The organism is Massilia sp. YIM B02763 (assembly GCF_030412015.1).
Taxonomy (GTDB): domain Bacteria; phylum Pseudomonadota; class Gammaproteobacteria; order Burkholderiales; family Burkholderiaceae_D; genus Telluria.
In genome coordinates, this window is record NZ_JASNRD010000005.1 from 55406 (window position 1) to 170748 (window position 115343).

The 115343-nt window shown below is 66.4% G+C and carries 103 protein-coding genes and 1 other RNA gene (1 of these 104 cut by a window edge); 54 read left to right on the forward strand and 50 right to left on the reverse strand.

What is annotated here, in order from left to right; translation table 11 throughout:
- The 4 genes in view from QPK32_RS09285 to QPK32_RS09300 are tightly spaced (at most 29 nt apart) and all read left to right on the forward strand, a layout consistent with a single transcriptional unit that may run on beyond the window.
- Positions 1-16, forward strand: partial view of a heme A synthase gene (locus QPK32_RS09285; protein WP_290412521.1) — the 3' end only. The gene continues 1130 nt to the left of window position 1, outside the view; the window shows 16 of its 1146 coding nt (coding positions 1131-1146); the start codon falls outside the window, past its left edge; the stop codon is at positions 14-16.
- Positions 13-918 (forward strand): heme o synthase, encoded by a 906-nt coding sequence (gene cyoE, locus QPK32_RS09290; protein ID WP_290412522.1) that lies wholly within the window; start codon positions 13-15, stop codon positions 916-918. Before QPK32_RS09285 ends, cyoE begins: the two co-directional genes overlap by 4 nt.
- Before the next feature lie 4 nt (positions 919-922).
- Positions 923-1519 carry an SCO family protein gene (locus QPK32_RS09295; RefSeq protein ID WP_290412523.1) on the forward strand — a complete coding sequence of 199 codons (597 nt, stop codon included), beginning with the start codon at positions 923-925 and terminating at the stop codon, positions 1517-1519.
- Positions 1520-1548: 29 nt separating this feature from the next.
- Positions 1549-2619, forward strand: coding sequence for an AI-2E family transporter (locus tag QPK32_RS09300; RefSeq protein WP_290412524.1), 1071 nt, complete (start codon positions 1549-1551; stop codon positions 2617-2619).
- Positions 2620-2732: 113 nt separating this feature from the next.
- On the opposite strand, the gene QPK32_RS09305 is transcribed toward QPK32_RS09300, so the two are convergent.
- From QPK32_RS09305 to QPK32_RS09375, 15 genes are all read right to left on the reverse strand, one after another.
- Complete coding sequence (locus QPK32_RS09305; protein ID WP_290412525.1) at positions 2733-3179, reverse strand: nuclear transport factor 2 family protein; 447 nt, start codon at positions 3177-3179, stop codon at positions 2733-2735.
- Between the two features lie 18 nt (positions 3180-3197).
- A complete protein-coding gene (locus tag QPK32_RS09310; RefSeq protein WP_290412526.1) occupies positions 3198-3950 on the reverse strand; it encodes an SDR family oxidoreductase in 753 nt (250 codons plus the stop codon).
- Between the two features lie 173 nt (positions 3951-4123).
- Entirely contained in the window at positions 4124-7078 is a 2955-nt protein-coding gene (locus QPK32_RS09315) for a sensor histidine kinase (RefSeq protein ID WP_290412527.1), read from the reverse strand.
- Between the two features lie 20 nt (positions 7079-7098).
- Positions 7099-7749 carry a response regulator transcription factor gene (locus QPK32_RS09320; protein ID WP_290412528.1) on the reverse strand — a complete coding sequence of 217 codons (651 nt, stop codon included), beginning with the start codon at positions 7747-7749 and terminating at the stop codon, positions 7099-7101.
- 65 nt (positions 7750-7814) lie between these two features.
- Complete coding sequence (locus QPK32_RS09325; protein ID WP_290412529.1) at positions 7815-8960, reverse strand: acyltransferase; 1146 nt, start codon at positions 8958-8960, stop codon at positions 7815-7817.
- Positions 8960-9745 (reverse strand): LytTR family DNA-binding domain-containing protein, encoded by a 786-nt coding sequence (locus tag QPK32_RS09330; RefSeq protein ID WP_290412530.1) that lies wholly within the window; start codon positions 9743-9745, stop codon positions 8960-8962. Before QPK32_RS09330 ends, QPK32_RS09325 begins: the two co-directional genes overlap by 1 nt.
- Complete coding sequence (locus tag QPK32_RS09335) at positions 9742-10818, reverse strand: histidine kinase (RefSeq protein ID WP_290412531.1); 1077 nt, start codon at positions 10816-10818, stop codon at positions 9742-9744. The genes QPK32_RS09330 and QPK32_RS09335 overlap by 4 nt, the downstream gene beginning before the upstream one ends.
- A 42-nt stretch (positions 10819-10860) precedes the next feature.
- On the reverse strand, positions 10861-11355 hold the full coding sequence (locus QPK32_RS09340) for a nuclear transport factor 2 family protein (protein WP_290412532.1): 495 nt from the start codon (positions 11353-11355) through the stop codon (positions 10861-10863).
- 97 nt (positions 11356-11452) lie between these two features.
- Complete coding sequence (locus QPK32_RS09345; protein ID WP_290412533.1) at positions 11453-13015, reverse strand: hypothetical protein; 1563 nt, start codon at positions 13013-13015, stop codon at positions 11453-11455.
- Positions 13012-13878 carry an ABC transporter ATP-binding protein gene (locus tag QPK32_RS09350; RefSeq protein WP_290412534.1) on the reverse strand — a complete coding sequence of 289 codons (867 nt, stop codon included), beginning with the start codon at positions 13876-13878 and terminating at the stop codon, positions 13012-13014. Before QPK32_RS09350 ends, QPK32_RS09345 begins: the two co-directional genes overlap by 4 nt.
- 111 nt (positions 13879-13989) lie before the next feature.
- A complete protein-coding gene (locus QPK32_RS09355; RefSeq protein WP_290412535.1) occupies positions 13990-14355 on the reverse strand; it encodes a VOC family protein in 366 nt (121 codons plus the stop codon).
- An 80-nt stretch (positions 14356-14435) separates the two neighbouring features.
- Positions 14436-15236: a class I SAM-dependent methyltransferase gene (locus tag QPK32_RS09360; RefSeq protein WP_290412536.1), complete on the reverse strand. Its 801-nt coding sequence runs from the start codon at positions 15234-15236 to the stop codon at positions 14436-14438.
- 56 nt (positions 15237-15292) lie between these two features.
- Positions 15293-15847, reverse strand: coding sequence for a GNAT family N-acetyltransferase (locus tag QPK32_RS09365; RefSeq protein ID WP_290412537.1), 555 nt, complete (start codon positions 15845-15847; stop codon positions 15293-15295).
- Positions 15844-16425: a helix-turn-helix domain-containing protein gene (locus QPK32_RS09370; RefSeq protein WP_290412538.1), complete on the reverse strand. Its 582-nt coding sequence runs from the start codon at positions 16423-16425 to the stop codon at positions 15844-15846. The genes QPK32_RS09365 and QPK32_RS09370 overlap by 4 nt, the downstream gene beginning before the upstream one ends.
- 142 nt (positions 16426-16567) lie before the next feature.
- Positions 16568-17122: a hypothetical protein gene (locus QPK32_RS09375; protein WP_290412539.1), complete on the reverse strand. Its 555-nt coding sequence runs from the start codon at positions 17120-17122 to the stop codon at positions 16568-16570.
- A 575-nt stretch (positions 17123-17697) separates the two neighbouring features.
- On the opposite strand from QPK32_RS09375, the gene QPK32_RS09380 reads away from it, so the two are divergent.
- The gene (locus QPK32_RS09380; RefSeq protein WP_290412540.1) at positions 17698-18846 is read left to right on the forward strand and encodes a PQQ-dependent sugar dehydrogenase; all 1149 of its coding nucleotides are present in this window, start codon (positions 17698-17700) and stop codon (positions 18844-18846) included.
- 65 nt (positions 18847-18911) lie between these two features.
- On the opposite strand, the gene QPK32_RS09385 is transcribed toward QPK32_RS09380, so the two are convergent.
- The 3 genes from QPK32_RS09385 to nhaR all read right to left on the reverse strand — a co-directional run bounded on the left by QPK32_RS09385 (position 18912) and on the right by nhaR (position 22066).
- Positions 18912-19664, reverse strand: coding sequence for an AraC family transcriptional regulator (locus tag QPK32_RS09385; protein WP_290412541.1), 753 nt, complete (start codon positions 19662-19664; stop codon positions 18912-18914).
- Positions 19665-19732: 68 nt separating this feature from the next.
- Positions 19733-21079: a hemolysin family protein gene (locus tag QPK32_RS09390; protein WP_290412542.1), complete on the reverse strand. Its 1347-nt coding sequence runs from the start codon at positions 21077-21079 to the stop codon at positions 19733-19735.
- Between the two features lie 81 nt (positions 21080-21160).
- Positions 21161-22066: a transcriptional activator NhaR gene (nhaR, locus tag QPK32_RS09395; protein ID WP_290412543.1), complete on the reverse strand. Its 906-nt coding sequence runs from the start codon at positions 22064-22066 to the stop codon at positions 21161-21163.
- A 129-nt stretch (positions 22067-22195) separates the two neighbouring features.
- Here nhaR and QPK32_RS09400 point away from each other — a divergent pair, with 129 nt between their 5' ends.
- The 5 genes from QPK32_RS09400 (at position 22196) to QPK32_RS09420 (ending at position 26600) form a co-directional block, all read left to right on the forward strand.
- Positions 22196-23263: a DUF475 domain-containing protein gene (locus tag QPK32_RS09400; RefSeq protein WP_290412544.1), complete on the forward strand. Its 1068-nt coding sequence runs from the start codon at positions 22196-22198 to the stop codon at positions 23261-23263.
- A gap of 191 nt (positions 23264-23454) precedes the next feature.
- A complete protein-coding gene (locus QPK32_RS09405; protein WP_290412545.1) occupies positions 23455-24030 on the forward strand; it encodes a TerD family protein in 576 nt (191 codons plus the stop codon).
- Between the two features lie 72 nt (positions 24031-24102).
- Positions 24103-24798 (forward strand): TIGR00266 family protein, encoded by a 696-nt coding sequence (locus QPK32_RS09410; protein WP_290412546.1) that lies wholly within the window; start codon positions 24103-24105, stop codon positions 24796-24798.
- A 26-nt stretch (positions 24799-24824) separates the two neighbouring features.
- On the forward strand, positions 24825-25409 hold the full coding sequence (locus QPK32_RS09415) for a TerD family protein (protein WP_290412547.1): 585 nt from the start codon (positions 24825-24827) through the stop codon (positions 25407-25409).
- Between the two features lie 225 nt (positions 25410-25634).
- Positions 25635-26600, forward strand: a complete 966-nt coding sequence (locus tag QPK32_RS09420; RefSeq protein WP_290412548.1) for an SDR family oxidoreductase — start codon at positions 25635-25637, stop codon at positions 26598-26600.
- Between the two features lie 243 nt (positions 26601-26843).
- Here the strand turns inward: QPK32_RS09420 and QPK32_RS09425 are convergent, their stop codons facing one another.
- The 5 genes from QPK32_RS09425 to QPK32_RS09445 form a co-directional block, all read right to left on the reverse strand.
- On the reverse strand, positions 26844-27158 hold the full coding sequence (locus tag QPK32_RS09425; protein ID WP_290412549.1) for a hypothetical protein: 315 nt from the start codon (positions 27156-27158) through the stop codon (positions 26844-26846).
- 164 nt (positions 27159-27322) lie between these two features.
- Positions 27323-27601 (reverse strand): PAAR domain-containing protein, encoded by a 279-nt coding sequence (locus QPK32_RS09430; protein ID WP_290412550.1) that lies wholly within the window; start codon positions 27599-27601, stop codon positions 27323-27325.
- Between the two features lie 634 nt (positions 27602-28235).
- Positions 28236-28688 (reverse strand): hypothetical protein, encoded by a 453-nt coding sequence (locus tag QPK32_RS09435; protein WP_290412551.1) that lies wholly within the window; start codon positions 28686-28688, stop codon positions 28236-28238.
- Positions 28685-29389, reverse strand: a complete 705-nt coding sequence (locus QPK32_RS09440) for a hypothetical protein (protein ID WP_290412552.1) — start codon at positions 29387-29389, stop codon at positions 28685-28687. The genes QPK32_RS09435 and QPK32_RS09440 overlap by 4 nt, the downstream gene beginning before the upstream one ends.
- Before the next feature lie 30 nt (positions 29390-29419).
- A complete protein-coding gene (locus tag QPK32_RS09445; RefSeq protein ID WP_290412553.1) occupies positions 29420-32092 on the reverse strand; it encodes a type VI secretion system Vgr family protein in 2673 nt (890 codons plus the stop codon).
- A gap of 225 nt (positions 32093-32317) precedes the next feature.
- On the opposite strand from QPK32_RS09445, the gene QPK32_RS09450 reads away from it, so the two are divergent.
- Complete coding sequence (locus QPK32_RS09450) at positions 32318-33427, forward strand: hypothetical protein (RefSeq protein WP_290412554.1); 1110 nt, start codon at positions 32318-32320, stop codon at positions 33425-33427.
- A gap of 89 nt (positions 33428-33516) precedes the next feature.
- On the opposite strand, the gene QPK32_RS09455 is transcribed toward QPK32_RS09450, so the two are convergent.
- Complete coding sequence (locus QPK32_RS09455) at positions 33517-34071, reverse strand: hypothetical protein (protein ID WP_290412555.1); 555 nt, start codon at positions 34069-34071, stop codon at positions 33517-33519.
- Positions 34068-35414, reverse strand: coding sequence for a hypothetical protein (locus QPK32_RS09460; protein ID WP_290412556.1), 1347 nt, complete (start codon positions 35412-35414; stop codon positions 34068-34070). Before QPK32_RS09460 ends, QPK32_RS09455 begins: the two co-directional genes overlap by 4 nt.
- On the opposite strand from QPK32_RS09460, the gene QPK32_RS09465 reads away from it, so the two are divergent.
- A complete protein-coding gene (locus QPK32_RS09465) occupies positions 35395-36738 on the forward strand; it encodes a hypothetical protein (protein ID WP_290412557.1) in 1344 nt (447 codons plus the stop codon). The genes QPK32_RS09460 and QPK32_RS09465 overlap by 20 nt on opposite strands.
- Before the next feature lie 91 nt (positions 36739-36829).
- On the opposite strand, the gene ggt is transcribed toward QPK32_RS09465, so the two are convergent.
- The 4 genes from ggt to QPK32_RS09485 all read right to left on the reverse strand — a co-directional run bounded on the left by ggt (position 36830) and on the right by QPK32_RS09485 (position 41146).
- On the reverse strand, positions 36830-38602 hold the full coding sequence (ggt, locus tag QPK32_RS09470) for a gamma-glutamyltransferase (RefSeq protein WP_290412558.1): 1773 nt from the start codon (positions 38600-38602) through the stop codon (positions 36830-36832).
- A gap of 34 nt (positions 38603-38636) precedes the next feature.
- Positions 38637-39044, reverse strand: coding sequence for a hypothetical protein (locus QPK32_RS09475; protein ID WP_290412559.1), 408 nt, complete (start codon positions 39042-39044; stop codon positions 38637-38639).
- Positions 39045-39203: 159 nt separating this feature from the next.
- Positions 39204-40706 carry an MDR family MFS transporter gene (locus QPK32_RS09480; protein ID WP_290412560.1) on the reverse strand — a complete coding sequence of 501 codons (1503 nt, stop codon included), beginning with the start codon at positions 40704-40706 and terminating at the stop codon, positions 39204-39206.
- Entirely contained in the window at positions 40703-41146 is a 444-nt protein-coding gene (locus tag QPK32_RS09485; RefSeq protein ID WP_290412561.1) for a MarR family winged helix-turn-helix transcriptional regulator, read from the reverse strand. The genes QPK32_RS09480 and QPK32_RS09485 overlap by 4 nt, the downstream gene beginning before the upstream one ends.
- A gap of 141 nt (positions 41147-41287) precedes the next feature.
- Here QPK32_RS09485 and QPK32_RS09490 point away from each other — a divergent pair, with 141 nt between their 5' ends.
- The gene (locus QPK32_RS09490; RefSeq protein ID WP_290412562.1) at positions 41288-42172 is read left to right on the forward strand and encodes a dienelactone hydrolase family protein; all 885 of its coding nucleotides are present in this window, start codon (positions 41288-41290) and stop codon (positions 42170-42172) included.
- A gap of 164 nt (positions 42173-42336) precedes the next feature.
- Here the strand turns inward: QPK32_RS09490 and rpoH are convergent, their stop codons facing one another.
- From rpoH to ftsY, 4 genes are all read right to left on the reverse strand, one after another.
- The gene (gene rpoH, locus QPK32_RS09495; protein ID WP_290412563.1) at positions 42337-43227 is read right to left on the reverse strand and encodes an RNA polymerase sigma factor RpoH; all 891 of its coding nucleotides are present in this window, start codon (positions 43225-43227) and stop codon (positions 42337-42339) included.
- Positions 43228-43727: 500 nt separating this feature from the next.
- A complete protein-coding gene (gene ftsX / locus QPK32_RS09500) occupies positions 43728-44648 on the reverse strand; it encodes a permease-like cell division protein FtsX (RefSeq protein WP_290412564.1) in 921 nt (306 codons plus the stop codon).
- Positions 44645-45325 carry a cell division ATP-binding protein FtsE gene (locus tag QPK32_RS09505; RefSeq protein ID WP_290412565.1) on the reverse strand — a complete coding sequence of 227 codons (681 nt, stop codon included), beginning with the start codon at positions 45323-45325 and terminating at the stop codon, positions 44645-44647. The genes ftsX and QPK32_RS09505 overlap by 4 nt, the downstream gene beginning before the upstream one ends.
- Before the next feature lie 6 nt (positions 45326-45331).
- Positions 45332-46552: a signal recognition particle-docking protein FtsY gene (gene ftsY, locus QPK32_RS09510; protein ID WP_290412566.1), complete on the reverse strand. Its 1221-nt coding sequence runs from the start codon at positions 46550-46552 to the stop codon at positions 45332-45334.
- Positions 46553-46829: 277 nt separating this feature from the next.
- On the opposite strand from ftsY, the gene QPK32_RS09515 reads away from it, so the two are divergent.
- Positions 46830-47048, forward strand: a complete 219-nt coding sequence (locus tag QPK32_RS09515; RefSeq protein WP_290412567.1) for a hypothetical protein — start codon at positions 46830-46832, stop codon at positions 47046-47048.
- A 102-nt stretch (positions 47049-47150) separates the two neighbouring features.
- On the opposite strand, the gene QPK32_RS09520 is transcribed toward QPK32_RS09515, so the two are convergent.
- Positions 47151-48851 carry a thiamine pyrophosphate-binding protein gene (locus QPK32_RS09520; protein ID WP_290412568.1) on the reverse strand — a complete coding sequence of 567 codons (1701 nt, stop codon included), beginning with the start codon at positions 48849-48851 and terminating at the stop codon, positions 47151-47153.
- 144 nt (positions 48852-48995) lie between these two features.
- Between QPK32_RS09520 and QPK32_RS09525 the strand changes: the two genes are divergently transcribed.
- Complete coding sequence (locus QPK32_RS09525; RefSeq protein WP_290412569.1) at positions 48996-50108, forward strand: S41 family peptidase; 1113 nt, start codon at positions 48996-48998, stop codon at positions 50106-50108.
- Between the two features lie 30 nt (positions 50109-50138).
- Positions 50139-50483: RNase P RNA component class A (gene rnpB / locus QPK32_RS09530), an RNA gene on the forward strand.
- Between the two features lie 49 nt (positions 50484-50532).
- Here the strand turns inward: rnpB and QPK32_RS09535 are convergent.
- Complete coding sequence (locus tag QPK32_RS09535) at positions 50533-52131, reverse strand: methyl-accepting chemotaxis protein (RefSeq protein ID WP_290412570.1); 1599 nt, start codon at positions 52129-52131, stop codon at positions 50533-50535.
- Between the two features lie 205 nt (positions 52132-52336).
- Here QPK32_RS09535 and glpK point away from each other — a divergent pair, with 205 nt between their 5' ends.
- Together glpK and QPK32_RS09545 are read left to right on the forward strand one after the other, a co-directional pair.
- Positions 52337-53833, forward strand: a complete 1497-nt coding sequence (glpK, locus tag QPK32_RS09540; protein WP_290412571.1) for a glycerol kinase GlpK — start codon at positions 52337-52339, stop codon at positions 53831-53833.
- A 78-nt stretch (positions 53834-53911) separates the two neighbouring features.
- Positions 53912-54415, forward strand: a complete 504-nt coding sequence (locus QPK32_RS09545; protein WP_374046720.1) for a hypothetical protein — start codon at positions 53912-53914, stop codon at positions 54413-54415.
- On the opposite strand, the gene QPK32_RS09550 is transcribed toward QPK32_RS09545, so the two are convergent.
- On the reverse strand, positions 54399-55073 hold the full coding sequence (locus tag QPK32_RS09550) for a YcxB family protein (RefSeq protein ID WP_290412572.1): 675 nt from the start codon (positions 55071-55073) through the stop codon (positions 54399-54401). The two genes, QPK32_RS09545 and QPK32_RS09550, sit on opposite strands and share 17 nt — an antisense overlap.
- A 547-nt stretch (positions 55074-55620) precedes the next feature.
- Between QPK32_RS09550 and mraZ the strand changes: the two genes are divergently transcribed.
- From mraZ to lpxC, 19 genes are all read left to right on the forward strand, one after another.
- Entirely contained in the window at positions 55621-56049 is a 429-nt protein-coding gene (mraZ, locus tag QPK32_RS09555; protein WP_290412573.1) for a division/cell wall cluster transcriptional repressor MraZ, read from the forward strand.
- An 8-nt stretch (positions 56050-56057) separates the two neighbouring features.
- On the forward strand, positions 56058-57035 hold the full coding sequence (gene rsmH / locus QPK32_RS09560; RefSeq protein WP_290412574.1) for a 16S rRNA (cytosine(1402)-N(4))-methyltransferase RsmH: 978 nt from the start codon (positions 56058-56060) through the stop codon (positions 57033-57035).
- Complete coding sequence (gene ftsL / locus QPK32_RS09565; RefSeq protein WP_290412575.1) at positions 57032-57304, forward strand: cell division protein FtsL; 273 nt, start codon at positions 57032-57034, stop codon at positions 57302-57304. The genes rsmH and ftsL overlap by 4 nt, the downstream gene beginning before the upstream one ends.
- A complete protein-coding gene (locus QPK32_RS09570; RefSeq protein WP_290412576.1) occupies positions 57301-59070 on the forward strand; it encodes a penicillin-binding protein 2 in 1770 nt (589 codons plus the stop codon). Before ftsL ends, QPK32_RS09570 begins: the two co-directional genes overlap by 4 nt.
- Positions 59070-60623: a UDP-N-acetylmuramoyl-L-alanyl-D-glutamate--2,6-diaminopimelate ligase gene (locus tag QPK32_RS09575; protein WP_290412577.1), complete on the forward strand. Its 1554-nt coding sequence runs from the start codon at positions 59070-59072 to the stop codon at positions 60621-60623. Before QPK32_RS09570 ends, QPK32_RS09575 begins: the two co-directional genes overlap by 1 nt.
- Positions 60624-60625: 2 nt before the next feature.
- A complete protein-coding gene (murF, locus tag QPK32_RS09580) occupies positions 60626-61996 on the forward strand; it encodes a UDP-N-acetylmuramoyl-tripeptide--D-alanyl-D-alanine ligase (RefSeq protein ID WP_290412716.1) in 1371 nt (456 codons plus the stop codon).
- Between the two features lie 4 nt (positions 61997-62000).
- Positions 62001-63170, forward strand: coding sequence for a phospho-N-acetylmuramoyl-pentapeptide-transferase (mraY, locus tag QPK32_RS09585; protein WP_290412578.1), 1170 nt, complete (start codon positions 62001-62003; stop codon positions 63168-63170).
- 11 nt (positions 63171-63181) lie between these two features.
- Positions 63182-64678, forward strand: coding sequence for a UDP-N-acetylmuramoyl-L-alanine--D-glutamate ligase (gene murD / locus QPK32_RS09590; RefSeq protein ID WP_290412579.1), 1497 nt, complete (start codon positions 63182-63184; stop codon positions 64676-64678).
- Positions 64678-65895 carry a putative lipid II flippase FtsW gene (gene ftsW, locus QPK32_RS09595; protein WP_290412580.1) on the forward strand — a complete coding sequence of 406 codons (1218 nt, stop codon included), beginning with the start codon at positions 64678-64680 and terminating at the stop codon, positions 65893-65895. Before murD ends, ftsW begins: the two co-directional genes overlap by 1 nt.
- Complete coding sequence (gene murG / locus QPK32_RS09600; protein ID WP_290412581.1) at positions 65892-66980, forward strand: undecaprenyldiphospho-muramoylpentapeptide beta-N-acetylglucosaminyltransferase; 1089 nt, start codon at positions 65892-65894, stop codon at positions 66978-66980. Before ftsW ends, murG begins: the two co-directional genes overlap by 4 nt.
- Positions 66977-68374, forward strand: coding sequence for a UDP-N-acetylmuramate--L-alanine ligase (gene murC / locus QPK32_RS09605; RefSeq protein ID WP_290412582.1), 1398 nt, complete (start codon positions 66977-66979; stop codon positions 68372-68374). Before murG ends, murC begins: the two co-directional genes overlap by 4 nt.
- Entirely contained in the window at positions 68371-69345 is a 975-nt protein-coding gene (locus tag QPK32_RS09610) for a D-alanine--D-alanine ligase (RefSeq protein ID WP_290412583.1), read from the forward strand. The genes murC and QPK32_RS09610 overlap by 4 nt, the downstream gene beginning before the upstream one ends.
- A 15-nt stretch (positions 69346-69360) precedes the next feature.
- Positions 69361-70179, forward strand: a complete 819-nt coding sequence (locus tag QPK32_RS09615; RefSeq protein ID WP_290412584.1) for a cell division protein FtsQ/DivIB — start codon at positions 69361-69363, stop codon at positions 70177-70179.
- Between the two features lie 18 nt (positions 70180-70197).
- On the forward strand, positions 70198-71430 hold the full coding sequence (gene ftsA / locus QPK32_RS09620; protein ID WP_290412585.1) for a cell division protein FtsA: 1233 nt from the start codon (positions 70198-70200) through the stop codon (positions 71428-71430).
- Positions 71431-71563: 133 nt separating this feature from the next.
- Positions 71564-72754 carry a cell division protein FtsZ gene (gene ftsZ, locus QPK32_RS09625; RefSeq protein ID WP_290412586.1) on the forward strand — a complete coding sequence of 397 codons (1191 nt, stop codon included), beginning with the start codon at positions 71564-71566 and terminating at the stop codon, positions 72752-72754.
- 247 nt (positions 72755-73001) lie between these two features.
- Positions 73002-73505, forward strand: coding sequence for a peroxiredoxin (locus QPK32_RS09630; RefSeq protein ID WP_290412587.1), 504 nt, complete (start codon positions 73002-73004; stop codon positions 73503-73505).
- A gap of 66 nt (positions 73506-73571) precedes the next feature.
- Positions 73572-74021 carry a GNAT family N-acetyltransferase gene (locus QPK32_RS09635; protein ID WP_290412588.1) on the forward strand — a complete coding sequence of 150 codons (450 nt, stop codon included), beginning with the start codon at positions 73572-73574 and terminating at the stop codon, positions 74019-74021.
- 47 nt (positions 74022-74068) lie between these two features.
- Complete coding sequence (locus QPK32_RS09640; protein ID WP_290412717.1) at positions 74069-74911, forward strand: DMT family transporter; 843 nt, start codon at positions 74069-74071, stop codon at positions 74909-74911.
- A gap of 73 nt (positions 74912-74984) precedes the next feature.
- Positions 74985-75920, forward strand: a complete 936-nt coding sequence (gene lpxC / locus QPK32_RS09645; RefSeq protein WP_290412589.1) for a UDP-3-O-acyl-N-acetylglucosamine deacetylase — start codon at positions 74985-74987, stop codon at positions 75918-75920.
- Positions 75921-76076: 156 nt separating this feature from the next.
- Here the strand turns inward: lpxC and QPK32_RS09650 are convergent, their stop codons facing one another.
- A complete protein-coding gene (locus QPK32_RS09650; RefSeq protein WP_290412590.1) occupies positions 76077-76583 on the reverse strand; it encodes a DciA family protein in 507 nt (168 codons plus the stop codon).
- A 357-nt stretch (positions 76584-76940) separates the two neighbouring features.
- Between QPK32_RS09650 and secA the strand changes: the two genes are divergently transcribed.
- Entirely contained in the window at positions 76941-79724 is a 2784-nt protein-coding gene (gene secA / locus QPK32_RS09655; protein WP_290412591.1) for a preprotein translocase subunit SecA, read from the forward strand.
- A 138-nt stretch (positions 79725-79862) separates the two neighbouring features.
- Here the strand turns inward: secA and QPK32_RS09660 are convergent, their stop codons facing one another.
- The 3 genes from QPK32_RS09660 to QPK32_RS09670 form a co-directional block, all read right to left on the reverse strand.
- The gene (locus QPK32_RS09660) at positions 79863-80879 is read right to left on the reverse strand and encodes a MerR family transcriptional regulator (RefSeq protein ID WP_290412592.1); all 1017 of its coding nucleotides are present in this window, start codon (positions 80877-80879) and stop codon (positions 79863-79865) included.
- A 79-nt stretch (positions 80880-80958) separates the two neighbouring features.
- Positions 80959-82017 carry an AI-2E family transporter gene (locus tag QPK32_RS09665; protein WP_290412593.1) on the reverse strand — a complete coding sequence of 353 codons (1059 nt, stop codon included), beginning with the start codon at positions 82015-82017 and terminating at the stop codon, positions 80959-80961.
- A gap of 41 nt (positions 82018-82058) precedes the next feature.
- Entirely contained in the window at positions 82059-83654 is a 1596-nt protein-coding gene (locus QPK32_RS09670) for a DUF945 family protein (protein WP_290412718.1), read from the reverse strand.
- A gap of 142 nt (positions 83655-83796) precedes the next feature.
- Here QPK32_RS09670 and argJ point away from each other — a divergent pair, with 142 nt between their 5' ends.
- The 3 genes from argJ to QPK32_RS09685 are packed head-to-tail and all read left to right on the forward strand — an operon-like array spanning position 83797 to position 86344.
- On the forward strand, positions 83797-85035 hold the full coding sequence (argJ, locus tag QPK32_RS09675; RefSeq protein WP_290412594.1) for a bifunctional glutamate N-acetyltransferase/amino-acid acetyltransferase ArgJ: 1239 nt from the start codon (positions 83797-83799) through the stop codon (positions 85033-85035).
- Positions 85036-85044: 9 nt separating this feature from the next.
- Positions 85045-85941, forward strand: a complete 897-nt coding sequence (locus QPK32_RS09680) for an ATP-binding protein (RefSeq protein ID WP_290412595.1) — start codon at positions 85045-85047, stop codon at positions 85939-85941.
- On the forward strand, positions 85934-86344 hold the full coding sequence (locus QPK32_RS09685) for an NUDIX domain-containing protein (protein WP_290412596.1): 411 nt from the start codon (positions 85934-85936) through the stop codon (positions 86342-86344). Before QPK32_RS09680 ends, QPK32_RS09685 begins: the two co-directional genes overlap by 8 nt.
- 103 nt (positions 86345-86447) lie before the next feature.
- Here QPK32_RS09685 and yacG read toward each other — a convergent pair whose 3' ends face one another.
- From yacG to QPK32_RS09705, 4 genes are all read right to left on the reverse strand, one after another.
- Entirely contained in the window at positions 86448-86630 is a 183-nt protein-coding gene (gene yacG, locus QPK32_RS09690; RefSeq protein ID WP_290412597.1) for a DNA gyrase inhibitor YacG, read from the reverse strand.
- Between the two features lie 22 nt (positions 86631-86652).
- Complete coding sequence (gene zapD / locus QPK32_RS09695) at positions 86653-87408, reverse strand: cell division protein ZapD (protein ID WP_290412598.1); 756 nt, start codon at positions 87406-87408, stop codon at positions 86653-86655.
- 73 nt (positions 87409-87481) lie between these two features.
- A complete protein-coding gene (coaE, locus tag QPK32_RS09700; protein ID WP_290412599.1) occupies positions 87482-88147 on the reverse strand; it encodes a dephospho-CoA kinase in 666 nt (221 codons plus the stop codon).
- Positions 88148-88182: 35 nt separating this feature from the next.
- Positions 88183-89052: an A24 family peptidase gene (locus QPK32_RS09705; RefSeq protein ID WP_290412600.1), complete on the reverse strand. Its 870-nt coding sequence runs from the start codon at positions 89050-89052 to the stop codon at positions 88183-88185.
- 309 nt (positions 89053-89361) lie between these two features.
- Between QPK32_RS09705 and QPK32_RS09710 the strand changes: the two genes are divergently transcribed.
- From QPK32_RS09710 to QPK32_RS09720, 3 genes are read left to right on the forward strand one after another with little or no spacing between them, the layout of a single operon-like run.
- Positions 89362-89877 carry a 2Fe-2S iron-sulfur cluster-binding protein gene (locus QPK32_RS09710; RefSeq protein WP_290412601.1) on the forward strand — a complete coding sequence of 172 codons (516 nt, stop codon included), beginning with the start codon at positions 89362-89364 and terminating at the stop codon, positions 89875-89877.
- The gene (locus QPK32_RS09715) at positions 89874-90875 is read left to right on the forward strand and encodes a xanthine dehydrogenase family protein subunit M (RefSeq protein ID WP_290412602.1); all 1002 of its coding nucleotides are present in this window, start codon (positions 89874-89876) and stop codon (positions 90873-90875) included. The genes QPK32_RS09710 and QPK32_RS09715 overlap by 4 nt, the downstream gene beginning before the upstream one ends.
- Positions 90872-93187, forward strand: a complete 2316-nt coding sequence (locus tag QPK32_RS09720; RefSeq protein WP_290412603.1) for a xanthine dehydrogenase family protein molybdopterin-binding subunit — start codon at positions 90872-90874, stop codon at positions 93185-93187. Before QPK32_RS09715 ends, QPK32_RS09720 begins: the two co-directional genes overlap by 4 nt.
- Before the next feature lie 113 nt (positions 93188-93300).
- On the opposite strand, the gene QPK32_RS09725 is transcribed toward QPK32_RS09720, so the two are convergent.
- Both QPK32_RS09725 and QPK32_RS09730 read right to left on the reverse strand, forming a co-directional pair.
- Positions 93301-94695 carry a hypothetical protein gene (locus tag QPK32_RS09725; protein ID WP_290412604.1) on the reverse strand — a complete coding sequence of 465 codons (1395 nt, stop codon included), beginning with the start codon at positions 94693-94695 and terminating at the stop codon, positions 93301-93303.
- A complete protein-coding gene (locus tag QPK32_RS09730) occupies positions 94692-95210 on the reverse strand; it encodes a DUF305 domain-containing protein (protein ID WP_290412605.1) in 519 nt (172 codons plus the stop codon). Before QPK32_RS09730 ends, QPK32_RS09725 begins: the two co-directional genes overlap by 4 nt.
- A gap of 151 nt (positions 95211-95361) precedes the next feature.
- On the opposite strand from QPK32_RS09730, the gene QPK32_RS09735 reads away from it, so the two are divergent.
- From QPK32_RS09735 to QPK32_RS09750, 4 genes are all read left to right on the forward strand, one after another.
- Entirely contained in the window at positions 95362-96033 is a 672-nt protein-coding gene (locus QPK32_RS09735) for a heavy metal response regulator transcription factor (RefSeq protein WP_290412606.1), read from the forward strand.
- Positions 96033-97457, forward strand: coding sequence for a heavy metal sensor histidine kinase (locus QPK32_RS09740; protein WP_290412607.1), 1425 nt, complete (start codon positions 96033-96035; stop codon positions 97455-97457). Before QPK32_RS09735 ends, QPK32_RS09740 begins: the two co-directional genes overlap by 1 nt.
- 179 nt (positions 97458-97636) lie before the next feature.
- Positions 97637-100009 (forward strand): glucose/quinate/shikimate family membrane-bound PQQ-dependent dehydrogenase, encoded by a 2373-nt coding sequence (locus QPK32_RS09745; protein ID WP_290412608.1) that lies wholly within the window; start codon positions 97637-97639, stop codon positions 100007-100009.
- An 83-nt stretch (positions 100010-100092) separates the two neighbouring features.
- Positions 100093-101427, forward strand: a complete 1335-nt coding sequence (locus QPK32_RS09750) for a carbohydrate porin (RefSeq protein ID WP_290412609.1) — start codon at positions 100093-100095, stop codon at positions 101425-101427.
- 13 nt (positions 101428-101440) lie between these two features.
- Here QPK32_RS09750 and QPK32_RS09755 read toward each other — a convergent pair whose 3' ends face one another.
- From QPK32_RS09755 to uraH, 4 genes are all read right to left on the reverse strand, one after another.
- On the reverse strand, positions 101441-102685 hold the full coding sequence (locus tag QPK32_RS09755; protein ID WP_290412610.1) for a type II secretion system F family protein: 1245 nt from the start codon (positions 102683-102685) through the stop codon (positions 101441-101443).
- A gap of 8 nt (positions 102686-102693) precedes the next feature.
- Complete coding sequence (pilB, locus tag QPK32_RS09760; protein ID WP_290412611.1) at positions 102694-104421, reverse strand: type IV-A pilus assembly ATPase PilB; 1728 nt, start codon at positions 104419-104421, stop codon at positions 102694-102696.
- A gap of 470 nt (positions 104422-104891) precedes the next feature.
- Positions 104892-105449: a ClpP family protease gene (locus QPK32_RS09765; RefSeq protein ID WP_290412612.1), complete on the reverse strand. Its 558-nt coding sequence runs from the start codon at positions 105447-105449 to the stop codon at positions 104892-104894.
- Positions 105450-105590: 141 nt separating this feature from the next.
- Positions 105591-105944: a hydroxyisourate hydrolase gene (gene uraH / locus QPK32_RS09770; protein ID WP_290412613.1), complete on the reverse strand. Its 354-nt coding sequence runs from the start codon at positions 105942-105944 to the stop codon at positions 105591-105593.
- Positions 105945-106049: 105 nt separating this feature from the next.
- Here uraH and puuE point away from each other — a divergent pair, with 105 nt between their 5' ends.
- The 6 genes from puuE (at position 106050) to QPK32_RS09800 (ending at position 114804) form a co-directional block, all read left to right on the forward strand.
- Positions 106050-107012, forward strand: a complete 963-nt coding sequence (puuE, locus tag QPK32_RS09775) for an allantoinase PuuE (RefSeq protein WP_290412614.1) — start codon at positions 106050-106052, stop codon at positions 107010-107012.
- Between the two features lie 109 nt (positions 107013-107121).
- Positions 107122-108585 carry a xanthine dehydrogenase small subunit gene (xdhA, locus tag QPK32_RS09780; protein ID WP_290412615.1) on the forward strand — a complete coding sequence of 488 codons (1464 nt, stop codon included), beginning with the start codon at positions 107122-107124 and terminating at the stop codon, positions 108583-108585.
- A 10-nt stretch (positions 108586-108595) separates the two neighbouring features.
- Positions 108596-110947 carry a xanthine dehydrogenase molybdopterin binding subunit gene (xdhB, locus tag QPK32_RS09785; protein WP_290412616.1) on the forward strand — a complete coding sequence of 784 codons (2352 nt, stop codon included), beginning with the start codon at positions 108596-108598 and terminating at the stop codon, positions 110945-110947.
- Position 110948: 1 nt separating this feature from the next.
- Entirely contained in the window at positions 110949-111935 is a 987-nt protein-coding gene (gene xdhC, locus QPK32_RS09790; protein WP_290412617.1) for a xanthine dehydrogenase accessory protein XdhC, read from the forward strand.
- Positions 111935-113254, forward strand: coding sequence for a guanine deaminase (gene guaD, locus QPK32_RS09795; RefSeq protein ID WP_290412618.1), 1320 nt, complete (start codon positions 111935-111937; stop codon positions 113252-113254). The genes xdhC and guaD overlap by 1 nt, the downstream gene beginning before the upstream one ends.
- A gap of 59 nt (positions 113255-113313) precedes the next feature.
- Positions 113314-114804: an adenosine deaminase gene (locus QPK32_RS09800; RefSeq protein ID WP_308632499.1), complete on the forward strand. Its 1491-nt coding sequence runs from the start codon at positions 113314-113316 to the stop codon at positions 114802-114804.
- Positions 114805-115343 lie beyond the last annotated feature (539 nt).

The window sequence follows — 115343 nt, forward strand, 5'->3', positions numbered from 1 at the left end:
CGCGAGCCATCCATGATTACCCACACCGCCACCCATAAACCGCCCAGCCGGATCGCGCAATACTGGGCGCTCACCAAGCCGCGCATCACCCAGCTGGCCGTCTTCTGCGCCGTCATCGGCATGTTCCTCGCCACCGACGGCTTCCCCGGCTGGCACGTGCTGTTCTGGGGCACCCTCGGCATCTGGCTGCTGGCCGGCGCCGCCTTTGCCGTCAACTGCCTGATCGAGGCCGAGGTCGACGCGCGCATGGCCCGCACCGCGCGCCGCGCCACCGCCATGGGCGAGCTGTCCACCACGCAGACCCTCATCTTTTCCAGCGTCATCGGCGGCGCCGGCATGGGCGTGCTGTACACGATGGTCAATCCGCTGACGATGTGGCTGACCTTCGTCACCTTCGTCGGCTACGCGCTGATCTACACCGTCCTGCTCAAGCCGAACACGCCGCAGAACATCGTCATCGGCGGCCTGTCCGGCGCGATGCCGCCGGCGCTGGGCTGGGCCGCCGTCGCGGGCACGGTGCCGATGGAAGCCTGGCTGCTCGTGCTGATCATCTTCGTCTGGACCCCGCCGCACTTCTGGGCGCTGGCCATGTACCGGCGCGACGACTACGTCCGTTCCGGCCTGCCGATGCTGCCCGTGACGCACGGGATGAAGTACACTGGCCTGCAGGTCTGGCTGTACTCGATCGCGCTGGCCGCCTGCACGCTGTTTCCCTACGCCGTGGGCATGAGCGGCGTCGTCTACCTGGCCGCCGCCGTCGTGTTGAACGCCGTGTTCCTGCGCCACGGCTGGCTGATCCACAAGCACTACAGCGACCAGGTCGCCCGCAAGGCCTTCGCCTGGTCCATCGTCTACCTGGCGCTGCTGTTCGCGGCGCTGCTGGTCGACCACTACGTGAAGCAATACCTGAACTTCTGATCCCATGAAAAGACTGCTGCCCGCCCTCGTCGCCGCCATCGCATTCACCTGTTCGCTCGCCGCGTGCGACAAGCTGCCGGGCAAGCAGGCCAGCTTCCAGAACACCGACGTCACGGGCCTGGACTACGCCAAGGATTTCTCGCTGACCGACCACACGGGCAAGCCGCGCACGCTGGCCGACTACAAGGGCAAGGTCGTCGTCGTGTTCTTCGGCTATACGCAATGCCCTGACGTGTGCCCGACCACGATGGCCGAGATGGCCACCGTGATGCAGAAGCTGGGACCGCAGGCGGACCAGGTGCAGGTCGCGTTCATCACGCTGGACCCGGAGCGCGACACCCAGGAACTGCTGGCCTCCTATGCCCCTGCGTTCGACAAGCGCTTCGTCGGCCTGCGCGGCTCGCCCGAGCAGACCGCCCGCGTCGCCAAGGAATTCAAGGTGTTCTATTCGAAGGTGCCGGGCACCGAGCCGGGCAGCTACACCATCGATCACACGGCCGGCAGCTACGTCTTCGACCGCGAGGGCAGGCTGCGCCTGTTCATCCGCCACGGCCAGGGCGCCGACGCCATCGTCCACGACATCCGCCAGCTGTTATCCTGATGCCTCGATAACACGACGGCGGAGGCGGCATGGAGCGGCGACTCGGTAAAAACTATACCCGCTACGCCGCCGTCATCCTGCTGGGACTTGGCTGCCTGTACGTGCTGCGGCCGTTCCTGGCCGCGATCCTGTTCGCCGCCGCCGTCGTCATCTCCTCCTGGCCCCTGTACCAGCGCCTGCTGGGGCACATGCGCGGCCACCGCACCGTCGCGGCGCTGACCATGACGCTGTCGCTGACGCTGCTCGTCATCATCCCGCTGGCCCTCGTCGCCTGGAACCTGGCCGACAACATCGGCCATGCCTTCGACCAGCTCAGGTACGCGCTGTCGCACGGCGAATTGCTGCCGCCGGCCTGGGTCCGCGACATTCCCCTCGTCGGCGAGCAGATCGACCTCTACCTGCGCCAGCTCGTCGCCAGCCGCGAGCAGATGCTGGAACTGGCGCAGCGCATGGTCGAACCGGCGCGCCGCTGGCTGCTGGCGGGCGGCATCATGCTCGGCACCGGCGTCGTGCAGATGAGCCTTGCGGCCTTCGTCAGCTTCTTCTTCTACCGCGACGGCGAGACCCTGATGACGGTCATCGGCGCGGCCATGCGGCGCGTCATGAACGAGGAAGCGGAATCGGTGACGGACATCGTCAGCCAGACCGTGCGCGGCGTGATGTACGGCCTGCTCGGCACGGCGCTGGCCCAGGCGCTGGTGGCGGCCCTCGGCTTCGCCCTGGCGGGCGTGCCGGCCGTGCTGCTGCTGTCGGTGCTGGTGTTCGTGTCGTCCCTGATCCCCGTCGGACCGCCCGTGATCTGGGGCGGCGCGTCCGTCTGGCTGTTCTCCCAGGGCGACACGGGCTGGGGCATCTTCATGCTGGTGTGGGGCTTCTTCGCCATCAGCGGCGTCGACAACATCGTGCGCCCCGTCCTGATCAGCCGCGGCTCCAGCCTGCCGTTTTTGCTGACGCTGCTCGGCGTGCTGGGCGGCGTGATCGCCTTCGGCTTCGTCGGCCTGTTCATCGGGCCGACGCTGCTGGCGGTGGGGTATTCGCTGCTGAGCGGATGGACCCATACCAAGGATCCGATCGTCAAGCAGAAGGGCGGGGGAATCTAAACCAACGTCGCCCCTGCGAAGGCAGGGGCCCAATTTCGCAAGCGTTACCTGTACGCGTGCCGAACTTGGGTCCCTGCCTGCGCAGGGACGACGTGCTGTTGAGCGAACTCTCTTTAGCCGTGCGGCTGCAGCACCGCCCCGATATTGCCCAGGATGCCCAGCTGGGCGAACAGGATCGTGGCGGCCGTGTAGCAGTGGAAGAATTCCACCTTGCCGTCCTTCAGCTTGAACACGTCGCAGCAGGGTGCCTGGATGCGCTGGTTGGTCGGGGCGATCGTCCCGGCCGGGATCACCAGCGGGCCTTTGTGCGTGCCGTTCAGCGACAGCTCGACGATGATGGTGTCGTCCGTCACGTAGAAGTTGCCCAGCTCGCGGTGCATGTCCGGGAAGGCGGTCGCATAGATGTCGACCGTCTTACCGATGTCCTGGCCATAGTATTTCGCGCCGGCGGAGACGTCGTAAAAATAGCCGTCGTCGGCGAACAGCTTCACGAAGGCGGCGCTGTCCTGCACTTCGGCGACTTCGTACAGATGGCGGATGATGCGTTCGTTGTCGGTCATGGTTGCGCTCCTCCTTGCTTAGACCTGGGCCATGCCGCCGTCGACGAACAGCTCGGCGCCGTTGATGAAGCTGGCGTCGTCGGACGCCAGGAACAGCACGGCCTTGGCGATTTCTTCCGGCTGCGCCACGCGGCCCAGCGGCACCTGGCTGGCCAGGTAGTCGAGCAGGCCCTGTTGGGCGGCCTTGTCGTCGCCGGCCAGGTCGACCAGGCCCGGCGTGTGCACGGGGCCGGGGCTGACGACGTTGACGCGGATCTTGCGCTCCTTCAGGTCGAGGATCCAGCTGCGCGCCAGGTTGCGCACGGCGGCCTTGCTGGCGCTGTAGACGCTGAACGCGGCCGTGCCCATGATGCCCACCGTCGAACCGGTCAGCACGACGGCGGCGCCGTCGGACAGCAGCGGCAGCGCCTTCTGCACGGTGAACAGCAGACCCTTGACGTTGCGGTCGAAGGTATCGGTGAACTGTTCCTCGGTGATCTGGCCGAGGGGCTGCATGCCGCCGCCGCCCGCGTTCACGTACAGCGCATCGATGCGGCCGGCGCGCTCGCGGATGGTGTCGACCAGGCGGTCCAGGTCGGCGTTGCTGGCCGAGTCGGCGCGCAAGCCGACGGCGCCATGGCCGATGGCCGCGACCGCCGCGTCCAGCTCCGCCTGGCGGCGGCCGGTGATGAAGACCCGTGCGCCTTCCTGCGCGAACAGCTTGGCGGTGGCCAGGCCGATGCCCGACGAGCCGCCGGTCACGAGTGCGATTTTTCCTTCGAATTTCTTCATGGTGTCCTCCGTCGTTTGATCGATGGAGGAAGTCTAGTCCTTCCACATGGGTGTTGAAATCCGCATTTTGTAGAATGACTATCCACGCTTGTGGACAGTAATGGCACCCAGATTCCAACTGGTCCGGCCAGGGAGCGCGCGTAAAAAGTCCCCTGCCAGGGGATAGGGACGGTTCAGGTCCTGGCGTAGGCACGCGCGGCCGGCACGGCAAGCGTGACGGCGGTGCCGCCGCCCGGCCGGCTGTCCAGCGCCAGCCGCGCGCCGATGCGCCCGGCCCGTTCGCGCATGCCGATCAGGCCCCAGTGGCCGCTGCGGTAGCCAGCGCGGGCCACCTCGGCATCGAGGCCGCCGCCGTCGTCGCGCACGCGGGCATCCAAGCCGCGCCGGCCGTAGTCGAGCACGACCTCGATGCGGCGCGCCCCCGCATGGGCGAAGGCGTTGCGCAGCGCCTCGCACACGATGTGCGCCGCCTCGTCGGCCACCGCGTCGTGCAGCCGCCGCGCGCGTCCCTCGACGCGCAAGGCGAAGGCGACGCCCGGATGGATGCCGCGCAGCGCGCCGGCGCAATCCTCGATCGCGTCTTCCAGTCGGGGCGCTCCGCCGCGCAGTTCGCGCACCTGGTCGCGGCCCGCGTCGATCGCGCCGGCGGCGTCGCCCAGCGCCCGGCGCAGCTCGTCGCGCGCGCGGTCGCCGGCCGGCAGCGACGCGGCCAGGCCGTCGAGCCTGAGCATCAGCACCTGCACCGCCTGCAGGATGGTGTCGTGCAGCGTGCGGGCGATGCGTTCGCGCTCGTCGTTGCGTACCTGCAGGCGTTCCGTCAGGCGCCGCGTCAGCTGGCGCACGCGGTAGCGATGCAGCGCATACGCCAGCGCCGCCAGCAGGAAGGCGCAGGCGATCCTGAAGGGCAGGCTTTGCGCCAGCGTCGGTTCCACGGTCAGGCGCAAGGTCGCGTCCTGCGCGCTGGCGACGCCGTCCTCGTTCACGGCGCGCACGCGGAACACGTAGTCGCCCGGCGCCACGTTCGTATAGGCCGTCATGCGCCGCGTGCCGGCGTCCTGCCAGCGGGCGTCGACGCCGTCCAGGCGGTACTGGAAATGCAGGCGTTCCGGCGCGCGCAGCGCCGGCGCCGTGTAGCGGATGCGGAAGGCGTTCGATCCCGGCGGCAGGCGCAGGGGAGCGGCGGCGTCGAAGCGCTGCTGGTCGGTGGCAAGGTCGAGGATGAGTGGCTGCGGCGCCACCGTGTTGCGGCGCAGCCTTGCCGTATCGACGGTGATGACGCCGCCGCTGGCCACGAACCACAGGTGGCGGCCGTCGCCGGTGAAGGCCGTGCCCAGGCGGGTGCCGAGCATCGACTGGCCCGGATAGCCGTCCAGCGCATCGAACAGTTCGTAGCGCAGGGGCGTGTCCGGATCGGCCATCGTCCGGCGCCAGTCGGCCGCCCGCACGCGCACGAGGCCTGCCGCGCCGTTGAGCCAGCGGTCGCCGTCGGCATCGACGGCAAGGCCGGACACGTTGCGCAGCACGCCCGGGTCGTGCGCGCGCAGCAGGCGCAGCCTGCCGTCCTTCAGCACGGCGAGGCCCTGGTCGCCGCCGGCGACGAGCTGCTCGCCGGGGAAGATGCCGGAGCCCATGCCGAGCATGGACATGTCGTAGCTGGTCAACCGGTCGTCCTGGTAGCGCACCAGCTTGCCCTCGGACGTCGCCAGCCACAGGCGCCCGCCGCCTTCGCGCACGGCCAGGTAGATTTCCCTGGGCAGCGTGAAGGCGCTGCGCGGCAGCCAGGCCTTGCCGTTCCAGCCGACCAGGCCGATCTCGGGCGACATCACCCAGAGTATCCTGCCGTCGTCGAGGATGCCGATGGAGTGGATGTCGACGGGTTTGCCGTCGCGTCCCGGCGGCAGCGCGATCTCCTCGATGCCGGCACGCGAGCGGCGCTGGATGCTGCGCTTGCCTGCCAGCAGCAGGGCGCCGTCGGGAGCGCGCGCGATGACGTTGGCCCATACGCCGGCCTGCGCTTCGGGCGGACGGCCAGGCACCAGGCGCCACAGCGTTCCCGTGCCTTTTTCGGCAGCCCAGACCTGGCCCGTATCGTCGGCCGCGAGGGTATAGCGGTCGCCGGAACCGGCGAGCCCCGTGGCCAGCACGCGCTTTTCGCGGAAGCGGTCGAGGCCAGCCTCGGTCGCGATCCAGATGTCGCCTTCGCGGTCGCGCATCGCGAGGATCGCCTCGCTGCCGGACAGGGGAAAGGCCGGTGCCAGGCGCGCGGCGGCATCGCGCCGCGGCACGATCTCCGCGCGGCCGGCGGTCGGCGGCACGAGGCACAGGCGCTCGGGGCATTGCAGCGACCAGAAGGTCCCGCCGGCGTCGAAGACGCCCGCCGAATAGGACACGGCGTCAGTGCGCGCCATGGCGGCCGGTGCCGCCAGGCGCTCGATGGGCCCGCCCCGGTCGGCCGTCAGCCAGACGCCGCCATCGGGTGCCAGCGTGACCGAGCCGCCCCGTTCGGACACCTTGTCGAAGCGCCCGCGCGCGCGGTCCAGGTGCCACGCCCCGTAGGCGTTCGCTGCCCAGATGCCGCCGGCGCCGTCACGCAGCATGCTGCTGAGTTCAGTCGTGCGCCATTCGGCGCTGTCGAGCACATGGGTCCAGCGCCCGTGCGCGAGATGGTGGATGCCCGCCGCACTGCCGGTCCACAGGCTGCCGTCGGGATCGACCGTCATGCTGACGATTCCCCGTTCGGGGCTGCCCGGACCGTGCGCGAGGTCTTCCAGGCGCCCGTCCGGATGCAGCACCGCCATGCCGCGGCCCAGGTACATGATGTAGACGTCGCGGCCGTGGACGCCGATGTTGAAGATGCGCTTCGGTCCCGCAACGCCCGGCAGCGGGCGGCGTTCGAAGCGCTGGCCGTCGAAGCGGTACAGGCCGTCGATGGTGTTCAGCCACAGCCAGCCGTCGCTCGTCTGGGCCATCGCGTTTGCCTGGGGCGGGCCACCGTTTTCCTGTGTCCAGCGGGTGTGCTGGTAGTGCGAGAGGTCGGGGCCGGCCGCCGCGGTGTGCATCGCCGCGGCTGCCAGCAGGCCGCCCAGCGCGCGCAGTGCCTGGCGGAGGAGGGAAAGGGAAGATGTCATGGGGCGAGGCCTGGGCGTGCTCAGAAGTCGAGGAAGCCGCGCTGCGCCGCCAGCGTCACCGCATGTGTGCGGTCGCTGGCGCCGAGCTTGACCAGGATGGTGCTCATGTGGGTCTTGACCGTGGCTTCGCCGATGCCCAGCAGCTGGGCGATCTCGCGGTTCGAGCGGCCACGCGCGGCCAGGCGCAGCACGTCCAGCTCGCGCGCCGACAGCGCGTCGCCCGCGTAATGACGGGCCACCTCCTGGCGCAGCGCCTGCGGCAGCAGGTAGCGGCCTTCGTGCACGTCGCGCACGGTGCGCGCCAGCTCGTCGCCGCCGGCATTCTTGCCGAGGTAGGCGCGGGCCCCGGCCTTGAGCGCCATCGCGATGCGGGCGTCGCCCCGGTAGGTGGTCAGCACGACCAGGCGCGCGCCGGGATCGCGGGAACGGATCGTGCGGATCGTCTCGATGCCGTCCGTGACCGGCATTTGAAGGTCGACCAGGCCAACGTCGGGGCGCGTGCGCTCCCATGCCTCGATGGCCGCTTCGCCGTCATGGGCGCGCGCCACGATCTCGAAGCCGCCCTGGCGTTCCAGGGCGGTCGCGATCCCGTCGAGCATGAGGGGGTGGTCGTCGGCGACCAGGACGCGGATCGGCGCGCCGGAAGAGGGAAGGACGTTCGGGTGATGCAAAACTGCTCCGTCGGAGAGCCTAAAACCTCGATTCTAAGTGAAAGCGGCCACGCCGTGCCGAGGTTTCAGGGTTGCACGGCCGTGCCGCCCGGCGCCTGGGCGGCCGCCGCGGCAGGCGCCGGCCGTGCCGGATACCAGCGTTCGCGCAGGCGCATGAACGGGGTCTCCACCAGCCGGTACAGCAGCCAGCCGCCCCCGATGCCCGCTGCCATGATGGCGCCGATCCACCATGGCGCGCCGGTATCGATGCCCAGGCGCCCGGCCTGCGGGCGGATCGCCATGAAGATCGGCTTGTGCGCCAGGTAGACGGCGTAGGACCACAGCGCCAGGCTGGCGGCGCCGGGAACCCGTACCCGGTTCAGGATGCAGTGCGGGCCGAGGGCGGACAGCACCAGCAGGCCGAAGCCGGCCGCCACCAGCGGAAAGCCGAACGTGGTCGCGACGAAAGGGCTGAACCCGTCCCTCGCCATGGCGTGGAGCACGAATGCCGTCGTCGCCAGGCCGGCCGCGAAGATGGCGTTCGCATGCGCTTGCAGCCGCGCGAAGAGGGTGGGATGGAAGTTCTTCAGCATGGCGATGGCGACGCCGGGCAGCAGTCCGCCGAAGCGGCACAGGGTCGAGTAGTAGACCTCGGCCGCGAATGCGTCGTGGCCGCCGTGCAGCATGGCGGCGGCACGGGCCGCCACGCCCAGCGCTGCCGCGCCGAGCAGCACGCACCAGGCCAGGCGCGCCGGCCGGCGCACGCGCGCCAGTGCCAGCACGGCCAGCGGCAGCACGACGTAGAACTGTTCCTCGATGCACAGCGACCAGGAGTGGGTGAAGGTCTGTCCGTAGGCCAGTCCGATGTTCTGCGTGAAGGTCAGCATCTGCCACAGCGGCGGCATGCCGGAGCCGGCGATCGGGCCGTGCGGCAACAGCAGGTAAATGGCCAGCATGGCGTAGTAGTTGGGCAGCGTGCGCAGCAGGCGGCGCGCGAAGAAGCTCCCGGTCGACGAGGTTTCGCCGCGCGCGACGGGCGCGAGCAGCTGGTTGCCGATGAGATAGCCGCTCAGCACGAAGAACAGGTCGACGCCGGACCAGCCCACGTTGCCGAGGATGCCGAAGGTGGGCGCGTGGCTGACGAAGCCGGCATAGTGGGACACCAGCACGAGCACGATGGCGCAGGCGCGCAGGGTGTCCAGGCCCTGCAGGCGGATGGTGGAAGGGGGCATCAGGCGACTTTCGGGGCCGGGAGGGAAACGGTATCGGTATCGGTGGCGCGCGCGCGCCGCGCCAGCGCTTCGGTGAGCGCCGGCATGTAGGTGCGGCTGGCGCGCAGCAATGTGCCGTCGCGCAGGCGCAGCACGGCGTCGCGGTTGGTCAGCGCGCGCAGCTCGGCCACCATGTCCAGGCGCACGATGCTGGAGCGGTGCACGCGCTGGAACTGCTGCGGGTCGAGGCGCAGCGCCAGCGCGTGCAGGCGTTCGCGCACCAGGTATTCCTTGCCCTGGACGTGCAGCGTGGCGTAGTCGCCGTCGGCCTCGATGTGCTCGACGTCGGCGGTGTCGACGAGGACGGTGCGGCTGCCGGCGCGCACGCTGAAGGTGCGCGTCCACGGGGCCGGAGCGGGCAGCGGCGCGCGCCGCCAGGGCCAGGCGGCCAGCGCGCGTTCCAGCGCCTCGTCCAGGCGCTCGTCGTCGATCGGCTTGAGCAGGTAGTCGATGGCGGCCAGTTCGAAGGCCTGCAGCGCGAAACCGTCGTAGGCCGTCAGCAGGATCGCCATGGGCCTGGTCTGGCGCGGCAGGCTCGCCAGCACCTCGAGGCCGCTGCGGCCGGGCATCTCGACGTCCATGAACACGAGGTCGGGGCAGACGTCGGCGAGGCCGGCGGCAGCCGTGTCGCCGTCGCAGTATTCCGCCACCAGTTCGATGCCGGGATGCCTGGCCAGGCGCGTGCGCACGGCCAGGCGGGCCAGCGGCTCGTCGTCGACGATGGCGACGCGCAGCTTGCCGTTCATGCCGCTACCCTGGCGTCGTTCGCTGCCGCGCGGCTGGCGCGCTGCAGCGGCAGCGCGATGCGCACCCCGAAGCGGCCGTCGGCGCGCCAGCCGGCATCGACCTGCTGGTCCTCGCCGTACAGGTGGCGCAGGCGCTCGGCGACGTTGGCCAGGCCGATGCCGCAGCCTGTGCCAGTCGCCCCATCCGCGTCCGCGCCGGGACGGCCGTCGTTGCTGACGTCGACCAGCAGCCGGCCGCCCTCGCGACCGATGCGGATGTCCAGGCGTCCCGGCGCGGCCAGCGGCGCGATGCCGTGGCGGATCGCGTTCTCCACCAGCGGCTGCAGCATCAGGTAGGGCACGGCGGCGTCGAGCAGGTCCGGGCCCGCCTTCATGGTCAGCTGCAGGCGCGTGCCCAGGCGCGCCTTCTCGATGTCGAGGTAGGCCTCGGTCAGCGCCAGCTCCTCGGCCAGCGCGTGTTCGTGGCGGCCGTCGTGGGCCAGCGTGGCGCGCAGGAAGTCGGCCACGCGCCCGATCATGCGGTTGGCGTCGCCGTTCGCCTCGGCCGCGACGAGGGCGGAAATGGCGTTCAGCGTATTGAACAGGAAGTGGGGGTTGACCTGCAGGCGCAGCGCCCGCAGCTCGGCGTCGCGCGCCGCCGCCTGGGCCTGGGCCAGGCGCAGCTGGGCGCCTTGCAGCGACAGGTAGTAGACGGCCAGCGCGTGCACGGCGCAGAACACGAGCAGCGCCAGCCAGCAGCCGTCCAGGCCCCGCGTCAGCTCGTCCCAATGGTAGCGGTCCATCAGGCCCAGCCCGATCTCCAGGCGCTGGCCCAGCACGTTGTTCAGCACCGACATGGCGTAGCTGGCACCCACGAGCACGAGGCCCGTGGGCAGCCAGTGCACGTCGCGCCGCCACATGGTCCTTTGCAGCGCCGCCAGCAGCACGATCCACGCCATGCAGGCCGTGATGTACATGGCACGGAACCAGACCGCGTGGCCGTGGCCGAGCGCCGGCAGGCCCAGGATCGCCATGCAGGCGCATACCGGCAGGGCGGCGAGGACGGGGACGAGCAGGGGCGTCGCTTGTTTCACGCGATGGGTCCGGAACGATGTGGGCTCTGCAATTCTAGCGGCTTATCGATCGATGGAGAACAGCATGGAGCTGATTTTCCAGCCGTCCTCCGCGTGCACCATCTGCCAGGATTCGGCGCCGTGGTTGGTGACCTTGCCGTTGTCGAGGAAGTCGAAGTCGAAGTAGACGGAGCCCACGGTGCCGTTGGTTTCGATGCGCACGTTGTAGAAGCGCTCCTCGACGGTGCTGCCCTTGTCGTCCTGGATCATGGCCGCGAACCTTTTCCAGCTCGATCTCCGGTACTTCTCCGCATTCGGGAAGCGGGCCTTGGCGGCCTTCCAGGTGCGGCCGTCGAGCACCGAGATCCAGCTGTCGTGGTCCTGCAGGAACAGGGAGCCCAGCGTCTTGCCGTCGTGGGCCTTGATGGCGTCCTGGAACTGCTGCACGACCTGCTGGATCGCCGCGCGGTCGGCGGCATGCGCATCGTCGGCGGCACGCGCCGGGCCGAGGCAGGCGGCGAGGAGGACGAGGGTGGGGAACAGGCGGCTGGCTTGCATGGGGACTCCCGGTGTGATGAAAGTCCCCACGCTAGCGCTCGCGCGTGCATGGGTCCAGCGCGCCGCGACGAGCCGTGCGCGGCGTGCGGCGAAGCGGTCAGCCGTGCGCCGGAACGCGGCGGTTCCACAGGTGGCCGGCCAGGGCGGCAAGCACGCCCATGCCCGCCCAGCCCAGTACCGAGGGGAGCGTGGCGGCGCCATGGAAGCCGACCACGTCCAGCGCCGGCACGCCGGCGGCGCTGATGCTGACGTACAGGCCGAACAGGAACAAGGCCAGGAAGGTGCGTGCCGTGCCGCTGGCGCGTCCCAGCAGCGTGGCCAGCGCCGCCAGCGCGAACAGGCCGGCCAGCAGCGCGCCGGCGCGCAATGGGTCGGATACGGCCAGCCGCAGCGCCGCCAGCGCCGTGAACATCAGGCCCAGCACCAGGGCGGCCGCCAGCTGGCGCCAGTAGCGCCGCGCGGCGCCGCCCGCGACCACGGCACCCATGCCATCCAGGGCGGCGTCGCCGTCGCGCGTGGACAGCTCGCTCGCGAGGATGCCCCAGAAGGCGACGCAGGCGATCGCAAGTGCCGGCAGCATCCGCGCATCGAGCGCCACGGCCAGCACCTGGGCCGCAAGCAGGGCGGGGATGGCGGCCGGCGCTGACACCAGGGTCAGGGCGACGTCGGCCAGCACCTGGCCCGCGATGCCGGGCAGGCGCGCCGACAGCGCGAACAGCGGTTGCGCCAGCTGCGCCAGCGGGCGCAGCCAGCCATTAAGCAGCGCCAGCGGCGAGCGGCGCGCGCGGGCGCGCGCCGGCTTCACGTGGTCCGGCGAGAAGCGGTGGAACAGGCGCATCGCGAGCAGCATCGGCAGCAAGGCCAGCGCGGCGGCGACGCAGCGCACGCCGGCCACCCGGGCCGTCCAGGTCCAGGCCGGCAGCGTCAGCGGGGCCAGGTGCGGGTCGAAGCCGGCGATGCCGACCATCGTGTGGCGGAAGTCGCCGTAGGCGGCCAGGGTAGCGATGACGGCGCTCATGCCCGTGAAGTCGACCGGGATGGCGGTGGGGCCGGCGCCTTCGGCCACGCCCGCCATCAAGCCGATCTGGCTCATCCAGATGACGAAGTACAGCAGATCGCCGGCCTTGCCCATCAGCGGCGCCCAGCTGTCGAACAGCAGCGCGCAGCTGGCGGCGAACAAGATCATCGGCCCCATGACCAGCGCATAGGTCTGCAGGTAGACGAGCGGTTCGAGCGGGCCTTCGCCGCGCAGCAGGTGGCAGGCGAGGATCGTGGCCATGAAGGCGGCGACGAGCGCCAGCAGGTAGAGCACGCCGCCGCACCAGCGCGCCAGCAGGAAGGCGGCGTCGCCGGCCGGGCTGGCGCCGATGACCCCGGCGAGCCCGCTGCGCAGGTCCTCGGCCATGCGTCCGCGCAGCAGATAGAAGCCGGCCAGCGCGAACAGCAGCGAGGCCTGGGCGGCGCTGCCCAGCGCCAGCGCCGAACTGGTGTAGCGCACGCGCGCTCCGCTCATGGAAATCAGGGTGCGGCCGGTGGACGGGTCGGAGATCATCAGCCAGGTGAGCGCGACGATCGCCAGCAGCGTGGCGAGCGTCGACAGGCGGCGCAGCCGCGTCCTGGCTTCCAGCAGGGCCAGCGTGCGGACCAGGTAGGTATTCATGCCGCCTCCTTCACCGCATAGCGCTGCGCCATCAGCGCTTCTTCCAGGCTCGGCTCGGCCGGCTGCGCACCCTGGCAGGGCGGTCCCGGATGGGCGATGCGCAGCGCGAAGCGGCTGCCCTGGCGCAGCGCCTGCAGCACATGGGTCGATGCGCGCAGGGCGTCGTACTCGGCCTCGTCGACGCTGGCCGTCCAGACCTGGCCGCGCGCGCGGCCGAGGATGTCGTCCGGCGTGTCGAAGGCGACCAGCCGGCCGCTATGCATGATGGCGAGATGGCCGGCGATGGTCTCGACGTCGGACACGATGTGCGTGGAGATGATGACGAGCTTGTCGAAGCCCAGTTCGGCCAGCAGGTTGCGAAAGCGCAGCCGTTCTTCCGGGTCCAGGCCGGCCGTCGGCTCGTCGACGACCAGGATGTCCGGGTCGTTCAGCAGCGCCTGGGCGATGCCGAGGCGGCGCAGCATGCCGCCGGAGAAGGTGCTGGCCATGCGGTTCGCCTGCTCGTGCAGGTTGACCAGTTCGAGCAGGCGGCGGATGCGCGCCGGGTCGCGCACGCCCTTGAGCGCCGCGAAGTACTGCATGAATTCGAGCGCCGACACGTTGCGGTAGACGCCGAAGTCCTGCGGCAGGTAGCCCAGGCGCCTGCGGATCGCGTCCGGCTTCGCCACGATGTCGGTGCCATCGAAGAGGATGCGGCCGGACGTGGGCCGCGCCAGCGTGGCGATCATCTGCATCAGCGTCGTCTTGCCGGCGCCGTTGTGGCCGATCAGCCCGACGACGCCCGGTTCCAGGCGCAGCGACAGGTCGGCGACGGCCGTGACCTGCTTGCCGAAGGTTTTGGTGACGTTCTGCAGTTCCAGCATGGCGATATTCCGTACGGTGGGGATACCGTAATGTACGGCGCCGTGCGCGACGGCACACCCCTCATTGCGACAGGCGGTGCGTTTTGAGGGATGAGATGCAGATACCGCCGTTCAGCGCACGGCGGCAGGGTCGAAATGCGGATTCTCGATCAGGCCGATGACGTTGCCGAACGGGTCCTTCAGCTCGGCGACGCGGATCCCTTCGCCCACGTCCTGCACGGGCTCGTGCTCGGCGGCGCCCAGCCGGACCAGGCGCGCGGCTTCGGCCGCGACGTCGTCCACGCCCCAGTAGACGACGGAGCCGGCGGTGCCGGGCGTGCCGTCCGGGACAAGGCCCAGCTCGAAACCGCCGATATTGAAACCGACGTAGAACGGCTGGTCGAAATACGGGGCCGTGCCGAAGGCTTCGGCGAACCAGTCCTTGGCCCGGGCCAGGTCGGCGACGGGGTACTTCACGGTGCGCAATCCCTTGATCATGGCGTTCTCCTGTGAAAACGCCATGATGCCATCGCCGGCCTGCCCGGTATTGGAAAAATGGAAGTTGCGACGGAAGGTGCTTACTTCGGCTTGACGAACTTGAGCGTCATGCGGTCGCTCTCGCCGATCGCCAGGTACTTCTCGCGGTCGACGTCCTTGTTGGCCAGCGTCGGCGGCAGCGACCACACGCCTTTCGCGTAGTCCGCCGTGTCCTTCGGATTGGCATTGACCTCGGACTTGTCGGCGAACTTGAAGCCGACGCTCTCGGCCATCTTGATCACGTAGTCCTGGTGCACATAGCCGCCCGTGGAGCCGGCCTTGCGCGACGCCGGCAGGCGATGGTCCTCGATGCCCAGCACGCCGCCCGGCTTGACGACCTTGTAGATCTCGGCCAGCGTCTTCTTCAGGCCTTCGTCGCCCTCGTCCATCCAATTGTGCAGGTTGCGGAAGGTGAGCACCATGTCCACGCTGTTGGCCGGGGCGATGTCGTAGGCGCGCGGCGGCTCGAACACGGCGCGCTGCACCTTGCCGAACATGGCCGGGTTCGCGGCCAGCTTCTTGCTCAGGTTGTCGGCATAGCGGCGCGCGCCCGCGTTGGGGGAGGAGGACGACTCGCCGGCGACGATCAGCTTGCCCTTGTCGCGCAGGTAGGGCGCCAGGATCTCCGTGTACCAGCCGCCGCCGGGCGCCAGCTCGACCACGGTCATGTCGGGCCGGATGCCGAAGAAGGTCAGGGTCTCGTACGGATGGCGCGCCGGGTCGCGCGCCACGTTGGCGGGCGTGCGCTCCTTGCTGGCGATGGCCGCCTTGAGGGCGTCGTCGGCCTGGGCCGCATGCACGGTGCCGAAGGCCAGCATGCCGGCCAGGATCAGTCGCTTCATGTTCGTCTCCCGATGAGTTTTGGAGCGACGATGATCAAGCAGGGCGGCGCGGCCGGTCAAGCGAATTCGGCGACGTCCGCCGCGACGCGCTCGACGCGCTTGTAGAAGAAGGTGGTCGCGCACAGCGGCCCGTCCGGCAGGCGGGCGAAGTCCGGCACCGAGCCTACGCGCTGCCAGCCGAGGCCTTCGTACAGGCGTTCGGCCGCGGCATTCGACGTGTCGAGCACCAGCACGCTGCGGCCCTGGGTGCGTGCCGCTTCCTCGACGGCCTGCATCAGCAGCCGGCCCAGGCCCAGGCGGCGGGCGGACGGGTGGACCAGCAGCTTCGCGACTTCGCCCCGGTGGGGCTGGTTCTCGGGCAGGTCCGTGACCAGCTGCACGGTGCCGGCGATGCGCTCGTCCACCTCGGCGACGATCAGCGTGCGCTCGCCGCGCGCGACACCGGCGGCGACGCCGCGCCAGAAGCGCTCGGCCTTGTCCGGCCCCATCGGCAGCATGAAGCTGACCGATGCGCCATCCTCGACGCAATCGACCAGCACCCGCGCCAGTTCCCCGATGCGGACGATGGCCTCGTCGGCGCCGAGCGTGCGTATCGTTGGATGGCCTTTCATGTCGATCTCCTTGCAGGCGGATGGGACGGCGACGCCAGCGCCACCAGGTAGCGTGCCGGCGCGGCGGTCGGGTTGTGGTAGGTGATCGGGCGGTCCAGGCGCATCGCGAGGCAATCGCCGGCGGCCAGGAGCCAGCGCTCGTCGCCGACGCCGACCTCCATCGTGCCTTCGATGACCCAGACCTGCTGCTGCACGTCGACGTCGCGCGTGGACGTCTCGTAGGCGATGCGCTGGCCCGGCGGGAAGCTGACCTCGACGAGCTGGATCGGCGCCGGCACCGACGGCGACAGGTTGCGCCGCACGTAGCCGGAGCCCGGATCGGTCCACACAGGCTGGTCCACGGCGCGGGCCACGGGAGAGGGCGCCTGCGTATCGCGCTCGAACAGCGAGGCGACGGTGACGCCCAGCGCCGCACTCAATTTATCCAGCACGGTGGCAGTGGCGCTGCTCTCGCCCCGTTCGATCAGCGAGATGTTCGAGCGGCTGACGCCGCTGCGTTCGGCCAGCGCGGCCAGCGACAGGCCGCGTTCGTCGCGCAGGGCGCGTACGCGGGCGGCGATGAGCAGGTTGATGTCCATGGCTTCCAGTATAGTGGATAAAAATGTCCTGTAAACTGGATTTTGTGGCGGTTGTGAACGTGGGATCTGTCAAGTCGCGCCGTCGGTGTTTGCGGAGATCGAACAGCTGCCGCACCTGCCGGGGGCGCGCTGGGAGCGCGAGCTACGTTTGCTGGGGGCTGTCCGAAAGCGCGATCACGGCCGAGCCGGCGCGGCGCTGGAACTTCCCGGACCGGATCGTGACCGCCGTCGAGGGCGCATCGATGCCGATGGAGGCGCCGCGCTTCTCCCGCCTGGCCGGCGTCGTGCACCTTGCCAGTCTTCTGGCCGACACGCCGGACGACGACTCCGCCGTGATCGACACGCTGCCGGGCGACGTGGTCGACCGGCTCGGGATCGACATGGCATGGATGCGCAGCTCATTGGCCGCGTGCCGCAACAGATAATCGTGGATCGCGCCATCCACGCCCTGCCTGGTGAGAGGGCTCGCCAGGTCCAGTTCATAGGTCTTGTCGCCAATGTTCACCCGGGTCAGCGCGGCCTTGATCGGCAAGCCGTACGGCCGTTCGGCTTTGCGGTATTCGAAGCCATACTTTCTGAAAGCGGCTTCCACCTCCTGCATCGATGCAGCGCTTGCCGTACCGGCGACGGTGAGCAAAGCGAGGGCCGCCGCAGCTGGCAATGGAAGGCGGCGCAGTATCTTGAAACTTCGGAGCATCGTTTTTCCTTGCACCGGCATCGGCCGGACTGCGGGCGCCAGCTGGCGCGTTTTTTAATCTGTCTTGCGACTGTCCGACGGAGGAGCCTCGGGTCACTATAGGCCGCTGTCGACCCAAAGCCGACAAGACGAGAAGGCTTAGGTGTATCTCCAATTTATTTGCTCGACGCGCAGCCGGCACAGCCGCTTCCCCGTATATGTCGAGATGGCCGCCATGCACTCAGCCAGGGTTGGAAGCCTGACGTCGGCGCGACGTTTGTCCACGTCAGCTTCGTTCTCAATCAGGAATAATTGCACCTTGGCGTTCCGCGTTCCGCGTTCCAGTTCGATGGGAGCCGCGACGCCGTCGCGTGCCACTGCAGACCGCCCGCCCAAGGCGCAGAGCGCGCCGGCTTCGACCAGCGCAGCGTCTGCAATCGGCGTTTTGCTCTACACTTCCTGGCGCCCTTCGGACCAACAGCGCCGGCGCATGCTTCACAGCGCGGTGCGACGGAGGTGCCCTAGGTCGTGGCATACGTGCCGACCAGGCGCACATTGGCACGCTTTCGTCTCAACAACCTGGCATCAATCCGCGAATGGAGATCTGGAACATGAATTCGAGCATGCTCAGCCTTGCCTCCACCTTCTCGCTCACGCTGCTCGCGTTTGCCGCCGGTCCGGCCGCGCACGCGCGGGCCAGTGCAACCGCGACCAGCGGCCTGCCTTTCGAGGTCAAGCCGGTCGGCACATTCACGAGCCCATGGGCCATGGCATTCCTGCCGAACGGCAACGTGCTGGTGACGCAAAAGGAAGGAGCGATGATCTTGTTCGATCCCGCAACCGGCACCCGGCGGACAGTGTCCGGCACACCCGCCGTCAGCAGCAAGGGCCAGGGTGCGCTCATGGACGTCGTGCCCGCTCCCGATTTCGCAGCCAGCAAGCTGCTCTACTTCAGCTACTCCGAGGCGGGTCCCGGTGCCGACAGCCGGGTCGTGCTCGCCACCGCGACACTGGATCAGGCAGGCGGCACGCTCAAGGATACGAAGGTCATTTTCCGCGGCCAGGCTGCTTCGACTGGCGGGCACTATTCCGGCCGTATCGGCTTCTCGCCCGATGGCAAGTCTCTCTTCTTCACCAGTGGCGACCGCCAGCTTTTCGATCCGGCGCAAGACCCTGGGTCGACGCTCGGCAAGGTGCTGCGCCTGAACCTCGACGGCACGCCAGCCGCCGGCAACCCGCTCGCGGCCAAGGGCTTCCATCCAGCCGTCTGGTCGTATGGCCACCGCAATCTGCTGGGCGTGGCCTTCGACGGGCAGGGACGCCTGTGGGAAATGGAGATGGGACCGCGCCATGGCGACGAGATCAACCTGATCAAGCCAGGGCTCAACTATGGCTGGCCGAAAGCGTCGAATGGCAACCACTATGACGGCCGCGACATTCCCGACCACGCGCCCGGCGACGGCTTCGAGGCGCCAAAAGTGTCCTGGAATCCGGCCATTTCGCCAGGCGGCCTCGCCTACTACAATGCGGACCTGTTCCCGAAGTGGAAAAATTCGCTCTTCATCACCGGTCTCTCGGGCAAGTCGCTGGACCGCATCGCCCTCGATGGCGAGAACGCGAGCAAGGTGGACCATTGGGACATGGGCGAACGCATCCGCGCCGTTCGTACCGGGCCGGACGGCGCCCTATGGCTGGTGGAGGACGGTCCGCGCGGCCGGCTCCTGATGCTCACACCGAAGAGGTAGGCGGTTCAACCCAGCGTACCGGCTTTCCAAGCACGCGACTTCATTGGCCGTTCGCGGCGGACGTCTCACGCGACGAAGCCGGCAGGCGTCGTCCCCGCCAGCAGCCGGAATTCGTGGATCAGGTGGGATTGATCGTAATAGCCGCAGTCGAGCGCGAGCGCGGCCCAGTCGGCACCGGGGCCGGCCGTGCGGGCCGCATGGCTCGCCTTGCCGAAGCGGCTGACCATGGCAAAGGCCTTCGCGTTCAAGCCGACCCGTTCGCGGAACTGCAGCGCCAGGTGCTGGCGCGAGACGCCCAGCGCGCGGGCGAGGTCCTCGATGCGCACGGCCCCATGCGCCTCCTCGATGCGGCGCACGGCGGCGCGCACGAGCCGGTCCGCTGGTAGCGGGGACGCGCGACGCAGGCGCGCCAGCAAGGCCTCCTCGATGCGCGCCAGCCGTGCCCGCACGGGCAGATCGCGCTCCCACAGCGCGGCGGCCAGCGCGTCCGCTTCATGGCGCGGCCACAGCGCATCCAGGGGCGGATGGTCGTCCTGCAGCAGGTGCAGCGGCAGGTCGAGGAAGGCGCGCGCGGCGCCGGGCAGGAAGCGCACGGCGATCGTCAGCACGGGCACGTCGGCTTCGAACAGGTGGGAGCGGGACATCATGCCGGCGACGAAGCCGGCGGGGGCGCGGTCCTGCCACAGGATGTCGATGCAGTTGTCGGGCAGGATGCGGCGGCGGACGGGGGAGCCTTGCGGCCGCGCGCGGCTTGTCCACAGGCAGGCGACGTGGCCGGCCAGCAGGGGATGCGGCGCGAATTCGCGGTACAGGTCCATCGTGCCAGTATAGCGGGGCCGGTGGCGCTACCGGAAAACGACGGTGTGGGTGAATCGCGGTCGCGCGGTCAGTCCAGCTCGTCCTCGTCCAGCCCCCGTTCGAGCTGCGGAATCACCTTCACGAGCAGGATGCGCGGGCCGTTGGTCTTCTTGACCACGACGTCGAATTTCGGGAACTCGATGCGCTGGCCCTGCTTGGGGATGTCGCCCAGCTTGGCCATCAGGAGGCCGCCGACGGATTCGACCTCGTCCAGGCCCATTTCCTCGTTGTTGATGTCGATGCCCAGCACGCGCTCGAGCGAGACGATCGGCAGGCTGGCCTTGCCGATGTAGGTGCCGTCGCCCTGGCTGATCCAGTCGTTCTCGTTGAGGCGGAACTCGTCGCGGATCTCGCCGACGATGGCGCCCAGCATATTGTCCAGCGTGATGAAGCCGACCGGGCGCTTGCCTTTTTCGCCGATCAGCGCGAAGTGCGGCGCGCCGCTGCGGAAGCGGCGGAACAGTTCGATGGCCGGCGTGCGCGCCGAATAGGTCTCCACGGGGCGCAGGTAGTCGGAGAGGTCGGTGATCTCCTTGCCGGCCTGCTCGGCGAAGAACAAGTCCTTCAGGTGGATCACGCCCAGCACTTCCTCGCCTTCCTCGTCGAAATAGGGGTAGCGCGAGAAGCGGTTGCGGCGCATCGTCTCCAGGTTCAGCACGAGGGTCTTGCTCGCATACAGCGCGCTGACCTCGTTAATGGGGCGCATCAGGTCGGACACGGTGCGCTGGCCGAATTCCAGCGACTGCGCGAGGATGTGGCGTTCGTCCGAGGTGAAACGCTCGCTCGGCGTGCCCGTGTTGGCACGCAGAATCATCTTCAGTTCCTCGTTCGAGTAATGGGTCTCGTGGCCGCCCACGCCGGACAGGCCCGCGATGCGCAGCACCAGGTTGGCGCTGCCGTTGAGCAGCCAGATGGCCGGGTACATCGCCCAGTAGAACGCGTACAGGGGCAGCGCGCTCCACAGGCCCACGGCTTCCGGCACGCGGATCGCCAGCGACTTCGGGGCCAGCTCGCCCACGACGATGTGCAGGAAGGAGATGACGCTGAAGGCCACCACGAAGGAGACGCCGTGGATCAGTTTTTCGTTGGTGACGCCGACCAGCGAGAACACCGGTTCGAGCAGGCTGGCGAAGGCGGGTTCGCCGACCCAGCCCAGGCCCAGCGAGGCGAGGGTGATGCCGAGCTGGCAGGCCGACAGGTAGGCGTCGAGCTGGCTGTGGACCTTGAAGAGGATGCGGCCGCGCAGGCCGCCGGTTTTCGCGATCGCGCGAACGCGCGTTTTGCGCAGCGTGACGATGCCGAATTCGGCCGCCACGAAAAAGCCGTTCAGGGCCACCAGGAACAGGGCCAGAACGACGAACAAGACGTTTTGCATAAACAGTGCTTAAGGACCCCGCTTGCTGGTTCGCGCGGCCCCGGTTGTTAATAAAGAGGCAAAGCCGACATTCATTGTAGTTCAAGCCGCCGCGCGGTTCCCTTTTTGTGCGGTGGCCAGGATCGCTTCGACGGCGGGGTGCTGGATCTTGCGGTCGTTCGAGATCGCATAGAACTGTTCGCGCACACCGGACGCCCTGCCGATCTCGATGGCCTGGAACTGCTCGGCGATGTCGTTCGCCAGGGCGGCGGGGGCGAAGAACAGGCCCAGGCCGCGCCGCCCGAAGGTATTCAGCAAGGCGTTGTCCTCGAATTCGCCGACCACGTCGGGATGGACGCGGTGCGTCATGAACCATTCGTCGATCCTGCCGCGCAGGGCATTATTGCGTGCCGGCAGCAGGAAGGGCGCACCGTTCAAGTTCGCCGGGAAGCCTTCCCGGTATGCATCGGCCAGCGCCTTCGTGCCCACGACGAGCATCTCGCTGTCGAACAGGCGGTGGCTGAATACCTTCATGGCGCTGCCGGACGGCACTTCACGGTCGGTCAGCACCACGTCCAGCTTGTGCAGGGCCAGTTCGGCCAGCAGCGCCTCGAACTGGTCTTCGTAGCAGACCAGGTGGACCTTCTTGTCGATGGCCATCGCCGCTTCCAGCATGCGGTAGGCCGACAGCTTCGGCAGCGAGTCGGAAATGCCCACCGTCAGGCGAATGCGGCCGCTGTCCGCCTCGTTCAAGGCTTCCTGCATCTGCTCGCCCAGCAGGAAAATCTGGTCGGCATAGCCGAGCGCCAGCCGGCCCGCCTCGGTCAGCACCAGGCGCCGGCCCTGCTGCGAGAACAGCGTCTTGCCCAGCGATTGTTCCAGCAGCGTCAGCTGCGAGCTGATGGTCTGCACGGCCAGGTGCAGGCGCTCGGCGGCGCGGGTGATGCCTCCTTCCTTGGCGACGACCCAGAAGTAGAACAGGTGGCGGAAGTTGATGTCGCTCTTCATCGATGCATTCAATCCTGAGGTTTTTTCGAAGTAACGATCACATTATCTTCGCTTTTTTGATTTGGTGCACCCCTCTACACTGCGCCTTGTCAACAACACATACAACCCTCATCGCAACGGACCAAGCATATGAAGCATTTCCGTATTTCATTCATCGTCACCGCCCTGTGCCTGGTCGGCTCGGGCTGGTGGGGCTACGAGCATGGCGGCCTGTCCGGCATGGTGACCGCGGTCGGCATCGCGTCGATCCTGGCCGTCATGGAAGTGTCGCTGTCCTTCGACAACGCCGTCGTCAACGCCTCCGTCCTGCGCGACTGGGACGAGTTCTGGAAGAAGCTGTTCCTGGGCGTGGGCATCATCATCGCCGTGTTCGGCATGCGGCTGCTGTTCCCGCTCGTGATCGTCGCGGTGGCGGCGGACCTGGGCCTGGCGGACGTCTGGAAGCTGGCGCTGGAAAACCCGAAGGAATATTCGCAGCACCTGACCAACCACCACGCTGAAGTGGCGGCATTCGGCGGCATGTTCCTGCTGCTGGTGTTTCTGAACTTCCTGCTGGACGACGAGAAGGAACACCACTGGCTGGGCCACGTCGAGGAGAAGCTGGGCGCGCTGGGCAAGGTGTCCTCGATCTCGGTGATGGTCGCGATCGGCGCCCTGATGGCTTCGCTGTCCCTGGTGCCGGAAGCGCAGAAGATGGTCGTGCTGATCTCGGGCCTGTGGGGCATCCTGATCTACGTCGGCGTGGACGTGCTGAGCAACCTGCTGGAAGGCTCGGAAGAGAGCGGCGGCGAGGTCGGCGAGATGGTCAAGCGCGGCGGTATCGGCGGCTTCCTGTACCTGGAAGTGCTGGATGCATCGTTCAGCTTCGACGGCGTGATCGGCGCCTTCGCGATCACCAACGACGTCGTGATCATCATGCTGGGCCTGGCGATCGGTGCGATGTTCGTGCGTTCGCTGACGGTGTACCTGGTGGAAAAGGGCACGCTCGACCAGTTCGTCTACCTGGAGCACGGCGCCCACTACGCGATCGGCATCCTGGCGGTGATCATGTTGGCGAGCATGAAGTTCCACGTGCCGGAACTGATCACCGGCCTGGCAGGCGTGGCCTTCATCGGCGCCTCGGTGTGGTCGTCGATCCGCTACCGCAAGCAGCAGGAAGCATTGGGCGTGCACAAGGAAGTGGCGTCGGTGAAGTAACGCGATGGATGGTTGAACGCGTGGACGGGAAACCCGTCCACCCTGCCCGGTAGGGTGGACAGCTCGCTGTCCACGCGTTCAACGAACCGTAAAGAACCCGCGGCGAACGAATGAGCACCCGCTCGCCGCAGAGCAGCAGTACAGGTGTTCGAACAGCAGCATCCATTCATACATTGAAGGAGATACACATCATGGCAATCAGCTTGCAAAAAGGCGGCAACGTCAATCTGTCGAAAGAAGCGCCGGGCCTGTCCAGCCTGAAACTGGGCCTGGGCTGGGACGTGCGCGCCACCGACGGCGCCGCATTCGACCTGGACGGCGTGGCATTCCTGCTGAGCCAGTCGGGCAAGGTGCGTTCGGATGCCGACTTCATCTTCTACAACAACGCCAAGTCGAGCGACGGCTCGGTGGTCCACTCGGGCGACAATCGCACCGGCGCCGGCGAAGGCGACGACGAGACGCTGAGCATCGACCTGTCCAAGGTCCCGGCCGACGTCGACCGCGTGGTGCTGGCCGTGACGATCCACGAAGGCGATACCCGCCGCCAGAACTTCGGCATGGTCGGCAAGGCGTTCATCCGCTGCATCAACGCGGCCAACAACAGCGAGATCGCCCGCTACGACCTGTCGGAAGACGGCTCGACCGAGTCCGCCATGGTCTTCGGCGAGGTGTATCGTAATGGCGCGGACTGGAAGTTCCGCGCCGTCGGCCAGGGCTTCAACGGCGGCCTCGGCCCCCTCGCCAAGAACTACGGCGTCAACGTCTAAACGATTTAGACATTACTTGCTGCCGTGCCACGCCAAAGGGGCGCGGCGGCAGCCTGGAAAGGAAGCCACCACATGCCAGTATTTACCGTGACCGGGGATATCGATCCCTTCCTGCACGTATCGATGAAGCGCGGCGAGACCATCTACTGCGAATCGGATGCGATGGTCATGATGGAATCGACGCTCGACCTGAAGGGCAAGATGAAGGGCGGCCTGGGCAGCGCGCTGATGCGCACCTTCGCCAACGGCGAGTCCTTCTTCCAGCAGCACATCGAGGCGACGCGCGGCGACGGCGACTGCCTGCTGTCCCCCACGCTGCCCGGCGCCATGCAGGTGGTCGATTGCGGAGCGCGCCAGTACATCATCAGCGACGGCGCCTTCGTCGCGGCCACGTCCAGCGTCGATTTGCGCGTGCGCACCCAGAACATCGGCAATGCGCTGTTCGCCGGCAGCGGCGGTTTCTTCGTCACCGAGACCTCGGGCACGGGCCAGGTGGTGGTGTCCGGCTTCGGCTCGATGAACGAACTGGAAGTGGAACCGGGCAAGGACGCGATCATCGACAACTCGCACGTGGTGGCATGGGACAGCACGTTGCAGTACGAGGTCTCGGTGACCACCGGCACCAGCGGCGGCTTCCTGGGCAACCTGATCAACAGCCAGACCAGCGGCGAAGGCATCGTCCTGCGCTTCTCGGGTCGCGGCAAGATTTACGTCTGTTCGCGCAACCGCACCGCATTCAAGGCCTGGATGCAGGCGCCGGGGAAGTGACAGGCATTACTGAATAGGAGTCAACCATGAGCGTCAATCTGCAGAAGGGCCAGAAAATCTCGCTGGAAAAGGAAGCGGGCGGCGCGCTGTCGCGCGTGACGATGGGCCTCGGCTGGGACGTCGCCAAGAGCAAGGGCTTCTTCGGCTTCGGCGGCGGCAAGGGCGAATCGGTCGACCTGGATGCGTCCGTGGTGCTGTTCGACGAGTCGAACCGCCCCGTCGACGTGGTCTGGTTCCGCCAGCTCAAGAGCCGTGACGGCAGCATCGTCCACACGGGCGACAACCGCACCGGCGCGGGCGAGGGCGACGACGAGCAGATCAACGTCGACCTGACGAACGTGCCGGACCACGTGCGCTCGCTGGTGTTCACGGTGAACAGCTTCACCGGCCAGAACTTCTCGACGGTGCAGAACGCCTTCTGCCGCATCTTCAACAGCGGCAACCAGCAGGAAATCGCGCGCTACGACCTGTCGGTGCAGGGTTCGCACACGGCCCAGATCATGGCCAAGCTGTACCGCCACAACGGCGAGTGGAAGATGCACGCGATCGGCGAGAACGGCAACGGCCGCACCATCGACGAGCTGCTGCCGCAGATCGTGCCGCACCTGTAATCCCACGATGGCGTAGCGCTTCCTGTTTCTTCAAGAATATTCCGCGGATGTGTCGTCTTCGCGGTTTGTAGTGGGCGGCTTGGCGCCCACGCCCTTTAACGGCTCCCTTGGGAGCCGTCTTTTTTTGTATCGGCTCCCTTGCAGTTTTTCCTGCAGTCACCCTAGCGACTGCCTGTCCAGTATGTAGGCATCATGGCCGGCATCAACCAGACGAAAGGGAACGACATGAAGCTGAAGGGTATGCGGGTAGTCATCATGGGCGCATCGAGCGGCATCGGCGCCGCCACGGCGATCGCCTTCGCCAGGGAAGGCGCACGGCTGGTGCTGGGCGCGCGCGGCAGGGAAGGGCTGGAAGACATCGCGCGCCGCTGCGAGGAAGCGGGCGGCACTGTCGATTTCGGCGTCGTGGACGTCACGGATGCCGCGGCCGTGAAGCGCTTCGCCCACGAGGCGCGCGTCCTGCTGGGCGGGATCGACCTGTGGTTCAGCAACGTCGGCATCGGCGTGGTCGGCAAGTACCACGAGGTGCCCATCGAGGACCACCGGACCGTCGTCGAGACCAACCTCGTCGGCCACATGAACGATGCCCACGCCGTGCTGCCGATCTTCCTGAAGCAGGAACACGGCATCTGGGTCAACATGATCTCGGTGGGCGGTTTCATCACGTCGCCGTACGCGGCCGCCTATGCGGGCAGCAAGTTCGGCCTGCGCGGCTTTTCCGCGGCGCTGCGCGGCGAGGTGCGCAAGTACCCCCGGATCCACGTGTGCGACGTCTATCCGACCTTCGTCGACACGCCGGCGACTGGCCACGCCGGCAATTACACGGGCGCGCGCCTGTCCTTCCCGCCGGGCGCCCTGGCGCCGGAAAAGGTGGCGCGTGCCGTCCTGGCCGTGGCGCGGCATCCGCGCGATACGACCGTGGTCGGCGCGCCCGAGAGCGCGCTCAAGCTCGGCGAGTTCGCCAATCCCGTCAATGCCGCGCTGATGGACCGCTTCATGGAAAGCTGGAGCCGCCGTGCCGAGCGCGCCCCGCACACCACGGGCACCATGTACGCGCCGCCGCATGAGCCCAGCGGCGTGCACGGCGAGCGCCATCGGTCCGGGCAGCAGTCGCAGCACACGCTGCTGAAGCTGGGCCTGGCCTTCGCCGCCGCGGCGCTCGGCGTGGAGATGGTTCGCCAGCGTTCCTGATCCGCCCGCAAGCGTCGTCCCTGCGAAGGCAGGGACCCAAGTTCCGTGCACAGCCGTGCACGTAACATTGGGCCCCTTCCTTTGCAGGGGCGACGGCGTCTTTGTTTGCTCCATTTTGCAAGAATGTCTTGACACCGCCCTGTTCCGCATCTACTGTATTAATCAACTAATTTCTACGCCCAGACTGCGACGCGCGCAGTAGAAAAATCATGAAGTTGAGGTGGCATGGCACTCAATAAACAGCTAAACCGTGTGCTGCTTGCGGTAGACCGGCTGAGGATTGGTCGTCAATCGGAAGCTCACATCGGGCGCCTTAAGTTGTTCCTTGCTCTCTAGCCGTGCTAAGAAAATCTGCAGCTCAATGCAGCATACGGTGAGAGAACCGATGAGCTTTTCGCGGCACCTACCTTCGATTGGCTTCTGATCCAATGTATAGCAATGCAGTTTCCCGATCATCGCTTTGATGTCGGGCTGCTCGAGGTCCACACCTTCCCAGTTGTGCGCAAATTTCTTGCGAACTCTCCGCAGTGTTTCCAGGTCTTCAAACTGCTCCTTCATCAGCAGCCCAACTGTACTTCCTGCGGATCTTCGCCAAGTCGTTGCGACTGAGAGAAAAATGGACAGACTTCCACACTTGCGTCCATTCCGACGCGACCGAATCACCGTCGGGCAATACGGATGTCGAAATCATTTTTTGCGCGCATGCTCAGGAAGCCGCAGCGCTAGCCGACGGTAGCCGGCTGGCTGCCGATCAGCTTACAGCCACATTCTGTCGTGCACCCTTCGACCGCGACCGGTATGCCGTTGACGGTGAAGGACTTAGAGGCAGTAACAATCTTGTTGACCCCATGCGGTTTGCCTCTAGGGTAGACCTGCGGACAATCGACCTGATCCCCGAGCCTCGCGATCGCGCGCCCCCGAATATCGTGATTAGGCGAGCCGCTGATGACGGTTCCGCCGTGATCAGTTTTATCGCCGACCGTTATGATTTTCAGGGACATTGCGTCTCCAGGTAAAGCGCAATCGCGCCGGTTCAGTCAATCGTCATTCCACTCCTGAGCCATCTGCGTGAGATCGTCGCGGGTCATTCTTCGCGCTTTCATCATCCTCACAAGGTCCTCTTTCGATAAGGGATATTGTTGGTGCACCCTAGGAATGTTCTCGGCGTCGAGTTAGTAGAGCCAAGTCGACTCTATCGGCGCATGTGGCGGAGCTCGTCCGCAGGAAGCTTTCCTTTGAAGAAGACTTCAATCGTGTAGAGTTGATGGCCCTCGGCGTATCCTTGTTGGAAGTGAAGCACTGTGTTTTTTGGGATCATGGAAAAAGGCTCGCCCGTGCTAGTGGCAATCAGCATCGGTTCCTTGAGTTTGTATGAGCTCCCGGCAGCTATCATTTTCTTGAAGAAAAAGGGGGCCAACAATCCTGCGATAAGAAATGGCAGTACGGCGCTGACTAATGCAGTCGCTTTTTTTGATTTCCTAACACCAATTTTTTCTAGCTCGTAAACGCTTTATAGCGGTCATTCTTCATCATTTTTCTGTGTAGACTCGCGTGAAAATATGGACGGGTTTGGCGGACGATTTGCGGTGGATTCCCGATCCGCTCATATCATTCCGCTTGTTGAGCGTCCTTACGTCACGGGTTAGGTGTATTTTGTTCTTCCGGCCATTCACGTAGAATTTGTGTTAATTCAGCCTTGGTCACGCCTCTGGTTCGCAAAATCGTTGTAAGCTCCTGCTTGCTTAGCGGATATTCATTAAGCAATTTTGGTAACTCTTCACGATCTATAGTCCTCAGCCAAAGCGGTGAAATCGTTTTCGGATCTGCAGGCGCCGCCTTGAAGTCTCCTTTGAAGTGAAGATAGACGTGAAACGTCTGATGCCCTTCGGGCCAGCTTTTATCAAGATAAAGTACCGATCCGGCCGGAAGCAGAGAATACGTTTTTTGTTGCTCGCCCTCGATCAGAAGTGGCTCTTCGATCGTGAATGCTGTTTTAGACGTCATGGATAACACTCCAGTTGATAAAAGTAAGTATGCCAGAAGGATGAAGCCTAACGTGATTATTGCTATCGTTGCAAGCTTTCTCATCGCTGTTTCCCATATGTTGTTACTTTTCTGGGCGTAAGAGCTTTGTTCCCGTCTAGCATAGCTTGAACGTCAGCGGGCATAAAGATCTTCGACGGCCAAGCTCCAAAATTCCGCGCTCGCGCCGCCATTTTTTCTGAGGTTCCTAATCCACGTCCCTCATTGAAACGCTCTTGTCCTGCCTCAATGCCCGGTAGACCAAGCCGTGCTCCGTCTAGAGTTACTGTTGCGCAGTTCTTACTGAACGCATGGTAAGGGGTCGGCAGCTTGTATTCCTTTTGGTTGGGATGTTTCGATCGCCGTATAGTCGCCTTAGCTGTGATGCTCTCGTAGTAAGAAATGATGGCCTCTGCCTTATCATTTGGTATCAAGTAGGTAAAGCCTTTTGTGGCGCGGCCGTAACTGTTTTCTCCTGCAATGTACGGATCAAATTTGTCCCATACTCGAAGAATACCTTCGCCTTCTGCTCCGAATTCACCAGTTGTTGCGCCGTAACGGCCGAAATCATAAATTCGCTCTTGAGTTGCAGTGATAACACGAAGGGCGGCATGTCCATAAGTGTGCATTTCGCCGTCTTTGCCTCGATACGGCCCCCCGATAAGAATCTCGATCGAAGGCGCCCTTACCTGAAGAGTTGTGACCTCGTTTGTCAGGATCGCTACCCCGGCTTTTAGCTTCTTGTTTGGTTGTTCGAGCTTTGGCATGGCTAAGTCGTCCCGAAAGGGCAAGAAAGTTTAAGTAGTTTCTACTTCTATCGAATAACTTAGGTCAGGGAATTCGACCTTGCAGCGACCCGCTGGCAACCGCTCAATGCGTGCCCCGCCGCGGTCGTTGACGTTTCCGCAGTGCTGAGTACCGCCGGGGTCAGTTAGGACAAATCGCTCGCCTGGGATAGGGCCGTCTTGATCAACCAACTCAAATTCGACCCAAGCCTCACCGTTTTCGGACGTGACGGCGTTCTGACCTGCAGTTGAGGCGGCCAGTGCCGAAGACACCGAATTTATCCCTATATGCTTCGCACTGGTAAAGCTGTGCGTAGCAGCATGCGCGGTGAAAGAGCCTGCCGTGCCGAACTCGATTGCGCCCGCACGAAATTTGGCATAGCTACCGCCGCCATTGATCACCACCTCCTCCCTGGCACTAATGGTGATGCGATTCGCTTCCTGCGAAATTTCGAGTTTAGCCAGCAGTTTGATACTGTTCGATAGCGCCTGAATGTCGATGTCACCGGATGCAGCAATGAGCTTCATTCCAGCTTTTTGCACAAACAACCGGAAAGTCTGACGAATGCTTGCGAAAAGGCTGGTGCCTGCAACTACTGAGACATCTTTCCCGCTTGTGATGGCCGTGTGACGGTCGCTGGCGATATGGGTGTCGAGTCCACTCGTTGTAGCGATGCCAGCTGGACTGGCGACGACAAGATGCGGGGCTGTCAGCTCGGGAAAGCCATTCGTGCCCCCGGCAGCGCCGCGTACCTCCTCGGTCTGCGTCTTGAGGGGGGCCGCTACATTAATCTGGCTATTGCCTGCGTCATGTGCCCCGTTGTTTTGCGCGATCTCGGCCAAGGATCTGTGCTGTTCGGCAGCGAGCGTTAGCCGGCGTGAGGTCTCGCCCATGTCCTTGATTGGACCATGCGCTGCCTGCCGCGCTTCGGTCGTGATGAGCAGCCCTTTGGCTGCGCGTGCCACTCCATGGCCGTCGGTGCGCAGTTCCCAGCCTTCGCCGCGTGCATCCTTGCGCCCGTTGGTGTCTTCGATGCGCGTGATGTGCCCGAGCGATAGCTGGCTGCACTGATGGTCGCTTTTCAGCTGCGCCTGAATCTTGTCCTTGGTGTCATCGAGAACAAGGTGATTGCCCCGCCTTCCGCCCCCAAGCTCCCGGCTGCGCAGACCGGCTAGCGACTGCTGCTCCGGCAGCGACCATGGCGGCATGTGTGCCTGGTTGTAAAGCGCGCCAAGTACGAGCGGATGGTCGATATTCCCGTTTGGGTAGACGACGGCTACTTCCTCGCCGACGCGGGGCAAGCGGATCTGCCCGAATTCGCTGCCGGCCGCCGGCGTCATAACCCGGATCCAGGGGGAGCTCTTTTCGTCGTAGTTGCCCAGTCGGTCCCAGTGAAGCTGCAGCTTCACGCGTCCGTAGCCGTCCGTGTGGATATCGGCGCCTGCCGGGCCGACGACGATGGCGGTATGCAGCCCCGTATAGATGACAGGCTCGCTGTTGAAGTTGCGGCCGGGACGCCAGCGAATGTCCTGGCGGATGCACGTAAAGCGGTTTTCGTAATGCGAGGGTGCACCAGGGCCGGCCTGGTAGTTATTCGATACCTTATGATTGGCGGACAGGATGAGGTAGAAGCGGTTCTCGATGCTGCCGCGCGGCTCGGCGTCGTATCGATGCGAGCGCGCCTCGGCGCTGAAGTGGCCGCCTAGCTTGAAGGTGCGGCCGGGCAGCACGCACCGTTCGTTGCCAGCCGCCTCGAAATACTGCGTGTCCCTGTCCGCTTCATCCATGCGCCGGCCCGCCAGCTGTACGCCATCGGTATGCAGGCGGAAACCATAGGCGCCGGTGTCCTCGTAGATCTCGTAAGGGAAGACGTCACCTTGCTGGTTGAGCGAAGTGGCTTCGACGTGTTGCGCTCTAGGATTCTTGTAGTCGAACGAGGCGAGCGTGGTCTTGCCGGATCCGAGCCGCCGGATTGCTGTCCACGTGTGGATGCCGTCGTCCTCGCGCGAGCCGCCCTTGTCGTGGAACGAAATCCAGTACGCTTCCTCGTCGATCGGCTTCGCCAAAGAGCTATCGTCCGAGATCATGAGCTTGTGGCCGTCGAATTTGTGTTCGTACCAATAATGCAAGCCGAGCGCTTCCCAACGTCGGTGCAGGTGGTTGTAGTCGGTCTCGTTGTACTGGTTCGCGACGGTAAGCTGTGGATCGTCGCCAGTCAGTTTCATGTCCCATTCGGCTTGGGAATAATGCTTGAGGGTTTCCTCAGTGATCTTGAGCACGTTTTTATTGTGGAACGACCTACTATCCTTGCGGAGGCGGGCAAACGCAAGCCACGGTTCGAGCACCATTTGGTAAAAGGCGAAGCCCCCATCGCTGCGCAGAAAACGGAACTCAGTGATGTAGCCGTTGAGATAGCGCAGCGATCCGTCCTCCCGCACCAGAGAGATAGTCACCATGCGGCCCATCAGTTTCTTCAATGGGATACGCGGATCGTCTGACAGCACCTCGACGTCAAAGCGGAAACTGCGCGAGACTTCCTCATGAGCGTCCAGCTTGTTAGGCAGAAGGATCGCGGGTGGCCCGTCCTTGAATGGAAAGTCGAGCCGTATGAGCCGGTTGTGTTGAGATGCGCCGCTGAATGCAGACAGCGCGGCACCGATCGCAATTACCTGGCTTTCGCCCATTGACTTCCTCCAAATCGCCACTTGGGCTGAGGGGCACGAAAAATGGTCAGCTGACACGTTACTCGCATGTTGCCAAGCGGAGCTTGCTAAGACTCAACACGTTTCTCTGCGCTAGGTCTAGAGTTTTTCTGACAGTCATCCTGAAAGGGATTGGTAATGCTGAAAAATCTGAAATGACAGGGGCAAGCGCGTGTTGAGAACACGACTGGCCGGCAGCCAGCGCCGATGGACGGTTTCACCAACATCGGCCCGGCGCTGGTTTGTAGTGCCATGACGCGGTTTTGTGGCCGGCCTTACCCGGTACAGTTCCTGGCGCAGGGGGCACTCGATGCCTGGACGCGTGCACTTGGGAACACCGGGCTCCGGTTCGTCTGGAGGGATCCCGGGACGCTGTGCTGGCAGATCAGGCAGGAAATCCTACGGCAGCTGGAAGGCATGCATCCGCTGTCTTCGGTCGCCGGGCAGATAAGCGCCGAGGATCGCCAACGGCTCGCGTTTCAGACTAGTACGAATCTCAAGTACCATTTGAGTGAGGGAACAGTGATCGAGGCAACGCCGGCGCTGGAGACGCTGCTGGCGAATTCGGACGTCGATCTCAGTCTCCCGATGAGCATGGTCGCGCCGCCCTATCGAGCCCAGTACTTACGCTTCGGCGAAGTCGCTATGCGGTATCTGAAAGTGCCGGCCCCGCAGGCTGCTGACCACTTCTTCGACGGAGCGTTCTGCTTTCTGACCCGGCACCGCACGGCGAGCGATCCGGAGGGGAAATGCTGGACGCTGGAATTCGTCTTCATCAGTAAGCGCCAGGACCGCTACGGCGGCCATATATCGCTGCTCGGCGAAACCGATCGGGGAGACATCACGGTCGGCGAGTGGTTGGCCGAAATCCTCAGTGGCGTCACGGCAGCGGGCCAAAGCGAGATTCATCGATCAATGCACGCTGCGGTCAGCTATGTCGTACGAGTGTTCCTCTATATGGCATTAAAGCAGGCACGTATAACGCCGCATCGGGAATACGATGAGGCGTTACGGCGCGCCGCTGGCTTGGGCGAGCGCAAGCGCGCCAAGTTGTTGCAAAGATCGGCATCCCTCTACAACGGGATCGTTGTTGGTCCCGAGTCATTGCCGACCGGCCGCTTCGAAGGTGGAGCGGGGGGCGGCGTTGCTCCGCACTGGCGCCGTGGGCATTTCCGAATGCAGCCCTTTGGCGCCGCCAATCAGCAGCGCAAACTCATCTTTGTCGCGCCGGCCCTGATTCACGCAGAGCAGTTTCAGGAAAATGTGCCAGCACCGAAATCGTACCGGGCAAGTGCCGCTGTCGTAAATGCGACCTGATTAGCTCGGCACTGACGCTGCGCGTAGCAGGTCGTTACGTACTGGACATTGGCTTTTGAATGTTACAAGCTAATCTTGATATCCTGTAATCAGAAATCAAGGGTCGATAGCAAGCCTCGCTTAGCTTGAGGGAAGCTTCGCTTGAACAGTACAGCGTAAAGATCATCCAAGCATTGTAGTTCGGCCTCGATGAATTGTCGGACGACTTTAGTCTGGATTGTCACATGCTTTTTTGGATGAACGAGTTTGTTGCGCAGGTCAATCCCGTGCAAGAGAATTGACCACCATGGCCTTGTCTTTGGTTGTTCATCAGGAGAGAAACGACAAAACAAGAAAAGCAACCGGTCTTCCAATCGAAACATTTTTAGGCGTTTGCTCACCACGAACCTACTGTCATCTAAGTTGACATCAGATTCCGTAAGTAGGCCGATGTCATGAGGTGATAGGCCGTCACGCAGCAACATTTCATCAGCAAGCGAATTAAGGTTTGCCTCCAATGCACTGAACGACAAAAGCAAGGCGGCATGGTTGAAAGCCTCAATCGCCGTCTTGTCTGACGCTTCTTCCGCCTTTTCTAAAAAGCGCTTGCCTTGCTCGAGCAGTGTATTTGAGAACGTATCAATGCTGATTTCTTGGTCGGTCATCTCGACTCCTGGGCCTTCGTTACGTCAAGTTGCGCCTCTTTCGCGTGGTATTTCTTTATTGCGATCTCGATATTCTTTGCATTGATGCCATTGCCGTCCTCTGCTTGCAGATAAAACAGTTCGACTAAGCGTCCACGCTCTTTTGCATCTGTCCGATATCCTAATCCACGGTAATTCTCAGGGTCACTCTTATGCTTCCCCTTAGCAAGGAGTGCAGCGGCAAGCGGATCTTTTCCTGTGGTTGCTGCCAGCGCATAATGTCGCTTTAATCGAACCGGATTATTCGACAGTAGTCCGGCCACGAAAGCCCAAGCGCGCAGCACTGCGAAATTTAGCGCTTTATTAGCAAAGTCCGCTTGAGTACTCTTCGTCTTCGATTGGCCCACCGATGGCTTAGCAAAGGCAGCTCGCTGCGCGGCAATCAAGCGGGCGAACTCGTTGCCTGCGATAGTCAAACCCAAGTCTTCCCAGATAGGCGGCGTGCGTGACCGCAACGCATCCCACTCGGAGTCAACATCGCCTGATCTTGCAATTTTTGGAGTAGTATCGCTGAGGGCGAATTCTTTATTTGCGTAGCTCAAGCCCAAGAAGTAGTTCAAAATAAAAGTCCTGGCATCGCGCACAGTAATTGGATTAGTGCGTTGCCGACGATCTGCGAAATCCACATTCTGTTGAAGTAAGCCGACCTTCTGACACCATTCCCTTAATTCCGGTCCCGCTAGTGTTTCCTGCATCCGGTCAAAAAGGTCAGTCGATACGGCGATATTAGTATTAGAGATTAGCTGCACATCGAGGCGCTGCTCACTGTCTAAACTAAAATACACCTTAAGACCATGGTATTCATCTACCTGACTTTCGAGCGCTTCTTTGATTGCTATATAACGGCGCTGACCGCCAATGATCTTGATTGGGTGTGCCGCATCGTATGCGACGCTGTATTCTGAAACGATGTTGCTGAAAGTGCGTCTCGCTTTGGCGTCTTCGCGCATTTTTTCAAAAGCGACGTGATCCTCTACTACGTCACGGTTTGCCCGATATTCTGGTTGTTCGTCTGGATCAATGGGAACATCAACGGTTGCTAATTCGATGAGCTTGCTCGCACGCACATGACACTCGACAAATCTAGCGCCGGTTCGCAAATCAGACATTACCAAGATCGTTTTTTCCACTGGCTCACACGTGGCAGCAAAGTCCGCGACGAGACCAGCTACGGTTTCATTCTCGTTGCTGTGTACAAATTTAATTTCGGCGATCTGGAACCTGACGACGGTCCAGCGCGATGCCCGCGCCATCAGGTTCCTGACCGGATTCGCGCTGCTGGCCTTGAGCGCGCTGCCCATCATCGGCGGTATCTCCCTCTACCAGGACCACACGCTGCCGGTGCTGGTACTGCTGCGCGTGCTGCTCGCGATCGGCGGACTGTGGTTGGCGATCGCGTGGGTCTGGCTGTTCGTGCCATCGGCGGTCGTCATGAATTCCGCCGCCAACGCCAGGCTGCTGCCGCGCCAGCGCCGCCGTCTCGTGCAGATGGCGATCGGCGGCTGGTTCCTGGTCACGACGGCGTTCACCGTGGCGTCCGGCAAGTGGCCGGTCTTCGCGCTGGTCGGCAGCTATGTGCTCGGCTTTGCCCTGATGCGCGCCGGGAACATCCGCGCCGTCGCGCTGACCGTGCTGCCGGGCCTGTGGCCGGCGCTGTCGCGCCACCTGCTGCCGGAACCGCTGGCGCAGGCCGTCTCCAGCGGGCCCGGACTGCTGCTCGCGACCGCCGCCTTCAGCGCCGCGGCGGTATGGATGCTGGCGCGCCTGTACCCGGCGGCCGGCGACCGTCACCTGGAGACGCGCGGCGAACGCGTCCGGCGCATGGAGCGCATGGCATCGAACGGCTGGGCCGCGGCGCACGAATCCGAGGGTGTCATGACGACGCCTGGCCTCAAGGTCTACCGCGCCATCCTGCACCGCGACAGCCGTGCGCCGCGTGCCGGTGCGATGCTGATGCATGCATTCGGACCGACCGGCCACTGGAGCGCGTGGATCACGACCATCGTCATACTGGTGGTGACGAGCCTGGTCGCCTGGCTCTTCGTTTCCTGGCGCAACGATGCCTCCACGCACGAATTCGTCAAGGGCTTCTCCTGGGGCGGCCTGGGCGGGCTGGCCTTCATGATCGCGTTCAGTACCGCGCACATACGCCAGCAGCTCGACCGCACCCGCGACGAGCAGGCGCTGCTGCTGCTGACGCCGCGGGCTGGCGACAGGGCGCTGGTGAACCGGCGCCTGGGCACGACGATGCTCCGGGCCGCGTTGCTGCAGTGGATCGTGCTGACGGCCGTCGTACTGTGGATCAGCACGCTGTTCGGCGGTGCCGACCTCGTGCTGCGCGAGTTCGCGCTGTGCTGCCTGGGCGGGCAGATGGCCATGGCCTGCCTGTTCGGCGATTTTTCGCGCGCGCCGAAGATCGGCGTGGTGCGCGCCGTGCTGCTGGGTGTGCTCGCGCTGGTCGAGGCCGGCGTGGCCGCCGGCCTGGGCTGGCTGTCCGGCGCGCTGCTGCCGCACACCTGGTACTGGCTGATCGCGATCAGCCTGGCCGTCGGCGCGTTCCAGCTGCGCCATGGCTGGAGGACGCTGGTGACGGCGCCGGTGGCATTCCCAACGGGGAGGCTGGGCTAGGACGCGATCCTGCAGAGTGGGCACCATGTGCCAACCGAGTGCCCGCGTCGCTTCTGCGCACGGTGGGCACGTGGTGCCCACCCTACGTGATTCAATGCGCCTTCTTCTGCACCAGCGCCGCGCCGATGCCATGGCGGCGGCTTTCGCTGACCGCCGTCACGGTGCCATCCCCGTTGAACACGATGGCATTGGCGGCGCCGATCTCTTCCGGTGCCGGCGTGGTCGCCCACTTGTGGCCGAATTTTTCCAGCGCCCGGGCCTGGGCGGTATCGGCGAAGCCCGGCTCGACCTCGGTCTCGCGGCCGTTCCTCTGCGACAGGCGCGGCGCGTCGATGGCCTGGTCCATGGGCATGCCGAGGTCCACGTGGTTGACGATGGTCTGCAGCACGGTGGTGATGATGGTGGCGCCGCCCGGGCTGCCGATGGTGAAGGCGGGCTTGCCGTCCTTGAAGGCGATGGTCGGCGCCATGCTGCTGCGCGGGCGCTTGCCCGCTTCGGGGATGTTCGGCGCGGGACCCGTGAAGTCGAAGTCCGTCATCTCGTTGTTGAGCAGGAAGCCGTAGCCCGGCACCACGATGCCGCTGCCGCCCCAGGACTCGATGGTGAACGTGTAGGCGACCACGTTGCCCTCCTTGTCGGAGACGGCCAGGTGGGTCGTGTGCGTGCCTTCCTTCTGGATCAGGTTGGCCTGCGGACGTAGCGGGAAGCTCTGGTCGTTCTCGTACAGGAACGGGTCGCCCGCCTGGACGGCACCGGCCGCCGCGCGGTCCTGGCGGATCAGCGAGCGGCGCTGGGCGGCGAACTGCTTCGACAGCAGGCCTTCGATGGGCGCGTCGACGTATTCCGGGTCGGCCAGGTAGGCGTTGCGGTCGGCAAACGCGAGGCGGCTCGCCTCCAGGTACAGGTGCTCGACCTGCTCGCGCGGCAGCGATTTCAGGTCGAAGCCCTCGAGGATGTTCAGCGCCTCGGCCACCGTGACGCCGCCGCTGCTGGGCAGGGGCATGCCGTACAGGTCGTAGCCGCGGTAGGTCGAGCGCACCGGCTGGCGGATGCGCGCCTCGTAGTTGGCCAGGTCCGCCAGGCTCATCGTGCCTGGGCGCACCTGCGCGTCGCCCGCCATCGGCGGACGGTTGACGGCGGCCACGATCGCCTGGGCCATCGGGCCCGAATAGAACGCTTTATAGCCGCGCGCGGCGATGTCGCGATAGGCCTTGGCGAGGTCCGGGTTCTTGACCACGGTGCCGGCCGGCAGCGCCTTGCCGTCCTTCAGGTAGAGGCGGCTGGTCGTGGAGAACTGCTGGAATTTTCTTTCATTCTCGGTGACCAGCTTGTTGAACGTCGGGCTGACGGTGAAGCCCTTGGTGGCGACCCCGATCGCCGGCGCCAGCACCTGCTTGAACGACATGGTGCCGTAGCGTTCCAGCGCCTCGTGCCAGCCGCGCACGGTACCCGGCACGCCGACGGCGGCGCCGCTGGCGACGGCCGTGTCGAAGTCGACGGGCCGGCCGTTCTCGACGAACACCGAGGGGCTGAACGAGGCCGGCGCCGTCTCGCGGTGGTCGATGGTGATCACGCGCTTGTCCTTGGCCAGGTAGATGACCATGAAGCCGCCGCCGCCGATGCCGCAGCTGAACGGATCCGTCACGCCCAGCGTGGCGGCGGCCGCCACGGCGGCATCGATGGCGTTGCCGCCCTTGTTGAGGATGGCCAGCGCCGATTCGGACGCCTTTTCACTGATGGTGGCGACGGCGCCGCCCGTGCCCGTCGCGACGGGCGACTTGGCGAGCGCGAGTGGCGGCGCGAGGACGATGGACAGGATCAGCCCGCAGGCGAGGGCGCGGGGCGCGCGGTTCGATATGGTCATGAAAGGAAGGAAAAGTGGGTGATCGTCATGGCGCTCATGGTGGCGTGACCTTGAGCGTGACCGGCATGGCGTCGCTGGGCCGCATGGTGCCGACGGCGCGCGCGGGCGGGATCGTCGCCATGTCGAGCGCGATGGCGGCGCCGCGCAGGATGGGCGGCCTGGCCGAGGGCTGGTCCGGACCGAGCGTGATTTCCTGGACGCCGCCCGGACCGTCGATGATGAAGCGGAACACGAGCCGTCCGGCCCAGATGCACTGGGCGTTCGGCGGGCAGCGGCTGTCGCTGAAGCTGTCGTAGGTGACGGTGATGTCGCGCGCCAGCGTGGCGCTTTGCTGCGGCCTGAGCGGATAGCTGCCCGGCAGGACCGGCGCGGCCACGCAGCCGGCTAGCGCCGGCGCGAGGAGGAGGGCAAACAGGTGAGGCAGGTACCGCGACAGCATCATCGGGACATCCGGTTATTTGCGTTATGCCAATAATAACAAATACGGATGCCCACGCTGATCCAATATCAAACCGGGGTCAGAGCCGGGGTCAGAGCCCGGTTTTGGGAAATTGCCAAAAATCGGGCTCTGACCCCGGCTCTGACCCCGGTTTAAGGGAGGTCAAGCCTTGGGCGGGGTGGTGCTTGACGGGGTGTTCATTTGCACGTCCGGCAGGAACCACATCAGCAGCAGGGCGACGAGGACGATGGCCGTGCCGGCGCCGAACACGCTGGCGATGGCGTGGCGGTAGACTTCGCGCAGCGCCGGCGCGAGCACGGTGTGGCTGCCGGCGCTGGCGGCCGCGTCGATGCCGGCGGCGTGCAGGCGGTGCGCCAGGATCGCGCCGGAACCCGTCACGCCGAGGAGGCCGCCGAGCGAGCGGAAGAAGGTCAGCATCGCCGTGCCCACGCCGCGCCGCGCCAGCGGCAGCGCATGCTGGACGACGATGGTCATGTTCGGCATCACCAGGCCCAGGCCTGCGCCCAGCAGGAAGATCGCCGGTTCGATGTACCAGAAGCCGCGCCCCGTCTCCATGGCCCAGGCCAGCACGCCGAAGGCGACCACGGCCGCGGCCACGCCGTACACCTGCACGGCCTTGTAGCGGTTCAGCGGCGCCAGCACGCGGCCGTTGAGGGTCGAGGCGATGATCATGCCGACCATCATCGGCACCGTCAGCATGCCCGAGCTGGCCGGGCTGCTGCCCATCACGAGCTGGAAGAAGATCGGGAAGAACACGCTGGCGCCCATCAGGCCCATGAAGGTCAGCGCCATCACGATGCTGGCGACGTTGAACACGCGGTTGTCGAACAGGTCCGGCGGCAGCACGGGCTCGGCCGCGCGGCGCAGGTGGAACACGAGCCAGGCGCCCAGCAGCGCGGTCAATGCCGCGCACACCTTGATCTGCGGCGCGTCCCACGGCCACTCGGTACCGCCCAGCGCCAGCACCAGCAGCAGGGACACGATGGTGCCCGTCATCAGCACGGAGCCCAGGTAGTCGATGCGGTGCGACTGCGTGGCGACCGGCTTCCTGAGCGTCGTGGCGATGGCGTACAGCGCCACGGCGCCGACTGGCAGGTTGATGTAGAAGATCCAGTGCCAGGACAGCAGGTCCGTCATCACGCCGCCCAGCACGGGGCCGAGCACGCTGGTGACGGCGAAGACGATGGCGATCGAGCCCTGGCGCCGGGCACGCTCGGCCGGAGTGACGAGGTCGGCGATGATGATCTGCGCCAGCGGCATGAAGCCGCCCGAGCCCAGCCCCTGGATGGCGCGGAACACGATCAGCTGCGTCATGTCCTGGGCCAGGCCGCACAGCACGGAACCGACGAGGAAGGTGATGAGCGCCGTGAACACCATCGGCCGGCGCCCGTACTGGTCGGCCAGCTTGCCGTACAGCGGCATGGTGGCGGTGGATGCGAGCACGTAGGCGGTGACGACCCAGGACAGGTGGGCCATGCCGCCCAGGTCGCCGACGATGCGCGGCAGGGCGGTGGCGACGATGCTCTGGTCGAGCGCGCCCAGGCCGAGCACGGCCATCAGGGCAAGGTAGACGGCGCGGATTTCGCTGGGCGTCGCCTGCGGCGGTACGCCATCGGGCAAGGGCGGGGAGAGGGGCTGGGTCATGGTTCGGCGATCAGGTTCAGGGGTTCGATGGCGGCGGCGAGGGCATCCAGTTGCCGGGGACTGAGGCGGGCGACGCGCCGCGCCAGCCAGTCCAGGCGCTCGCTGCGCAGCGCCTGCAGGCGTTGCTCTCCGGCGGCGGACAGTTGCAGGCCGGTGCGGCGGCGGTCGTGCGGATCGGGCGGGGCGCGCTCGACCAGGCCGGCCGCCTCCAGCGTCTTGACCTGGGCGCTCATGGTGGGGCTGCGCACCTGCTGCATGCGCGCCAGCTCGGCCACGCCGATGCCCGGATGCTCCCCGATGGCCGCCAGCAGCATGGTCTGCAGCATGGACAGGCCCGTGTCGCGGCGCTCGGCGTCATGGCGCATCTCGCGCATCAGGCGCTTGAACGCGGCGCGCAGGTCTTCCGACAGGGCCAGCGCGCGTTCGTTCGGTTCGTTCATTGTCATCGTGAAATATAGGTAGGCTACCTAACTATTTTACGCCGCAACGCGGTGCCATGCAAACGCTGGCAAGCGTTGTCAATGCATCAAAACGGGAAAATACGCGGTATGCTCATGGAGGACCATTTCCAGGAGACGCTCATGACGCGCTTGACCGCAGACGACTTCGACCCCGAAGTCCTGAAACTCTTCGACGGCTACGTGCACGGCCAATTGTCGCGCCGCGACTTCCTTGCCCGCGCCGGCCGCTACGCCGTGGGCGGCACGACGGCCGCCACGCTGCTGGCGCAATTGTCGCCATCGTTCGCCGCCCCGCTGGTCGCGCCGAAGGACCCGCGCCTGAAGACGAGCTACCAGGAATTCCCGTCGCCGCAGGGCTACGGCAAGCTGCGCGGCTACCTGGTCATGCCCGCCAATGCCCAGCGCAAGCCGCCGGCGATCCTCGTCGTGCACGAGAACCGCGGCCTGAATCCGCACATCGAGGACATCGCGCGCCGCGTGGCGCTGGAAGGCTATATCGCGTTCGCGCCGGACGCGCTGTTCCCGCTGGGCGGCTACCCCGGCGACGAGGACAGCGCACGCGCCCTGTTCGCCAAGCTGGACCAGGCCAAGACGCGCGCCGACTTCGTCGCCGCCGTGCAGGCGCTGGAAAAGCTGCCGCAGGCGAGCGGCAAGGTCGGCGTGGTGGGCTTCTGCTTCGGCGGCGGCATCGCCAACTACCTCGCGACCCAGCTGCCGGAACTGGCGGCCGCCGTGCCGTTCTACGGCGCCCAGCCGCCCGCCGCCGAGGTCGCCAAGATCCGCACACCGTTGATGATCCATGACGCGGGCAAGGACGAACGGATCCTGGCGGGCTGGCCGGCCTATGAGGAGGCGCTGAAGGAGAACAAGGTGCCATACCAGCACTTCACGTATCCGGGCGTCGAGCACGGCTTCAACAACGACACGACGCCGCGCTACGACGAGGCGGCGGCCAAGCTGGCTTGGGGGAGGACGATGGGGTTCTTCAAGGAGAAGCTGGCCTGAGCCGCAACAAATAGAAGCGCGTCGTCCCTGCGAAGGCAGGGAACCAATTTTGCACGAGCAGTCGAGATGCAAACAGAACTTGGGCCCCTGCCTCCGCAGGGGCGACGGACGGGGTAATAAAAAAGGCACCCGCAGGTGCCTTTCTTTCACTTCCGCGCGGAGGCTTACACGTAAGCCGCCAGCGCCGTCTTCATTTTCTTCAGCGCCGCCGATTCGATCTGGCGGATGCGCTCGGCCGACACGCCGAATTCCTCGGCCAGCGTGTGCAGGGTCGCACCCGAGCCGTCGTCGTTGGCCAGCCAGCGTGCTTCCACGATGCGGCGCGAACGCGGGTCGAGCTTGCCCAGGGCCGTTTCCAGGCCTTCCGACTGCAGGCGCACGACTTCCTCGGCTTCCAGCACCTTGGTCGGCTCCTGCTGGTCCGACGACAGGTAGGCGATCGGCGAGAACTTGTCGTCTTCGTCGTCGGTCGGCGCTTCCAGGGCGATGTCGCGGCCCGAAAGGCGGGTTTCCATCTCGATCACTTCTTCGCGCTTGACGTCGAGCATCTTGGCCAGGTCGTCCACTTGCTGCGGCGACATGGCATCCAGGCCCTGCTTGTTGCTGCGCAGGTTGAAGAACAGCTTGCGCTGGGCCTTGGTCGTGGCGACCTTCACCAGGCGCCAGTTCTTCAGGATGTATTCATGCATCTCGGCCTTGACCCAGTGCATGGCGTACGACACCAGGCGGACGCCCTGGTTCGGGTCGAAGCGCTTGACGGCCTTCATCAAGCCGATATTGCCTTCCTGGATCAGGTCGGCGTGCGGCAGGCCATAGCCCAGGTAGCCGCGGGCGATCGACACGACCAGGCGCAGGTGGGACATCACCAGTTTCTGGGCGGCATCCAGGTCGCCGTTGTCGCGCAGGTTTTTTGCCAGCGATACTTCTTCCTCGTGGGTCAGCATCGGCAGACGATTGACCGCCGAGATATAGGCGTCGATGTTGCCGATATTGCCGTTGAAACCGAGTCCCAGAGCACGACTGCCGGCCGGAACCAATGCGGATTGTGCGGACATAGTCAATTCCCTCGTAGTAGCTGTACTGCATCGTCTCTGCCATTTCCGGCGCCCCGAAGGCGCTGCCGGTTGGCGATACGGGATGTGGACGGTGCCTATCGAATACACTTCCCGCGATAGTCTGTCCTTATATTAGCACTCTCTTGTAGGGAGTGCTAGGAACCACCATATTTGAGACGAGCAGTTTAAGTTTCGTTAAAGTATTGCTCCTGGGAATCGAAATAAGCAGTCAATTCCAATGTAGAGCAGGGACAGGTAGTTCGATTGATGTGGGTCAAACGTGCCGCCCGTACCGTTTGATAGCTGTTGGAGACAGGTTAGGGGCGTCGTGATTCAGGGTCTGTGAAGTGGCGCACGTACCCTTGTAGGCGTATTTCCCGTGTCTGCTGGTGGACTTGACTGGCCAACAGCAGACGGGTTGATTTATTAATATTGGGACGGTTTGCGGAAATTCAATACCCCGACGGTAAATTTCGGGGTATTGCTGATCGAATCGACAATCAACGCAGGCGCGCGAGGTGCCGCTGCACCGACAGCATCGCACCCACCAGGCCGAGGCCGGCGCTGATGGCCAGCAGCGCGGCGATGCCCAGCGGGGGCAGGGCGGCGAGCTGGAACTCCGAGGCATACAGGCGGGCGAACTCGGCGATCGCCGTGTTCAGCGGACGCAGCGCCAGCGCCACGGCGCCCAGCGCCACCGCGCCGGCGCACAGGCCCAGCAGGGCGCCCGTATAGTAGAACGGACGGTGGATGAAATTGTCCGTCGCGCCCAGCAGCTTCGATACGGCGATCTCTTCCTTCTGGGTCAGCACCTGCAGGCGGATCGTATTGAATACCACCGCGATCACCACCACGCTCAGCGTGACGGCCAGCAGCAGCAGGGCCAGGCGCAGCACGCCCAGCAGGGCCGCCAGGCGCTTGACCCAGGCCGAGTCGACCTGCACGGTGTCCACGCCCGGCAGCAGGCGCATCTGTTCGGCGATGCCGTCCACGCGCGCGGCGTCGGCGCTGGCGGCGAAGCCTTCCAGTTTCATCACATAGCTGTCCGGCAGCGGATTGTCGCCCAGCGTCTCGAGGACATCGGACAGGCCGCTCTTGTCCTTCAGGCTGTCCAGCGCCTGCTCGCGCGGCACGAAGACCAGCTTGGCGCGGCTGCCCTGCAGGATCTGCCGGAGCTGGGGCGCCAGCGCCTGCGCTTCCTCGCGCGGGGTGCCGGCCTTGAGGAACAGGCTGATCTCCGGGTCGACGGACAGCTGCTCGGACATCGGCTTGACGTTGTCGAGCAGGGTCACGCCGGCGAAGGGCAGGGCCAGGGCCACCGCCACGACGAGGACGTTGAACAGGAAGCTGCCCGGCGCCTTGCGCAGGTGCCCCAAGGCGGCGCCGAGGGCGAAGCGGTGCTGGCGGAACCAGATGTTCATGCCGCGCCTCCTTCGGACACGACCGCACCCTGCACCACCCGGCCGTGTTCCAGCCGGATCACGCGCGCGGCGCTGTCGAGAATCTGTTCGTCGTGGGTCGAGATCACGCAGGTCACCCCGACGGCGTGGAAGGCGTGCAGGGCGTCGATCACCTTGTCGGCCGCGGCGCGGTCGAGGTTGGCGGTCGGTTCGTCGGCCAGGATGATCTGGGGGCGGTTGACGATGGCGCGCGCGATCGCCACGCGCTGCTGCTCGCCGCCCGACAGTTCCATCGGCAGGGCGTTCGCGCGCTCCAGCAGGCCGACCTTGTCGAGGGCGGCGCGGGCGCGCTGCTCGGCCTGCGCTCTGGGGGCGCCCGTGACGATCAGGGGCAGCATCACGTTGGCCAGGATGTGGCGGTCGTTCAGCAGGCGCTGGTGCTGGAAGATCAGGCCTAGGTTACGGCGCAGGAAGGGCACGCCGGCCTTCTTCAAGCGCCCGACGTCGTGGCCGCTGACGATCACGCGGCCCGAGGTCGGGCGCTCGATCGCGGCGACCATCTTCATCAGGGTCGACTTGCCGGCCCCGGACGGGCCGGCCAGGTAGACCAGCTCGCCCTTGGCGATATGCAGGGACACGTCGGACAGGGCGACGGCGTCGGCGGAATATTTCTTGGAGACGGACTGGAACTCGATCATCGATGCTTATCCCAGCAGCGCTTCGGCGAACTCGTCGGCGCTGAACGGCTGCAGGTCTTCCAGCTTCTCGCCCACGCCGATGAAGTACACGGGGATCGGGCGGGTGCGTGCGATGGCCGCCAGGATGCCGCCCTTTGCGGTGCCGTCCAGCTTGGTGATCACGAGGCCCGTCAGCTGCAGGGCGTCGTCGAAGGCTTTTACCTGCGCCAGCGCGTTCTGGCCCGTATTGCCGTCGATGACGAGCAAGACCTCGTGCGGCGCGCCATCCATGCCCTTGCCGATCACGCGCTTGATCTTCTTGAGTTCTTCCATCAGGTGCAGCTGGGTCGGCAGGCGGCCGGCGGTGTCGACCATGACGACGTCGACGCCGCGCGCCTTGCCCGACTGGACCGCGTCGAACGCGACGGCGGCCGGATCGCCCGAGGCCTGCGAGATCACGGTGACGTTGTTGCGCTGGCCCCAGACCATCAGCTGCTCGCGCGCGGCGGCGCGGAAGGTGTCGCCGGCGGCCAGCAGCACGGACTGCTCATGGCGCTGCATGTGCTTGGCCAGCTTGCCGATGGTGGTCGTCTTGCCGGCGCCGTTGACGCCCGCGATCATCATCACCAGCGGCTCGTGGCGGCCCAGTTCCAGCGGCTTTTCCAGCGGACGCAGCATGTCGACCATCAGCGCCTTGAGGGCGGCCTTGACGGCGGCGGCGTCCAGCAGCTTGTCTTCCTTGACCTTGCGGCGCAGGTTGTCCAGCAGGAACTGCGTCGCGTCCATGCCGGCGTCCGACATCAGGAGCGCCGATTCCAGCTCCTCGTACAGGTCTTCGTCGATGCGCGCGCCCACGAACAGCAGCGACAGGTTGTTCGAGGTCTTGGCCAGGCCCGCCTTCAGGCGCGCCATCCAGGATTTTTTCTTTTCCGCTTCGCTGCCCGGGCGCTCGGCCGTCTCGGGGAACAGCTGGCCTTCGTAGCCGCTCGTGAGGATGGCGGCTTCTTCGGCGATCTTTTCCGCGATCGGGTCGATATTGGTGGCGTCGCGTGCCGGCGGCGACTCGGGCGCGGGCGGCGGCGCGGGAGTCACGTCGGGAATCGGCGCCGGCGTCGTGACGGCGTCCGGGTCGGCGCCGAACAGGCGGCGCAGGAAGCCGGGCTGTTCGGCTTGCGCGTCGGCCGGCGCGGCCTGGTCGGCGGCCGGCGCGTCGGCTTCGGTTTTTTTCTTCTTGAAGAAACTAAACATGGTGTAGTCGGGGGAGGGTACTGCGTGTCCATGCCCGTGGGGCATGTCGAAATAGGGTCGCGCGTATTCTATCAGAGCAGGCAAGAGTTTTATTTATCGACAAAACCCTGGACCGGCCGTCCGGCATGTCGATATGCCATCTTGAACGCGTCAGCCCAGCCATAGTGTGGCGAGAATGCTGCTCGCTGGCATGTGCGCACGGCCTGCGCTGGCAAATCGCCGCCGCCTGGTATAGATTGTGAACATCCATAGAAGAATGCCTCATAAGAGGGTCATCGTGAACGTTTCCAAATACCTCAAGCGCCTCATCTCCGGAGACCATGCGGTGAGCGGCACGGCAGCTTCGCTGCGCAGCGTCGTCGTCTGGGTCTTCATCGCCCTCGTCGCCGCGTTCCTCACCCATCCGGCCGGCGCGCCGGCGCCCAGCAGCGCCTTCGATGCGCCGGTGCCGTGGCCGGCGGAGCTGGGGGTGGACGGCAACCTCGGTATCAAATAATCACCGCGTCGTCCCTGCGCAGGCAGGGACCCAATTTTCGCGTGGTCGCGACGCATCCAAAATTGGGCCCCTGCCTTCGCAGGGGCGACGGTATATGTCTGCTTACTTCGCCTTTCCCGCCTCCGCATTCCTGCGTATCGTCTCCAGCGTCGCCCCCGGCGTGATCCAGTTCCCGTCATAACGCAGTTCGATCAGCGCCGGCAGCTTGTGCTCGCGCGTGAAGGCGAGCGCGCGTTCCAGCGCGGGGCCGAATTGCGCCGTCGTCTCGACGGCTTCGCCATGGCCGCCATAGGCCCTGGCCAGCGCCGCGAAATCCGGGTTGTGCAGCTGCGTGCCCGACACGCGGCCCGGATACTCGCGCTCCTGGTGCATGCGGATGGTGCCGAACATGCCATTGTTAAAGACCAGGAACAGGACGCCCGCGCCGTACTGCATGGCGGTGGCCAGTTCCTGGCCCGTCATCATGAATTCGCCGTCGCCCGCGAAGGTGACGACGCTGCGCTCCGGATGCACGATCTTGGCGGCGACGCCGGCCGGCACGCCATAGCCCATCGCGCCGCTGGTGGGCGCGAGCTGGGTGCGCATGGCGCCGTAGCGCCAGAAGCGGTGCGCCCAGGTGGCGTAGTTGCCGGCGCCGTTGGTGACGATGGTGTCGCGCGGCAGCGCGGCCTGCAGGTCCTGCACCAGCTGCCACAGGTCCAGCGGGGCGCTGCCGTCCTGGAACACGGGCGGCTGCTGCTGCCAGGCCGCCAGTTCCGCCCGGGCTTCGGCCACGGTGTGGCGCCAGGCGCCGGCATCGACGGGTTCCATCGCGGCCAGCATGGCCGCCGCCTGCGGGGCGCCGGACGCGATCATCAATTCGGCCTGGTAGACGCTGCCCAGTTCTTCGGGATCCGGGTGGATGTGCACGAGGCGCTGTTGCGGCACGGGGGACGCCAGCAGCGAGTAGCCGCTGGTGGTCATCTCGCCGAGGCGCGGACCGAAGGCGATCAGCACGTCCGCTTCCTTCACGCGCGCGGCCAGCTTCGGGTTGATGCCGATGCCGACGTCGCCCACGTAGTGCGGATGCGCGTTGTCCAGCAGGTCCTGGAAGCGGAAGGCGCAGGCGACGGGCAGCGCGTTCGCCTCGGCGAAAGCCGTCACGTCGGCGCAGGCCTGTTCTGTCCAGGTGCCGCCGCCCAGCAGCAGCAGCGGCTTGTTCGCGCCCGCCAGCAGCGTGCGCAGCTGGCCGATCTGCGCCGCCGACGGCGCCGCCTGGGTCGGCTGGTAGCAGCGCGTGTCCGCCACGCTTGCCTGCGCCACCAGCATGTCTTCCGGCAGCGCCAGCACGACGGGGCCGGGACGGCCGCTGGTCGCGACCTGGAAGGCGCGCGCGATGTATTCGGGGATGCGGTCGGCGCGGTCGATCTGCGCCACCCACTTGGCCATCTGGCCGTACATGCGGCGGTAGTCGATTTCCTGGAAGGCTTCGCGGTCCATGAAGTCGGTGCCGACCTGGCCGATGAACAGGATCATCGGCGTCGAATCCTGGTAGGCCGTGTGCACGCCGATCGACGCGTTGGTGGCGCCCGGCCCGCGCGTGACGAAGCAGATGCCGGGCTTGCCCGTCAGCTTGCCGTAGGCCTCGGCCATGAACGCCGCGCCGCCCTCCTGGCGGTTGACGATGAAGCGGATCCGCGAATCGTGCAGCGCGTCGAGCACGTCGAGATAGCTTTCGCCGGGCACGCCAAAGGCGGTGTCCACGCCGTGGACCTGGAGGGCGTCGACCAGGATCTGGCCGCCGCTGCGGGAAGGGTGCGTCATGGTGAGGTCATCCTTATCGAATAGGCATCCAGGCATTCTAGGGCAGGGCTGTCGGGCTGGCTTTTGAAATGGCGACATGGAATGTCAAAAATAGCAAAAACGGCGTTATGATGGGCATTCAAAAGTTGCCATAAGGATATGCATATGCGTCCGTCGAACATGCTCGCTCCGGCCGCGGTATTGTCTGCGGTATTAGCTGCGGTATCGGTCTGCGCTCCCGTCGCCGCGCAGTCGCTTGCGCCGGCCCAGTGCCTTGCCGATCTGGAGGATGCCGCCGTGTTCCTGGAAGCCAACGACGCCGGCGCGGCCGACGCGCTGGCCGACCATGGACCCGCCATCCGCGCCGCGTTCGGCAAGGCACGCGCCGAGACTGCCGCGGTCAAGGAAGAAGCCGACTGCATCGCGCTGCTGAAGACGTATGTGCATACCTGGCGCCCCGACCACATCGGCGTCCGGTCGGTCCGGGACGTCGCCGCCAAGGCGCCGGCGGCCGCGGCCGGCGTCGATCCGCGCGCGCCGCGCTTCCAGGTGCTCGGCAAGGATACGCTGTTGCTGGTGCTACCGAGCTTCAACGATACCCATGCGGCGGCCGTGAGGAAGCTGGTGGCGGACCATCGCTCGGAACTGGTTTCCCACCGCAACTGGGTGATCGACGTGCGCGGCAACGGCGGCGGTGCGGACGGTACCTATGCGCCGCTGCTGGGCTGGCTGCTGGATGGCGACCTGCGCTACTACCGCGCGGAATTCTTCGTCACACCGGCCAATATCCAGGCCCAGGAAGCCGTGTGCCAGCGCAGCGGCGATCCGGAAGCCTGCCAACGGCAACTGGCACCGGTCATCGCCAGCATGCGCGCTGCGCCCAACGGCAGCTTCGTGCTGCCTGGTACGGAACGCATCGCCACCAAGGCGATCGCGCTGGAGCCGCAGCGGCCGGCCCGCGTGGCCGTGCTGACCGATGGCGATTGCGGCAGCAGTTGCGAGGAATTCGTGCTGCAGGCGCGCACCGGCTTTCGCGTGAAGATCGTGGGCCGCCCGACCGCCGGCGTGCTCGACGTGGCCAACGTGCGCCGCCATCCGCTGCCGTCCGGCCGGTTCCTGCTGAGCTATGGGACGAGCCGCACGACGCGCCTGCCCGCCATGCGCATCGACGGCGTCGGCATCGCGCCCGACGTGCTGCTGCCGGCACCGACCGACGCCGCCGCGCGCGCGGCCGAGGTGACCCAGGTGCAACGCTGGCTCGAGACCGGCCGGATGTAAGCACGGCGCATCGGTTACAATAGCGCCCGTGAAGCAGGCCAGGCAGCCGCTGGCCCACGCCGCAAGGTCGTGGGCGGGAGGAAGGTCCGGACTCCATAGAGCAGGGTGACGGTTAACGGCCGTCCGTCGAAATCCGGGTGCAAGCCCGGTACAAGGCGAGGAATAGGGCCACAGAGACGAGCGTATTCAGTTACGGTGAAACGCGGTAACCTCCACCTGGAGCAATTCCAAATAGGCACGCGTTGAGGTTGCTCGCGGAGCGTGCGGGTAGGAAGCTTGAGCGCCGGAGTAATTCGGCGCCTAGAGGAATGGCTGTCATGGCGGACTCCGCAAGGAGCGCGCCAACAGAATCCGGCCTATCGGCCTGCTTTACTTTGAATTCGCCGAAGGGGACGGTGCGCATGCGCCGTCCCCTTTTGCATTGTTACGCCGCCAGCAGCGGTTCGTTGCGGCGGAGTGCCGGCCTGCCCGCCGCCGCGCCGTCCTCGTCCAGCTTGAAGCGCGCAACCATGTCGGCCAGCGCCTGCGCCTGTTCCTGCATGGCGGCGGCGGCGGCCGACGCCTGTTCGACCAGCGCCGCGTTCTGCTGGGTCACGCCGTCCATCTCCGTGATGGCCTGGTTGACCTGCTCGATGCCGGTGCTCTGCTCGACGCTTGCGGTGGTGATGTCTCCCATGATGTCGGTCACGCGGTGGATGCTGTCGACCACCTCGGCCATCGTCGCGCCGGCCTGCTGCACCAGCTTGCTGCCCGTGTCGACCTTGTCGACCGAGTCGCCGATCAATTCCTTGATTTCCTTGGCGGCCGTGGCCGAGCGCTGCGCCAGCGTGCGCACTTCGCCCGCCACCACGGCAAAGCCGCGGCCCTGTTCGCCGGCCCTTGCCGCTTCCACCGCGGCGTTCAGCGCCAGGATATTCGTCTGGAAGGCGATGCCGTCGATGACGGCGATGATGTCGACGATCTTCCTCGCCGAGGCGTTGATCGCATCCATCGTCTCGACCACCTGGCCCACGACCTGGCCGCCGCGCACCGCCACTTCGGACGCGCTGACGGCCAGCTGGTTGGCCTGGCGCGCGTTGTCCGCGTTCTGCTTGACGGTCGACGTCAGTTCCTCCATCGACGACGCCGTCTCTTCCAGCGCGCTGGCCTGCTGCTCGGTGCGGCTCGACAGGTCCAGGTTGCCGGCCGCGATTTCCCCCGAGGCGCCCGCCATGTACGCGGTGCCCTTGCGGACCTGGCCGACGATGCCCGCCAGGCCGTCGTTCATGGTCTGGAGGGCGGCCAGCAGGCGGCCCGTCTCGTCGCGGCTGCCGACCTCGATATGGCTGCGCAGGTCGTTGTTGGCGACGCTGCAGGCGACTTCCACGGCGCGGTTGAGCGGCACCACGATGCCGCGCGTCAGCCACCACGAGCACAGGACGCCGACGGCCACCACGGCCAGTCCCAGCGTGACCAGCAGGTTGCGGTTTTCCTTGAACAGGGCATCGATGCCGACGGCGCGGCGGTCGATGTCGGCGCGCTGCATCTTCAGCAAGTCGCCGAGTGCGGCCAGGTAGGCCTTGCCGGCTGGCTGAAACTGCGTGACGAGCATCTGCTCGGCCTCGTCCATCCTGCCTTCCTTCTTGAGCGCCGTGATGCCGTCGCGCGCGGCCAGGTAGGGCTTGCGGGCGGCGGCGATGGCGGCCAGCGCGTCGCGCTCCTGCTGGGAGTCGACCAGGTCTTCGACCTGCTTCTGCAGCGCGTTGATTTCCTTGGTGGAGTTGGCGGTGTCCTCGGCGAAGAAGGCGCCCAGCGAGGTGTCCGTGCTCTTCGAGATGGCCGAAGTGCGGCGCACGCTGGTATGGATCAGGCGGTACCAGTCCGAGACCATGCGCTCCTTCGCCAGCGGATCCCTCATCATCGCATGGGTGGCATTCGCCACCGAGTGCATCTGGAACAGGCCGACGACCATCATCAGGATCGTGAAGGCCAGCACGAGGCCGAAACCGAGCGCCAGGCGGGCGCCGATATTCAAGTTTTTCATGGAATTAGTAAGTTCCGCATGTCAATATTCACGGAATTCTAGCAGCTAAATGGTTGCTGCAATTCAATAAACTAACCAGTTGTCGCCTATCTGTCATGCCAGGATATCCATCCTATGGATGGCCGGTATGCCATGCCGATCGCGGAAAACAGGCACAATGGACGGGTTGGAAGGCCGCGCCGACGGCCGCTCTTGGAGGAGTTCCATGTCACATTACATCCTTGCCCTCGACCAGGGCACGACCAGCTCGCGCGCCATCCTGTTCGACCGCGCGGGCCAGGTGTTCGCCACCGCCCAGCAGGAATTTCCCCAGCACTTCCCGCAGCCGGGCTGGGTCGAGCACGATCCGCTCGATATCTGGAACAGCCAGCTCGCCTGCGCGCGCCGGGTGCTGGCCGAGAGCGGCGTCGATGCGGGGCAGGTGGCCGCGATCGGCATCGCCAACCAGCGCGAGACCACGGTCGTGTGGGACCGCCGCACGGGCGAGCCGCTGTGCCACGCCATCGTCTGGCAGGACCGGCGCACGGCCGGCCTGTGCGACGCGCTGCGCGAGGCGGGCAAGGCGCCGCTCATCCACCGCAAGACCGGCCTCGAGCTCGATGCGTATTTTTCCGCCACCAAGCTGCAATGGCTGCTGACCAACGTGCCGGGCGCGCGCGTCCGCGCCGAGCGGGGAGAGCTCGCCTTCGGCACCGTCGACAGCTGGCTCGCCTACAAGCTGACGGGCCGCCACGTGACGGATGCCAGCAATGCCGCGCGCACCATGCTCTTCAATATCAACAGCCTGCGCTGGGACCAGGAACTGCTGGCGCTGTTCGGCGTGCCGGCATCGATGCTGCCGGAAGTCGTGCCCAGCAGCGCGGACCTCGGTGCGGCGCAAGAAGCATGGTTCGGGCGCGCGATCCCCGTGGCGGGCATCGCCGGCGACCAGCAGGCGGCCACCTTCGGCCAGGCCTGCCACGGGCGCGGCATGGTCAAGAATACCTACGGCACCGGCTGCTTCATGCTGATGCACGCGGGCGACGCGCCGCCGCAGTCGTACAACCGCCTGCTGGCCACGGTCGGCTGGAGCGTGCAGGGCCACACCGACTATCTATTGGAGGGCAGCGTCTTCATGGGCGGCGCCACCGTGCAATGGCTGCGCGACGGCCTTGGCATCATCAAGCAGTCGAGCGACGTCGAGGCGCTGGCGTCGTCGGTGCCGGACAGCGGCGGCGTGATGCTGGTGCCGGCCTTCACGGGCCTGGGCGCGCCGCACTGGGACGCGTATGCGCGCGGCACCATCGTCGGCATGACGCGCGGCACCACGGCCGCCCATATCGCGCGCGCCGCCGTCGAGGCCATCGCCTTCCAGAGCGCGGAACTGCTGGGCGCCATGCAGAAGGACGTCGACTGCGCCGTGCGCGAGGTGCGCGCCGACGGCGGCGCGGCCCGCAACGACCTGCTGATGCAGTTCCAGGCCGACCTGCTGGGCGTGCCCGTGATCCGCCCGCGCGTCACCGAGACGACGGCGCTGGGCGCGGCCTACCTGGCGGGCCTGGCGGTCGGCTTCTGGGAGTCGCGCGCGGAAATCGCCGCGCAGTGGCAGGTCGAGCGCCGCTTCGAGCCGCAGATGGGACGCGCGCGCCGCGACGAGCTGATGGCGCGCTGGGCGCGGGCGGTGGCGCATGCGCGTGCGTGGGCGGCGCCGGAACACGGCTGATGCTGCCGTGTGGGCACGGCGCGGCAGGATGAGGCACAATCGATTCCATATTATCAATTTGATATTAAGGGAGTCGATGTGAAATTCCTGCAAGGATTCTTCGGGTTCGCCCACGGCGTGATGGCGCTGCTCTTCATTGGCCTGTCGGTCTTCCTGACGGTGCTCGCCGTGCAGACCGGCCTGGCCGGCATCGGCCTCGAGGCGTCCGAGAGCGCCGACCAGGCCATCGAGGCGATCGGCCTGCTGGCGATCGCCGTCGTGTCGCTGCAGATCGCCCAGACCATCAACGAGGAAGAAGTGGTGCGCGACGCCCACATCAGCGCGCCGACCCGCGTGCGCCGCTACCTGTCGCGCTTCATGGTCGTGGTGGTCGTGGCGCTGTCGATCGAAGGCCTGGTCGGCATCTTCAAGGCCTTGCACGAGGAACCGGAGCTGTTGCCGCATGCGGCCTCGGTGCTGGTGGCGGCGGGCCTGCTGATGGCGGGCTGGGGCATCTTCGTGCGCTTCAACAAGGAAGCCGAACTGCTGGAGCCGGAAGCGATGGAAGAGGCCAAGAGCGAGGACGTCAAGCTGGAGGAGTGACGTTCCGGCCATGCGCACGCGCATGCCGGCGGAATGCTTCCAGCTTCCCCTGGTCCAGGCAGCGCGCGGGAATCGGCAGTGCTCCCCTGGCCAGTACCAGCAGGTAGCCGCGCCGGTAGCGCCGCACCGCCGCCACGTCCGACCAGGCACGCACGAACGTTCCCGTGCGGCTCGTGCGCTCGATGCCGGCAGCGTCGATGCGGAACGAGCAGGAAGGCATGCGCCGCTGCTTGACCAGGAAGATGGGCGTGCCCAGCACCGGCACCCAGAAGCGGAGCGTGGCCGGATGGCTGGCCAGCGCAAGGAGGGCGGCGAGCGCCAGCGCCAGCGCCGTCCCCGGCCAGCCGGACCCAGCGATCCAGGCGGCCGCCAGGGCCGGCAGGCCCAGCGCCAGCGGCAGCAGCGCCATTCGCCGGCGCTGGACCGGATGTCGATGACGCAGGGTGAAGGCCACGTGGTCGCCCAGCAGGCTCAGGTACTCACCTAATGTATAGACGACCTCGAAGCGGATCGCCTCGGTCGCGGGAGGCGGGGCGACATGCCCGCCGGGAATCTTCTCGACCGTCAGCGTCTTGTCGACGCTTGTTTGCTCGTGCCGCACGACCTGCACCGCCACCTCCTTGCGATGCGGCGGCTGCGGATGCGCCGTACCGAACATCTTGCCTCCCTGCCGTGGACATGGTCCGGCAAGTGGTGCTTGCGCCCGATATTGCAATAGTGAAAATAAAGTCTGGCTTCCGGCGCCCGGATAGCGCTGTTCGGAGTAGTGGGCGCTAACTTACTCGCAGGAAATGTGAAACCATTAGTAAAAGAAATCTTCCGCTCGGCATTTTGCTGCCATTCTCACCCGCCTTGCATCGATCCGCATATCCCTACGCCGGCTGTTGTAGGGACTACCTGTGGTTAAAAAGTTGATCACAATCAATATCCAAACACATGTGCGCAGATGAGGTAGCACATGCACTGTCTCGGCTAAGTCCCTAATTTTGCTCAACATTTTGAATTAGGGTTCTCTGAAGTAAGTGCGCTAAGTCCTTGGTTTCATTAGTAATTTACGCTTTTTCAGAACGTGAATTCGCTTGACCACAGACAACGCTTCCTCTAAAGTGGGCAAAGGTGGCAAAAAGTGTAGTTTTGTGGGAGATCTTCAGGTCTCCCGGCTCCAAAAATAATCAGACTGATAACTCTCCAAAACTAGGTACAACGTGTTCCAGGGCGCGTCAGCGATCAATCTCGATGCAAAGGGACGGATGTCAATACCGGCCAAGCATCGTGACGCCTTGATGCAGCAATGTGAAGGCCGTATGACGCTCACGAAACACCCGCATGGATGCTTGCTGTTCTTTCCCCGCCCTGTGTGGGAAGAACACCGCGAACAGATCGCCGCGTGGCCGATGTCGGCCCGCGCATGGCAGCGCATTTTCCTGGGGAATGCGTCGGATGTCGAGATGGACGGTGCGGGCCGGGTGCTCATTGCGCCCGAACTGCGTGGTGCAGTAGGACTGGAGAAAGAAGTGATGATGCTCGGGATGGGATCCCATTTCGAGATCTGGGACGCCGCCAAGCTGGCAGAAAACGAGGCCGAAGCCGTCGCGGGCGGCATGCCCGATGTCCTTTCCAATTTCTCCTTTTAAGGCACTGCATGGATCCGATTCAGGTGCCTGATTTGCAGCATCGCACGGTGCTGCTCGACGAAGCAGTCGATGCGCTCTCGCTGGCAGGCGCACGTGCGGCAGGTACGTATATAGATGGGACGTTCGGCCGCGGCGGTCACAGCCGGCTGATCCTGTCGAAGCTGGCGCCCGAGGGCCGCCTGATCGCCTTCGACAAGGATCTCCAGGCAATCGCCACGGCAGAACAAGTTAACGATCCGCGGTTTTCGATCGTGCACGACAGCTTCGCGACGATGCGCGACGCGCTGGCGGCGCGTGGCGTGCACCAGGTCGACGGCATCCTGCTCGACCTGGGCATCTCCTCGCCGCAGGTCGACGACGCGAGCCGCGGCTTCAGCTTCCGCAACGATGGTCCCCTGGACATGCGGATGGACACGACACGGGGCATGTCGGCGGCCGAGTGGCTGGCCGACGTGCCGGAACGACAACTTGAACAGGTGATTCGCGATTATGGGGAAGAACGGTTTGCTTTTCAGATTGCAAAGGCGATTGTTGCTCGCCGGGCAGTCCAGCCAATTTCAAGCACACGACAGCTTGCCGCAATCGTGGCAGACGCGGTCAAAACCCGGGAGAAGGGCAAGGATCCGGCAACCCGCACCTTTCAGGCTATCCGGATTTTCATCAATCAAGAGCTTGAGGACCTTGAAGCAGGTCTGAATGCAGCGTTCGACCTGCTCGCGCCGGGTGCGCGCCTGTCCGTGATCAGCTTCCACTCGCTGGAAGACCGGATGGTCAAGCAATTCCTGGCCTCGAAAGCGAAGGTGGAGCAGCCGGATCGCCGGCTGCCGATCCGTGCCGCCGACCTGCCGCAGCCCCTGATGAAGCTGGTCGCCAAGACCAAGCCCTCGGATGCGGAAGTCGGCGCCAACCCGCGCGCCCGTTCGGCCGTGCTGCGCGTGGCCGAACGCCTTCCCACGCCCGTCCCCATGAGCGGGGGCGCGCGATGAGCGGCAAGATCAATATCGTGCTGACCGTGCTCCTGGTCGGCTGCGCGCTGTCGGTCGTGAACGCGCGCTATACGGCGCGCCACCTGTTCATCGACCTCGAGCGGCAGCAGCAGCAGCAGCGCCAGCTCGAGATCGACTGGGCCCAGCTCCAGCTCGACCAATCGACCCTCGGCAAGAACGAGCGCATCGAGCAGATCGCGCGTTCCCAGCTGAACATGGCGCCGCTGAGCCCGGCGCGTACCCAATACCTGACGGAAGGCGGCAAATGAAGGCGGGCACCCAGGGCGCGCGTGTGGCGGCCGCAAAAGGCGTGGCGTTTTCCAAGAGTCCCGTGCTGGCCGTGCGCCTGCCGGACTGGCGTTCGCGCGTGGTCCTGTTCGCGCTGTTCGCCGCGTTCATCGCGCTGGCCGGCCGCGCGCTGTGGCTGCAGGGCGTGTCCGACCAGTTCCTGCAGAAGCAGGGCGAGAGCCGCTACATGCGCACGCAGGAACTGCCGGCCACGCGCGGCAAGATCTTCGACCGCAACGGCATCGTGCTGGCCTCCTCGCTGCCCGTCAAGTCGGTCTCGGCCTTCACCGACGAGATCAAGGGCACCGACCCGCAGAAGCTGCGCCAGCTGGCCACGCTGCTCGACCTGCCGGAAGCGGACCTGCTCAAGAAGCTGGATTCCGACCGCAGCTACGTCTACCTGAAGCGCCAGGTCGAGATGGACACCGTCGCCAAGATCGAGAAGCTGGGCATCGACGGCATCGACACGCGCAAGGAATACAAGCGCTTCTACCCGCAAGGCGAGGTGATGGCGCACATGGTCGGCTTCACCAACGTCGAGGACGTCGGCCAGGAAGCGATGGAACTGGCGCAGCAGAAGTCGCTCGTCGGCCAGCCGGGCAGCCGCCGCGTGATCCGCGACCGCCTTGGCCACATCGTCGAGGACGTGGGCATGTCGCGCGAGCCGCACGACGGCAAGGACCTGATCCTGTCGGTCGACAGCAAGCTGCAGTACATCGCCCTGAACAGCATCAAGGACGCCGTCGAGAAGTTCCACGCCAAGGCCGGCGCCGCCGTCGTGATCGACGTGCACACGGGCGAAGTGCTGGCACTGGCCAACTACCCGACCTACAACCCGAACGACCGCTCGCGCCTGACCGGCGAGCAGCTGCGCAACCGCGTCATCACCGACCTGTTCGAGCCGGGTTCGACCCTGAAGCCCTTCACCGTGGCGCTGGCGCTGGACAAGGGCCTGATCAAGCCGAGCACCCTGTTCGACACGGGCAACGGCCGCTACCTGACCGGCGGCCACGTGATCCGCGACACGCACCCGCACGGCGTCATCGACGTCGGCACCATCATCCAGAAGTCCTCGAACATCGGTACCACCAAGATCTCCGAGATGCTGACGGCCCAGGAGATGTGGGAGATGTTCACCAAGGTCGGCTTCGGCCAGGCGCCGCGCTACGGCTTCCCCGGCGCGGCGGCGGGCCGCGTGCGCCCCTATAAATCCTGGCGCACGGTGGCCAAGGCCAACATGTCGTTCGGCCAGGGCATCTCGATGTCGCTGCTGCAGCTGGCGCACGCCTGGCTGATCTTCGCGCGCAACGGCGACATCATCCCGCTGTCGTTCCAGAAGCTGTCCGAGCCGCCCGCCGGCCAGCAGATCATCTCGCCGAAGACGGCCGCGCAGATGCGCACGATGGTCGAATCCGTGGTCGGCCCGGGCGGTACGGCCTCGCTGGCCCAGGTGGCCGGCTACCGCGTCGGCGGCAAGACCGGTACCGCGCAGAAGGTCGTCGACGGCCGCTATTCGCAGACCCACTATGTCGGCAACTTCGTGGGCATCGCGCCGATGTCGAACCCGCGCTTCGTGATCGCCGTGATGATCGACGACCCGACCGGACCGCTGCACACGGGCGGCAGCGTGGCGGCGCCGACGGCCGCGGTGCTGGCGGCCAATGCGCTGCGGGCGGCCAACGTGCCGCCCGACTCGAAGATCACCGACATCATCATCCCCGAACATCCACTCGAGGAGAGCAATTGATGGCCGAGACGCCGAACGACATCCGCCAGTGGATCGAGGCCGCCGCACCGGGCGGCCGGCTTGTATCCGATTCGCGCCGCGTGAAGCAGGGCGACGTGTTCTTCGCCTATCCCGGCGAAGCCGCGGACGGCCGCCGCTTCATCCCCGCCGCGCTCGCACAGGGCGCCGCCGCCGTGGTCTACGACGGCGCCGGCTTCGACTGGGATGCAGCACCAGACGTACAGCTCGCGGATGTGCCGCACCTGGCCGCGGCGAACCTGAAGGCGAACGCCGGCGCGATCGCGCACGCCTATTATGGCCAGCCCGATGCCGCCATGTTCACGGTCGGCATCACGGGCACCAACGGCAAGACCTCGTGCGCGCTGTGGACGGCGCAGGCGCTGGCGCAGCTGGGCGACACGGCCGCCGTCATCGGCACGCTGGGCGTGGGCCTCGTGCGCGCCGGGGCCGACAGCGAGCCGGAATTCGACGCCACCGGCTACACGACGCCGGACGCCGTGCTGCTGGCCGGAGAACTGGACAAGCTGCGCGCGGCCGGCGCCGGCGCGCTCGCGATCGAAGTGTCGTCGATCGGCCTGGTCGAGAACCGCGCGGCCGGCATGCACTTCGACGTGGCCGTGTTCACCAACCTGACGCGCGACCACCTCGACTACCACGGCGACATGGCGAGCTACGAAGCCGCCAAGCTGAAGCTGTTCGAATGGCCGGGCCTGAAGACGGCCGTCGTCAACCTGGACGACGCGGCCGGCGTTCGTGTCGCCATGCACCTGCGTACCCATTTCCCGCACGTGGCCGTGACCGGCTACACGCTGCGCACCGTCGCCGAACAGGCCGACATCGACGGCGTGGCCATCCTGCGCGCATCGAACCTGCGCAGCCGCCCCACGGGCACCGAGTTCCAGCTCGAGTCGCCGTTCGGCGGCAGCCTCGCGCGTACCCGCATGGTCGGCCGCTTCAACGCCAGCAATGCCCTCGCCGTGCTGGGCGCGCTGCTGGCCAAGGGCGTCCCGCTGCGCGCCGCCCTGGACGCCATCGAAACGTTGCAGCCGGCCCCGGGCCGCATGCAGCAGGTCGGCGGCCAGGACGCGCCGCTGGTCGTCATCGACTACGCGCACACGCCGGACGCCCTGGAAAAGACGCTCGACGCGCTGCGTCCCGTGGCGCGCGAACGCGGCGGAGAACTGTGGTGCGTGTTCGGCTGCGGCGGCGACCGCGACCCGGGCAAGCGCCCGCAGATGGGCCGCATCGCCCAGGCGGCCGACCACGTCGTCGTCACCAGCGACAATCCGCGCAGCGAAGAGCCGCGCGCGATCATCGAACAGATCCTGGCCGGCATGGACAAGGACAGCCCCGCGCAGACGCAGGCGATCGAGGACCGCGCCACCGCCATCCTCGTGGCCGTCAAGCATGCCGCCAAGCCGGACGTGATCCTGCTTGCGGGGAAGGGCCATGAGCCCTACCAGGAAATCAAGGGCCGGAAAATGCCGTTTTCCGATGCCGACCACGCCGCGCTGGCCTTGACCGCGCGGCTCACGATGATGAGGACGCATTGATGATCCGGGGTTCGCTCGAACAAGTCGCCGCGGCGATGGATGGCGCGCAGGTGACGCGCGATGCCTATTTCCAGGGCGTGTTCACCGACAGCCGCAACGTCGTGCCGGGCGCGCTGTTCGTCGCCCTGCGCGGCGAGACCTTCGATGCCCACGACTTCCTCGGCCAGTTGCCCGGCCAGGCGGTGGCCGCCGTCGTGGTCGAGCGCCTACCTGAGCACTATCCGCTGCCGGCCATCGTCGTGCCGGACACGCTGGCCGCGCTGGGCCGCATCGGCCGCTTCTGGCGCGACCGCTTCGCCATTCCCGTCATCGGCGTCACCGGCAGCAACGGCAAGACGACGGTCAAGGAAATGATCGCCGCAATCCTCGGCGCCGCCTTCGGCGAGCCTGCGCGCCTGGCCACGCAGGGCAATCTGAACAACGAGATCGGCGTGCCGCTGACCGTCGTGCGCCTGACCGACGCGCACCGCGCCGCCGTCGTCGAACTGGGCATGAACCATCCCGGCGAGATCGCGCGCCTGGCCGCCATCGCCGCGCCCACCGTCGCCCTCGTCAACAACGCCCAGCGCGAGCACCAGGAATTCATGCACACCGTGGAAGCGGTGGCGCGCGAGAACGGCTCCGTGCTGGCCGCGCTGCCGGACGACGGCACGGCCGTGTTCCCGGGCGACGACGAGTACACGCCGATCTGGCGCGAGCTGGCCGGCGCGCGCAAGACGCTGACGTTCGGCCTGGACGATACCTGCGACGTGCGCGCGACGTACGTGAACACGGGCTTCGGCAGCGACCTTTCGGTACGCACGCCGGCCGGCCAGTTCACCATCAAGCTGGCCGCCGCCGGCGCGCACAACGTGCGCAACGCGCTCGCGTCGATCGCCTGCGCCCTGGGCGCCGGCATCGAGATCCACGCGATCGTGGCCGGCCTGGAAGCCTTCGCCCCCGTCAGCGGCCGCCTGCAGCGCAAGCAGGCCGTCAATGGCGCCACCGTCATCGACGACACCTACAACGCCAATCCGGATTCCGTGCGCGCCGCCATCGACGTGCTGGCCGCCTATCCGTCGCCGCGCATCCTGGTGCTGGGCGACATGGGCGAGGTGGGCACGCAGGGACCCGAGTTTCACCAGGAAATCGGCGCCTATGCCCGGCAGAAGGGCATCGACGCCGTGCTCGCGACCGGCGAACTGGCCCGCCACATGGCCGGATCGGGAGCGCAACACTACGAGCAGTTCGACGAATTATTGGCAGCACTGGATCAAACACTGGGCAGCAAATCTGACGCAACTGTGTTGGTGAAGGGCTCGCGCTTCATGAAGATGGAGCGCGTGGTCCGTCACCTGACCGCATCAACCAACACTGGCAAGGAAGCCCACTAAGACTATGCTGCTTTGGCTCGCACAATATTTTCAGGACTATATCGGTCCGCTGCGGATCTTCAACTTCATCACCTTCCGGGCGGTGTTCGCGACCATTACCGCGATCACCATCGGCCTGCTGTGCGGCCCGGCCGTGATCCGCAAGCTGACCGAGATGAAGGTCGGCCAGGCGGTGCGCACCTACGGCCCGCAGACCCACCTGCAAAAGCACGGCACCCCCACCATGGGCGGCGTGCTGATCCTGATTTCGATCGCGATCTCGACGCTGCTGTGGTGCGACCTGTCGAACCGCCTGATCTGGCCGGTGCTGGTCGTCACGCTGGGCTTCGGCGCCATCGGCTGGGTCGACGACTACCGCAAGGTGGTCTACAAGGATCCGGAAGGCATGCGCTCGGGCGAGAAGTATTTCTGGATGTCGCTGATCGGCGTCGCGTCCTCGCTGTACCTGGCATTCTCCGTCTCGGCCGCCACGCCGTGGGAAGTATGGAAGCTGTTCCTGGCCTGGGTGCAGTCGGGCTTCGCGATGGAGCTGCCGCCCAAGTCCGACCTGATCGTCCCGTTCTTCAAGACCATCAGCTATCCGCTGGGCGTGTGGGGCTTCATCGCGCTGACGTATTGCGTGATCGTCGGTTCCTCGAACGCCGTCAACTTCACCGACGGCCTCGATGGCCTGGCCATCATGCCGACCGTGATGGTGGGCGGCGCGCTGGGCCTGTTCGCCTACCTGACCGGTAACGCGACCTACTCGAAATACCTGTTCATCCCGCACATCCCTGGCGCGGGCGAACTGCTGATCTTCTGCGGCGCGATGGCCGGCGCGGGCCTGGCCTTCCTCTGGTATAACGCGCACCCGGCGCAGATGTTCATGGGCGACGTGGGCGCGCTGGCGCTGGGCGGCGCGCTCGGCACCATCGCCGTCATCGTGCGCCAGGAGATCGTGCTGTTCATCATGGGCGGCGTATTCGTGGCCGAGACCCTGTCCGTGATCATCCAGGTCAGCTGGTTCAAGTACACCAAGAAACGCTACGGCGCCGGGCGCCGCGTATTCCTGATGGCGCCGCTGCACCACCATTTCGAACAGAAGGGCTGGAAGGAAACCAAGGTCGTGGTGCGGTTCTGGATCGTCACCATCATCCTGGTCCTGATCGGCATCTCCACCCTCAAACTGCGCTGACGCGAACGACGATGAACTACGACGGCAACACCGCACTGGTACTCGGACTCGGCGAATCGGGCCTCGCGATGGCGCAGTGGCTCGCGCGCTGCGGCGCGCGCGTGCGCGTGGCCGACACGCGCGCCGAACCGGCACGCCTGCCCGCCTTGCGCGCCGCCGTGCCGGACGCCGAATTCGTCGCCGGTCCGTTCGATGCATCGCTCGTCGACGGCGTCGACTTCGTGGCCGTCAGCCCGGGCCTGGCGCCGGGGCGCGAGCTGGCCGACGTCAACCCTGCCGCGGCGGCGCGCAATATCCCCGTGTGGGGCGAGATCGAGCTGTTCGCCCAGGCGCTGGCCGCATTGAAGGCCGAGCAGGGTTACGCGCCGAAAGTCATCGCCATCACGGGCACGAACGGCAAGACCACCGTCACGAGCCTGACCGGTTTGCTGTGCCGCCGCGCCGGCCTCACGACGCGCGTTGCCGGCAACATCAGCCCGGCGGCGCTGGACGTGCTGCGCGAAACGATCGATGCAAACGATTTACCGCAAGCCTGGGTGCTGGAACTGTCCAGCTTCCAGCTGCACACCACGTTCAGCCTGGACGCCGACGCGGCCACGGTGCTGAACCTGACCCAGGACCACCTCGACTGGCACGGCAGCATGGCTGCCTACGCCGCCGACAAGGCACGCATCTTCGGCGCCCATACGGTGCGGGTGCTGAACCGCGACGATGCGCTGGTGATGGGCATGGCCGCGCCGGACGCGCAAGTGACGACCTTCGGCACGGGCGAACCCGATGCGCCGGGCAGCTTCGGCCTCGTGGGCGAACGGGGCGTGCTGTGGCTGGCCAATGCGAATCCGGCGGAAGAGCCGGAAAAGAAGCGTAAAAAGAACGACGCCGCGGAGCCGGTCGAGCTGTTCGTGAACCGCCTGATGCCGGCCGATGCGCTGCGCATCCTCGGCCTGCACAATGCCTCCAACGCGCTGGCCGCGCTGGCGCTGTGCCGCGCCGTGGGCCTGCCGCTGGCGCCGCTGCTGCACGGCCTGCGCGACTACCAGGGCGAGCCGCACCGCGTCGAACTGGTGGCGAGCATCGACGGGGTCGAGTACTACGACGATTCCAAGGGCACCAACGTCGGCGCCACCGTGGCCGCGCTGGAAGGCCTCGGCAAGACCTTCGGCGAAAGCGGCCGCCAGATCCTCCTGATCGCCGGCGGCGACGGCAAGGGCCAGGACTTCAGTCCCCTGGCCGCACCGTGCTCGCGTTACGTGAAGGCCGTGCTGCTGATCGGCCGCGACGCGCCGGCGATCCGCGCCGCCATCGAACCGACCGGCGTGCCGTGCTTCGACCTGGCCGATTTGCCGCAGGCCGTGCGCCGCGGCGCCGGCCTTGCGAAGAGCGGCGACGTCGTGTTGCTGTCGCCCGCCTGCGCCAGCCTGGACATGTTCACCAACTATGCCCACCGCGCCCAGGTGTTCGTCGACGCCGTGCGCGAGATCGCACTCGAGAAGGGACAGGAGATCTGATGGGCTTCCAGATTCCCTTCAAGTTCGGCGGCAGCGCGAGCGAGGCGACCATCGCCGAACGCGCGCGGCCGTCGCGCATGATGGAATACGACCAGCCGCTCGTCTGGGTCGTGCTGCTGCTGATGCTGTTCGGGATGGTGATGGTGTATTCGGCGTCGATCGCGCTGCCGGACTCGCCCAAGTTCGCCTACCTGGCCGGCAAGAACAATTATTTCCTGCTGCGCCAGGGCCTGTTCATCGCCATCTCGATCGTCGCGGCCGTATTCACCTTCCGCATTCCCGTGGCCACGTGGCAGCGCTTCGCGCCCATGATGTTCGTGGCCACGCTCGTGCTGCTGGCCCTGGTGCTGGTGCCGGGCGTCGGCACCTCGGTCAACGGCGCGCGGCGCTGGCTGTCGCTGAAGGTCTTCAACCTGCAGCCGTCCGAGATCATGAAGGTCGTCGCCGTGCTGTACGCGGCCGACTTCACCGTGCGCAAGCAGCAGTACATGCACAAGCTGACCAAGGGCTTCATGCCGATGGCCGTCGCCATGGGCGTCGTCGGCGCCCTGCTGATGCTGGAGCCCGACCTGGGCGCCTTCGGCGTGATCGTCTGCATCTCGATGGGCATCCTGTTCCTGGGCGGCTTCAACATGATCTGGTTCGGCGGCATCGGCGCCATCCTCGTGCTGGTGTTCTCGACCATCATCGCGCTGTCGCCGTTCCGCCGCGCGCGCATGTTCGCGTACATGAACCCGTGGGAAGAGGGCAATGCGCTGGACAAGGCCTACCAGCTGACGCACTCGCTGATCGCCTTCGGCCGCGGCGAGATCTTCGGCGTGGGCCTGGGCGGCAGCGTGGAAAAGCTGCACTACCTGCCGGAAGCGCATACCGACTTCATCATGGCCGTGATCGGTGAGGAGCTGGGCCTGGTCGGCGTGCTCGTCGTGATCGGCCTGTTCTACTGGCTCGTGAAACGCGCCTTCGACATCGGCCGCCAGGCCATCGCCCTGGAACAGCACTTCGCGGGCCTGGCCGCGAAGGGCATCGGCATCTGGCTGGGCGTGCAGGTGTTCATCAATATGGGCGTGAACCTGGGCCTGCTGCCGACCAAGGGCCTGACCCTGCCCTTGATGAGCTACGGCGGCTCGGGCGTGCTGTTCAACTGCGTCGGCCTGGCGATCCTGCTGCGCATCGATTATGAAAACCGCGTGCGCATGCGCGGAGGACGCCAATGAACAAGAAAAAACTCATGATCATGGCCGCCGGCACCGGCGGCCACATCTTCCCCGGCATCGCGATCGCGCAGGAAATGCAGTCGCGTGGCTGGGACGTGTCCTGGCTGGGCACGGCGCACGGCATGGAAGGCGACATCGTGCCGAAGCACGGCATCCCGATGGACCGCATCGACTTCGCCGGCATGCGCGGCAAGGGCCTGGGCCACACGGTGCGCGGCGCGTTCAAGCTGCTGGCCAGCTTCGGCGCCGTGCGCAAGTTTCTCGCCGCGAGGAAGCCCGACGTCGTGCTGGGCATGGGCGGCTACGTGACGGTGCCGGGCGGCCTGATGGCCCGTTCGCGCGACCTGCCGCTGGCGCTCGTGAATGCCGACGCCGCGCTGCTGCTGTCGAACAAGACCCTCACGCCGCTGGCGGACCGCGTGCTGTTCGGCTTCCCGGCGGATTTCGGCAAGGCGGCAGACAAGGCGGTCGTCACCGGCAACCCCGTGCGCAAGGAAATCCTCGAGATGCTGGCGCCGGGGCGCCGCTTCGCCAACCGCACCGGCCCCTTGAACGTGCTCGTGGTGGGCGGCAGCCTGGGCGCCAAGGTGCTGAACGACAGCGTGCCGGCGGCCCTCGCGATGATCCCGGAAGGCTTGCGCCCCGTGGTGACGCACCAGTCGGGCAAGAAGAACATCGATGCGCTGCGCGCCGCGTATGTGCAGGCGGGCGTGCAGGCGAACGTGGTCGACTTTATCGACGACATGGCGGCCGAGTACGCGAACGCCGACCTGGTGATCTGCCGCGCCGGCGCCATTACGGTGTCCGAGCTGACGGCGGCCGGCGTGGCCAGCGTGCTCGTGCCTTTCGTGGCCAGCACCACGAGCCACCAGCGCGACAACGCGATCTGGATGGACAAGCAGAAGGCGGCCGTGCACCTGCCGCAGGGAGAATTGACGCCGCAGCGCCTGGCGCAGCTGCTGCAGGTCACCAGCCGCGACGACTGCCTGGCGATGGCCGAGGCGGCGCAGGCGGTGGGGCGGCGCGACGCCAACAAGGCGATCGCGGAAGTATTGGAACAACTGGCGGCGAAGAAGCGCACATGAAACACAAGATCAAGCATATCCATTTCGTCGGCATCGGCGGCAGCGGCATGAGCGGCATCGCCGAGGTGCTGCTCAACCTCGGCTACAAGGTGTCGGGGTCGGACCTGACGGCGAACGCGGCCAGCCAGCGCCTGCAGGAACTGGGCGCCCATGTCATGATCGGCCACGCGGCCGAGCACATCGAGGGTGCAGACGCCGTCGTCACGTCGACCGCCGTCGCTGCCACGAACCCGGAAGTGGTGGCCGCGCGCGCCGCCAAGGTGCCCGTGGTGCCGCGCGCGATCATGCTGGCCGAACTGATGCGCCTGAAGCGCGGCATCGCCATCGCCGGCACCCACGGCAAGACCACCACCACGAGCCTGGTCGCTTCCGTGCTCGCGCAGGGCGGCCTGGACCCTACCTTCGTGATCGGCGGACGCCTGAACAGCGCGGGCGCCAACGCCAAGCTGGGCACGGGCGAATACATCGTGGCCGAGGCCGACGAGTCGGACGCCTCGTTCCTGAACCTGTCGCCGATGATCGAGGTGATCACCAACATCGACGCCGACCACATGGATACCTACGAGCACGACTTCGAGAAGCTGAAGTCGGCGTTCGTCCACTTCACCCAGCGCCTGCCGTTCTACGGCCGCGTCATGATGTGCATCGACGACGCCACCGTGCGCGAGATCCTGCCGCGCGTGACCAAGCCGGTGACGACCTACGGCTTCTCCGAGGACGCCGAGGTGCGCGCCGTGCGCGCCCATGCCGTGGGCGTGCAGATGCACTTCACGGTGCGCCAGGAAGGCTACCCGGACACCGACTTCGTGCTGAACCAGCCGGGCATGCACAACGTGCTGAACGCCTGCTCGGCGATCGCCATCGCGCGCGAGATCGGCATCCCGGACGACGCCACCGCGCAAGGCCTGGCCGAGTTCCGCGGCGTGGGCCGCCGCTTCACCCGCTGGGGCGAGGTCGAATTGCCGGACGGCGGCAGCTTCACCCTGGTCGACGACTACGGCCACCACCCGGTCGAGGCCCAGGTGACGCTGGCCGCGGCGCGCGCAGCGTACCCGGGCCGCCGCCTCGTGCTGGCCTTCCAGCCGCACCGCTATACCCGCACGCGCGACCTGTTCGAGGACTTCGTGAAAGTCCTGGCGGCGCCCGACGTGCTGCTGCTGGCCGAGGTGTACGCGGCCGGCGAGACGCCGATCGTGGCCGCCGACGGCCGCGCCCTGGCGCGCGCGCTGCGCGCCGGCAGCCAGATCGAACCGGTGTTCGTGGAAGCCATCGCCGACATGCCGGCCACGATCCTGAAGGTGGCGCGCGACGGCGACGTCGTGCTGATCATGGGCGCCGGCTCGATCGGCGGCGTTCCCCAACAACTGACTGCGAATCAAAAGGTGGCATCGTGAGCGCCAATACTCCTATCGACATCAAGGCGCTGGGCAAGGTCGGCGTCCTGTTCGGCGGCCGCTCCGCCGAGCGTGAAATCTCCCTGATCTCCGGCAACGGCGTGCTGCAGGCCTTGAAGAGCAAGGGCGTGGACGCCCACGCCTTCGATCCGGCCGAGCGTTCGCTGGCCGAGCTGGCCGCGGAACAATTCGACCGCGTGTTCATCGCGCTGCACGGCCGCTATGGCGAGGACGGCAGCCTGCAGGGCGCGCTCGAACAGCTGGGCATTCCCTACACGGGCAGCGGCGTGATGGCGTCGTCCGTGGGCATGGACAAGATCACCACCAAGATCGTCTGGCTGGCGCACGGCGTGCCGACCCCGAAATACGCGGTCATCGGCGACAACGCCGACCTGGACAAGGTGGTGGCGGAATTGGGCCTGCCGTTGATCGTCAAGCCGCCGCTCGAAGGGTCCACCATCGGCATCACCAAGGTCACGCGCGCGGAAGAGTTCAAGGCCGCGGTCGACCTGGCGCGCACCTACGACAAGGTGGTGCTGGCCGAGCAGTTCATCCAGGGCCGCGAATTCTCGGTGCCGGTGCTGGGCGCCGGCGCCGGCGCGCGCGCGCTGCCGATCATCGAGATCGTCGCCCCGGAAGGCAACTACGACTACCAGAACAAGTACTTCAAGGACGACACCAAGTACTACTGCCCGGCGCCGCTGGACGAGCAGACGACCAGGACGATCCAGGCCCACGTGGAGAACGCCTACCGCGCGCTCGGCTGCGAGGGCTGGGGCCGCATCGACGTGCTGCTGCGCGCCTCCGACAACACCCCGTTCCTGCTCGAGGTGAACACCTCGCCCGGCATGACCAGCCACTCGCTGGTGCCGATGGCGGCGCGTGCCGAGGGCACGAGCTACGAAGACCTGTGCGTGCAGATCCTGGCCTCGGCCAGCCTGAAGCTCGGCCAGGCCAAGGACCAGAAGTAAAGGAAAGAGAAGCAGATGTGGCATGACGTGCGAGCCCTGAACGCAAGCGCCAGCGCCCTGACGGCGCTGGTGGTGCTCGCCTGTACGGCATCGGGCGCGTGGTGGCTGTCGCAGCGCCCGATGTTCACGCTGCGCGCCGTGCGCGTGGAAAGCATGTACGGGCTGGACCTGCAGCACGTGAACGAACTGACGGTGCGCAACGGCGTGCTGGGGAAGATCCGCGGGAACTTCTTCACCACCGACCTGGAACAGGTGCGCACCACGTTCGAGGCGGTGCCGTGGGTGCGCAAGGCAACCGTGCGCCGCGAATGGCCGAACCAGCTGATCGTGGCCGTCGAGGAGCACGAGGCGCTCGGTACCTGGGGCGAGGATGGACGCCTGCTGTCGGTGAAGGGCGACGTGTTCACCGCCAACCTGGCCGAGGCCGACGACGACCACGTGCTGCCCGCGTTCGAGGGGCCGCCGGGGAGCGAGAAGGAAGTGCTGGCGCGCTTCGCGCAGTTGCGCGGCTGGTTCGCGCCGATCCGCCTGGTGCCGGAGTCGATCAGCTTGTCGAACCGTTACGCCTGGACGGTCAAGCTGGACAACGGCATGAGCGTGGAACTGGGGCGCGAGCAGGACCGCAATACCCTCAAGGGGCGCGTGCAGCGGCTGGTGAGCATCTATCCCCAGCTGGTGGCGCGCCTGGAGGAAGGACGCATCGACACGATCGACATGCGCTATCCGAACGGACTGGCGCTGTCGTCGGCGGCACTGAACGTGCCGGCCGATGCGACCAAGCCGGTCAAGGCGGCAAAGAAAAAAACAAGTACCAAAACAACAAAACAAATCTAATCTAGCAGGCGACAGCAAATGACCAAAGACGCAAAGAACCTGATCGTCGGCCTCGACATCGGCACCTCGAAGGTGGTGGCGGTGGTGGCCGAAGTGATGGCCGATGGGCGCCACGAAGTGATCGGACTCGGCCAGCACGAGTCCAAGGGTTTGAAGAAGGGCGTTGTCGTCAACATCGAGGCGACCGTCGAGTCGATCCAGCGCGCGCTCGAGGAAGCCGAGCTGATGGCCGATTGCAAGATCCGCAACGTGTATGCCGGCATCGCGGGCAGCCATATCCGCTCGTTCAACTCGAGCGGCATGGTCGCGATCAAGGACAAGGAAGTCACGGCGACCGACGTGGCGCGCGTGATCGAGACGGCCAAGGCGGTGAACATCCCGACCGACCAGCAATTGCTGCACACGGTGCCGCAGGAATTCATCGTCGACAACCAGGAGGACGTGCGCGAGCCGATCGGCATGAGCGGCATTCGACTGGAAGTACGCGTGCACATTGTTACAGGTGCGGTGTCCGCGGTTCAAAATATTGTAAAGTGCGTGCGCCGCTGCGGACTCGAGGTCTCGGACCTGATCCTGCAGCCGATGGCGTCGGCCGATTCGGTGCTGACGGGCGACGAGAAGGAACTGGGCGTGGTCCTGATCGACATCGGCGGCGGCACCACGGACATCGCGGTGTTCTCCGACGGCGCGATCCGCCACACGGCGGTGCTGCCGATCGCGGGCGACCAGATCACCAGCGACATCGCGATGGCCCTGCGCACCCCGACCGGCGAGGCGGAGGAAATCAAGATCCGCTACGGCGTGGCCAAGCAGGTGCTGGCCGATCCGAACGAGACGCTCGAAGTGCCGGGGCTGGGCGACCGCGGTCCCCGTTCGCTGTCGCGCCAGGCGCTGGCGGCCGTGATCGAGCCGCGCGTGGAAGAGCTGTTCGCGATGGTGCACCAGGTGGTGCGCGAATCCGGCTACGAAGGCGTGCTGTCGTCGGGCATCGTGCTGACGGGCGGCTCCTCGATCATGCCAGGCATGATCGAGATGGCCGAGGATATCTTTTTGAAACCGGCGCGTCTCGGCACGCCGGAGTATCGGGGCCAGTTGGCGGATGTCGTGCGCAGCCCGCGCTACGCGACGGTGCTCGGCCTGCTGCTGGAGGCGAAGAAGCAATATTTGCGAGGTCATATCGTCACGCGCCAGGATGGATCGGTGAAAGCGGTATGGCAGCGGATGAAAGAGTGGTTTTTAGGGAATTTTTGAAGCAGGAAGCGTGGTTTTGCTTGGTACGGTCCTCAATTATTTTTAAAATAGTCGGCACGTTTCCAATCTCGAGTGCTGACGGCGTCCCGCCAGCACTGGGGCTTGGAAACGGTCACTGAATTAGGAGTTCATCATGGAGTTCGATATGGTCGATAACGCAGCACTGGGCACGGTCATCAAGGTCGTCGGCGTTGGCGGCGCGGGTGGCAATGCGGTCCAGCATATGATCAACAAGGGCATGTCCGGCGTCGAGTTCATCGCCGCCAACACGGATGCCCAGGCGCTGACTGCCTCCAGCGCCCACAACATCATCCAGATCGGCGAGTCCGGCCTGGGCGCAGGCATGCGTCCGGAAGTCGGCCGCCAGCTGGCCGAGCAATCGCGTTCGCGCATCGAGGATGCGCTGCGCGGCGCGCACATGGTCTTCATCGCCGCCGGCATGGGCGGCGGCACCGGCACCGGCGCCGCCCCGATCGTGGCCGAAGTGGCCAAGACCATGGGCGCCCTGACCGTCGCCGTCGTGTCCAAGCCGTTCTCGTACGAAGGCCAGAAGTGCATGGACGTGGCCGAGCTGGGCCTGGAGGAGCTGAGCAAGCACGTCGACTCGCTGATCGTCATCCTGAACGAGAAGCTGGAAGAGATCTACGAAGACGACTCGATGCTGGACTGGATGAAGTACGCGGACGACGTGCTGAACAACGCGGTCGCCGGTATCGCCGAGATCATCAACGTCCCGGGCCATATCAACGTCGACTTCAACGACGTCAAGACCATCATGAGCGAGCAGGGCAAGGCCATGATGGGCACCGCCACCGCCGCCGGCGTGGACCGCGCGCGCATCGCCGCCGAGCAGGCCGTGGCTTCGCCGCTGCTGGACGGCATCGACCTGTCGGGCGCCCGCGGCGTGCTGGTGAACGTCACCGCATCGCGCGGCCTGAAGGGCAAGGAGATCAAGGAAGTCATGGCCGCCGTGCGCGCCTTCGCCGCTCCGGACGCCGCGATCGCGCAAGGCATCGCCTACGACGACGCGATGGGCGACGAGCTGCGCGTGACCGTGGTCGCGACGGGCCTGGGCAAGAACAAGGCCAGCATCTCGCTGGTGCAGCCGCAGCAAGTGCTGCGCACCGGCACCTACAATGCCCCGGTGATGGGCGCGACCAACGTGCCGGCCACCGGCATGGGCCAGATCGCCCCGGGCGTCGAAGGCCTGAAGCAGCCGGCCGTATGGCGCCGCGAGCAGGCATCGGAACAGGTGCAGGCAATGCAGCGCAACGGCGTCGAGACCTACGACATCCCGGCGTTCCTGCGCAAGCAAGCCGACTGACCAGCAAGACCGTACTCCAGCCGGCTGACCACCGGCGACCATGATGCGAGGCCGGTACCGTGCAAGCGGTACCGGCCTTTCGTTTATCCCTTCTCAAACCGGGGTCAGAGCCAGGGTCAGAGCCCTGATTGTGGCAACTGCCTCGAAATAATTTCCAAAAATCGGGCTCTGACCCCGGCTCTGACCCCGGTTTGCGGCGGATCAGGCATACTTGCGGGTTCTTGGAACGACAACACGGGAGTCCATCATGACCATCGCCATTGGCGAACGCCTGCCTGAAGGCACGCTGAACGAATTCATCGACGTCGAGACCGAAGGCTGCGCGCTCGGTCCGAATACCTTCCAGGTCGCCGACCTCGCGAAGGGCAAGACCATCGCCATCCTCGGCCTGCCGGGCGCCTTCACCCCGACCTGCTCAAACCAGCACCTGCCGGGCTACATCCGCCTGGCCGGCGAATTCAAGGCGAGGGGCGTGGACGAGATCTGGTGCATCTCCGTCAACGACGCGTTCGTGATGGGCGCGTGGGGCCGCCAGCAGGAGGCGACCGGCATCGTGCGCATGATGGCCGACGGCAGCGCCACGTTCACGAAGGCCCTGGGCCTCGAGCAGGACCTCGGTCCCAAGGGCATGGGCGTGCGCAGCAAGCGCTACTCGATGCTGGTGCGGGACGGCGTGGTCAAACAGCTGAACGTCGAGACGGCGGGCCTGGACGTGTCCACGGCCGAGAAGCTGCTCGAACAACTCGGTTAAACTCGACCGCACCCCATGCAACGGCGCCGCGGCGCCGTTTTTCGTCATCAGCGCCACCGGACAGCCATGATCATCAATACCGAGACCCCGGACCAGCCCGAAGTGCGGTCCATGCTGGAACGCCTGGACGACTACCACGCCAGCCTGTATCCGGCCGAGAGCAACCACCTGCTGGACGTCGATGCCCTGCTGCGGGACGACGTCCTGTTCCTCGTGGCACGCGACGTCGACGGCAAGGCGGTCGGCTGCGCCGCGCTGGTCAATCGCGGCGGCTACGGCGAATTGAAGCGCATGTTCGTCGACGAACAGCGGCGCGGCCTGGGCACGGGGCGCAAGCTGCTCGAGCATATCGTGATGTTCGCCGCCATGTCCGGCATCCAGGTGCTGCGCCTGGAAACGGGCATCCACCAGCCCGAGGCGATTTCCCTGTACGAGCGCACCGGCTTCGAACGCATCGCGCCGTTCGGCGACTACAAGCCCGATCCGCTGTCGCTCTTCATGGAGAAGCGCCTTTGAAAGCGGCGAGCGGCGGCATCAGCGGCAACCTGCGCAGCATCTACGCGATGCTGGCGGCGGTGGTGTTCTTCGCGATGATGGACACCTGCATGAAGATGCTGTCCGCCCACTATCCGGCGATGCAGGTGGCGGCCTTGCGTTCGCTGTCCTCGCTGCCGCTGGTGTGCGCCTACCTGGTGTGGCGCGGCGCGCACCGCGCGATCCTGAACATCCGCTGGTCGCTGCACCTGCTGCGCTCCGCGATCGGCATCGCCATGCTGGCGCTGTTCGCCTACGGCGTGCGCACGCTGTCGCTGGCCGAGGCCTACTCGATCTTCTTCATCGGCCCGATCCTGATCACCGCCTTGTCCGTGTTCGTGTTGAAGGAGACGGTCGATGCAAGGCGCTGGATCGCCATCGCGGTCGGCATGGGCGGCGTGCTGGTGGTGCTGCGGCCGACCGGGGAGGGCGTCATGAGCCTGGCAGGGCTGGCCGTGCTGATGGCAGCCGTGGGCTATGCCGTGTCGGCGGTCAGTGGCCGCATCCTGGCGCGCAGCGACCGCAGCGAACACATGGTGTTCTGGCTGATGTTGCTGATGTCGGCGGGCGCCGGCGTGCTGGCGGCTCCCGCCTGGGTCGACGTGCGTATCGAGCACCTGCCGCTGCTTGGCGCATTGGCCGTCAGCGGCTTCTTCGCCCAGCTGGCGATCACGGAAGCGTTCAACCACGGCGAAGCCTCGGTGGTGGCGCCGTTCGAGTACACGGCGCTGGCCTGGGCCGTGGCGATCGACTGGCTGCTGTGGAAAACATTGCCGGACGAATACACTTTGCTGGGCGCGGCGATCATCATCGGGAGTGGTCTGTACCTGATACGCCACGAAACCGTGCACGCGGAATCGGAACATCCATGAAATCGTGGCAATCTGGCTACCGGGACCAAGATGGCCTCCGGCAAGCCCGGAAACCCTACGATATAATCGCCGCATGCTCAAACAACGAACAATCAAGCAACTGGTGCGCACGACGGGTGTCGGCCTGCACTCCGGGACCAAGGTCGAACTGACGCTGCGTCCCGCGGCCGTCGACACGGGCATCGTGTTCCGCCGCGTCGACCTCGACCCCGTGGTCGAATTCCCGTCGAACGCCGACATCGTGGGCGATACCCGCATGGCGTCGGTGCTCACCCGCGGCGATGCGCGCGTCTCGACCGTCGAGCACCTGATGTCGGCCTGCGCGGGCCTGGGCATCGACAACCTGTACGTGGATGTCACCGCCGAGGAAATCCCGATCATGGACGGCTCGGCGTCGTCCTTCGTGTTCCTGCTGCAGCAGGCCGGCGTGCAGGAGCAGGCCGCGGCCAAGAAATTCATCCGCGTGCTGAAGCCCGTGGAAGTCCGCCAGGGCAGCGGCGCCAACGAGAAGTGGGCGCGCCTGACCCCCTACGACGGCTTCAAGCTCGATTTCTTCATCGAATTCAACCACCCGGCCGTCGACGGCACCACGCAGCGCGCGGTCGTCGATTTCGGCAAGGTCTCCTACGTGCACGACGTGGCGCGCGCGCGCACCTTCGGCTTCATGCAGGACGTCGAAAGCCTGCGCGGCATGGGCCTGGCCCGCGGCGGCTCGCTGGAAAACGCGATCGTGATGGACGAATACCGCATCCTCAATGCGGACGGACTGCGCTACGACGACGAATTCGTGCGCCACAAGATCCTCGATGCGATCGGCGATTTGTACCTGGTCGGCAATCCGCTGCTGGCCAGCTACGAGGCGCACAAGTCCGGCCACGGCCTGAACAACCTGCTGCTGCGCGAACTGCTGGCGCATCCGGAATCCTACGAGATCGTCACCTTCGAGGAACTGGCGCGCGCGCCCGTGTCGTACGGGGCGCAGATGGAAAGGGAGTGGGCGCTGACCTGAGCGCGATTCCACTGCAATAAAAACGTCGTCCCTGCGCAGGCAGGGACCCAATTTTGCCCGCATTATCGCGCGGCGTGCAAATTGGGTCCCCGCCTGCGCGGGGACGACGTTTTTTTATTATGCGGTAATTTACTGCGGCGCGACTTCGACAGCGGCTTACCCCGGCTTCCTGCGCTTCTCCGCCAGCCGCCTGATCGCCGCGATCAGCGGCGCATTCTGGGCATTCTCTTCCAGCGTCTCGCCCAATTCCGCGAACGCATCGACCGCCTTCTCCGGCAGCTTCAGCGACGACGGCTGGGCCGCCTCGCGCACCGGCACGGTGCTGCCCATGCGGATCCGGATACGGATCGCCTCCACTTGCCAGCCTTTCTTTTGCAGCCCCGCCTGCAGCTTGGGTACTTGCTGCTTGAGCTTGGCCGCGACGGCCGAGGAGGGCACGGCGAGGGTCAGCGTGCCTTCCTGCAGCGACACCACTTCGCAGGCCGTGTACATGGGGGGCAGGATCAGGCGGCAATCACGCTGCAGGTTGCCCATCCGCATGGCGCTGGGCAGCAGCGCGGCGAGCCTGTCGCTGGCGCGCAGGAAGTCAGTGGCCACGAACGCCGTCTTGCGGTCGCGCGTGCCGTAGATATGGAAAGGACGTTGGGGAGGAGAGGACTGCATGGCCCGAACATACCACAGGCGCCGGCGGCCCCGGAAGGGAATGACCGAAAAATGTGCAGGCGAATGCAATTTGATAACATTTTTTGACGGCGTGCACTTGTGATCGGATGTGCGAACCCCAAGTGTCCCAGACGAATAGGGCCTTCGAAAAACCGTCGCGAGCGGCAGCAATGGTGGCCGAGAAGCGCAGCTGTACGTGATGTACAGCGAGCATCGCAGGCCGCCAGTGCAACGCGCAGCAGGTTTTTCGAAGTGCCCATGATAAAATCGGTGGCTTTTTGCCAAACTCGGTCTTCGATGTGTATCGTTTGATATCATCCCTGGCTCTTTTAGCGGCGTATTTTTGAAGAACACAGCATGTCATTCCTGACCAAGATTTTCGGCAGCCGTAACCAGCGGCTGATCAAGCAATATCAAAAGAACGTGCGGGCCATCAATGCGCTCGAGCCGCAGATGGAACAGCTGTCGGATGCCGAACTGCAGGCAAAGACCCCTGAATTCAAGCAGCGCCTGGCCGGCGGCGCCAGCCTCGACGACATCCTGGTCGAAGCCTTCGCCGTCTGCCGCGAGGCTGCCAAGCGCGTCATGAAGATGCGCCACTTCGACGTGCAGCTGATCGGCGGCATGGTCCTCCACTACGGCAAGATCGCCGAGATGGGCACGGGCGAGGGCAAGACCCTGATGGCGACGCTGCCCGTCTACCTGAATGCGCTGTCCGGCAAGGGCGTGCACGTCGTGACCGTCAACGATTACCTGGCGCAGCGCGATGCCGAGCAGATGGGCCGCCTGTACGGCTGGCTCGGCCTCACGACGGGCGTGAACCTGTCGCAGATGGACCATGCGACCAAGCAGTCCGCCTACGGTTCCGACATCACCTACGGCACCAACAACGAATACGGCTTCGACTACCTGCGCGACAACATGGTGTACGACGCGCGCGAACGCGTGCAGCGCACCCTGAACTTCGCCGTGGTCGACGAGGTGGACTCGATCCTGATCGACGAGGCGCGTACGCCGCTGATCATTTCCGGCCAGGCCGAGAACCACACGGACCTGTACCACAAGATCAACGAAGTGCCGCCGATGCTGACGCTGCAGATCGGCGAGGAAACCCCGGACGGCAAGGGCAAGATCGAGGTTCCGGGCGACTACACGAAGGACGAGAAGGCGCACACCGTGCTGCTGACCGAGGCCGGCCACGAGAAGGCCGAAGCCATCCTGACCCAAATGGGCCTGCTGCCGGAAGGCGCGTCGCTGTACGACGCCGCCAACATCACGCTGATCCACCACCTGTACGCGGCGCTGCGCGCCCACGTGCTGTACCACAAGGACCAGCACTACGTGGTGCAGAACGGCGAAGTCACCATCGTCGACGAATTCACCGGCCGCCTGATGACGGGCCGCCGCTGGTCGGACGGCCTGCACCAGGCCGTGGAAGCCAAGGAAGGCGTGCGCATCCAGAACGAGAACCAGACCCTGGCCTCGATCACCTTCCAGAACTACTTCCGCATGTACGGCAAGCTGTCCGGCATGACCGGTACCGCCGACACCGAAGCCTACGAATTCCAGGAGATCTACGGCCTGGAGACCGTGGTCGTCCCGCCGAACCGCCCGTCCCAGCGCAAGGACCGCCAGGACCAGGTCTACAAGTCGGCCGAGGAAAAATACGGCGCGATGGTCAACGACATCCGCGACTGCTACGAGCGCGGCCAGCCGGTCCTGGTGGGCACTACCTCGATCGAGAACTCGGAACTGCTGTCGAGCATCCTCAAGAAGGCCAACCTGCCGCACAACGTGCTGAACGCGAAGCAGCACGCGCGCGAAGCGGAAATCGTGGCGCAGGCCGGCCGTCCGAAGATGATCACCATCGCCACCAACATGGCGGGCCGCGGTACCGACATCGTCCTGGGCGGCAACGTCGAGAAGCAGATCCAGTTCATCGAGGCCGACGCCGCGCTGTCCGACGAGCAGAAGGCCGCGCAAGCCGCCACGCTGCGCTCGGAATGGCAATCGCTGCACGACCACGTGGTCGCGCAGGGCGGCCTGCACATCATCGGCACCGAGCGCCACGAGTCGCGCCGCGTCGACAACCAGCTGCGCGGCCGTTCGGGACGCCAGGGCGACCCGGGCTCCTCGCGCTTCTACCTGTCGCTGGACGATCCGCTCCTGCGCATCTTCGCCGGCGACCGCGTGCGCGCGATCATGGACCGCCTCAAGATGCCGGAAGGCGAACCGATCGAGGCAGGCATCGTGACCCGCTCGATCGAATCGGCGCAGCGCAAGGTCGAGGCCCGCAACTTCGACATCCGCAAGCAGCTGCTCGAATACGACGACGTCGCCAACGACCAGCGCAAGGTGATCTACACCCAGCGTAACGAACTGCTGGAAGCGGCCGACATCTCCGAGCTGATCGCCTCGCTGCGCACGGGCGTGTTCACCGACGTGGTGCGTACCTACGTGCCGGCCGAATCGGTCGAGGAGCAGTGGGACATCCCGGCGCTGGAAAACGTGCTGGCCACCGAATGGGCGCTGCAGGTGCCGCTGACCAAGCTGGTCGAAGAGGATTCGAGCCTGAACGACGACGACATCCTGGAGCGCGTGCTGGCCGCTGCCGAGGAGTCGTACGACGCCAAGGTCGCCATCGTCGGCAAGGAGTCGTTCGGCGGCTTCGAGCGCAACGTCATGCTGCAGAATATCGACACCCAGTGGCGCGAGCACCTGGCCGCGCTCGACCACCTGCGCCAGGGCATCCACCTGCGCGGCTACGCGCAGAAGAACCCGAAGCAGGAGTACAAGCGCGAAGCCTTCGAGCTGTTCTCGGCCATGCTGGACGCGATCAAGAACGAAGTGATCCGCACCATCATGACCGTGCGCATCCAGACCCGCGAGGAAGTCGAGGCGGCCGAAGCCGCGATGCAGGCCGCCGCCGCCCACCTGGAAAACGTCAACTACCAGCACGCCGACTTCAACCCGTCGGCCGCGCCGGAAGACCTGCTGGCGCCGACGGCCGCCACGCCGAGCGCCACCGCCGTGTCGGAAGACCCGGCCACGACCTATATGGGCGTGAAGGTCGGCCGCAACGACCCGTGCCCTTGCGGCAGCGGCAAGAAGTTCAAGGCTTGCCACGGCAAGCTGGCTTGACCGGCATTGCGCCAAAAGCAAAAGGGACCTGCGGGTCCCTTTTGCTTTTGGCGGTATGGTGGACGGCTCCGCCGTCCACGCGTTCAGCATGCGCTGCTTGGGCGCGTGGACAGCGGAGCTGTCCACCCTACGTCTGTCCTACGCTGCCGGTTTCGACATCGCCTTGCGCAGCCACTCGAGCATCGCGTCGCTGATCCCCGTCCCCATGCGCAGCAGCGGCTCCGTCGCGCTGGCGTGGCGGAAGGCCTGCACCGTGTGCGGGTCGTCGCCCACCATGTCGTGGAATAGTTCCAGCCAGGCGCGCGCGAGGTCGCGCGCCGTCACGCCGCTGGCCGCCGGATCGGCCTGCATCGCCGCGCGCACCCGCTCGTACAAGCCGTTCCATTCGCGCCCGCGGCCCGCGTAGTGGCGGCGCATGCGCTCGACGACGCCCGCGCCCAGGTGGCGCGCCCAGACCTCGGCCTTCAGCTCCCAGATGGCGGCCGTCACGAAGCCCATCAGTTCCGGCGCCATGCCGAACTGCGCGTGCATCGCGGCCGGCTCGCGCGCCGCCATGGCGTTGATGCGGCCGGCGAAGGCGCGGTTGCCGCTGCCCCGTTCGAACGCGTCCAGCCAGCGCCGGGCGAAGTCCTTGGCCTCGGCCGCGGCCGGCGCGGTGCCGGCGCGCTGCAGCGCGGCCGCTTCCTCGACCAGCGTGCGCATCTGCGCCTTCACGTCTTCGTCGCGGTACAGCGGCAACTGGTCCAGTTCTTCCTTGCTAAAGTAATGTTCGTACACGCTCATCTCCTGCAATGTGGTCAGCCAGGAGGACAGGGCCGGCGCTTCGCCCCGGGCCAGCTGGCCGCGCAGGTCGGAGAGCGCGTCGCGCATGCGCGATGCCTCCGCGATCCTGCGCTCCAGCGCCGCCAGCTGCTGCTCGACGACCGCCAACGGCGAGGCATCCGGGCTGTCCAGGTAAAGGCCGATGTCGGCGAGGCGCATGCCGAACGCGCGCAGGGCCTGGATCTGGTGCAGGCGCGCCACGTCGTCGCGGGCATACAGCCGGTAGCCGGCATCGGAACGCGCTTGAGGCCGGAGCAGGCCGATGCTGTCGTAGTGGTGCAGCGTGCGCACCGTGAGGCCCGCGCGGGCGGCGAGTTCACCTACTGTCAGCATCGGTCGGCTCCTTTCTCCAGCGTGCGACCAGCTTCAGGCCTGACGTTGCGTGAGGGTCAAGAAAAAGTTCGGGGTGATGTCACGACAGCGGATGGCGCAGGTGCCGTTCCTCGTGCCACAGCGTGACGAACAAGGTCATCACGACAGGGCCGACGAACAGGCCGATCAGGCCGAGCGTCTCGACGCCGCCCAGGATGCCGATCAGCACGGCCAGGAACGGGAGCTTGGTGGCGTTGCCGATCATCGCGGGACGCACGGCATGGTCGGCCACGAACAGGATGACGGCGCCCCAGGCCGCGATGGCGATGGCGGCGACGGTCGCGCCCTTGGCGAGCAGCAGCAGGGCGACGGCGCCGAAGGCCAGCGGCGCGCCGAAGGGGATGATGGCCAGCACGCCGGTGGCGGCGGCCCACAGCACGGCGGAGGGCACCCCCGCGAGCTGGTAGCCGATGCCGAGCAGGACGCCCTCGGCAAGGCCCACCAGCACCAGGCCGTTGACGGTGGCGCGCACGGCGACCGGTACCTTGAGCGCGTACAGCGTCCAGCGCACCTCGCCGATCAGGTGGGCGCCGATGGCGTTCACCTGGCGCTGCAGGGCATTGCCGTCCTTGTAGAAGAAGAACAGGCACAGGATGGCGAAGCCGACGTCGATCAGGCGGTGCAGCAGGCCGGCGCCCGTGCGCTTGAGCACCTCGCTGGCCGACTGCAGGTGCGCGACCGAACTGCCGTGCAGCAGGTGCGCCAGGCCGTGCGGCTGGCCCAGCGTGGCGAGCCACCATTCCTGGATCTCGGCGCCGGCGAAGGGAATGCGCGCCACCCAGTCGGGCGGCGCCAGGCCGTCGGTGTTCGCGCTGGCGATGAACTGGGCCAGTGCCGGCGCCTGGTGCGCGGCCTGGGCGACGCCCAGCGCCAGCGGCGTGACGAAGACGAGCGCGGCGACCACGGTGGCGAGCAGCGCGGCAATCACTTCGCGCCCGCCGGTGACGGACACCATGCGCCGGTACAAGGGCCAGGTGGCGATGCACAGGATCGCGGCCCACAGCAGGGGCAGCAGGAAGCGCTGGGTCACGAACAGGGTGGCCAGCACCAGGGCCAGCGAAAAGCAGGCGCTCAGCGCGTCGCGTTGGTTTTCCTTCATCGATGGCTCCGTTTGAATGGCCGCATGTTACCGCGTCCGCTTCACGGCCGCTGGGTGCCCGGCGCGCGCACGAGGCGCCAGGTGGTGGCCAGGTCGAACGGCCGGCCGCCGCGCAGGGCCGGCGCATAGCGGCACTTGGCCAGGGCCGCCAGCACGCTGCGGTCGTAGTCGGGGAAGGCGCTCGGCTTGGCGACGGTCGGCGCGGCCACCTTGCCGTCGGCACGCACGACGAAGCCGAACACCGCGTCCAGCGCCAGGTCCTGGCGGACCACCTCGTCCGGATAGTCGGGCATCGTGCAGCTGCCGTCGAGGCGGCGCGCCTGCAGGACGTCGGCGCCACGTACGCTGGCCGCCACCGGCGCCGACGGCGCCGGCAGGGGCACCGGCTTGCCGTTCGCGCGCAGCTCGCCATTGCGCCATTCGACCGTCGATACCAGCACGTCGTCGTCCAGGCGCGCGAAGCCGCCGCCGAGCAGCCTGCCGACGACGACGTCGGTCATGCTCTGGCGCAGCTGGGCGACCGATTGCGCATCGTTTGGCTTGCCCTGCTGGGCCGCCTGTTTCGCGGCCACGGTGCCGGCGATCTCGCGCACCAGCGCGACGGGGACGCGCACGTCGAAGCGTGCCACCAGCCTGGCCAGCAGCGCCTTGGGATCGTCGAGGTCGGCCGCCGTGGCGCCCTGGAGCGCGACGCGTCCCTTGATGACGGCACGGGCGCCGTGGTACGCGGCGCTGATCTCCTCGATCTCGACCGCCGTGCCGCGCGCCAGCACGGCCTTGCCCAGGCCGCGCATCAGCGGCTTGAGCGCGGCCGCCTGCTGCTCCGGCGTCATCGTCTCGATGCCGGCCGTGTTGCGCGCCTCGGCGTCGCTCAATGCCAGCAGGGATGCCTTGTCGAGGTTCGCCAGGCGCACGGCGAAGCGCAGCGCGTCGACCTGCTCGCCGGCGACGGCGAGGCGACCCATGCGCAGGTCGTAGGCGACGTCGGCGGTCTTGCGCTTGTCCGTCACGGCGACGTCCACGCTCACGCCGCCCATGTCGAATCCCATGTTCTGTTCCTTGGCCAGCACCTCCGCGGCGGCGACGGCGACATGGGCCTTGCCGTACCAGAGCGCGTCGCTGCCGCGCTTCTGGTCGCTGGCAAGCAGGATGCCGCGCGCCGTGAAGCGGGCCGTCGCGTCCTGCGCCGTGAAGGCGTCCAGGGCGCCGCGCACGCGGGCCGTGGTGCCGGCCGGGTTGAACTGGAAATCGACGCGGCCCTCGGTCCAGTCGAAGGCCGTGCCCTCGGCCGGCGCATGGTGCAGCGCCGGGATCGTCAGGCGCCAGTCGCTGCGGCCGGTACGGGGCGGCTGGCGCTCCAAGGTGTACAGGCGGTCGGTGCCGAAGCTCGCGCGCAGGCGCTCGGCGGTCGCGCCGGATGGCTGGCGCGTGGCGATGCGTTCCAGTTGCACGGTCGCGGGCAGCTTGCGCTCTTCGGGGCGTTGCAGTTCGCGCAGCAGCGCCTGCAGCGCGCTCGTCGCCGGCGACGGTTTTTTGGCGGCCGGTGCCGCGTCGGCGGCGGGTGCGGCCGTCGGTGACAGCAGGGCGCCCAGCAGGGCGGTGCCGGCGGCGGCACCCGCGGCGCAACGCAGGATCATCGGTTTCACGGTATTCCCTGGTGTTGTGTTTTATTTATGTGTTTCTCATTATCAACTAGGTATCCGGAAATGTCACGATTCATGCGGAGGGTGGCTGGCGGTACAATAACGGATTCGACAATCTTTCCCTCTAGAGAACGCCATGGCCGTCAATTCCCCCCTGCCCGTCGCCGCCGACCTGACCCCCGTCGCCGGTATCGAAATCGGTTACGCCGAAGCCGGCATCAAGAAGCCGAACCGCAAGGATGTGCTGGTGATGAAGCTCGCCGAAGGGGCGACCGTCGCCGGCGTATTCACCAGGAACCGCTTCTGCGCCGCGCCGGTCCAGGTCAGCAAGGCCAACCTGGCGGCCGTCAGGGCGGGCGGCAAGCCGATCCGCGCGCTGGTGGTCAATACGGGCAATGCCAATGCCGGCACCGGCGAGCCGGGCCTGGCCAATGCGCAAGCCACCTGCGCCGAAGTGGCGCGCCTGCTCGGCATCGATGCGCAGCAGGTACTGCCGTTCTCCACCGGCGTGATCCTGGAGCCGCTGCCCCTGCAGAAGATCGTCGCCGGCCTGCCCGCGGCCATCGCCAACCTGAAGGCCGATAACTGGTTCAACGCGGCCGAGTCGATCATGACCACCGACACCCAGCCGAAGGCGGCGTCCGTCACCGCCACCATCGGCGGCCACCAGGTCGTCATGACCGGCATCAGCAAGGGCGCCGGCATGATCAAGCCGAACATGGCGACCATGCTGGGCTACCTGGCCATCGACGCCAAGGTCGCGCAGCCCGTCCTGGACGCGCTGGTGACCTACGCCGCCGACCGCTCGTTCAACTGCATCACCATCGACGGCGACACGTCGACCAACGATTCCTTCATCGTGATGGCGACCGGCGCCGGCTCGCTCGTCATCGACAAGGCCGAGGGCCCGGACTACGAAGCGCTGCGCGACGCCGTCACCGGCATCTCGACCCACCTGGCGCAGCAGATCATCCGCGACGGCGAAGGCGCGACCAAGTTCATCACCATCGCCGTCGAGCAGGGCCGCGACCGCGAGGAGTGCCGCAAGATCGCCTACGCGATCGCCCACTCGCCGCTGGTCAAGACGGCGTTCTTCGCGTCCGACCCGAACCTGGGCCGCATCCTGGCCGCGATCGGCTATGCCGGCGTCGACGACCTGGATACGACCAGGCTGGACCTGTACCTGGACGACGTGCTGGTCGCCAAGGCCGGCGGCCGCAATCCCGACTACAAGGAAGAGGACGGCCAGCGCGTGATGAAGAAGGCCGAGATCGTGGTGCGCGTGCTGCTGAACCGCGGCGCCGCCGACGCTACCGTCTGGACCTGCGACCTGTCGCACGACTACGTCTCGATCAACGCGGACTACCGTTCCTGAGGCGGCGCGATGAACCAGCTGGACAACTTCCTGCACCGGGCGGAAGCGCTGCTGGCGCGGGTGGAGGCGCTGCTGCCGCCGGCGGCGCCGCGCGAGCCGGACTTCAAGCACGGCTACGCCTTCCGCTGGCGCCGCCGCGCGGGCAGCCCCAACGTGAAATACCTGCAGGCCGTGGCGCACGCCTCGCGCATCGCCCTGGACGATTTGCAGCACATCGGCCCGCAGAAGGCGCAGATCGAGCAGAACACGCGCCAGTTCGTGGAGCGGCGCCCGGCCAACAACGTGCTGCTGACGGGGGCGCGCGGCACGGGCAAGTCCTCGCTGATCAAGGCCTGCCTGAACGGGTTCGCGGCGCAGGGCCTGCGCCTGATCGAGGTGGACAAGGCCGACCTGGCCGACCTGCCGGACATCGTCGACCTCGTCGCCGGCCGTCCCGAGCGCTTCGTGATCTTTTGCGACGACCTCAGTTTCGAGGAAGGCGAGGCGGGCTACAAGGCGCTGAAGGTGGCGCTGGACGGCAGCATCGCGGCGCAGTCGGACAACGTCCTGATCTACGCGACCTCGAACCGCCGTCACCTGATGCCGGAAAAGATGTCGGACAACGCCGGCTACAAACATGGCGATGACGGCGACCTGCATCCAGGGGAGACGGTCGAGGAAAAAATCTCGCTGTCCGAGCGCTTCGGCCTGTGGCTGTCGTTCTATCCGTTCAAGCAGGACGACTACCTGGACATCGTCGGCCACTGGCTGGCCAGCTTCGGCTGCACGCAGGAGCAGATCGAGGCGGCGCGCGCCGACGCGCTGCGCTGGGCGCTGGGCCGCGGCTCGCGCTCGGGCCGCGTGGCCTGGCAGTTCGCCAAGGATTACGCGGGCAAGCTGCCGGCGACGGGAGAGAGCAATGCCTGAGGCGGCGAAGAAACCCATCGACGTCGCCGTCGGCGTCCTGATGCGCCCGAACGGCGACGTGCTGCTGGGCCAGCGCCCGGACGGCAAGCCCTATGCGGGCTACTGGGAATTCCCGGGCGGGAAGGTCGAGCCGGGCGAGGACATCTTCCACGCGCTGCAGCGCGAGTTCGTCGAGGAACTGGGCGTGAAGGTGCTCAGTGCCGAACCGTGGTGCTGCGTCGAGCACGTGTACGAACACGCGCACGTACGCCTGTATTTCTACATCAGCCGTGAGTGGGAAGGCGAGCCGCAGAGCCTGGAAGGGCAGGCGTTCGCCTGGCAGGGAGCGTATGCGGTCAGTCCGCTGCTGCCGGCGACGATTCCGCTGCTGGAGTGGCTGGACCGGGTCCGTTACGCCGAATGACCGTCGCCCCTGCGCAGGCAGGGGCCCAAGTTCGTTGCGTTGCGGCTGCGCTTGCAACATTGGGCCCCTGCCTGCGCAGGGGCGACGGCCGTTCAGGCGGTGACTATTCCTTGTCTACCTGCTCGTCGTGCCCGTCCCCAGGCGGCGCACCGGGAATCGTGTACTTTTCTTCGGCCCAGGCGCCCAGGTCGATTTGCTTGCAGCGTTCGGAACAGAAGGGGCGGAAGGTGTTCGCCTCCGTCCATTCGACCTTCTTGCCGCAGGTAGGGCAGGATACGACGGTCATGATGTGTTTCTAGAACCTTGAATCAGAAATTGCAGAGGGTGAGCTCGAAGGGCACGTCTTCTTCCAGGGGCTTCGGCTTCAGGTCGCCGCCCTGGGTCGTGAAGCGCACCCACAGCATGTATTTATTGGCGGAGATCTCGGGGATCGCGCCGCTGGCCTCGTCCACGGACAGGCGCAGCATCTGGTAGACCTTGCCCTGCAGCATTTGCTGGTAGCTGCCGGAGGCGGCCTTCATGGCGACAGGGGTGCCGGAATTGCGCAGCAGGCGCAGCACCAGCGACAGCGCGTCGCAGACGGGTGCCAGGGGGCCGAACCAGCCCTGGATGTCGGCCTGGCGCTGCTCGGCGGGGCGGCGCTGCCAGGCGTGGTAGGAGGGCAGGTCGAATTCGCAGGCGCCGCCCGGCATGACGGTGCGGCCGCGGATGCTCATCAGCCATTCGTTGTCACGCACGTTCTGGCCCGTCTTGCCCTGGGCCGTCACGAGTTCCTTGCTGACGGCATCGAGTTCGGCCAGCACGGCGTCGAGGGTCTCGGCGGCAACGGCCGGGTTGCTGCGGTAGGCCAGCAGGCTTTGCTTCTGGCGCTCCAGTTCCTGCAGCAGGTCGGACTTGAGGTCGGCCCGGCCTGCCACTTCCAGCATGTCGAAGATCGTCGCGAGCGCGACATGGTGCTGCAGGGGATGCTCCTGCTTCACGAAGAACTTGAACTTCTCGTACAAGTCCTCCAGCCGCAACAACGTGCGAATGCGCTCGTTGAAGGGGTATTCATAGACGATCAAAATGACATTCCTTTGAATGTGGGATACCAGGCTTTCGAGCAACTTTTCGCATTCTGAACCATGATGCAAAAAATTACAAACGCTCGTTCGCCCGACCCGCCAATTTTGCCGCTTTCGCCAGATACGTGGCGTGCAGTAGGTCCACCTGGGGCGCCAGCGCGTCCAGGCCGTCATCGTTGAGGACCACGTCGTCGGCCGCCGCCAGGCGCTCGCTGCGGCTGACCTGGGCCGCCATGATGGCGCGCACCTGGGCCTCCGACAGGCCGTTCCTGGCCATCACGCGGGCCACTTGCAGCTCTTCGGGACAATCGATCGCCAGGATGCGCGCCACCCGCTCGCGCCAGGTGCCGGACTCGATCAGCAGCGGCACGACGAAGATCGTGTAAGGACCGGTGGCGACCAGGGCGGCGGCGGCCGTCGCCTCGCGGATGCGCGGGTGCAGGATCGCTTCCAGCCGCTGCCTGGCGCCGGGATCGGCAAACACGAGGGCGCGCATGCGGGCGCGGTCGAGGGCACCGTCCGGCGTGGCGAATTCAGGGCCGAACTCGGCGAGCAGGGCGGTCATGGCGGCGCCGTGCGGGGCGGTGAGGGAGTGGGCGATCTGGTCGGTGTCGATGACCGTGGCGCCGCGCGCGGCGAACAGGTCGGCCACCGTGGTCTTGCCGCAGCCGATGCCGCCGGTGAGGCCGACGGAAAATCGTGAAACGGGCGCGGCCGTGTGTTGGTCTGGTGTGTCCATGCGATCCTGGAGCCGGCGCCCGGACCGCGCGACGATCAGACGAGCAGGCCCTGCGCGTAGCGGGTGAGCGGTAATCCGTACAGGAGTGCGATGATACCAGCCGCCGCGAGATACGGCCCGAACGGGATCGGATTGTCGCGCGCGCGCTTGGCGAACACGATCAGGCCGATGCCGACCACGGCCCCGACCACCGAGGACAGGATGATGATCGTGGGCAGCATCGCCCAGCCCAGCCAGGCGCCCAGCGCGGCCAGCAGCTTGAAATCGCCGTAGCCCATGCCTTCCTTGCCCGTGGCGAGCTTGAACAGCCAGTACACGGACCACAGCGCCAGGTAGCCGGCCATCGCGCCGATCACGGCGTCGCGCAGGGGCACGAAGGTGCCGCCCAGGTTGACCAGCAGCCCCAGCCACAGCAGCGGATAGGTGAGGTCGTCCGGCAGCGTCTTGGTGTCGTAGTCGATCAGCGTCATGGCGACCAGCAGCCAGGCGAAGGGCAGCGCCGCCAGCCCCATCGCGCCCGAGCCCAGGCGCCAGACCAGCAGCGCCGACAGGGCTCCCGTCGCCAGTTCCACCAGCGGATAGCGGGCCGAGATCGGCGCCTTGCACGCCTTGCACTTGCCGCGCAGGACCAGCCAGCTGATCACGGGAATGTTTTCCAGCGCGCCGATCTGGTGGCCGCAATGGGGGCAGCGCGAGCGCGGCACCATCAGGTCGAAGCGGTCCTGGTGCGGCAATTCCTTGCCGGCCTCGTGGGCAATGTAGTTCTCCAGTTCGCGCTGCGCCATGATCGGCAGGCGGTGCACGACCACGTTCAGGAAGCTGCCGATCAACAGGCCCAGCAGGCCGGCGACGAGGGTGACGGACAGGGTGGCGGGAGCGGCGAAGAGCAGGGCGTCCAGGAGCATGGAATGAATGGATGAAGAGTGATTCTCTGAATCAACCTATTGTAGGCGGATTCACCCCGTTTGCGGGCTTCTTCGCGGCGCCGGCACGACAGCGGCGTGGATTTTAGGTTCGGCCCGCGGTTCGGCCGGGATTGATTGCGTATGACAGGAATAGGCAAAAAATCGAAAAGTACCGGCATGTCATTTGACGCGACGCGACGATAACCTATGCTGCTTCATATGTTGTTTGCAATACAAAGGTTCCAAAAGGAAATTATTTTCAGTAAGAAAATTCTTTCCTTCGATCAATTTGCATAAAGGATGTTCGTCATGCCCATGACCATCAATATCAACGGATCGGACGTCGCCCTGCCGGCCGATCCGCGCATTTCCCTGCTCGACCTGCTGCGTGAACACCTGCATCTGTCCGGCACCAAGAAAGGCTGCAACCAGGGCGCCTGCGGCGCCTGCACCGTGCTCGTCGACGGCGAACGCATCCTGTCCTGCCTGGCGCTGGCCGTGCAGTACGCGGGCCGCTCGGTACTGTCGATCGAGGGCCTGGCCGCCGACGGCCAGCTGCATCCGCTGCAGCAGGCCTTCGTCGAGCACGACGGCTTCCAGTGCGGCTACTGTACGCCCGGGCAGATCTGCTCGGCCATCGGCATGCAGGGCGAGCTGCAGCGGGGCGTGCCCAGCAACGTGACCGAGGACCTCGAGGACGAGGACATCGCGCTCACCCACGACGAGCTGCGCGAACGCATGAGCGGCAACCTGTGCCGCTGCGGCGCCTACAACGGCATCGTGGCCGCGATCCAGGTCCACCACCGGCAGCGGGGTGCGCAATGATTCCGTTCACCTATGCGCGCGCCGCCAGCGCCGCCGACGCCATCCGCATGGGCGCCATGCCGGACGCGAAATACCTGGGCGGCGGCACCAACCTGGTCGACCTGCTGCGCGAGACCCTCGAGCATCCGGCCGCCCTGGTCGACGTCACGGGCCTGTCGGACGCCATCGAGGAGCGCCCCGACGGCAGCCTGCTGATCGGCGCCGCGGCCAAGAACACGGCCGTCGCCGCGCACCCGGCCGTGCGCAGCCGGTTTCCGCTGCTGGCGCGCGCCATCGTGTCCGGCGCCTCGGCCCAGATCCGCAACATGGCCACCGTCGGCGGCAACATCCTGCAGCGCACCCGCTGCACCTATTTCTACGACGACGATGGCGCCCGCTGCAACAAGCGCTCGCCCGGCCAGGGCTGCGACGCCATCGACGGCTTCAACCGCATGCACGCGATCCTGGGCGCCTCCGACGCCTGCGTGGCCGTGCACCCGTCCGACATGTGCGTGGCGCTGGCGGCGCTGGGCGCCAACGTGCGCCTGGAGGGGGCCAACGGCACGCGCACGCTGGCGCTGACCGACCTGCACCGCCTGCCGGAAGACCATCCGGAGCTGGACACGGTGCTGGCGCCGGGCGAACTGATCACCGCGATCGAGCTGCCGGCGCTGGCGTATGCCGGCCGCGCCGCCTACCGCAAGGTGCGCGACCGCTCCAGCTATGCGTTCGCGCTGCTGTCGCTGGCCGCCATGCTCGACGTCGACGGGGGCGTGGTGAAGGACGTGCGCCTGGCGCTGGGCGGCGTCGCCCACAAGCCCTGGCGAGCGTGGAAACTGGAAGCGGCGCTGCGCGGCCGGCCGGCCGTCGAGGACAGCTTCCGCGCCGCCGCCGCGGCCGAACTGGCCGACGCGCGGGCGCTGCACGACAACGCATTCAAGATCGGCCTGGCCGAGCGCACCATCGTCGCGGTGCTGGCCGGTCTGGCTGCAAAAGGACCGAACGGAGGCCAGCCATGAGCAACGTCATTCAGGAAACCGCGCAGAAAGTGATGAAGAAGGCCGTCGAGATGGCCCCCGACGGCTGGATGCCCGGCGGCGAGCCGGACCCGCTGATCGGGCAGCGCGACGGCTATATCGGCAAGCCCGTGTCGCGCGTGGACGGTCCGTTGAAGGTGAAGGGCCAGGCGCCGTTCGCCGCCGAGATCGTGCTGGAGAACATGGTCTATGCGGCGCTCGTCTACAGCACCGTGCCCAAGGGCCGCATCGCCACCCTCGACACCAGCCGTGCCGAGACGGCGCCCGGCGTCGTGCTCGTGATGACGCACGAAAACGCGCCGAAGATGAAGCCGCTGCCACTGTTCCTGACGGCGCCGAAGGCGGGGGGTGGCGACGCGTTGCCGATCTTCCAGGATGGCAGCGTGCACTGGAACGGCCAGCCCGTGGCGCTGGTGCTGGCCGAAACGCAGGAGCAGGCCGACCATGCCAGGTCGCTGATCCGCGTGACCTACCTGACCGAACGTGCGACCACCTCGCTGGAAGCGGCCAAGGCCAGGGGCATCGAGGATGCCAGCTTCATGGGCGAGCCGCTGAAGGTGGAAATCGGCGATGCCGAAAGCCTGCTGGCCAAGGCGCCCGTCAGCATCGACGCCGTCTACACGACCCCTGCCCAGAACCACAACCCGATCGAGCTGCATGCGGCCACGGTGGCCTGGAACGGCGACGAGCTGACCATCCACGACGCCAGCCAGGCGGTGGCACACACGGCATGGTCGCTGGCGCAGGTCTTCGGCATCCGCGAGGAGCAGGTCCACGTCAGCTCGCCCTTCGTCGGCGGCGGCTTCGGCAGCAAGGCCTTGTGGCAGCACCAGGTGCTGGCGGCGGCGGCGGCGAAGCTGGCCGGCAGGCCGGTGCGCATGATGCTCTCGCGCGAAGGGGTGTACCGCGTCGTCGGCGGCCGCTCCCTCACCGAGCAGCGCGTCGCCATCGGCGCGGGACGCGACGGCCGTTTCCAGGCGCTGGTCCATACGGGCATCTCGGTCATGACCGACCACAACCAGATGCCCGAACCGTTCATCATGCCGGCCAAATGCGTCTACGCCGCCGATAGCATCAAGCTGAACGTGGCAACGGCCAAGATGGACACGCTGGCCAATACCTTCATGCGCGCGCCGGGCGAGGCGGTCGGCACCTTCGCCCTGGAATCCGCGGTGGATGAGCTGGCGGACAAACTGGGCATGGACCCGATCGAGCTGCGCTTGCGCAACGAGCCGGACAAGGATCCGACCGAGGGCACGCCGTTCTCGTCGCGCCACCTGGCGGAGGCCTACCGCGACGGCGCCGAGCGTTTCGGCTGGGGCAAGCGCCATGCGCGGCCGGGCATGCGCCGCGAAGGCGAGTGGCTGGTGGGCCTGGGCTGCGCCACCGCCACGTACCCGTACTACCGCATGCCGGGCGGCGCCGCGCGCATCCGCCTGACGAAGGACGGCGAGGCCTACGTCGAGGCGGCGGCGCACGAGATGGGCATGGGCACGGCGACCACGCACGCGATGGTCGCGGCGCAGCGCCTGGGCCTGCCCCTGGAGCGCGTGCACTTCGCCTACGGCGACTCGGCCTTCCCCGGCGTGATCCTGGCCGGGGGCTCGCAGCAGACGGCATCGATCGGCTTTTCGGTCAAGGCGGCGTGGGAAGCGCTGGCCAAGGAATTGCTGGCCTTGGCGCCGAAGGGATCGCCGCTGCACGGCCTGGGCGTGGACGAGGTCCATGCGCGCGACGGCGGCCTGTGCAAGACCGACGAGCCGCAGCGCTACGTCAGCTACGCCATGCTGCTGGACGATGCGGGCCGCGACGAGATCGTCGTCGAGGCGGAAGCGCCGCCGCCGCTGGAGACCCAGCACTGGTCCATGCATTCGTTCGGCGCCATCTTCTGCGAGGCGCGCGTGAACGTCGTGACGGGCGAACCGCGCGTGGCACGCCTGCTGGGTTCCTTCGACTGCGGCCGCATCATCAATCCGAAGACGGCCACGAGCCAGTTCCGCGGCGGGATGATCATGGGCATGGGCCTGGCGCTGATGGAGGAAACGGAGTTCGACGGCCGCATGGGGCGCATCATGAACCCGAGCCTGGCCGAGTACCACGTGCCGGTGCACCTGGACGTGCCCGAGATCGACGTCATGTGGACCGATATCCCCGATCCGCACGCGCCGATGGGCGCGCGGGGCATCGGAGAAATCGGCATCACGGGCACGGGCGCGGCGATCGCGAACGCGATCTACAACGCTTGCGGGCGCAGGGTACGCGATCTGCCGATCACGCTGGACAAGCTGCTTTGAAACGCGTCGTCCCCGCGCAGGTGTGATAGTGCCACCGGCACTATCACCCCAATTTACGCGCGCTGCCGCATCGCATGAAAAATTGGGCCCCTGCCTTCGCAGGGGCGACGGCGTTAGTTGGTCAGCACCGCAGCATGCGCATCCGGCGCCGCCGTCCCTTCCATCACCAGCACCTTGGCGCTGGCCGGCATCTGCTCCGCCTGCCCGGCCTGCGCAAAGGTCCGCACCGGCCCGATCATGGTGCCGTTGGCCATGCCCTTGGCGTCCGTGTGCAGCGAACCGGCCTGCGCGCCGCCCAGGTACACGCTGTAGTCCGTGTTCGGCTTGAGCTGGTAGATCGACACTTCCAGCGCATCGACGACGCCCAGCTGGCGTGCCACGACGAATCCCTTGCCCCCGCCCTTGTCCTTGTCGTGGACGGGTTTCAGGGCGACGTTGACAGAATCCTGGTTCACGCGCGGCACCAGGTTCTCCGCGCTGCCCGGCGCGGCCACGTGCGACAGGTAGATCAGCGCCTGCGGCGCCTGGCCGCCGCCGACCGTGGCGACGATCTTGTTGACGGCCGGGTCGATCACCTGCATGCCGTCGCCGTTTTCCAGGCCCACGTAGACGCGGCTGCTGTCGTCCGACGTCCAGACGCCGTGCGGCAGGGCGCCGGTCGGGATCGTCGCGACGAGCTTCGCTTCCTTGTCCGTCGTGTAGACCTTGACGCAGTTCTCGCCGCCGACGGAGACGTAGGCATATACCTTGCCCTTGACCGTGGCGAAGGACAGGTGGTTGGTGATGAAGCCCGTATCGATCACGCCGACGACCTGCTGCGTGCGGGTGTCGATGCGCGTGACCTTGCCCACGTCCTTGTGCGTCATCCACATCTCCTTGAAGTCCGGCGTGAACTGCAGGAAGGGCGAGAACGGGCTGACGACGGGGATGCTCTTGACGACCTTGTGCGAGGCGACGTCGATCACGTCCACCTGCGGCGTGAAGCTGGAGACGGCGAAGGCCAGCTTCCCGTCCGGCATGAATTGCACCATGCCCGGGCCGACCGCCGTCTGGATGCGGCGGGTTTCCTTGAACGTGTTCGGATCGATCACGGAGATATAGTCCTCGCCGCGCACGACGACCCAGACCTCCTTGCCGTCCGCCGTGAAGAAGCCTTCGTGCGGCGAGCGGCCCACATAGGTTTTACCTTTGACCTTGTTGGTCGCCGTGTCGATGAAGGTGGCCGAGTTGGAACCGTTCGAGATCACGACGAGGGTCTTGTGGTCGGGCGAGAAGCCCATGCCGTGCACGTTGATCTCGCCGCGGTACAGCGGCGAGAGCACGTCCGGACGCTGGTTACCGAGCTTGATCTGGCCGAGCAGCTTGTTGGTCGACGGATCGAACACGGACACGGTATTCGTGTTCTGGTCGGCGGTGTAGACGCGGTCGGTGGGCGAGGGCAGGGCCAGCGCGGACTGCGCGGCGCCGACGATGCCGGCGAGCGCCAGCAGGTGGACGATCTTCTTCATGGTTTCTCCTTGTGGTCGGGGTGGCGGTGCAGCCAGGCCTGCATCACGTTGATCTCGTTCTGCTGCTCGGCGATGATGCCGAGCGCCAGGTTGCGCAGTTCGGGGTCCTTTGTACTCAGCAGCACGGCCTTGGCCATGTCGATGGCGCCCTGGTGGTGCGGCAGCATCATGGTCACGANGCCGAGCGCCAGGTTGCGCAGTTCGGGGTCCTTTGTACTCAGCAGCACGGCCTTGGCCATGTCGATGGCGCCCTGGTGGTGCGGCAGCATCATGGTCACGAAGTCGTGGTCCGGATGGCCGTTCATGGGCGCCGCCTGCATGTCGCGGTCCATGATGGCCATGGCCTCGTCCATCAGCTGCGCGAACGGCTTGTCGCTGCTGGCGATGAAAGTCTTCGGCGCCGGCGTCGATTCGTGGTGCATGGCGTGCTGCATGTCCTGCATGCCGTGCATGTCCTGGGCCTCGGCCGTGGAGGCAAGGCATAGCGCCAGCAGGGTGGCATGGATCTTCTTCATGGGATGTCTCCGCGATCGAATGGCTGCAGTCTAGGCGGGCGCCGCTGACGCGCGGGTGACGGACGAATGACAATTCGGTGACAGCCCACTGTCCGAATTGTCATCCCCGTCCGGATCGAACTGCGGCACAATGACCGCCAGGAGAAATGCCATGCACATACTGATTGTCGAAGACGAGCCCAAGACGGGCGATTACCTGCACAAGGGCCTGCGCGAATCGGGCTTCACGGCCGACCTGGCGCGCACGGGCCCGGACGGCCTGCACCAGGCGCTGGAACAGGACTACGACCTGGTCCTGCTGGACGTGATGCTGCCGAAGATGGACGGCTGGTCGGTGCTGCAGAAGCTGCGCGAGCAGAAGCAGGTGCCCGTGCTGCTGCTGACGGCGCGCGACGAGATCCCGGACCGCGTGCGCGGCCTGGAACTGGGCGCCGACGACTACCTCGTGAAACCGTTCGCGTTCGCCGAACTGGTGGCGCGCATCCGCACGCTGCTGCGGCGCGCCCCCGTGCGCGAACCGGACGTGCTGAAGGTGGCGGACCTGGAAATCGACGTGCTGCGCCACCGCGTGGTGCGCGCCGGCGACCGCATCGAGCTGACGCCCAAGGAATACGCGCTGCTGCAATTGCTGGCGCGGCGCCAGGGCGAGGTGCTGTCGCGTTCCCTGATCTCCTCGCAGGTATGGGACATGAACTTCGACTCCGACACCAACGTCGTCGACGTCGCCGTGAAGCGCCTGCGCGCCAAGGTCGACGACGCGTATCCGCAGAAGCTGATCCACACCGTGCGCGGCATGGGCTATGTGATGGAGGAGCGCGGCTGATGCGCCTGCCGATACGGCTGTTTTCGCGGGCGCCGATGTCGATCGCATTGCGTCTCGGCCTGCTGTTCGCGGCCATCGCGGCCGCCGTGTTCGTCGCCGTGGGCGCCTACCTGTACCAGACGCTCGCCATGCAGATGGGCCGGCGCGACGATACCGACCTGCTGAACAAGGCGGCCCTCGTGCGCGAGATGCTGCGCACGCTGCCGGCCGACGAGCGCATGCCGCGCCAGATGCAGGCCGTGCTCGGACGCGCGATGGGGCAGGACGGCGTCATGATGCAAGTGGCGTCCGCCGACGGCAAGGTGCTGGCCACCACGATGCCGAACCGGCACGTCCCGCGGTCCGCACTGCCGCCCGTCGTGCCCCCCGACCGCGTGCCCGACACGGGAGATATCCGGACGTTCGAGGACCCGGCGCACCCCGCGCGCCTGCTGGCGATGCAGGCCGCCAGCGGCAAGGACGTGCTGCACGTGACGCTGGCGCGCGTGCGCTCGGACCGCCTGGCGATCCTGAAGCGCTACGCCTTCGACCTGCTCGGCGCGCTGGCCGCCGGCGCCGCCGTCGCGACTCTGCTGGGCTTCGTGGCGGTGCGGCGCGGCCTGCGCCCGCTGCACGGCATGGTCGCCAAGGCCAACGACATCAACGCCCAGCGCCTGACCACGCGCCTGTCGCTGGACGCCGTGCCGGCGGAACTGCGCGAGCTGTCCACCGCCTTCAACGCCATGCTGGACCGCCTGGAAGAAGGCGTGCAACGCCTGTCCGGCTTCGCCGCGGACCTCGCGCACGACATGCGCACGCCCGTGAATGCACTGATGATGCAGACCCAGGTTGCCCTGTCGCGCGAGCGCCCGGCCGAGGAATACCAGGCCCTCTTGGCATCGAACATCGAAGAATACGAGCGCCTGTCGCGCATGATCGAAAACACCCTGTTCCTCGCCCGCGCCGACAACGCCCAGCTGGCCATGCACCGCGACCGCCTGGACCTGGCATCGGAGCTGGCGAACATCGGCGACTACTTCGAGATGCTGGCCGAGGACAAGGGCGTGACGGTACAGCTGGACGTGGCGCCAGGCCTGGTGCTGAGCGCCGACCCGGTGCTGCTGCGCCGCGCCGTGAACAACCTGATGTCGAATGCGGTCGCGCACACGCCCGAGGGCGGCAGCATCCGCCTGGCGGCGCGCGAGGAGGGGCAGTGGCTGGCGCTGTCGGTGGGGAATAGCGGTGACGGCATTCCGCCGGAGCATGCCGAGAGGCTGTTCGAGCGCTACTATCGCGCTGATCCGGCAAGGGCGTCCGGTACCTCGTCGGGACTGGGACTGGCGATCGTGCGGGCGATCATGGCGTTGCACGGGGGGCGTGCCAGCGTGGACAGCGGGGCCGGCGAGGCGGCCGTGTTCACGCTGCGTTTTCCGCGCAATTCCTGAACTCGATGGATGCCAGGCCGGTGCGCGCGCCTGCGGCGCGCCGTGTTTTTACGCGTCGTGTAATCTGGCCTGATCTTGAATCAGGCAGGCGCGCCGCGTACGTCCAGCGACGCCAACCGTACGCCCGGATCGTCCGCACATCGTGATGCACGTGTTCTCCTAATAAGGTTGAGACCGCCATGTCCACACCATCGACATCGCAGGGGCTGGTCCGCATCGTCAACCTGCTGTTCACCGCGCTGACAGGGCTGTATCTGCTGGCCGGCGGCGCCTGGCTGGTGGCAATCGGCGGGTCGGCCTATTACGTCGTGGCCGGCGTCGCTTTGCTGGGCGTGGCATGGCTGCTGGCGCGCCGCAATGCCGCGGCACTTGTGCTGTATGCGCTCGTGCTCGTAGGAACGGCCATCTGGGCATCGTGGGAGGCGGGGCCGGATTTCTGGGCGCTTGCGCCGCGCTCGGGCGTGCTCGTGGTGTTCGGCGTGTGGCTGCTGCTCACGAGCCTGCGCGGCGCCGGTGGGAGCCGGGCCGGACCGGGAGCGTTGCTCGCCGCGCTCGTCGTCTGGGCGGGCGTCCTCGTCCACGCGGCCTTCAACGATCCGCAGACGGTCGACGGCCGTTTCGCCGCGTCGGCAAGCCCGGCGCCGGGCGCCGGGCCCATCGCGCCCGCCGACTGGCCGGCTTATGGCCGCACGCAGGAAGGCACCCGGTATTCGCCGCTGCGGCAGATCACGCCGGACAATGTGAAAAACCTGCAGGTGGCGTGGACCTTCCGCACGGGCGACATGAAGGGGCCGGACGACCCCGTCGAGATTACCGACGAGGTCACGCCGATCAAGATCGGCGACCTGCTCTACTTGTGTTCGCCGCACCAGAAGCTGTTCGCGCTCGATGCGAAGACGGGCGCGCTCAGGTGGACATTCGATCCGAAGCTCAAGACGGATCCGACCTTCCAGCACGTCACCTGCCGCGGCGTGTCGTACATCGATCTCGCGGCACCGAACGGCGCCGCCGTGCCGGGTGCCGCAGCCGATGCCGCTTGCACGCGCCGTATCTACCTGCCGGTCAACAACGGCCATCTGTATGCGCTCGACGCGCTTACCGGCGCGCGCTGCGCGGACTTCGCCGACCGCGGCGACCTGGACCTGCAGCACGCCATGCCGGTCACGAGGCCGGGCATGTACGAACCCACCTCGCCGCCGGTCGTCACGCCCAGGGTGATCGTCGTCGCGGGCGCCGTCGAAGACAATTTTTCGACGCGCGAACCGTCCGGCGTCATCCGCGGCTACGACGTGCGCACGGGCGCGTTGATGTGGGCGTTCGATCCCGGCGCACCGGACCCGAACCGGATCCCCGGGCCCGGCGAGCACTACACATGGAATTCGCCGAACGCGTGGGCCCCTGCGGCCTACGATGCGGCGCTCGACATCGTCTACCTGCCGATGGGCGTGTCGACGCCCGACATCTGGGGCGGCAACCGCACGCCCGACATGGAGCGCTATGCGTCCGGCCTGCTGGCGCTGCACGTGTCGACGGGCAAGCTCGCTTGGTTCTACCAGACCGTGCACCATGACCTGTGGGACATGGACCTGCCTTCCCAACCCACTCTCGTGGATATCAAGGACAAGGACGGCAAGACCGTGCCCGCCGTGTACGCCCCGGCGAAGACGGGCAATCTGTTCGTGCTCGACCGGCGCACCGGCGCGCTCGTCGTCCCCGCGCCCGAGACGCCGGTGCCGCAGGGCCCGGCGCCCGGCGACCGTGTCGCGCCGACCCAGCCGTTTTCCCGCCTCACGTTCCGCCCCACGGCGCTGCTCACCGACGCCGACATGTGGGGCGCGACGATGTACGACCAGCTCGTGTGCCGCATCATGTTCCATCGACTGCGCTACGAAGGCACGTTCACGCCGCCCTCGGTGCAGGGCACGCTCGTCTTCCCGGGCAACCTGGGCATGTTCGAGTGGGGCGGCCTGGCCGTCGATACCGACCGCAAGATCGCCATCGCCAATCCGATCGCGCTGCCCTTCGTCTCGCGCCTGGTCCCGCGCGGGCCCGACAATCCCGTGGAGCCTGCGCCGGGCACCAAAAGCGGCGGCTCGGAGCTGGGCCTCCAGACCCAGTACGGCGTACCGTACGGTGTGATGCTGAATCCCTTCCTGTCGCCGCTGGGCCTGCCGTGCAAGGAACCGGCATGGGGCTATATCTCGGCGATCGACCTGAACAGCCACGAGATCGTGTGGAAGAAGCGCATCGGCACGGTGCGCGACAGCGCGCCCGTCCCGCTGCCGTTCAAGATGGGCATGCCCATGCTGGGCGGCCCGATCGTGACGGCGGGCGGCGTGGCCTTCATCGGCGCGACGGCGGACTACTACCTGCGCGCGTTCGACGTGAATACGGGCGGCGAGCTGTGGCAAGCCCGCCTGCCGGCCGGCGCGCAGGCCACGCCGATGACCTATGCGGCCGGGGGCAAGCAATACGTCGTGATCGCCGCCGGCGGACACGGCTCCTTCGGCACCAAGCTCGGCGACTACGTGATCGCCTACGCGCTGCCTTAGCAGGCGCGGCACACCGCGCGGATGAACTCCGCCGCCCCCGCGGCATCCAAGCTGCGTGAACGGCGTCGGAATCGGTGTGCGACATGGTGGCGTGTAACAGGCTCATTCGTTCCCGGCATTGCCTCGCCGGGCTCGGCGCGGCGGCGCTGGCGGTATCCGCCCTCGGCGCCGCCGAGGTCCGTGCCGACGACGTCGCGACCAGTCCCTACCTGCTGGGCAAATGGGACGGCGCGCGCAAGCGCCTCGCCGAGCAAGGCGTGGCGTTCAACGTCGGCTACGGCCACGAACTGGCCCACAATTTCAGCGGCGGCACCGAGGACCTGACGCGCTATACGGACCAGTGGGTGTTCGCCACGACGCTGGACCTGGAGAAGCGCTGGGGCTGGCGCGGCGGCACGTTCCAGTTCACCATGACCGACCGTAACGGACGGGATCTCGGCGCGGATGCCCACATCGGCAACAACATGCTGATCCAGGAAGTCTACGGGCGCGGCCAGACCTGGCACCTGACGCAGCTGTGGCTGAACCAGAAACTGCTCGACGACCGTCTCGAGGTCAAACTCGGCCGCCTGACCACGGGCGAGGACTTCTTCAGCTTTTCCTGCGATTTCCAGAACCTGACGTTCTGCAGCGCCCAGCCGGGCAACCTGGTGGGCGACTACTGGGTCAACTGGCCGACCAGCCGGTGGGCGGCGCGCGTCCGCTACCACACGGCGGCGGACGCCTACGTGCAGCTGGGCGTGTACCAGGTCAACCCGAAGTACGTGGACGACCATTACGCGCGCCACAACGGCTGGAAGCCGAACAATCCGAGCGGTACGACCGGCGCGCTGATCCCGCTGGAAGCGGACTGGGAACCGAGCTGGCGCGGCCTGCCGGGAGCGTACAAGCTGGGCGCCTGGTACAACACGTCGGACGGCAAGGACCTGTATCTGGACGTGAACCACGACCCGCGCGCCATCAGCGGCCTGGCGCCGCTCGAGCGCAGCGGCCAGTTCGGCGCCTACCTGAGTTTGCAGCAGCAGGTGAGCGGCACGGCGGGCGGCCGCGGCGCGACGCTGTTCCTGAACTTTACCCAGGCCGACCGCAATACGGCGCGCCTGGACCGGCAGCTTGCGCTGGGCATGCAGTACAAGGGCCCGCTCGCGGGACGCGGCCAGGATTCGGTCGGCCTGGCCGTGGGCGCCACCCACAACAACGGGGGCTACGCCGACCTGGTGAGAGAGCGCGACGCGCGATCCGGCCAGGACACCGTCGTCGGCGGCAGCTACGAATACGTGGGCGAGCTGTATTACTCGTGGGTGCCGGTACCGTCGGTCTACGTGCGTCCCAACCTGCAGTACATCCTGCATCCGGGCGGGACCTCGCGCAATGCCAATGCCCTCGTGCTCGGGCTGAAATTCAGCGTCGTGTTCTGATGCCGGCGCCCGCTCAGCCGACCACCGACCCCAGCTTGAAGATCGGCAGATACATGGCAATCACCAGCCCGCCGATCAGCACCCCCAGCACCACCATGATGAGCGGCTCCATCAGCGAAGACAGCGCGGCGACGGCCTCGTCGACCTCTTCTTCGTAGAAATCCGCCACCTTGCCCAGCATGCCGTCCAGTGCGCCGGACTCCTCGCCGATCGAGACCATCTGCGTCACCATGTTCGGGAACACGTTCGCGTTCTGCATCGCCACCGTCAGGCTCGTACCCGTGCTGACTTCGTTCTGGATCTTCTTCGTGGCATCGAGGTAGACGGCGTTGCCGGAAGCGCCGCCCACCGAGTCCAGCGCTTCGACCAGCGGCACGCCGGCGGCGAACATGGTCGACAGCGTGCGGGTCCAGCGGGCGATCGTGGCCTTGCGGATCACGTCGCCGAAGACGGGCACGCGCAGCAGGAAGCGGTCCATCGCCTGCTGCACCTTCAGCGAGCGGCGCCAGGCCTGGAAGAAGAAGTACAGGCCGGCGAACAGGCTGCCGAAGATGATGTACCACCAGGCCACGACGAAGTCGGAGATGGCCATCACGATGAGGGTCGGGGCGGGCAGGTCGGCGCCGAAGCTGGAGAACACGGACTTGAACGCGGGGACCACCCAGATCATGATGACGGCGGTGACGATGAAGGCGATCGCGATGATCGAGGTCGGGTACATCAGCGCCGACTTGATCTTCGACTTCAGCGCCAGCGTCTTTTCCTTGTAGATGGCCAGGCGCGTGAGCAGGTCTTCGAGAATACCCGCCTGTTCGCCGGCGCCGACCAGGTTGCAGAACAGCGGGTCGAAGTACAGCGGGTACTTGCGGAAGGCGTTGTTCAGGCTCGTGCCCGTCTCGATGTCGGCGCGCAGGTCCATGATCAGGCGCGACATCGACGGGTTCGCATGGCCCTTGCCGACGATGTCGAAGGCTTGCAGCAGCGGCACGCCGGCCTTCATCATCGTGGCCAGCTGGCGGGTGAACAGGGTCAGGTCCTTGTCCTGGATCTTCTTGCCGCTGCGGTAGGCCTTCTTTTTAATCTTCGTCATCATGATGCCCTGGCGGCGCAGGGTCACGTTGACGATGGTTTCGCCGCCGGCGCGCATCTCGCCGCGCACGGTCTTGCCGGTCTTGTCCTTGCCTTCCCAGGCGAAGATGTATTCCTTGATCTTGCCGTTGGCGGCGCCGCGCATGCGGGCGGTCGAAGTCGTAGCCATGGTGGGTCCTATTCGTTGGTACAGCCGAGCACTTCCTCGAGGCTGGTCATGCCTTGCTTGACTTTCATGAGGCCGGAGCGGCGCAGCGAGTTCACGCCCTCGGCCTCGGCCTGGGCGGCGATCTGCATCGCGTTGCCGTGCGCCAGGATCAGCGCTTCGATGGCGGGCGTGATCGGCATGATCTGGTAGATGCCCACGCGGCCCTTGTAGCCGGAGCCGAGGCAGCGTTCGCAGCCCACGGGGCCGTAGGGCTTCCAGTCGCCGTCCAGGTCGCTGTCGCGGAAGCCCGCCGCCTTCAGCACGTCGCGGCCGATGTCGAGCGGCTGCTTGCACGCGCACAGGCGGCGCGCCAGGCGCTGCGCCGTGATCAGCACGACGGACGAGGCGATGTTGAACGGCGCCACGCCCATGTTCATCAGGCGCGTCAGCGTCGACGGCGCATCGTTGGTGTGCAGCGTGGAAAACACCATGTGGCCCGTCTGCGCCGCCTTGACGGCGATGTCGGCCGTTTCCAGGTCGCGGATCTCGCCGACCATGATGATGTCCGGATCCTGGCGCAGGAAGGCCTTCAGCGCCACGGGGAAGGTCAGGCCCGCCTTTTCGTTGACGTTGACCTGGTTCACGCCGGGCAGGTTGATCTCGGCCGGGTCTTCCGCCGTCGAGATATTGATGCCCGGCTTGTTCAGCAGGTTCAGGCAGCTGTACAGCGACACCGTCTTGCCGGAACCCGTCGGCCCCGTCACCAGCACCATGCCGTAGGGACGCGTGATGGCGTCGATCAGCAGGGCCTTCTGGTCCGGATCGTAGCCCAGCGCGTCGATGCCCATCTGGGCCTGGGTCGCATCCAGGATACGCATGACCGTCTTTTCGCCGAACAGCGTCGGCAGGGTGCTCACGCGGAAGTCGATGGTCCTGGTGGGCGACATCACGAGGCGCATGCGGCCGTCCTGCGGCACGCGCTTTTCCGAGATGTCCAGCTTGGCCAGCACCTTGATGCGCGAGACGAGCTTGTCGCGAATCGCCAGCGGCGGCGCCAGGTGGTCGCGCAGCACGCCGTCCACGCGCAGGCGGATGCGGTACTGCTTTTCGTAGGGCTCGAAGTGGATGTCGGAAGCGCCCAGCGTGATCGCGTCCAGCAGCACCTTGTTCAGGTAGCGCACGATGGGCGCGTCCTCGACCTCGGACGGCGCGCTTTCCGGCGCCTGCGCCTGCGTGTCCTCTTCCGCGAATTCGATCTCGTCGTCTTCACCGGCCAGGTCGCCCAGGTCCTGGTCGGCGTTCTTCGCCAGCGCGGCGAGGAGGGCCAGCAGGACGTCGTGGGCGACGATGACGGGTTCCACCGTGGACTCGGTCTGGAACTTGATCTGGTCGAGCGCCTGGGTATTGGTCGGGTCGGACACGGCCACCGACATCTTGTTGCCGCGCCTGGACAGCGCCACCACGCGCTGCGTCTGCATCAGGCGCGCGTCGATGGCGGTGGCGGGCAGCGCCTCCGGGCTGAACGTGGACAGGTCGAACAGCGGGTAGCCGAAGGTCTCGGAGCAGAAGGCGGCCAGGCCGCGGGCATCGATGAGGCCGGCGCCCAGCAGGGTATCGATGAAGCCGGCCTTGTCCGCCACGGCCTTCCTCTGCAGGCCGTCCGCCTGGGCAGGGCTGAGCCTTCCCGCCTGCAGCAGGGCGCGCGCCAACCCCGGCAACGCCGTACCGGTGGTGGTGTTGGGGAGGACTGCTGCCATATGGTTAAGGTCGAACGGACGACAGGGGGCAGGGCAGGACGAGCGGCCCCGAGGGATTCAAGGGATGATGCCCGCAGGCATCAAATTGGTCAAGCGTTTGGCCCCCGGAGGGAGGCATGCTTACCACGTAGACGATTTGCTCATGACAGCGTGACATCGGATCTCCCGCAAAAACCTGCCAAGTCGGCATTGCTTGCCATCATCGGACGATGCCGGATGTGCAAGCCGGGATTGGACCGGTGCCGGACGCGGCAGTTTCAGCGGATTGTTTGATGCGGTCGCGAGAAAAGTACGGTACATGAAGAACGTCGTCCCTGCGCAGGCAGGGACCCAATGTTGCCAGCATGGCGACGACACTGACAGAACTGCTTGCGCAGGGACGACGTATTTCTTTGCGGGGACTTGAAGATCGAGCGCGCGCCAGTGCCAGGCGCGTGCCGGCGGATGAGGACAGTGCCGGCACACATTCGTCAATTCCACCAGTGGGCGGTGGTCCCGGCTTCCGGCAGCCGCGCCTGGCGCGCCGCGTGGACGATGCCGGCGTCGACGGCCTGGTCGGCCGTGTAGATGCGCGAGCTGCCGGTGAGGAAGCCGCGGATGTCCTGGGGCGCGGGCGCGCCGCGCGTGGCTTCCTCGAAGATGGACGCGTAGCGCTCGGCATCGAAGTCCAGGCAGTCGCGCCATTCGGAGATGCGGGCATGGTCGGCCGCCACCAGGTTGCCGAAGCCCCAGTGCAGCGGGTGGATCAGGAAGCGGGTGCCGGGGCAGGCATAGCGCTTCTGCCCGGCCAGGAAGATGGCGACGCCCACCGACTCGACGCTGCCCACGTTCCAGGTGGTGAGCGGCAGCGGCAGCGATTTGAGGAAGAAGTACAGCGCGAAGCCGGCCGTCATGTTGCCGCCTTCGGTGGACATGTGCAGTTCGATCTCGGTGGCGCCGCTCTGCAGCGCCTGGAGGCACAGATTACGGATGGTGCAGGCCGTGGTCGCGTTGATGGGGCCGATGAAATGGACGACGTGCAAAGACATGGAAATCCTCCCGGAGCCAAGGATAGCAATTTCTTCATGCCGGGCTCGTACGACTGGTGGGTGGACGGCTCCGCTTGCCGCGGCGGCACATCGAGCGGCTACTATCACCGCGTGGACGGCAGAGCCGTCCACCCTACGGGTTCAGCTGCCCCGGTAGGTCGAATACGACCAGGGCGTGACCACCAGCGGCACGTGGTAGTTCTGGGACGCGTCCGCCACGCCGAAGGCGATCGTCACGCGGTCCACGAAGCGCGGGAACGGCAGCTGGACGCCCTGGGCCGCGAAATAGTCGCCGGCCGCGAACACCAGCTCGTACTGGCCGGCCCGCAGGGCGTCGCCCTCCAGCAGCGGCTTGTCGCAGCGCCCGTCCGCATTCGTGGCCGTGCTGGCGAGCAGGATGCGCGTGCCGTCGCGGACGGCATGGAGTTCCACCGCCACGCCCGCGGCCGGCCGGCCGTGGGCGGTATCGAGTACGTGGGTGCTGAGTTTTCCCATTTGTCATCCTATACGTGGAGCCTGAGCAGGCGTATGCGGCTGATGATATAACGATGTACTTCCTGCAATATATGATGGAACATATACCCATCTTCGCGAGCGCCCATGGACACCTACCGAGATTATCCGCGCGACCTCGTCGGCTACGGCCGCAACCCGCCGCACCCGCAATGGCCGGGCCAGGCGCGCATCGCCCTGCAGTTCGTGCTGAACTACGAGGAAGGCGGCGAAAACAACGTGCTGCACGGGGACGCCGGCTCGGAAACCTTCCTGTCCGAGATCATCGGCGCCCAGTCCTTCCCCATGCGCCACATGAGCATGGAATCGCTGTACGAATACGGCTCGCGCGCGGGACTGTGGCGCATCCTGCGCCTGTTCGAGGAAAGGCGGATGCCGCTGACGGTGTTCGGGGTGGCGATGGCCCTGAAGCGCCATCCGGAAGCGGTGGCGGCGTTCCGCGAGCTGGGCCACGAGATCGCCTGCCACGGCCTGCGCTGGATCTCGTACCAGAACGTCGACGAAGCCACCGAGCGCGCGCACATGAAGGAAGCCGTCGACATCCTCCGCGAACTCACGGGAGAAGCGCCGCAGGGCTGGTACACGGGCCGCGATTCGCCGAACACGCGCCGGCTGGTGCTGGAGCACGGCGGCTTCGTCTACGATGCCGACCATTATGGCGACGACCTGCCGTTCTGGACCGAGGTATCGTTCACCGACGCCAATGGCTGGCATGCCAAGCGTGAGCACCTCGTGGTGCCGTACACGCTGGACACGAACGACATGCGCTTCGCGGCCATGCAGGGGTTCAATTCGGGAACCCAGTTCTTCGATTACCTGAAGGATGCGTTCGACGTGCTGTATGCGGAGGGCGACCCCAACGGCCTGGACCAGCCGAAGATGCTGTCGATCGGCCTGCATTGCCGCCTGGCCGGCCGTCCCGCCCGCGCGGCGGCGCTGGCGCGCTTCCTCGACTATGTGCAGCGCCACCACCACGTGTGGATCGCGCGCCGCATCGACATAGCGCGCCACTGGCAGGACGTGCATCCCTGGCAGCAAACAGGTACCTGAGCGGCGCTTCCTGATATGCTTCATCGATGATATTCGACATATCGATTTAGTTATATGAAGAAAGTGCCGCACTGCTAATCTTGCATGTTGGGTTCACTCCGAGGCAACGATGTCCACACCGATCCGATTCTTTTACCGCGGTGCCGTCCATGAAGTGGTGGACGTCGCGCCGACGCAGACCGTGCTGCAGCACCTGCGCGAAGACCTGCATTGCACCGGCACCAAGGAAGGTTGCGCCGAGGGCGATTGCGGCGCTTGCACGGTCGTGGTCGGATCGCTGGAGGGCGGCGAGGTGCAACTCAAGGCCGTGAATGCCTGCATCCAGTTCACGCCCACGCTGGACGGCAAGGCGCTGTTCACCGTCGAGGACCTGCAGCAGCCGGACGGCGCCCTGCACCCCGTGCAGCAGGCGCTGGTCGAATGCCACGGTTCCCAGTGCGGCTTCTGCACGCCGGGCTTTGCCATGTCCTTGTGGGGCATGTACCTGAACCAGGACGGCCGCGCACCCACGCGCTGCCAGATCGACGACGCCCTGTCCGGCAACCTGTGCCGCTGCACGGGCTACCGTCCCATCATCGATGCCGCCCGCCGCATGGGCGAGCTGCCGCCCGTCGCCTTCGACCGCGCGGCGCTGGCCGAGACGCTGCGCGGCCTGCAGCGCGAAGCGGGCGCCGTCTACGGCTTCGCCGGCCAGTCCTTCCACGCGCCGCGCACGCTCGACGAACTCGTCGCCGCCCGCGGCGCGCATCCCGAGGCCGTGCTGCTGGCCGGCTCGACGGACGTCGGCCTGTGGGTCACCAAGCAGATGCGGGTGCTCACGGACATCATCTACCTGGGCCACGTGGCCGAGCTGAAGACGGTGCGCGAGGCCGGCGGCTGCATCGAGATCGGCGCCGGCGTCTCGCTGGAAGACGCGTACGCGGCCGTGTGCCGCCACTATCCCGCCGAGCTGGGCGAACTGCGCCAGCGCTTTGCCTCGCTGCCGATCCGTAACGCGGGCACGCTGGGCGGCAACGTCGCCAACGGTTCGCCGATCGGCGATTCGATGCCGTGGCTGATCGCGCTGGGCAGCAGCATCGTGCTGCGCGGGCCGGAGGGCGAGCGCACGCTGGCGCTGGAGGATTTCTATCTCGGCTACCAGGTCAAGGACCTGCGCGCCGGCGAGATCGTGGCCGCCGTGCGCGTGCCGCTGCCGCGCCCGAACGTGGTGCTGCGCACCTATAAACTGGCCAAGCGCTTCGACCAGGACATCTCGGCCGTGTGCGCCGCCTTCGCCTTCACGCTGGAAGACGGCATCGTGCGCGACGCCCGCATCGCCTTCGGCGGCATGGCGGCGACGCCGAAGCGCGCCGCGCAGGCGGAAGGGGTGCTGCGCGGCCGCGCCTGGGACGAGTCGGCGGTGGACGAGGCGATGGCCGCGCTGGCGCGCGACTACGCGCCGCTGTCCGACATGCGCGCCTCCAGCAACTACCGCATGAAGGCGGCGCGGAACCTGCTGCGCCGCTACTGGTACGAGACGCGCCGCGACGATCCGTTGCCGGCGGCGGCACTGAACGCATTCGCGCAGGCTTGAGGAGGACAGGATGAACGACGCAGCCAACCCGGCCATCGACTCAGTTGCGAGCAGCGCGGCCTGGACCCAGGTCGGCCGCTCGCGCCCGCACGAATCGGCGCGCCTGCACGTGCTCGGCCAGGCCGACTACACGGACGACATCGCGGAAACGCGCGGCACGCTGCACGGGGCGCTGGGCCTGTCGGCCAAGGCGCACTCGCGCATCCTCGGCATCGACCTGGCGGCCGTCAAGGCCAGCCGCGGCGTGCGCGCCGTCTACACGGCCCGCGACATCCCTGGCACCAACGACTGCGGCCCGATCATCCACGACGATCCGATCCTGGCCGATGGCCTCGTGCAGTACGTGGGCCAGCCCCTCTTCATCGTCGTCGCCGACAGCCACCAGGATGCGCGCCGCGCCGCGCGCCTGGCGACCGTCACCTACGAGGAGCTGCCGGCGATCCTGACGCCGCAGGCGGCCCGTGCCGCGCAATCGTACGTGCTGCCGCCGATGCGCCTGCAGCGCGGCGATGCGCAGGCCGCGTTCGAACGGGCGCCACACCGGGTCAAGGGCGAGCTGCTCGTCGGCGGCCAGGAACAGTTCTATCTCGAAGGCCAGATCGCCTACGCGATCCCGCAGGAAAACGACGGCATGCTGGTGCAGTGCTCGACCCAGCACCCGAGCGAGATGCAGCACGTGGTCGCGCACGCGCTGGGCCTGCATTCGCACCACGTGACGGTCGAGTGCCGGCGCATGGGCGGCGGCTTCGGCGGCAAGGAATCGCAATCGGCCTTGTGGGCGGCGGCGGCGGCCGTCGCGGCGAAGAAGAGCGGGCGCCCGGTGAAACTGCGCGCGGACCGGGACGACGACATGCTCGTCACGGGCAAGCGCCACTGCTTCCACTACGAATACGAGGTCGGCTACGACGACGCGGGCCGCATCGTGGCGGCGAAGGTCGACATGGTCAGCCGTGCCGGCTTCTCGGCCGATCTGTCCGGCCCCGTGGCCACGCGCGCCGTCTGCCATTTCGACAACACGTATTACCTGTCCGACGTCGACATCCGCGCCGCCTGCGGCAAGACGAACACCCAGTCGAACACGGCGTTCCGCGGCTTCGGCGGGCCGCAGGGCGCCATCGCGATGGAATACGTGCTCGACGAGATCGCCCGCAACCTAGGCCGCGACGCGCTCGACATCCGCAAGCTGAATTTCTACGGCAAGGCCGATCGCAACGTCACGCCCTACGGCCAGACCATCGTCGACAACGTGATCCACGAACTGGTCGACGAGCTGGAAGCGACGAGCGACTACCGCGCGCGGCGCGCGGCCATCGACGCCTACAACTCCACGAGTCCCGTGCTGAAGAAAGGCCTGGCGCTGACGCCCGTGAAGTTCGGCATCGCCTTCAACGTGACGCACCTGAACCAGGCCGGCGCCCTCGTGCACGTGTACGTGGACGGCTCCGTCCTCGTGAACCACGGCGGCACCGAGATGGGGCAGGGCGTCAACACCAAGGTGATGCAGGTGGTGGCGCACGAGCTGGGCGTGGACCTGGCGCGCGTGCGCATCACGGCCACGCGCACGGACAAGGTCGCGAACACCTCGGCCACGGCGGCATCGACGGGCGCCGACCTGAACGGCAAGGCCGCGCAGGATGCGGCGCGCCAGATCCGCGAGCGCCTGGCGGACTATGCGGCCAGGACCTGGGGCGGCAAGGCCGAGGACGTGCGCTTCGCGGCCGATACCGTGTTCGTGGACGGCCACGAGGTGCCGTTCGGCGAGCTGGTCGCGCGGGCCTACCTGTCGCGCGTGCAGCTGTGGTCGGACGGCTACTATGCCACGCCGGGCCTGCACTGGGATGCCAAGACGATGACGGGCCGGCCGTTCTCGTATTTCGCCTACGGCGCGGCGGTGGCCGAGGTGGTCGTCGACACGCTGACCGGTGAATGGAAGCTGCTGCGCGCCGACTGCCTGTACGACGCCGGCAACTCCCTGAATCCCGCGCTCGACATCGGCCAGGTCGAAGGCGCCTTCATCCAGGGCATGGGCTGGCTGACGACGGAAGAGCTGTGGTGGAACGACGGCGGCAAGCTGATGACGCATGCGCCGTCCACCTACAAGATCCCCGCCGTGTCCGACTGCCCCGAGGACTTCCGCGTGCGCCTGTTCGACAACCGCAACGTCGAGGATTCGATCCACCGCTCCAAGGCCGTGGGCGAGCCGCCGCTGCTGCTGCCGTTCTCCGTGTTCTTCGCCATCCGCGACGCCATCTCCAGCGTGGGCGGGCACCGCGTGAACCCGCCGCTGCGCGCGCCGGCGACGGCGGAGGCGATCCTCGATGCGATCGCGGCGGTCGAAGCCGGCGCGACTGCCGAAGGCTGACATGGACGACTGGCTGCAAGCGCCGGCGCTCCCCGCCGTGCTGGTCACGGTCGCGCGCGTCGAAGGTTCGGTGCCGCGCGAGGCGGGTGCCCGCATGCTCGTCGGCGCCGCGCGCCAATGGGACACGGTGGGCGGCGGCCACCTCGAGCTGCGCGCCGTCGAGATCGCGCGCGCCATGCTGGCGGGCGGCGCGCCCCGCCGCCTGGAACGCTTCCCGCTCGGCCCCGGCCTGGGCCAGTGCTGCGGCGGCGTCGCCCACCTTGCCTTCGAGCGCGTCGACGGCGCGCACCTCGCCGCGCTGGCGGCGCGCCGCACCGTCGATACCTGGCGCCTGGTGGCCTTCGACGGAGAACCCGGCCTGGCCTTGTGCGACGAAGCGGGCAAGCCCCTGGCCGGGACCGCGCCGGCCTTCGACCGCGCGGCCGGCACCCACGTGCTGCGCGACGCCGATGGCCGGCGCTGGCTGGCCGACCTGGTGGCGGCGCCGCGCGCCCATGTGATGCTGTTCGGCGCCGGCCACGTGGGCGCCGCCATCGTGCGCGCGCTGGCGGAGCTGCCGTGCCGCGTGACCTGGGTCGACGAGCGCGACGCCATGTTCCCCGCGAATCTGCCGCATAATGTGACCGTCGAGGCGACCGACGTGCCCGAGGCGCTGGCGCAGCACGCCGCGCCGGGCACGTTCTTCCTCGTCATGACGCACAGCCACGCGCTCGACCAGCGCCTGGCCGAAACCATCCTGAAGCGCCCCACCGACGACTGGTTCGGGCTGATCGGATCCGATACGAAACGCAAGCAGTTCGAGCGCCGCCTGCTGGAGCGCGGTGTCGACGGCGCGCGCCTCGACGCCATGGTCTGCCCGGTGGGCGTGCCCGGCATCGAAGGCAAGCAGCCCGCCGTCATCGCCGTGGCCGTGGCCGCGCAACTGCTGATGGCCTGGGAGCGGGCGTTCGCGCCCGGCCCCGGCCACGCATTACCCGAAAGAAGCTGATGTCCAACGCACCCTCCACCTTGCAGGCATTCCGCGCGAGCCTGCTGCATTTTCACGCCGATCCGGCGTTTTCCGACGCGGCCCACGCCTGGCACGCGGACGGCCTGCTCGTCGTCGACGCGGCAGGGCGCATCGTCGCGGCCGGCGATTACGCCGCGCTGGAAGGCACGCTGCCGTTTGGAACGCCCGTCACCGACTGGTCCGGCAAGATCATCTGCCCCGGCTTCATCGACACCCACCTGCATTTCCCGCAGACCGACATGATCGCCTCGCCGGCCCCGGGCCTGCTGCCCTGGCTGGAGACGTATACCTTTCCCACCGAGGGGCGCTTCGCGGACCCGGCGCATGCGCGCGCCACCGCCGACTTCTTCCTCGACGAGCTGCTGCGCAACGGCACCACGACGGCCTCCGTCTACTGCACCGTGCACGCCGATTCCGTCGACGCGCTGTTCGAGGCGAGCGCCGCGCGCAATCTGCGCATGGCGGCCGGCAAGGTGCTGATGGACCGCCATTGCCCGGACTTCCTGCGCGACACGGCCGACATGCGCGCGAGCGAGGACCTGATCCGCCGCTGGCACGGCAAGGGCCGCGCCATGTACGCGATCACGCCGCGCTTCGCCCCCACGTCCACCGAGGCCCAGCTGGCCGCCACCGGCGAGCTGGCGCGCGCCTTCCCGGACACCATCATCCAGACGCACGTGGCGGAAAACCGCGACGAATGCGCCTGGGTGCGGGAGCTGTTCCCGCAGCAGCGCAGCTACCTGTCCGTGTACGAGCACTATGGCCTGATGCGCCCGCGCGCGTTGTTCGGCCACTGCATCTGGCTCGACGACGAGGACTTCCGCCTGATGGCCGATACGGGATCGGCGATCGCCCATTGCCCGACCTCCAACCTGTTCCTGGGCAGCGGCCTGTTCGACATGGCGCGCGCCGACGCGGCCGGGGCCCTGGTCTCGCTGGGCACGGACGTGGGTGCGGGCACGTCGTTCTCGATATTGCAAACAATGAATGAAGCGTATAAAGTTGCGCGGTTGAAAGGCAGCTACCTTCCGGCCTTGCGCATGTTCTACCTCGCCACGCTGGGCGCCGCGCGCAGCATGCAGCTCGAGGGCACGATCGGCAATTTCGCGGCCGGCGCCGAGGCCGACTTCATCGTCCTCGACCCCAAGGCCACGCCGCTGCTGGCGCGCCGCACGGCGAACGCCGGCACCCTCGAGGAAACGCTGTTCGCGCTGGCCCTGCTGGGCGACGACCGTGCCATCCGCGCCACCTACGCGGCGGGCCGGCTGGTGCATGAACGGGAAGAACTGCCGGCCTGAATTCCGTCGTCCCCGCGCAGGCGACGACGCTTCACTTACGACCTGAGCCGAGAATATCCATGATGCAGAAAACCCTGCTTGCCGCCCTGACCGCCGCCGCCTTCGCCGTCCCGGCCCACGCGCGCCCGCCGGCCGCCGGCGCCGCCAACGAAGCCGCCACAGCGCGCCACTACGCGGCCCTGGTTGCCGGCACCCCGAAGACGGCCGAACTGACGCTGTTCTTCTCGCAGATGCCCAAGGGCGGCGACCTGCACCACCATTACTCGGGCGCCGTGTATGCCGAGACCTATGTCGACTTCCTGGAAAAGCGCGGTTTCTGCGTCGACAAGCGCAGCTACACGATCGTGACCGACAAGGCCGCCATCGACGCGGACCGCGCCAAGCCGGCGGCCGCGCGCAACTGCCTCACGACTGCCGAGGTGTACGCGGACGACCATACCTACCGCGAGCTGCTGCAGCGCTGGTCGAGCAAGGACTTCCACAACCACGGCGCCGACCAGCCGCCGCCGGACCGCCAGTTCTTCTCGACCTTCGGCTACTTCGGCCCGGTCGCGGACAGCGGCAACTTCCACGACGGCCTGCTCGAGCTGAAGGAACGCGCCGTGCGCGAGAACGTCGCCTACATCGAGACGATGTACAAGCTGGCGCCGTTCGTCGCGAACGCCGACTTCGACGCCAAGGCCTGGCAGAACGCCGAGAACGATGCCGCGCTGGACGCCCAGCTGCGCAGCTGGATGACGGCGCTGGACCAGGATGCGAAGTTCACCGCCAACCTGGCCGACTTCGTCGCCGCCATCGACAAGGAAGCGGCCGGCATCGACGACGAGCGCTTCACGATGCGCTACCAGCTGTACGTGCTGCGCCTGCTGAACCCGTCGCAGGTGTTCTCGTCGATGGTGTCGGCCTTCAAGGCGGCGCACCGCGGTGGCAAGATCGTCGGCGTGAACATCGTCGGCCAGGAAAGCCGCATGGTGCCGATGCGCGACTACACGCTGCACATGAAGATGTTCCGCTTCCTGAAGAAGGTCTACCCGGACGTCAAGGTGGCCATGCATGCGGGCGAGCTGGCGCTGGGCGACGTGCGTCCGGAAGACCTGCAGTACCACATCGACCAGGCCCTGAACATCGCCGGCGCCAACCGCATCGGCCACGGCATCGACCTGGCCCACGAGACCAATGCGCCCGCCTTGATGAAGGCAATGCGCGCCAAGGACATCCCGGTCGAGATCAACCTGACCTCGAACGCCTTCATCAGCGGCATCGAAGGCGAGAACCACCCGGTCACGCTGTACCGTAAATACGGCGTGCCCTACGTGATCTCGACCGACGACGCCGGCGTCACGCGCCACACGCTGTCCAACGAGTACGTGCTGTTCGCCAGCCGCTACAAGCCGAGCTACGCGGAAATCAAGAAGACCGCGTACGACAGCATCCGCTACAGCTTCCTCGACAAGGACGGCAAGGCGCGCCTGGTGCGCCAGCTCGATGCGCGCTTCGCCAAGTTCGAGGCCGACATGGCGGCGCTGGAGCGCAGCAGCGCCAAGCGCTGACCGTTTTCCCCGTTTTCCCTCCACCGGCGGCGTCCTGCCGCCGGTATCCCACCCCATGACGTTGTTATATGGCGACGATCACGCATCTCCCGCTTGTAACTGCTGTGGTGACGGCGCGACAAAAATCACGCTTTCTCACCATCGGTGCTTAAAAAAGTAGCAAAAAAATTTCGCAAAAGCATGCCTCATCTATAATCGCGCCGTCGGTTTACGTAGTGCAGTGCACAAAAGAGTTGAAAAACAAAGTTGGTTTTCCTCGTTGATTTATACATATTCCGTATAAATGCTTAAAGGAAAACATATTTGTCAGGCATGAAGGGCTCATGCATGATCGAGCGCTGGAGCTGGAAAAATTAGCAAGATTTTCCTGCTCCGCCGGATCGGCGAGAACGAGCACCCACATGCTGATCGGTCATCAACCTGAAATATCCGTCCTCTACACTACCGTTTTTTGTTTTTTTGAAGCATGCATATGCTTCAAAAGCAGAAGTTGCAAGAATATAGCTGCTGTTGAAATTTTTACAATAAACTCTAGGGAG

Coding starts and splice junctions, on each gene's coding strand:
- cyoE (WP_290412522.1), top strand. CDS start 13: ATGATTACCCACACCGCCACCCATAAACCGCCCAGCCGGATCGCGCAA.
- QPK32_RS09295 (WP_290412523.1), top strand. CDS start 923: ATGAAAAGACTGCTGCCCGCCCTCGTCGCCGCCATCGCATTCACCTGT.
- QPK32_RS09300 (WP_290412524.1), top strand. CDS start 1,549: ATGGAGCGGCGACTCGGTAAAAACTATACCCGCTACGCCGCCGTCATC.
- QPK32_RS09305 (WP_290412525.1), bottom strand. CDS start 3,179: ATGACCGACAACGAACGCATCATCCGCCATCTGTACGAAGTCGCCGAA.
- QPK32_RS09310 (WP_290412526.1), bottom strand. CDS start 3,950: ATGAAGAAATTCGAAGGAAAAATCGCACTCGTGACCGGCGGCTCGTCG.
- QPK32_RS09315 (WP_290412527.1), bottom strand. CDS start 7,078: ATGACATCTTCCCTTTCCCTCCTCCGCCAGGCACTGCGCGCGCTGGGC.
- QPK32_RS09325 (WP_290412529.1), bottom strand. CDS start 8,960: ATGCCCCCTTCCACCATCCGCCTGCAGGGCCTGGACACCCTGCGCGCC.
- QPK32_RS09330 (WP_290412530.1), bottom strand. CDS start 9,745: ATGAACGGCAAGCTGCGCGTCGCCATCGTCGACGACGAGCCGCTGGCC.
- QPK32_RS09340 (WP_290412532.1), bottom strand. CDS start 11,355: ATGCAAGCCAGCCGCCTGTTCCCCACCCTCGTCCTCCTCGCCGCCTGC.
- QPK32_RS09345 (WP_290412533.1), bottom strand. CDS start 13,015: ATGAATACCTACCTGGTCCGCACGCTGGCCCTGCTGGAAGCCAGGACG.
- QPK32_RS09350 (WP_290412534.1), bottom strand. CDS start 13,878: ATGCTGGAACTGCAGAACGTCACCAAAACCTTCGGCAAGCAGGTCACG.
- QPK32_RS09355 (WP_290412535.1), bottom strand. CDS start 14,355: ATGATCAAGGGATTGCGCACCGTGAAGTACCCCGTCGCCGACCTGGCC.
- QPK32_RS09360 (WP_290412536.1), bottom strand. CDS start 15,236: ATGAAGCGACTGATCCTGGCCGGCATGCTGGCCTTCGGCACCGTGCAT.
- QPK32_RS09365 (WP_290412537.1), bottom strand. CDS start 15,847: ATGAAAGGCCATCCAACGATACGCACGCTCGGCGCCGACGAGGCCATC.
- QPK32_RS09370 (WP_290412538.1), bottom strand. CDS start 16,425: ATGGACATCAACCTGCTCATCGCCGCCCGCGTACGCGCCCTGCGCGAC.
- QPK32_RS09375 (WP_290412539.1), bottom strand. CDS start 17,122: ATGCTCCGAAGTTTCAAGATACTGCGCCGCCTTCCATTGCCAGCTGCG.
- QPK32_RS09380 (WP_290412540.1), top strand. CDS start 17,698: ATGGAGATCTGGAACATGAATTCGAGCATGCTCAGCCTTGCCTCCACC.
- QPK32_RS09385 (WP_290412541.1), bottom strand. CDS start 19,664: ATGGACCTGTACCGCGAATTCGCGCCGCATCCCCTGCTGGCCGGCCAC.
- QPK32_RS09390 (WP_290412542.1), bottom strand. CDS start 21,079: ATGCAAAACGTCTTGTTCGTCGTTCTGGCCCTGTTCCTGGTGGCCCTG.
- nhaR (WP_290412543.1), bottom strand. CDS start 22,066: ATGAAGAGCGACATCAACTTCCGCCACCTGTTCTACTTCTGGGTCGTC.
- QPK32_RS09400 (WP_290412544.1), top strand. CDS start 22,196: ATGAAGCATTTCCGTATTTCATTCATCGTCACCGCCCTGTGCCTGGTC.
- QPK32_RS09405 (WP_290412545.1), top strand. CDS start 23,455: ATGGCAATCAGCTTGCAAAAAGGCGGCAACGTCAATCTGTCGAAAGAA.
- QPK32_RS09410 (WP_290412546.1), top strand. CDS start 24,103: ATGCCAGTATTTACCGTGACCGGGGATATCGATCCCTTCCTGCACGTA.
- QPK32_RS09415 (WP_290412547.1), top strand. CDS start 24,825: ATGAGCGTCAATCTGCAGAAGGGCCAGAAAATCTCGCTGGAAAAGGAA.
- QPK32_RS09420 (WP_290412548.1), top strand. CDS start 25,635: ATGAAGCTGAAGGGTATGCGGGTAGTCATCATGGGCGCATCGAGCGGC.
- QPK32_RS09425 (WP_290412549.1), bottom strand. CDS start 27,158: ATGAAGGAGCAGTTTGAAGACCTGGAAACACTGCGGAGAGTTCGCAAG.
- QPK32_RS09430 (WP_290412550.1), bottom strand. CDS start 27,601: ATGTCCCTGAAAATCATAACGGTCGGCGATAAAACTGATCACGGCGGA.
- QPK32_RS09435 (WP_290412551.1), bottom strand. CDS start 28,688: ATGAGAAAGCTTGCAACGATAGCAATAATCACGTTAGGCTTCATCCTT.
- QPK32_RS09440 (WP_290412552.1), bottom strand. CDS start 29,389: ATGCCAAAGCTCGAACAACCAAACAAGAAGCTAAAAGCCGGGGTAGCG.
- QPK32_RS09445 (WP_290412553.1), bottom strand. CDS start 32,092: ATGGGCGAAAGCCAGGTAATTGCGATCGGTGCCGCGCTGTCTGCATTC.
- QPK32_RS09450 (WP_290412554.1), top strand. CDS start 32,318: ATGGACGGTTTCACCAACATCGGCCCGGCGCTGGTTTGTAGTGCCATG.
- QPK32_RS09455 (WP_290412555.1), bottom strand. CDS start 34,071: ATGACCGACCAAGAAATCAGCATTGATACGTTCTCAAATACACTGCTC.
- QPK32_RS09460 (WP_290412556.1), bottom strand. CDS start 35,414: ATGATGGGCAGCGCGCTCAAGGCCAGCAGCGCGAATCCGGTCAGGAAC.
- ggt (WP_290412558.1), bottom strand. CDS start 38,602: ATGACCATATCGAACCGCGCGCCCCGCGCCCTCGCCTGCGGGCTGATC.
- QPK32_RS09475 (WP_290412559.1), bottom strand. CDS start 39,044: ATGATGCTGTCGCGGTACCTGCCTCACCTGTTTGCCCTCCTCCTCGCG.
- QPK32_RS09480 (WP_290412560.1), bottom strand. CDS start 40,706: ATGACCCAGCCCCTCTCCCCGCCCTTGCCCGATGGCGTACCGCCGCAG.
- QPK32_RS09485 (WP_290412561.1), bottom strand. CDS start 41,146: ATGAACGAACCGAACGAACGCGCGCTGGCCCTGTCGGAAGACCTGCGC.
- QPK32_RS09490 (WP_290412562.1), top strand. CDS start 41,288: ATGACGCGCTTGACCGCAGACGACTTCGACCCCGAAGTCCTGAAACTC.
- rpoH (WP_290412563.1), bottom strand. CDS start 43,227: ATGTCCGCACAATCCGCATTGGTTCCGGCCGGCAGTCGTGCTCTGGGA.
- ftsX (WP_290412564.1), bottom strand. CDS start 44,648: ATGAACATCTGGTTCCGCCAGCACCGCTTCGCCCTCGGCGCCGCCTTG.
- QPK32_RS09505 (WP_290412565.1), bottom strand. CDS start 45,325: ATGATCGAGTTCCAGTCCGTCTCCAAGAAATATTCCGCCGACGCCGTC.
- ftsY (WP_290412566.1), bottom strand. CDS start 46,552: ATGTTTAGTTTCTTCAAGAAGAAAAAAACCGAAGCCGACGCGCCGGCC.
- QPK32_RS09520 (WP_290412568.1), bottom strand. CDS start 48,851: ATGACGCACCCTTCCCGCAGCGGCGGCCAGATCCTGGTCGACGCCCTC.
- QPK32_RS09525 (WP_290412569.1), top strand. CDS start 48,996: ATGCGTCCGTCGAACATGCTCGCTCCGGCCGCGGTATTGTCTGCGGTA.
- QPK32_RS09535 (WP_290412570.1), bottom strand. CDS start 52,131: ATGAAAAACTTGAATATCGGCGCCCGCCTGGCGCTCGGTTTCGGCCTC.
- glpK (WP_290412571.1), top strand. CDS start 52,337: ATGTCACATTACATCCTTGCCCTCGACCAGGGCACGACCAGCTCGCGC.
- QPK32_RS09550 (WP_290412572.1), bottom strand. CDS start 55,073: ATGTTCGGTACGGCGCATCCGCAGCCGCCGCATCGCAAGGAGGTGGCG.
- rsmH (WP_290412574.1), top strand. CDS start 56,058: ATGGATCCGATTCAGGTGCCTGATTTGCAGCATCGCACGGTGCTGCTC.
- ftsL (WP_290412575.1), top strand. CDS start 57,032: ATGAGCGGCAAGATCAATATCGTGCTGACCGTGCTCCTGGTCGGCTGC.
- QPK32_RS09570 (WP_290412576.1), top strand. CDS start 57,301: ATGAAGGCGGGCACCCAGGGCGCGCGTGTGGCGGCCGCAAAAGGCGTG.
- QPK32_RS09575 (WP_290412577.1), top strand. CDS start 59,070: ATGGCCGAGACGCCGAACGACATCCGCCAGTGGATCGAGGCCGCCGCA.
- mraY (WP_290412578.1), top strand. CDS start 62,001: ATGCTGCTTTGGCTCGCACAATATTTTCAGGACTATATCGGTCCGCTG.
- murD (WP_290412579.1), top strand. CDS start 63,182: ATGAACTACGACGGCAACACCGCACTGGTACTCGGACTCGGCGAATCG.
- ftsW (WP_290412580.1), top strand. CDS start 64,678: ATGGGCTTCCAGATTCCCTTCAAGTTCGGCGGCAGCGCGAGCGAGGCG.
- murG (WP_290412581.1), top strand. CDS start 65,892: ATGAACAAGAAAAAACTCATGATCATGGCCGCCGGCACCGGCGGCCAC.
- murC (WP_290412582.1), top strand. CDS start 66,977: ATGAAACACAAGATCAAGCATATCCATTTCGTCGGCATCGGCGGCAGC.
- QPK32_RS09615 (WP_290412584.1), top strand. CDS start 69,361: ATGTGGCATGACGTGCGAGCCCTGAACGCAAGCGCCAGCGCCCTGACG.
- ftsA (WP_290412585.1), top strand. CDS start 70,198: ATGACCAAAGACGCAAAGAACCTGATCGTCGGCCTCGACATCGGCACC.
- ftsZ (WP_290412586.1), top strand. CDS start 71,564: ATGGAGTTCGATATGGTCGATAACGCAGCACTGGGCACGGTCATCAAG.
- QPK32_RS09630 (WP_290412587.1), top strand. CDS start 73,002: ATGACCATCGCCATTGGCGAACGCCTGCCTGAAGGCACGCTGAACGAA.
- QPK32_RS09635 (WP_290412588.1), top strand. CDS start 73,572: ATGATCATCAATACCGAGACCCCGGACCAGCCCGAAGTGCGGTCCATG.
- QPK32_RS09640 (WP_290412717.1), top strand. CDS start 74,069: ATGCTGGCGGCGGTGGTGTTCTTCGCGATGATGGACACCTGCATGAAG.
- lpxC (WP_290412589.1), top strand. CDS start 74,985: ATGCTCAAACAACGAACAATCAAGCAACTGGTGCGCACGACGGGTGTC.
- QPK32_RS09650 (WP_290412590.1), bottom strand. CDS start 76,583: ATGCAGTCCTCTCCTCCCCAACGTCCTTTCCATATCTACGGCACGCGC.
- secA (WP_290412591.1), top strand. CDS start 76,941: ATGTCATTCCTGACCAAGATTTTCGGCAGCCGTAACCAGCGGCTGATC.
- QPK32_RS09660 (WP_290412592.1), bottom strand. CDS start 80,879: ATGCTGACAGTAGGTGAACTCGCCGCCCGCGCGGGCCTCACGGTGCGC.
- QPK32_RS09665 (WP_290412593.1), bottom strand. CDS start 82,017: ATGAAGGAAAACCAACGCGACGCGCTGAGCGCCTGCTTTTCGCTGGCC.
- QPK32_RS09670 (WP_290412718.1), bottom strand. CDS start 83,654: ATGATCCTGCGTTGCGCCGCGGGTGCCGCCGCCGGCACCGCCCTGCTG.
- argJ (WP_290412594.1), top strand. CDS start 83,797: ATGGCCGTCAATTCCCCCCTGCCCGTCGCCGCCGACCTGACCCCCGTC.
- QPK32_RS09680 (WP_290412595.1), top strand. CDS start 85,045: ATGAACCAGCTGGACAACTTCCTGCACCGGGCGGAAGCGCTGCTGGCG.
- QPK32_RS09685 (WP_290412596.1), top strand. CDS start 85,934: ATGCCTGAGGCGGCGAAGAAACCCATCGACGTCGCCGTCGGCGTCCTG.
- yacG (WP_290412597.1), bottom strand. CDS start 86,630: ATGACCGTCGTATCCTGCCCTACCTGCGGCAAGAAGGTCGAATGGACG.
- coaE (WP_290412599.1), bottom strand. CDS start 88,147: ATGGACACACCAGACCAACACACGGCCGCGCCCGTTTCACGATTTTCC.
- QPK32_RS09705 (WP_290412600.1), bottom strand. CDS start 89,052: ATGCTCCTGGACGCCCTGCTCTTCGCCGCTCCCGCCACCCTGTCCGTC.
- QPK32_RS09710 (WP_290412601.1), top strand. CDS start 89,362: ATGCCCATGACCATCAATATCAACGGATCGGACGTCGCCCTGCCGGCC.
- QPK32_RS09715 (WP_290412602.1), top strand. CDS start 89,874: ATGATTCCGTTCACCTATGCGCGCGCCGCCAGCGCCGCCGACGCCATC.
- QPK32_RS09720 (WP_290412603.1), top strand. CDS start 90,872: ATGAGCAACGTCATTCAGGAAACCGCGCAGAAAGTGATGAAGAAGGCC.
- QPK32_RS09725 (WP_290412604.1), bottom strand. CDS start 94,695: ATGAAGAAGATCGTCCACCTGCTGGCGCTCGCCGGCATCGTCGGCGCC.
- QPK32_RS09735 (WP_290412606.1), top strand. CDS start 95,362: ATGCACATACTGATTGTCGAAGACGAGCCCAAGACGGGCGATTACCTG.
- QPK32_RS09740 (WP_290412607.1), top strand. CDS start 96,033: ATGCGCCTGCCGATACGGCTGTTTTCGCGGGCGCCGATGTCGATCGCA.
- QPK32_RS09745 (WP_290412608.1), top strand. CDS start 97,637: ATGTCCACACCATCGACATCGCAGGGGCTGGTCCGCATCGTCAACCTG.
- QPK32_RS09750 (WP_290412609.1), top strand. CDS start 100,093: ATGGTGGCGTGTAACAGGCTCATTCGTTCCCGGCATTGCCTCGCCGGG.
- QPK32_RS09755 (WP_290412610.1), bottom strand. CDS start 102,685: ATGGCTACGACTTCGACCGCCCGCATGCGCGGCGCCGCCAACGGCAAG.
- pilB (WP_290412611.1), bottom strand. CDS start 104,421: ATGGCAGCAGTCCTCCCCAACACCACCACCGGTACGGCGTTGCCGGGG.
- QPK32_RS09765 (WP_290412612.1), bottom strand. CDS start 105,449: ATGTCTTTGCACGTCGTCCATTTCATCGGCCCCATCAACGCGACCACG.
- uraH (WP_290412613.1), bottom strand. CDS start 105,944: ATGGGAAAACTCAGCACCCACGTACTCGATACCGCCCACGGCCGGCCG.
- puuE (WP_290412614.1), top strand. CDS start 106,050: ATGGACACCTACCGAGATTATCCGCGCGACCTCGTCGGCTACGGCCGC.
- xdhA (WP_290412615.1), top strand. CDS start 107,122: ATGTCCACACCGATCCGATTCTTTTACCGCGGTGCCGTCCATGAAGTG.
- xdhB (WP_290412616.1), top strand. CDS start 108,596: ATGAACGACGCAGCCAACCCGGCCATCGACTCAGTTGCGAGCAGCGCG.
- xdhC (WP_290412617.1), top strand. CDS start 110,949: ATGGACGACTGGCTGCAAGCGCCGGCGCTCCCCGCCGTGCTGGTCACG.
- guaD (WP_290412618.1), top strand. CDS start 111,935: ATGTCCAACGCACCCTCCACCTTGCAGGCATTCCGCGCGAGCCTGCTG.
- QPK32_RS09800 (WP_308632499.1), top strand. CDS start 113,314: ATGATGCAGAAAACCCTGCTTGCCGCCCTGACCGCCGCCGCCTTCGCC.